This is a genomic window from Rheinheimera sp. KL1 (genome assembly GCF_001275035.1).
GTDB classification, from domain to species: Bacteria; Pseudomonadota; Gammaproteobacteria; order Enterobacterales; family Alteromonadaceae; genus Pararheinheimera; species Pararheinheimera tangshanensis.
In genome coordinates, this window is the sequence record NZ_LAMX01000012.1 from 57,672 (window position 1) to 173,014 (window position 115,343).

Genomic DNA, 115,343 nt, shown 5'->3' on the forward strand with positions numbered 1-115,343 from the left:
GGATCAACAGTTGCTCACAGAGCTAAGTAAAACGCACAGTCATTTTGTCACTATTGAAGACAATGCGTTGATGGGCGGAGCTGGTTCTGCTGTGAATGAGTATTGCATCGCTGAACAACTGTCTGTAAAGCTGCTGAATATTGGCTTGCCGGATATTTTTATCAAGCACGGTACTCAGGAACAGATCTATGCCGAATTAGGTTTAGACTCTGCCGGTATTCAGGCGAAAGTAGAGGTTTTTCTTCGCCGTTAAGTCTGTTCTGCCTGGGGGGCGGACCTTGTGTCCGCCGTCTAAAATTCCACTACAGTTCAAGCGAGCAGCGCTGGCGACAACGCAGCGGCCTCAAAAACTAAGGCTATGAACCTAAATAGTTTTTCACTTCAAACCAGGCTAAACCATCGGCCAGCAGTTTTTCAATCTGCACATCAATATGCCCTGAATCTTCAAACTCAAAAGCGTCTACCTGAGGATCAAAACCTAAAGTAGCACAGCCATTGCGGCCCGATTGTTTGACCTTACGTAACGCGATTTCAGACAGTTGCAACGAAATCTCCCAGGAAATCAGCTGCCCGCCTAATAATTCCAGTGGAAAACAACTATAACCAATAGAACAGGTTAAAGACACAGTCCGGCCGTCCGGGATCTGAAAATGAGCATTCGCAACCAGTTGGTTCAGTTGCAGTGCCACATCACGTACTGACGCAAATTCAACATCCCGCAGCACCAGCACAAACTGCTCACCAGCGTATCGCACCACATAATCAGCACCGCGGCTTTCGCGCAGCAATAAACCACTGATTTGCTGCAAGACGCTATCCCCTGCACTGTTACCGTATAAATCATTGATAGATTTAAAATTATCCATATCCAACTGCAGCAGGGCTATACATTTACCTTGTTGCAACATCGCATCTCTGTTGTGTTGGTATTGCTCTATATCTTTAGGCAGTTGTTCGAACAGGAAACGACGATTTCGAAGTCCTGTTAAAGTATCTTTGTGTGTCAATTGCGACAGCTGCTCGTTAAGTTCATACAAACGGGCATTGCTGCTTTCAAGCTCTGCGGTACGCAAACGTACCAGTTTACTCAACTCCAGCTGCTGCATCACCGCATTACGTCGCCATAACCAGGCTAAGCCGTATAAAGCTAATACCACCAACAATAACCATAATCCCTTATAGACCACAGTCTCGGTAAACAATCTGGGAACAACCAAATCCAGCATGAGTTGCTGCCGCTCTGTCCAGTTTTGACTGCTGTAACGAGCCTGAACAATAAATTGATAACTGCCTGGCGGCAGGTTGGTATAAATAGCCTCGCGACGTTGCCCTACTTTTTGCCACTCAGTATCAAAGCCTTTGAGCTGATAGCGAAACTCAATAGCATTGGCTTTGATAAATTCCAGCGCGCTATAGCTGATACTGATATTCCGATCAGACATGTCTAAGACTAACTGACGTTGATCGGGTAGCAAAGCATAAGATTTCTGGCCAGTCACTTCCTGCAGCAAAGGCTGCAATGCTCTGTCTGGCGCCATTTTTAACTGCAATGGTACAGCCACCAAACCTTTTAAACTGGGATACCACAATTGGTCCAGCCATTTAGCAACTTTGCTATGACCTGCGCCATTGCAGCAGCGACCAGGGGCCGTACCCAACTGTCGGTCATAAGGAGATAAGATCAATTCGAAACTTAATGGAGGTCTGCCATCACCTCCTGCGGCTGGCTTAAATCTGAAGACTCCTTTTAAGCTGCTGGCCCATACATAGTCAGAGTCCCTGTCGTACCATAAACTGATCACCGGATCCAAAGGCAACCCATTGCTGCTATCGTATTGTTGCCATTGCCCCTGAGCTGTTTTGATAAATAAACCATCATCTAAGGTAGCAATAAGCATTTGTTGATCGGGCAAGGTTAATACACTGGTGATATAAGCTCCAAACAGCGGAGTCCCAAGCCCGACTCTGTTTAATTTGTCCTGCTGATACCAATACAAACCGCTGGTCGTGCCAATAAGTAAGTCTTGTCCCTGAACTTCAATGACAGTAACAAAACCCGATTCCAGATCGGCGTTAAAAGGCGCAGCAAGCAGAGTTTTACCATCGTAGTGATATAGACCACTGGAACCCCCAAACCACAGACCCGTTTGCGCATGAGGTTGCACCACCCGAATGGCACTGGAGGCTAATTCCTTAAAAGGACGGCTAATACTTTGATCATCAAAATTGTACAGCAGCAACCCATTGTCTGTACCCAGCCACAGCTGGTTGTTTCTGTCATAAAAGTCAAAAACTGTGCTCTGACCAAGCGCCTGATGATTCACCAATTCAATAAAATGCTGATCCGCTTTTAATAAGCCAACATTGGTCTGAGTCGCGACTAAAAGGCTGTTTAAACGCGCAGAATAACGCACGCTGCGCACCACAACATCCTCCTGACCCTGCCCTACCACCCGGCGCATTTTTCCCGGAGAAGCCCGATACAATCCCTCGCTAAAACTGGCCATCCAAATATTATGGTCTCTGTCCTCGAAGATATCGCTGAACCAGGGCGAACTTCCGAGCTCTTCGGCACTGATTTGCTGCCATCCCTGTCCGACCTGACGGTGATGTAATTTGTTGTAGCCGGAGATCCAATCGTTGCCTGAGCTATCCCGAAACAATTTATATACCGCGGAATTGTCTGCACCAGGCAGAGTGCATCGCACAACCTGCTGTTGCTCGTCCAGATGGAAATAACCTGATTCGCTGGCAAAATGCAGGCTGTCATTAAACCAGCTTAAATCATACAGTGGATGTTGTTGCAGCTCATCAGGTAACAGAATTTGCTGCGTTTGTCCTTGTGCATCCAGCTTATACAAAGAGCGGGCTGTGCTTACCCATACCGCATTGCCTGCCTTTTCCATCTGTACTACAGCTTCTTTAATGCTATGAATACGGCTGACTTTACCTTGCTTGACCCTGAACAGATTTTCAGCAGCAACCCATAATTCATCGGGGGCGACCTGTACCATGGAGGTCACTTCAGCCAAAATAGGATAACGGTCAAATTTTAGAGTCTGAGGGTTAAAACCTGATAAACCTGCCTTAGTGCCGACCCACATATAACCTTGTTGATCTAACAGCAGTTTATTGATGGAGTTACTGGCAAGTTGACGACTGGTTTTGGTGCTGAACTGGGTAAAGTGATGGCCATCAAAACGATTTAAACCATATAAAGTGCCGATCCACAAATAGCCTTGTTGATCCTGACTGACAGCCCTGACCGAATTGGAAGACAACCCATCAGCACTGTTCCAGTGTTTGATATCAAAATCATAAATTGAACCAAACTGGCCCTGACCGAACGCAGTCATAGAGAGAAAAGCTAAAAAAACCAAGAGCGCAAAACGCACAAAAATCACCGGGTAGCAGGGAAAAATTTATATTAACTAAAAGCTTGCCACTGCACCAGTACGAACAGAATGAGCCAGCTAAAGAAACCGGCCAACATATCGTCAATCATAATACCAAAGCCGCCATGGACTTTTTTGTCCAACACGCGAATAGGCCAGGGTTTGACGATATCAAAAAAGCGGAAAAGTAAAAAACCAAGCAAAATATACTGCCACTGAAACGGGATACACCACATCGCCAGACTGTAACCCGCAACTTCATCCCAGACGATGGCGCCATGATCATGTTCACCTATGTCTTTGGCGGTTTGGCCACAGACATGACAGCCCAATACAAAAACAAAAAGTACCCAAATCAGGGCAAGCTGCGGGATCAGTAAGGATTGCAGATAAATCAGCGGTAACGCAGCTAAAGTCCCAAAAGTACCGGGAGCTTTAGGTGCCAGACCAGAACCAAAACCCAAAGCAAGGAAATGAGTCCATTTTTTCAGGTCAAACTGAGGCTTTTGTCGTTCAGTGAAAGTCATTAAAAGTGCTCAAAGCCCTGATGCTGGTAAGCAAAAGGAACATCGCCTTGCTTAAATTCCAGCTTACCTACAGCCCCTGTAATGCGGCCAATACAAGTGACAGGCACACCATAAGGAGACAATAAGACTTCTAAAGAGCCACGGCGATTCTCAGGCACGGTAAACAGCAGTTCGTAATCTTCGCCACCAGACAAAGCATACTTCAAGGCTTGCTCCGCATCGCAACTGTCTTTTAGCGCCTGAGACAAAGGTAACTTAGTCACATCCACAACTGCGCCAACTTTAGAGCGCCTTAGAATATGCAGCAAATCACCAGCCAAACCATCTGACACATCCATAGCTGAACTTGCGATGTTGCGCAGCGCCTGACCTAAAGCCACACGAGCTGTTGGATAATGAAAACGTTGCAAAATATGAGCACGGTGTTTTTTGCTGACTTCAACTTTATTCTGCACCAGTTGTAAACCTAAAGCAGCATCACCCAAGGTACCAGTAACATAGAGGTAATCGCCATTTTGCGCACCAGCACGGGTTATTGCTTTGTCTTTGGGCACTACCCCTTTGGCGATCATGGTTAAACTTAAAGGGCCACGGGTCGTATCACCGCCTATCAGCTGACAGTTGTAGTAATCTGCCGTTTCGCTTAACCCCTCAGCAAAAGCGGTTAACCAGTCTTCATCCACTTTAGGTAAAGTTAAGGCTAGCGACAACCAGCAGGGCTCAGCGCCCATAGCTGCTAAATCGCTGACATTCACTGCCACCAATTTATGCCCAAGCGAGCGCGGATCGACGTCCGGAAAAAAATGGATACCTTCGACCATACTGTCAGTGGTGATCACCAGATCACAGCCTTCACGCACCTGCACGACAGCACCGTCGTCACCAATACCAATGGTAACGTCCGTGCGTTTACGGCCCGCTTCAGCAAAACAACGTTGAATTAACTCAAATTCACCCATAAAAAAGCCGACTTACGCCGGCTCTCCATTTTTTATTCGGTTCGCAGGCGTTTGACGGCTTTATCAAGTATGCCGTTAACAAACTTGTGACTGTCATCGGCAGCAAAGGCTTTCGCCAGTTCGATGGCTTCGTTGATCACCACCTTGTAAGGCACATCCAGACGGTATTTCAGCTCATAGGCTGATACTCGTAATATGGCTTTTTCGACCAGATCAATTTCTTCAAATGGACGATCTAAAAACGGCTTTACTGCTTCATCCAATACAGGATGATTCACAGCCACACCACGCAAAATATCCTGGAAATAGCCCACGTCCAGATGTTTGGTGTTCTGTTCCAGCAATAACTGCTGTTCAATATCACCCACAGGGTTCTTGCTGACTTGCCAGCTATAAACTCCCTGAACGGCTAAAGAACGGGCTAAACGACGCGCATTAGGTTTCATCAACAAATCCTACAACTGAGAGAGAACGTTTACCATTTCTAAAGCAGACATAGCGGCTTCACCACCTTTATTGCCCATTTTAGTGCCGGCACGCTCTACGGCTTGTTCAATACTGTCCACCGTTAACACACCAAAAGCAACAGGAACACTGTGCTGCATCATGACCTGAGCCAGGCCCTTGGTGCACTCGCCAGCTACATATTCAAAATGCGGTGTACCACCACGGATCACGGCACCTAAAGCGATGATCGCGTCATACTTACCACTGGCTGCAACTTTTTGTACAGCTAATGGCATTTCAAAAGCGCCAGGGATACGAACCACAGTGATGTCTTGATCAGCGACGTCACCAACACGTTTTAAGGTATCTACAGCACCGTCTAATAAACTTTCGACAATAAAGCTGTTGAATCTGGCCACAACGATGGCAAATTTTTTACCTTTAGCGGTTAAGCCTGCTTCAATCACCTGCATTGGAGATCCTTATTGCAATTTAGCTGCAAAAAAATGGTTTTAAACACCAGAATTCAAAAAAACGGGCGCCATGATAACACAAGATAGCCCGTCCCCTGCTACTGTTTCTGCAGCAGTTGTTACAGAGTCTTATTCAGACACATAGTCCACGACTTCCAGACCAAAACCTGAGAGCGCGTGGTATTTTTTCGGCGCGCTTAATAAACGCATTTTTTTTACGCCTAAACTAGCAAGAATTTGTGAACCGACCCCCACGTTACGTGAGGTGCCTTTCCACAGATCGGTCTTCGCTTTTTCACCTTTATCTTCTGCTTCAAAGTTTTGCACCATCTGCATCAGCTCTTCGCTGCTTTCATTTTTACCTAACAGCACCAGCACACCACCTTCATCGGCAATACGCTTCATGGCACAGTGCAAAGAAAAACTACGATTGGCACCACGGTCGGATAACAACAAATCACTGAAGGTATTGTGTAAATGCACGCGGACTAACGTAGGTTGCTCTGCTTCAACTACACCTTTAACCAGAGCAAAATGAATTTGATTGTCGATGGTGTCACGGAAAGTGACCAGATTAAACTCACCAAATTCAGTGGGTAACTGGCAGCTGGCGACTTGTTCAATAGTGGTTTCATGTAAGTTACGATATTCAATTAAATCAGCGATGGTGCCAATTTTAATACCGTGTTTTTGCGCAAAAATTTCTAAGTCAGGACGACGCGCCATAGTGCCGTCTTCATTTAAAATCTCAACAATCATAGCCGCTGGTTCTAAACCCGCCATCCGCGCTAAATCACAACCCGCTTCGGTATGACCGGCACGCACTAAGACACCGCCGTCCTGAGCCATTAAAGGGAAAATATGGCCAGGGTAGACAATATCTGTTGGTTTGGCATCACGGGCCACTGCAGCTTTCACAGTGCGGGCACGGTCAGCTGCCGAAATACCTGTAGTGACACCTTCAGCCGCCTCAATAGATAAGGTGAAAGCGGTCGAAAATGGTGATAAGTTTTTGTCCACCATCAGAGGCAGCTTTAACTGCTCGCAGCGCCTTTTCGTCAGCGTTAAACAAATTAAACCACGGCCGTGAGTGGCCATAAAATTCACTGCATCAGGCGTGACGTATTCGGCCGCCATCACTAAATCGCCTTCGTTTTCGCGGTCTTCGTCATCCATCAGAATAACCATTTTGCCCTGACGAATATCTTCAATAATTTCTGCTGGTGTATTCAGTTGCATACTTCACCTCAGGCCCCGGGCCTTACTGCGTTATAAAAAACCACGTTGTTGCAATAAATCCATAGTCACGCCTTTACTGCCAGACCCTTCGCGGCCTTGCAGTAAACGTTCTAAATAACGCGCTATTAAATCTACTTCCAGATGCACTTGACTGCCGGCTTTCAGGGTCATCAAAGTAGTTTCCCGTGCCGTATGAGGCACTATGGTTAAACGAAAAGCACTGGAACTTAATTCGTTGACGGTCAGGCTGATGCCATCCACCGTAATAGAGCCTTTTTCAGCGATGTAATGTGCTAAGTCTTTTGGCATTTTTACCCAGACCTGCCAGGCTTCGCCAAACTTTTCAATTTTTTCAACACTGCTGATGCCATCGACATGGCCGCTGACCAGATGACCACCTAAGCGCCCAGTGGAGAGCAAGGCTTTTTCCAGGTTCAGTAACTGCCCAGCTTTGTACTGGCCAAACAAAGTCCGTTTGACGGTTTCGCCTGACACATCGGCAGTAAAACTTTTGCCATGTAGCGAGGTTACGGTCAAACACACGCCATTACTGGCAATACTGTCGCCCAATTTCACATCAGTAAAATCCAGACTGTCTGATTCAATAGTCAGCTTTAAATCAACACCTGACGCTTTAATAGCGCTGATTTTCCCCGTAGCTTCGATTATTCCGGTAAACATGGCTCTAACCTTGCTGTTAATTTTAAATCAGGCCCCAGTCTCTCAACTGAAGTCCATACAAAATGTTGAGCCTGACAAAGCTCACTGTAACTTGGTAACTGCAGCATGGCCTTGGCTTTATCCCCCAGAAGCACAGGCGCCTGGTAGATAATCAGTTCATCCACTAACCCCGCCTGCCACAAAGAACCAGCGAGCACAGCGCCGGCTTCTACCCACAAATCATTGATATTTTCTGATGCTAAAACAGGCATTAATTCGCTTAAATTCAGCCCCGACTCATCCGCATCCACAGCAATAAAACGCACCTGCGGGTGCTCAAATCTGGGTTTATAGTGCTTATCATGCACCAGCACTATGGGGCCATTTTGCGAAAATAAAAGCTCCCGACCTGTTAATTTCAGGCCGCGGTCTAAAATGACCCGAATGGGCTGACGCACAGAGCCATCCTCCAAAGAGGTTATAGCCAAGCCTTCAAAGCGGACTGTTAAACGGGCATTGTCCGCCAGCACAGTGGTAGCAGTCGACAAAATGGCATGAGCTTGTGCTCGCATCAGCTGCACATCAAAACGGGACTCTGGAGAGCTGATCCACTGACTCTTACCATTAGCAAGGGCAATACGTCCGTCCAGACTGGTAGCGAGTTTAAGTCGGATATAAGGTTTTTGCCGCTCCATCCTGCTTAAAAAGCCTGGATTTAATGCACGGGCTTGCTCTTCTAATAGACCAATCTGAACTTCAATGCCTGCATCTTGCAGAATTTGAATACCACGCCCAGCCACTAAAGGATTAGGGTCAAGCATCGCCACTACCACTTTTTTTACGCCAGCGTTGACCAAGGCCAAAGCACAAGGACCAGTGCGGCCATAATGACTACAAGGCTCTAAGGTGACATAACAGGTTGCACCTGAAGCGAGATGCTCTGCCTGACGCAAGGCGAATACTTCAGCATGGGGCCCACCAGCCTGACGATGGTAACCTTCACCGACTATCTCGCCATCCCGGACTATGACAGAGCCAACATTAGGATTAGGCGCAGTGGTAAAACGCCCCTGGGCAGCAAGCTCTATCGCGCGCGCCATATAGTGCTTATCAAGTTCGGAAAAGCTCACTTAGTCATCTCCAAGTCGGGCAATTTCTTCGCCAAACTCACGGATATCTTTAAAAGAACGGTAGACGGATGCAAAACGCACGTACGCCACTTTATCCAGTTTCACCAGCTCATCCATAATCAGCGTGCCCAGCAACTGGCTTGGTACTTCACGCTCGCCTGTAGCACGCAATAAGCTCTCTACTTTGCTGATCAAAGATTCAATCTGCTCTGTAGGGACTGGGCGTTTTTCCAGCGCACGCATTACGCCACTGCGAAGCTTCGCCTCGTTATAAGGCTCGCGGGAACCATCACGTTTTACGATACGAGGCATCACCAACTCTGCAGCTTCAAAGGTGGTAAAACGCTCATGGCAGGCGCCACATTCACGTCTTCTTTTTACTTGAGACCCCTCCGCCACTAAACGGGAGTCAATCACTTTGGTATCGTCGGCACGACAAAAAGGACAAAACACGGAATTCTCCGAAAAAAATGGCCGCATTAAGCAGCCATCATAACACTCTATCTTTGCTCAGTCATAGCGGGCAATCAGGCATAAACAGGTAAACGGCGACAAACCTCTGACACCTGCGCACGCACTTTGTCGATGACGCCAGCGTCACCGCGGCTGTCCAGCACGTCACAGATCAGGCTAGCCACTAAACGAGCTTCAGCTTCTTTAAAACCACGACGGGTAATAGCCGGAGTACCGATACGTAAACCACTGGTGACAAATGGAGAGCGCGGGTCGTTTGGCACTGAGTTTTTGTTCACTGTGATATGAGCCTGCCCCAACCAAGCGTCCGCTTCTTTCCCGGTGATGTCTTTGTCGATTAAATCCATCAGGAATAAGTGGTTTTGCGTGCCGCCAGACACAATTTTATAGCCACGTTTGATCATTTCATCGCACATAGCCACAGCGTTTTTCAGCACTTGTTGCTGATACACTTTAAACTCTGGTTGCAATGCTTCTTTGAACGCTACAGCTTTTGCCGCAATGACGTGCATCAAAGGACCGCCCTGACCACCAGGGAAAACGGCAGAGTTGAGTTTCTTTTCGATCTCTTCGTTTTTACGCGCCAGAATTAAACCACCACGCGGACCAGCTAAGGTTTTGTGTGTCGTGGTAGTGACTACATCAGCTACAGGCACTGGGTTTGGATACAAGCCAGCCGCCACTAAACCTGCCACATGAGCCATATCGACCATCAGGTAAGCGCCCACTTTATCCGCGATTTCACGGAATTTCTGCCAATCGATAATGCCTGAGTAAGCTGAGAAACCAGCGATGATGAGTTTTGGCTTGTGTTCGAGCGCTAAAGCTTCAGCCTGAGCATAATCAATCACACCAGTTTCTGGGTGCAGACCGTATTGCACAGCTTTGTACAACTTACCTGAAGAGCTGACAGATGCACCATGAGTTAAGTGACCACCGTGCGCCAGGCTCATCCCTAAAATGGTGTCGCCTGCGTTTAATAAAGCTAAAAATACCGCTGAGTTCGCCTGCGAACCTGAGTGCGGTTGCACGTTTGCGTAATCGGCACCAAACAATTCCTTCGCACGGGCGATAGCTAAATCTTCAGCCACGTCCACGTACTCACAACCACCGTAATAACGTTTATGCGGGTAACCTTCAGCATATTTGTTCGTTAACTGAGAACCCTGAGCCTGCAATACACGTGGGCTGGCATAGTTTTCAGAAGCGATCAGCTCAATGTGATCTTCCTGACGTTGGGTTTCGTTGGTAATGGATTGCCATAATTCCGGATCAAAATCGGCAATGTTCATTTCGCGCTTTAACATGCTTGCTCCCAGGTGGCCAAAAGGGCCAGGCTATTTACAAAAAAACTGCGCTGTATTCTACATGGAATCCGTCAAAGATGCAGCTATAAAGTAGCCATCTAAACTTCTAAAACCAAGTTTCAGATGGGTGGTCGGTGGAGTCATAGCAGCAACTGTAAATAAAACCAGTGTCTGGCTTTACAAAAAGCCAAAACTGGTCAATTATACAACTGTATAAACCAACAGTGCTTTGTAAATGAAAAAAATCATTCATATCGACATGGACTGTTTCTTCGCTGCAGTAGAGATGCGGGACAGACCTGACTGGCGCACTATTCCGTTAGCTATAGGTGGCAGTCGCACTGAACGGGGTGTAATCAGTACCTGTAACTACCCTGCCCGGGTCTATGGCGTGCGCTCCGCCATGCCGACAGGTCAGGCTTTAAAGCTCTGCCCTCACCTATTGTTATTACCTGGCAATATGGAAAAATACAAAGCAGCCAGCCTACAAATTCAGGCTATTTTTCATCGCTACACCGACAAAGTGGAGCCTTTATCCTTAGATGAAGCCTACTTAGATGTCAGCGACAGTAGTTTATTTTCAGGCAGCGCGACACTTATCGCTGAGGATATTCGTCGGGTTATTTTTGCCGAAACAGGCCTAACAGCGTCTGCTGGTGTAGCGCCGAATAAATTCCTCGCCAAAATCGCCAGTGATGAAAACAAACCTGATGGTTTATTTGTCTTACCGCCCGAAAAAGTCAGCGACTTCGTAAAATTCCTGCCTTTACATAAAATCCCTGGTGTTGGCAAAAAAACTGCTGAGCGACTGGCAACTTTAGGTTTTTACAAATGCGTTGATATTCAAAATGCGCCTTTGCATACACTGGTTAAACACTTTGGAAGTTTTGCTGAAACCTTGATAGAACGTAGTTTTGGCCGCGATAGCCGTGATGTGCAGAACGATTACCCGCGTAAATCTGTTGCTGTTGAACACACTTATACTGAAGATCTACCGGATCTGAATGCAGGTCAACAAAGTTTATCTGAACTGTTACCTAAACTTCGACGTCGTATTGAACGCTGTGAAGCTAGTGCTCATATTCAAAAAATTGGTATTAAACTAAAATTTGCCGATTTTCAGCAAACGACTATTGAGAAACAACAACCCGAATTAGATATGGCCAGTTTAAAACAATTATTAGAGCAAGCATGGCACAGAGGTCAGGGTAAAAAAGTACGGTTGGTGGGTATTCATGTTGGATTAAAGGCGCAGGAAGCTCAGGCTCAGTTGTCACTAGAGCTTTGATATTCAAGTAAAGAAAATCTCATAAATTTATAATTAACTAGTTAAAACAATTGGTTGCGGAAGATAATCACTGAATTTCGGACATAAAAAAAGCCAACTTAAAGTTGGCTCTTTTTCAGAAAACTATTAACCGGTAACAGTTACGTTCTCAGCCTGAGGACCTTTTTGGCCTTCAGTAACTTCGAAAGTTACGCGTTGACCTTCAACTAAAGTTCTGCGGCCTGTGCCATTGATAGCGCGGAAATGTACGAATACGTCTTTGCCGCCTTCACGCTCGATGAAACCAAAACCTTTATCTTCGTTGAACCACTTAACGGTACCGGAAATTAATTGTGACATAACATTCTCTTACTTTAACTAAATTTGCCAATTGTTTGGCGACTTAAATATTACCGGCCGTGTTCGAGCTAGTACATATTACGACCCCATTATCAGTGAACCCGACAAAGTGGTCAATAGCTATTACTGATCCGACAGAAAAATAGTTTTCTGGTTTTGGCCGTTCCAGTTACTCTAAATAATTCTTCAGCCAAAACAATTGCTTGCAATAAAAACTGTCGAACAAATCTACAAAGTAACGACCTGAGTGTAGCACTATTTTCCGAATAAAAAACATACTACTGTAAATTATTTGATCTTTTTCTTTACCGGTGCCATGCCATCATCACCCGCCTGATAAAAATTAGGTTTGGCTGCAGGCTTTGCTTTTTGCGTTGCATCAGTTGATTTTATTTTAGCTTTTTTCACCACGGGCTTAGTTTTCTTCACCGCTTTTGCGGGCGCATGCAGGTCTACACCTTTAAATTTGGCCGGTAAAGACTCCACTTTGAGCATAGGCAAAGGACGGCGTAAGAAACTTTCTATGGCACAAAAAGCGACCCAGTCTTTTGGCCCAACCAAAGAAATTGCTATCCCTTTAGCTCCGGCTCTGCCAGTACGACCTATGCGGTGTACATACTCTTCAGCATGTTTTGGTAAATCAAAGTTCACCACATGACTGACCTGCAATAAATCTAAACCGCGGGAAGCGACATCAGTCGTCACCAACACCTGATATTTGTTCGCAGCAAAATTCTGCATCACACTATTGCGCTGGCTTTGAGTGAGTTTGCCACTCAAACCTACAGCAGGGTACCCCATAGAATCACAAAGTTTTGCAAGACGATCGGTATCTTCCCTGGTGGCAGTAAAAATAATCAGCTGACTTACTTGTTCCTGCTTCAATAAATAAGCCAATAAAGCCTCTTTGTGAGACAGATGGTCGGCAAAATAACAACGCTGCTCAATATCTTCGTGTTGCTGATAAGAAGCGCCGACAGAAACCCGGTGTGGCGACTTTAACAAGGACATTGCCAGCTCATTCACTTCGGCATGATCTAAAGTGGCAGAGAACATCAGAGTTTGGCGTAAGCGGTGATCAGCAGCTTTATTGATTTCATTCAGTTGCGGCATAAAGCCCAGATCCAGCATCCGGTCTGCTTCATCTAAAATCAGCATTTCCAGGCCCTGAATAAAAAATGTTTTGTGCTGCAGGTGATCAATAAAACGACCCGGCGTTGCCACTATGATAGTCGGCTGACGTTTGAGGATTTTTTCTTGCTCATTGAAGTTTTCACCGCCCACTATTAAAGCGCTGGTTAATGGCGTATTGGCGACAAACAAACGGAGTTTGGCGTACACCTGATGCGCCAGTTCACGGGTTGGCACTAGAATTAAAGCCCTGGCATCTTGCTTAGATAACGGTCTGCTACGCAACAAGCGCTGCATCATCGGCAGCAAGTAAGCCAGAGTTTTTCCTGAACCGGTTTGCGAAGAAACCATTAAGTCTTTGCCTGTCATAGCGGCAGGCACAGCCTCCTGCTGAATTGGCGTTGGTTTCGCAAAGCCAAGGTGCTGGATAGAACGGACTAAACGAGGGTCTAACGCAAGATCGTGAAATAACAAGATAAGGTCCCGGACAAATTCAATATAAGTGCCTTATCATAACGCATTTTTCGCATCGGCAGTTAGTCTGCCCTTCAGCTCTTTGCAGCGCAGCTGTATCATGAAACAATAGCGCCATGAAAGAGACAGGATATTTTTATGAGTAAATCACTGCAGGAACAATTGCTCAAAGCAGGCCTTGGCAACGAGAAAAAGCTAAAAGCGATAAAAAAAGAAAAGCATAAAGAACGAGTGCAAGCAGGCAAAAATGGCACAGTGGTCAATGAAGCCTCAGTGCTTGCCGAGCAAACCAGACAACAGCAATTGCAACGCGATCAGGAGTTAAACCGTCAGCGCAAAGCTGAACAGGATAAAAAAGCACTGGCGGCGCAGGTGAAACAACTGGTTGAGCTCAATACCATTGCACACAAAGGGGAAACCGCTTTTAATTTTACCGATGGTAGTCTGGTCAAACGTTTGTATGTCAGCAGCCGTATCCATGCAGAATTGACCAAAGGTCAGGCAGCTATCGCCAAGCTGTCTGATCAGTATTATGTGATCCCGGTCAAAGTGGCAGAAAAAATCCAGCAACGTTTGGCAGAGACCATTGTAGTGCTGCATAACACAGGTCAAAGCGCTGAAGTTCAGGCCGAAGACGATCCTTATGCAGCCTATAAGATCCCGGATGATTTGATGTGGTAACTTTAGTTCAGGTCAAACCCGGTCTTGAGCTTGATCTGGATGAGCTGGAATTCAGCTTTATCCGCGCTCAGGGCAGTGGCGGCCAATATGTCAATAAAGTATCGACGGCAGTGCAACTGCGTTTTGATATAGGCCGCAGCAGTTTACCGGAAGAGTTTAAACAAAAACTGCTGCAGTATCCGGATGACCGAATCAGCAAAAGTGGGGTCATTGTCATTAAAGCTCAGGCTCACCGTAGCCAGGATATGAATAAAGAGGATGCAGTAGCAAAATTACTACAACTACTACAATCCGCCAGTTTCGAAGCGAAAAAAAGACGCGCCACTCAACCCACTTTTGGTGCGCGCATGGATAGACTCAAAGAGAAAACGCAGCATAAAGAGCGCAAAAAATTGCGCGGCAAAGTAGGCTCTTTTGACTAATCAGAGGTTTCAGTAGTGTTCCGTATTTTTAGCTTTTTTACTTTCGTATTACTCAGCAGTGCTGTATTCGCTGACGGGGTTTGGAAAATCAGCAAAGGCCCTGAGCATTTTTATCTGGCAGGCTCCATTCATTTGCTCAGTACTGACGATTACCCTTTGCCGCCTGAATACCTCAAAGCGCTACACAACAGCGATAGCCTGGTGTTGGAAACCGATTTGGCACAGCTGTCAAGCCCTGCGGGGATACAGCAGATGATTGATTTAAACTCCTACCCTTCAGGCGAAAATCTGCTGCAACAACTGTCAGAACCTCTGGCCAGGCAACTGGCCGACTATTGTAAAAAGAATAATATTCCGCTTGAGCAGATCACGCGTTTTAAACCCGCTTTTGCCGCAGTGATGCTGACGACCACTCAGCTTCAGGCTCAAGGGGCAACCGCCCCTGGAGTGGACGCCTACTTGCAGGATGAAGCGAAAAAAGCTGGAAAAAAAGTAACGGGGCTTGAAACTATGCAACAGCATCTGGCCGTGCTGACCGAACTGAATAACAGCGGTGCTGAAACCTTGATTAAAAGTACCATGGAAGATTTAACTGACAGCAGCGAAGACTTTGACGCAATGCGAAAAGCATGGCGCAGTGGTGATTTGCAACAACTTGAGCATTTGTATCTGGATGATTTAAAAAGTTATCCGGCCATCTACCAAAGCTTGATTGTAAAAAGAAACAATGCCTGGGTTAAACAATTAGTGCAGGCTCGTTATCAGACTCCGGTCTTTGTTGTGGTAGGCGCTTTGCATTTGGCGGGCAATGACGGCTTGATTAAGCAGCTTGCACAACAGGGATATCAGATCACAAAAGTACAAGGCAGCTTATGAAACATGCGCCTTATCAACTAAGCCCGGTAACGCCTGAGCAATCGGCTTATCTGCATAACTGGTTTGATTCACAACAGGAGCTGGATCAATGGGGCGGTGAAGGTTTTTCTTTTCCTATCCGCGCTTTACAATTTTTACAGCAATTGTATTTACCAGGAACTCAGAGTTATTGGCTTTATCAACACAGGCAGCGTGTCGCCTTTGGCCAACTCTGCGACCGTTTTGAATGCAACCATCTGGCCCGTTTATTAGTCCATCCGGACAACCGAGGTCAGGGCCATAGCAAAACCTTAATCAAAGGATTAATTGCACAAGGTTTACAGCAGCAACCACTACGGGACTTTTCGTTGTTTGTTTATCGTAAAAACCATATTGCAGTGCAGTGTTACCAGCAGTTAGGTTTTGTTGAAGCTGAACAACCGGGTGTGGCCGATCCCTTGTTGTTTTTTATGAAGTTAAGCCGTAAAGCAGCAAAACAACTGTTAAAGGATCATCAGGATGCCAATCTGGGTTGATGCAGACTCCTGCCCCAAAGTGTTAAAAGAGATGTTATTTAAGGCCGCTGAACGAAAACAGCAGCCTTTGTATCTGGTGGCTAACCACAGCTTGCAAATTCCTCGTAGCCCGTACATCAGAGCTGTGCAGGTAGAGCATGGTTTTGATGTGGCAGACCGCTATATTGAACAGCGTATCAGTTCCGGTGATTTGCTGATCAGCAATGATATTCCGCTGGCCGCAGCTGTTGTGGCCAAAGGCGCACTCTGCATTACCAGCAAAGGCCGCTTACTGACGCCAGATAATATTAGTGACCGGCTGACGATGCGCAATTTGCAGGAAGAGCTACGCAGCAGTGGTGTTCAGCTGTCCGGCCCAGCGCCTCTGGGTCCACAGGACAAGCAACAATTTGCCAATCAGCTGGATCAATGGCTCCAAAAGCAGACCAAAACCAGTTAATCGTGATAAAGCCCCTGCCGGGCACTGATGCCTTTGACGGAGGTTTGAAAAGCTGGAGTGCGTTGCCATTTAGGCCGGATTGGCGTCAAAGGTAATACTCTCTTGCGGGCAACCAGCAAATACGAAGCGCCAAAATAGCCCAGATAAGTCTCACACCACTGTTGCCAACGGCTATCTGGTTTATGTTTACCAAGCAAACTAGACCAAAAAAAACGTTGTTCATACATCACTTCAAAACCAAGTAAATGCAACCAATCTTTAACCCGGGATGGCGTGAAAAAACGCCCGGCCCAAGGCAACTGCTGCTTCACACCAGGCCAGAGTTTCATCAGTCCGGCACTGCTTAGTGGATTATAACCACTTAACAATAGATAACCATCCGGCATCAGGACACGATGAGCTTCACGCACTATATGGTGTGGGTCTGGGTAAAACTCCAGACAATGCGATAACAATACCCCATCTATTGACTGTTCTAAAAAAGGTAATGCATCGGGCTCTGCGACCACTGAGGCCTGTTCAGCTTGTTCTGTTAAGTTAATTTGATGTTTGATAGCGCAGGCTGAAGTATCTAAGGCACAGCTTAAACTGCCCACTTTCAAGAGATGGTAGCCGAATATTTTCGGCCACCACTGGCTCAATTGCCTTTCTATGGCTTTGGCCATCAGTTCCCCTTGCGGCAATTGCTGCCACTGTTTGGGAACTACTGTACTGTGGTAACTTAACGCAGGTTTCATCCGTTACACTATACCTTATCAGAACGTTAGCCATGGGTATTCATTATGCAAGACATCACCGCCATAGCGGCTTTTAAGGATAACTATATTTGGTGCCTGCGCCAAGCGAAGTTGGCGCTGGTGGTCGATCCCGGTGACGCTGCAGTGGTGCAACAGCATTTACAGCAGCATCAATTACAGCTCGCTGTGATCCTGATCACCCACCATCATCCGGATCATACTGGAGGCATCCTGGCACTGAAACAACTCTGGCCGGATGCTGTAGTCTATGCACCGGCTTTAGAACAAAACAAAATCCCTTATGCAGACCATTGGTTAGAGGACAATGAACAACTTGAGCTGACTGATTTCAATTTAACTTTTCAGGTCATGCAACTTCCGGGTCACACTTTGGGTCATATCGCCTACTATTCAGCGCCCATTCTGTTTTGTGGTGATACGTTGTTTAACGCAGGTTGTGGTCGTTTGTTTGAAGGCACTGCAGCTCAGATGTGGCAAAGTTTGTCGCGTATTCTGGCCTTGCCTGATCAAACATTAATCTACGCCACACACGAATATACCCTGGCCAATATGGAGTTCGCCCTTTGGGCAGATCCGGATAATCAAACATTGGCCAGCTATCAACATTGGTGTCAACAGCAACGAGCAAAGCTGCAACCTACGCTGCCTACTCCCCTTGCTGTGCAACGACAAATCAATCCCTTTTTAAGGGCTGAAGATGTCGGGTTGCAACACCGCTGGCAACAACATAATGCCGTGGATCTGTTCACTGCATTACGATCCGCCAAAGATCGATTTTGATCCCTAACCTTGCTTTTGAAGGCTGAGCAGGTAACATAAGGCGGATTTTTTATTTTGGGAAAAGCGAATGCTGAAAAAATTATCTGTCGCGGTAGCGGCTGCACTGCTGGCCAGTTGTGCCGTTCCAACCCAACAGGATAAAACAGCAGGCTCCGCTGACGGGCAGTATGAAAGCAAAGATGCTCCTATTCAGGATAAAGCAGCGTCGGCTCAGCAAGTCGCCAATGCCTTGCTGAAACATAACTCACCGTTGCAACCCGACGCTAAGTTAGCTCAGTACGATAATTTGTGGCAACGCATTGCTGATCAAATGTTATTAACAGTACCGGACAATGACGATATAGAAAGCCAAAAGCGTTTTTTTATCCGCAATCAAAAGCTGCTGAAAACAGCCTCTGATAACGCAGCTCCTTTTTTATATCACATAGTCACTGAGCTGGAGCGGCGCAATATGCCGCTTGAATTGGCACTGCTGCCTATAGTCGAAAGTACTTACAATCCTAAAGCAGGTTCCTTTTCTGGTGTACTGGGAATTTGGCAATTTAGTTCAGGCACAGGGCGTAACTTTGGCTTGAAGCAAAACGCCTGGTATGACGGACGCCGTGACGTGATTGAATCCAGCCGCGCAGCTATGGACTATTTGCAGTATCTGTACAGCAATGTAGAGCAGGACTGGCTCAGCGCTGTCGCCGCTTTTAACGCAGGCGAAGGCCGGGTTTTTAAAGCAATTGAACGTAATAAATACAGAGGAAAACCGACAGATTTCTGGTCTCTGCATTTGCCTAAACAAAATACCAGCTATATCCCCAAATTATTAGCCCTAGCGGAACTGCTGAAAAATGCAGAAAAGTACGCTATTCCTATGCCGATACTTGCCAACCAGCCACAAACTAAAGTGATTCCTATGAACAGGGGGCTGGATTTAAACAAAGCAGCAGATCTCTTAGGTATCAGTGTGGCCGAAATCAGACGACTGAATCCTGGCTTTAAAAGTACCACTGTACCCAGCGCCAATTACCAGCTGGTGGTACCTATCGATAGCCCTGACTCCATCGAGCAGCACCTTGCCGCTTTACCTCAAGTAAAAGTAGCTCCTGTGGCTGCATCAGGCCGTTATAAGGTCAAGTCAGGCGATAGTTTAAGTAAAATTGCTGCAGCTCATAAAACGTCAGTCAAAGCGATACAGCAAGCGAATCAGTTAAGTAATAGCCAGTTAAAAATAGGTCAGCAACTTATTATTCCGGGTCTGTCTCAGATGGCGGAGACTACGAAAGTAGCTCGCCCAGACAAAGCAGCTCATCCCACAAGCTCTGAAGCTCAAAGCTATACGGTCAAAAGTGGGGATAATTTATGGGAAATAGGCCAAAAGCTCAAAGTCAGCACTGAACAACTGACGAAATGGAATAAGCTCACTGCCAACACACAGCTCAAGCCTGGTCAGACCTTGACTTACTATACAAAACCCGTGGAAAAATCGGCGTCTGCAGCTAAAAGTATGACGTATAAAGTCAAATCAGGAGACTCGTTGGCCAGCATAGCTCAACGATTTAAAGTAAAAGTTGCTGATATTGTCAGATGGAATAATATTAAAGCAAATAAGTACTTACAACCTGGACAGCAATTGACTTTGTATCTGGCGAGTTGACAGACTAGGGTCGTAAATAGGGTTGAGGTGTTGCATGGTTAAATCTGGCCTGTCGTTACTCTTGTTGCTATGGGCTCCAGTATCCTGGGCCTATTTTACTCTGCCAGGGCATGGTCAGTTGGTGTTACTGGATGGCAGCAAACAAAGTCTGCACTTTGGCTTTGCTTTTACTCAGAAAAATGGCACCGAAGTATTTCAAGCCGGAGTTCAGGAAGTCGAAGTCGCTGAGTTACCGGATAAATATACCCTGGCTCTTGTTCTGCATCAGGAAGAACAAATTTGGGTGACGGATTGGCTCAATCAACCTTTGCAGGGCTTTGAATGGACCTTGGGTAAACACAGCTTTAAACTCGGCAAAAACACCGATCCTAAATATAAAGAAAAGGCTCGTGGTGGTTATGTGCTGATGTTTGACAATACGGCCTATTTTTTTCATAAAAATATGGCGCAAATTAAATTTTACTTTACGAAGGACGGCGTCAGCGAAGTGCGGATTGAAGGTATGTATACCCCTGGCCGCTAAGCCCGCGATAACTGAGGCTAATCCTCTTTTTGCAATTGCAAAGCTGGAACTATCCCCCACAACAGACACAGTGTGGGGGCCATCCAATGAAACCACCAGTGCCAATCCATAGTACGGCCTTGTGTGAGCAGATAGAAACTCAGTAGCACCTGAGTCAGCAACCCCAAAGTCCCTACATAAAATAGCACTGCATTGACAGGTTTTTTAGGCAGTTTCATCATACTACGCTCTCCCACTACATCGATAATCGCAGAGTAACAAATACGGTCAAGTGAGGCGACTTAAACTGCGTCCACTTGCTGCTCAGGAGCGGCTTTTTGAAAGGCTTCCAACTGATTACAACGCTGATAAATGGCAGTGATCAGAGGATAATCCGTCATCTGCAATTGAAAACGTAAGGCGTTATAGACTTGTGGTACTAAACACAGATCCGCGACTGTCACTGTATCACCAAAACAATAACGTCCTGCCGTTAACTGCAATCGTTTCTCCAGAGCAATAAAACCCACCGCCAGCCAGTGTTTTATCCACTGCATTTTTTGTGCTTCAGACAAAGCCAAAGGCCCTGTCAGGTACTGCAGTACCCGTAAATTGTTCAAAGGGTGAATATCGCAGGCGATATCTAATGCAAAAGCCATCACTGCCGCTTTCTGCGCTGGTTCTTCAGGGTACAAAGGCGCTTGCGGGTAACTGTCTTCCAGATACTGAATAATGGCCAAAGATTGATTCAGACTCAACTCACCTTCTTCAAGCGTAGGTACCAGTTCTGATGGATTAAGCAACTGATAACCAGCACTGTGTTGCTCTCCGCCATTATTAACCAGGTGGACAGGGCAATGTTCGACCTGCAGCCCTTTTAAATTCAGCGCAATACGCACTCTGTAGGCGGCGCTTGAGCGCCAGTAACCGTGTAATTTCATCATCTCAGTCCTTGTAACACAGATACAAAAAAGCCAGTCGTCCCATTCAGGTCAAACGACTGGTCTTATCAATCTACCCTCATTAAGCTCGGTATTTCACTACGTTTTGCTCTATAGCACCAAAGATGGATTGGCCGCTTTTATCCAGCATTTCAATCCGGATGCTGTCACCAAACTTCATAAAAGAAGTTTTAGGTGCGCCATCGCGGATAGTTTCAATCATACGGATTTCAGCGATACAGCTGTAACCTAAGCCACCTTCATCAATAGAAGTGCCGTAGTCAGTGCCTTGTTTATTCGACACTGTGCCAGAACCAATCACAGCACCCGCACCTAAATTACGGGTTTTCGCCGCATGAGCCACTAACTGACCAAAATCAAAGGTCATATCGACACCAGCATTGGGTTTGCCAAACAGCTTACCGTTTAAATGCGAGACTAAAGGTAAATGCAATTTCGCATCCTGCCAGTCTGCGCCTAATTCATCCGGTGTCACAGCCACAGGGCTAAACGCAGACGCAGGTTTTGATTGAAAGAAACCAAAGCCTTTGGCCAGTTCATTTGGAATTAACCCCCGTAACGATACGTCGTTCACCAGCATCACCAGACGGATTTTATGCCGTGCCTCTTCTGCGCTGACCGCCATAGGCACGTCATCAGTGATCACGGCGACTTCGCCTTCAAAATCAATGCCATAGTCTTCGCTGACGACTTCAATCTGATCGCGTGGGCCAATAAAATCGTCTGAGCCGCCCTGATACATCAACGGATCAGTCCAGAAACTCGGTGGCATTTCCGAGTTACGGGCACGGCGTACCAGCTCAACATGATTAACATAAGCACTGCCATCGGCCCACTGATAAGCGCGTGGCAATGGCGATTCACACTGCGCTTGCTCAAAAGCTTGTTCGCCTTGCACAGAACCACTGTTCAGCGCCTGATAGACTTCTGATAGCTGTGGCGCGGCCACAGACCAGTGATCCAGCGCCTGTTGCATAGTGGTTGCAATAGCAGGCACTGCCATACAACGGGATAAATCACGGCTGACGACCACGAGCTGGCCATCACGCTGGCCATTTTTCAAACTTGCTAACTTCATTTTTAATCCTTACACACTGGCCGGTTTGATTTTCCAGCTATTCACATAGTCCGGGTTTTCAGTGGCTAAAGCGGCGTCCCCGACAAAAAGTGCATCGCGGGTGTCCAGCATCACGGCCACTTCATCGGTAAATTTCTTTTTATACTCACGGCCCGCAGCAAAGGCTTTGGGATGAGGCCCGTGGGTAAAGCCTGCAGGGTGGAAAGTCACCATGCCACGCTCGATATTGTCACGGCTGAAGAAATCACCAGCATGGTAAAACAGCACTTCGTCGTAATCGTCATTGTTATGATAAAACGGCACTTTTAATGCGCCCGGATCGCTTTCAATAGGGCGAGGTACAAAAGTACAGACCACAAAACGCTGTGCAACAAAAGTAGTATGAGCTGACGGCGGTAAGTGATACCTGTGGCTCATTAAAGGCCGGATATCCCGCCAGTTAATCCGCATCACCGCCAAATCACCGTGCCAGCCAATGGCATCCAGTGGATTGTAGGGGTACGTAATTTGCGACACCTCTCCGTGACGTTTCACCTGTACCCGGCTTTGCTGCTCGCTGTACTGAGCTTTGAACGCCTCATCTATTTTTGGTGTGTCGATCATCGCTGCGTCAAAAATGGCGTGATTACCAACCAGACCTTTTTCCGGTAACTGGAAAGAGTCGTTGGTCGCTTCAATCATCAGCAAAAACAATGGCTCTGTCACTTCTAAACGCCACATAGTGGAACGTGGGATCACCACATAATCACCATCACGCAAGCTTAAATGACCATAGTCACAAAAAAGCTCCGCCGCACCTTCGTGGACAAACAGCAGCTCATCACCGTCGGCATTGCGCACCAGATAATCCATCGACTCTGTTAAACGCCAGGTACGCATTTTACAATGTGCATTGTGCAATAAAGTCGGCACTTGCCATGGCGATACGTTGTGATTTCCCGCTATGTCGTTAAAGTTATACAAACGTGGTTTTAACGGCCCTTCCCAGTCACTCCAGCCCGTTGGGGCGTGGGTATGATGGAAATGGGTGGCTGGGCCAAAAAAGCCACTACGACCCACTTCACGCTCATAGATGGCTCTGTCTGGAAAATCAGCATGAGCCTGACGGGAAACTTCACCTTCTTTTAGCGGAAAAGATGCCCATTTACGCATAATTAAATCACTCCACGGCGAATTTGATCTTCTTCAATGGATTCAAACAGAGCTTTAAAGTTGCCTTCGCCAAACCCTTCATTGCCTTTACGCTGGATGATTTCAAAGAATACTGGGCCAATCACAGTTTGGGTAAAGATCTGCAATAAAATACCGTCTTTCATCGGGGCACCGTCAATCAGAATACGCAGCTGTTTTAACTGCTCCAGATCTTCAGTATGCCCCTCTACACGGGCGTTCACACGCTCATAATAAGTATCCGGCGTTGGCATAAAATCCATACCACGTTGGCGCAGGGTTCGCACCGTCTCGTAAATATTATCTGTGGTCAGGGCGATATGCTGAATACCTTCGCCTTTGTATTCGCGGATAAATTCTTCAATTTGAGATTTATCATCCGAAGACTCGTTGATTGGAATACGAATTTTGCCACATGGCGCTGTCATCGCCTTAGACACTAAGCCCGTCAGCTTGCCTTCAATATCAAAATAACGGATTTCGCGGAAGTTACCTATACGCTCATAAAAACCCGCCCACACGGCCATATTGCCACGGCGGACGTTGTGCGTCAGGTGGTCAATGACTTCTAATCCAACCTGGTTTTTTGCCATTTCAGCTTGCCAGTTATCGTGGAATTTAAAATCCACGTCGTACACTGAGTTTTGGCCATAACGGTCAACAAAATACAGCAGGCTGCTACCTATACCGTACACAGCAGGGATATTCAGCTCCATAGGGCCGACCTGATTCTGATACGGCTTAGCACCGTTAGCAATGGCATGTTTTAGGGCTTCAGCAGCGTCTTTCACGCGAAACGCCATAGCACAAACGCTTGGGCCGTGTTCTGCGGCAAACTGCTCAGCCTGAGAATTTGGCTGACCGTTCACAATAAAATTCACATCACCTTGTTTGTATAACCAGGCTTCTTTTGAGCGGTGCTTAGCCACTTCAGTAAAGCCCAATGATGTAAACAGCTGCTTCAGATCTGCAATACCCTGCTCTGTCGCTGCGGTGTATTCAACAAATTCAAAACCATCGGTGCCCAAAGGGTTAATAGGATCAAACATAAAAGTCTCCAGACAAAAATAAGGCAAGTTTGTGCTTATCTTGCGCTTGCCGGATAAAAAAGGAAGAGAGGCCTGAAGGATGACTAAAAGGCTAAAAAAGGTCTGTTTTGTACAAAAAACCTGACAAAAACATCATTTTGCTGAAATATGAAGCAAAAAGGCCCTAAAACGAGCGTTAAGGCCTTTGATTTGTAGAGCAAATCACACAATACGTATCTAAATTTTTACGCTCTTGCGGTTAATACCGTATTCGCGCAGTTTATTGGCGACAGCGGTGTGACTTAACCCCAGTTTTTTCGCCAATTGACGTGAACTTGGATAAGCCGGATAGAGCTTCCTGAGCAAATCAGCCTCAAAATTTCGCACCGCTTCATCCAAAGTACCATCAAAGTCTTTTTCCAGATAACCAAAGTCACTGGTGTAACTGGGCAGCTGCATATGCTCTTTATCCAGCTCATAGCCTTCGAGCAAAGTGACGGCCCGGTACAAGGCATTTTCTAACTGGCGCACATTACCTGGCCAGGGGTAGTGCTGCAGGAAATTGGCACAGGAATCGGTTAATTTGGGAGCTTTGCGACCTAAACGAGCAGCAAAACGGGCAATAAAAAACTCTGCCAAAGGCACAACATCCTGCTTACGCTCCCGTAGTGGCGGTAAGTTTAGCGTCAGTACGTTAAGACGATAGAACAAGTCTTCACGAAATTTGCCTTCCTGCACCATAGTGGGTAAGTCTTTTTGCGTGGTACAAATCACCCGCACATCGACTTTGACTTCGTTTTCATCACCGACACGGCGGAAACTGCCATCCTGCAAAAAGCGAATAAGCTTAATTTGCAGCTCACGCGACATCTCTCCGACTTCATCAAGGAATACGGTGCCTTTATTGGCCTGCTCGAAAATACCTTTTTTGGCCTCACTGGCACCGGGAAAAGCATTGGGGCCATGACCAAAAAGCTCAGACTCAGCCACTAAATCCGGCATAGCCGCCACGTTGACTGCTAAAAAAGGTTTGCCTGTTCTGCTGCTGGCAGCATGACAAGCTCGGGCTAATACTTCTTTACCCGTGCCAGTTTCCCCCATAATCAAAATAGGGGCATCCAGCTGAGCCATTTTCTTGGCTTCACGCACTACTTTGCGCATTAAATTGCTGTGGGCATGTAAGTTATTAAAGCTTTCCTGATCGCCTTTTTTAAACACCACCATCTGCTCGCCTAACCGACTTTCAGATTTTAAGTTCAGTACAGCGCCTGCCAGAATATCTTTGCCAGAATCATCCGGTACCAGCACAGGCAATAAATCGGCGATAAAACGTTTGTTTTGGATCTCGACTCTGCGGGTTTGCGCCAGTACATCCTCACTTTCCAGCCAACGACTTAAGTTAAAACCTTTGACCATAGCAGTCAGGGATTGACCTTCAATAGCACTGCGCTCCATCGACAAAGCTTCAAGCGCCGCTTCGTTAATAATGGTGACATTAGCACGAGTATCTATTGCAATAATGCCATCAGGCAAAGTACGTAATAAGGTGCTGAGCTCATTGTGTTCGCGCTCGGAGGGCATAAAAGCTGTGGTTTTGACATCATCCACACCTGTAATGCGGCGGATTTTCGCCATCAGCTCCTGAAACTTCTCAAACTCGACCGTTGGGAAGGACACAAAAATCCGGCCAAGAGCTGGATCCACCTCGATACCGCGTAAATCCAACTGATAACTCACCAGGATATTTAACACTTCCTGGGTGATCCCCAGCCGGTCCTGGCAATGAATTTCTAACCTCATGATACAAAACCACCTTATGCTTTTGCTTTATTCCAATCATACGGTAAAGATGTTCGGGCAGACCAGTATTATTTGTAAAGAAATATGCACAACCTCTTGGGGTATGGGAGATATAGAAGTTATAGGGTGCAATAAGGAAAAAGGCCTGCAGAAGCAGGCCATAAAGGTCGGTGTTAAGAAACTAACAAGGCATCCGTTTTAGCGGCGCAGATAAAATCGTTTTTATGCAGGCCTTTGATTGAGTGTGACCACCAGGTGACGGTTAACTTGCCCCACTCCAACAGTAAAGCCGGGTGATGACCTTCATCTTCCGCTAACTGCGCTACCTTCTGATGGAACGCCCATGCCAGTTTAAAGTTCTTAAACTTAAACTCACGCTCCAATTGCAAAATGCCGTCACGTACTACTGGAGTCCAGTCCGGGATTTGGTGCATTAACACAGCTAATTCTTCATCCGACACCTTGGGTGCATCGGCACGGCAGGCTTCACATTTGGCTTGTTTTAATTCAGACATTTTCTCATTCTCTATAGTTGGCCGCTTTTAGCTGACCTTTTTTTCTTTAGGCGGAAATTTCGGGGCATGCAAACCCAAAGCCCGGGCTTGTTGTACCATCGCCATCAAATCCAACTGGGATACGTCAAATAAATCGTTAATCGAATTAATCATAAAATACACAGGCTGCATAATGTCGATACGGTAGGGAGTACGCAACACATCGACCACATCAAAGGTCTTACGCTCTGGCACGTCAGAGCCAATAGCATACTGAGTTTCACCAGGTGAGGATAAAATACCGCCGCCATAAATCCGTAAGCCGTCTTTGCTATTTAATAAGCCAAATTCGATAGTAAACCAGTACAAACGAGCCAGATAGACACGGTCTTCTTTGCTGGCGGCTAAGCCCAGTTTGCCATAGGTATGGGTAAATTCAGCAAAAGCCGGATGAGTCAGCATGGCGCAGTGACCAAATATTTCGTGGAACACATCAGGTTCCTGCAAGTAATCAAATTCTTCCCTGCTTCGAATAAAAGTGGCTACCGGGAATTCTTTATTGGCTAGCAGTTGGAAAAACCGATCAAAGCTGATCAAAGCCGGCACTTCTGTGACTTTCCAGCCTGTTGCTGGCTCTAACACTGCGTTAATTTCAGCAAGCTGCGGAATACGATCCAATGGCAGATTGAGTTTTTTCAGTCCATCCAGATATTCATCACAAGCCTTCCCTTCAATGCAGGACAACTGACGCTGCATTAATTCAGACCAGATTTGATTTTCTTCAGCAGACCAGTGAATAAAGCCCTCTTGATCCGACTGGTGCGATACGTATTTACTAGATTTGCTCATAGAACCCTGTTGTTTTTCTTTATTCTACCCAAAGTAATTAGTGATGCAGTGTGGCAACAGGTGTGTGAGCCCCCAGGAGCATAGCCATGCTATGTGACTGGGGCGAGAACACGCACTTAACAATGCTGCAGCTTCAAGTACGAAGGGTAAACGGGCTTTGCCCTTTAGTTGCGGCCGATACTAGAGGATTGGACAACAGCTGTTAACCCATGCTCGAGTTGACGTTAACGTCAACTCTGTTGTTTTTGTAAAGCAATGGTTACATTAAACTATTGCGATCTGCTGGCGTTGCTGCATCAGCGCCAGTGCCTGCTTTAGGTCGGCAATAATATCTTCAACATACTCAAGCCCTACCGAAATGCGAATTAAGACATCGCTGATCCCTGCCATCTGCCGCTCCTCTGCAGTATAGGGACTATGAGTCATAGACGCTGGGTGCTGAATAAGTGACTCCGCATCGCCAAGGCTGACTGCAAGACTAAGTAATTTGCATTGGTTAATAAAATAACGACCATCATCCAGACTGCCATTCAGTTCAAAGGCCAACACGCCACCGGCAGCTTTCATTTGTTTGCCGATAAATTTATACCCAGGGTGAGACTTTAACCCTGGGTAATAGACCTGTCCTACAGCAGAGTGCGCTTCAAGGAATTCCGCTACTTTTGCGCATTCTGACAATGCCGCTCCATCCGCACCGACAAGGTTTTTAAACCACGGATAATCAGCCAGGCATCATGCGGGCTGATGGTGGCCCCCATATCTTTTAAGGTGGTCAGTTTTATCTGGGTAATGCGTTCAGTGCTACCGACAATGATGCCTGCCACCACATCGCCGTGGCCGTTCAGGTACTTGGTCGCGCTATGTAAAATAAGGTCTATGCCATAGTCGGCTGGTTTTTGCAGTAAAGGCGTCAGGAAGGTGTTGTCGATCACCGAAATCAGTTGCTGCTGTTTGGCAAACTGACCGATGAAATCTAAATCCAGCACAGTCAGAGTAGGGTTTATCGGCGTTTCGGCAAAAATCATTTTGGTGTTGGGTTTTAGTGCTTGTTTGATGGCGTTATGGTCAGTCATATCAACAAAACTGACCTCTATACCGTAGCGGGCAAACTGATGGTTAAACAACGCAAAACTACAGCCATAAATGGCTTTGCTGGCAATCAGGTGATCACCTTGCTGTAAAAAAGCCATAGTAGCCGCTGCCACAGCGCCCATACCTGTGGCTGTCGCAGCGGCATCTTCCATGCCTTCCAACGCCGCAACTTTTAGCTCCAACTCCCTTGTCGTCGGGTTGCCTAAACGGGTGTAGATATAACCAGGCTCTTCGCCAGCAAAACGGGCTGCGCCTTGTTCGGCGCTATCAAAGACAAAAGTGGAGGTCTGGTACAAAGGCGTGGCTAAAGCACCATGGGGGTTTAAACCAGTTTTTCCGGCATGGATACATACCGTATCGGGATGACTGTACTGCTGCTTACTCATAAAAACACCTGTTGTGACTACTGTTTTATTTTTTATGAGTTTTTTATACCGAGCAGGTCAGGTAGCGACAAGGCATATAGACATCTGACGGTCTGAAGCAGCACCGTCAGTTTGGCTAGAAACGACAAGAGATGTAGCGTTAAGTTGACAAAGATTCCGTCTTTCCCAATAAACGCCGTACTAAGGCTTTGCTTAAATCCAACAAACTTAGTTTCTTGTTTTGCGCCAATGGTAAAGGGCGTAGCAGTTGCTGTGCAGCTAAACCTAAACGGGCCACCAGCATACCGGCTATTAAGCCTTGCCCTGCACGCATTGATAATTTGCTGGTCAGCTCAGCCCCCAGCATATCGGAACCCAGATCCAGCGCAAGCTCTGAACTTCCCGCCCATAACAAAGCAGCAAATAGCCGTTTTATTAAAAGCAGACTGCGGAGTTGCCCTAAAGAGGCACCATAAGTTTCAGCCATTTGGCGTAATAATTTGCTGGTGCGCCACATCACCAACAGCATATCGGCCAGAGCAAAAGGGCTGACCGCCACAGCAATAGCGGCATCAGCCGAAGCCTGATGAATTTGTTGACGCACTTTTGCATCGGCTTTACTCAGTACAGTAATTTCAAACAGCTCCAACAGTTCCTGATCGCTGTGTTCTGCTTGTTTTTGAGCTTTCCAGCCCTCCACATCCTGTTTTGTAGATTCAGGTAATACGGCAGCAATATCCAGACAGAGCTGTTGTGCTTCACCGTATTGGATACTGGCATGAATACGCTGATGAGCTTGCTGCCAGCTGCGGGTTTTGGCTAAACGTCGCCATAAGCGCCATTCCCGTGTCAGCAATAAGCTGCCTAACGTTAATAAAGCGGCGCAAAATAAGGCTTCCAGTACAGTGCTTATACCTGGCGCTACAAAAGCCTGTTGAATAGTTGTCACAGCACTGTACAAAGCCACAACAACTAACAGCACCACACTACTGATCCCAGCCCACATCAGCCCCGACACTCTCTTGCGTTTTGGTGGTTCTGGTTCAACCTGTGGTCCAACCACAAAATCTGCCTGCTCAAACTGCACAGCCTTTGCCATAGGCAGTTCTGAAACTGCATCCGAGCCAATAAAATCGGCCTCTTTAAAGCGTTTTGCTTGTTTTAAATCTGTCATGTCAGTTTATCTCCTAACAGGTACTCCAGCAGATGATCCAGACGGATATGTTGCAGTACTTGCTGTTTAGGCCATGGCAAAGGCGCCAGGGACTGAAATTCAAAATGATGTTCGGTAAATAGCTGATGATCCGGCCAGTAGCGCGGCACATCTCCCGGATAATAGGTCAGTGCTTCTCCTGTTGTTGCGCTAAAACCTCGTAAACACGCTTGCTGCAAACCGTTTTGTTTCACAAAACCTGCTTCGCTGGCTTTAATAGCCGCTATTGCCATCACTTCGTAAGGGCAAAGCTGGAACTTCACGCTCTGCAGATGCTGCAGCAGTAATTGCTGCAACAACAAAGTCAGCGCCTGATGCTGATCCGGTGTGACATGATCGGCTTTACTAACAGCAAATAACACTTTACTGATGCGTGGTTTGAAAATACGCCGCAGCCAGTGTTCTGGGCCATAATCAAAACTTTGTAAAATCAACAACAAACTTTGTTTCAGCTCTAAAAGCGCCGACTCACCTGCATTCAATGCGCCCAAAATATCAACCAGCACCACCTGACGGTCTAAACCTGAAAAGTACTGGCGGTAAAAAGGCTCAATCACCTGAGTTTGATAACTGGCAAAATGCTTTTGCATTAAGTCCACCAAAGCACCACCTTGTGCCAGTTGTTCTGGCAACAAAGGCAGTAGTTGCAGTAAAGGCGTACCTTCAAATTCACCAGGCACCAGTAATCGGCCTGGCTGATTTAAATAAGCCCCTGCGACTTCACGGAATTGCTGCAACAAGGTGCTGTATTCACTGCATAGCTCCTGCACAGAAAGTACCGAAGCATCATTCAAATCAATAGTTCGCAGTTTCTGCTTAAAGCTCTCTGCAGTGGCCGCTCTGTGGGTTTGCGCAAACAGCAACCAGCTTTGCTCGCACCACTGCTGATAGCTTTGTTGTAGCATCGGCAGATCCAAAAGCCACTCCCCCGGATAGTCCACCAGCACCAGTTCGGTTTCCTGATAATCCTGAAAACGGGCGCGCAAGCTTGATTCGCTCTGATAACGCAAAGCTAAGGTCAGTTGACTCCAGCCGACAGTAGAGGGCGGCCAGCAGGCAGGTTGTTGCTGCAGATAGCTTAAGTTTTTTTCGAAAGCAAAACGTGGCAGCTGTGGCAGCTGGTTATCATCAATCCGGGCGCCTAACCAGCGTTTTTGCATCACAGAAAAAAAGGGTAAAAAAGAAGAATGACTTTGGGTCAGTTGATGCACTATCGCAGTCAAGAGTGCAGTTTTTCCTGCGCCGCTTAACCCTGTCACGCCCAGTCTGAGCTGACGATGAAAGGTGCGCTTCGTCAGTTGTTCTGAATGCCAGCGCGCCTTTTTTAACCAATCCATGCAGTGATCCTATATGGCGTCTATTCGACGGGTCGACAAACTTATTCCTTACTTTAACTACAACTTACTGATTTCTCTGTTCAGTTGAAACTTAGCCGAGGTAACATGAGTTTCCATGTCGCGTAAGCGTAATTCCAGACTGTTAAACTGATTCATCAGGTGGTGTAAAGCCGATTTAGGTGCTTCACCCCGTTGCCATACCCTGGTTTTTACTTCCACAGGGCGCTCATCGTAAGAAGGTTCGGTCAGGCCTTTTTTCGCTTCATGCACTGATTTCTTTTCCAGAATAAACCAGGCAGCGACGTATAAAACAGGTAACAAACCACCTAAACCTAACAACACCGAAGTGACTACAATCAAGCGCACTAACCACACTTCCCAGCCGAAGTAGTCTGCAATACCTGCACAGACCCCGGCCAGTTTGCCGTTGCGGTCATCCCGCAACAGCTCCTTGCGTATTTTAGTCATGTTTCTCTCTCCACTTCGGTGATTCCGCATCTAAAATCGCTTCCAGCGTTTTGATGCGGTCCGCCATTTTCTCGGCGCGATGAGACAACTCATTCAGTTGAGCCAGTTCACTGTCCCCCAAACCTTCACCAATTTTGTTTTTGCTTCTGTAGTGCATAAACACCCACAGTGGCGCTACAAAAATCATGAACAGGATGAACGGTATACCAATGACCTCACTAATTTCCATTTTTAGCTCCTACAACGCCTGATAATCAGGCGTTATCTTTTTTAGACATTTTAGCTTTTAATTCAGCCAGTTCGTTATCGATTTTGTCAGATGATGCCAGTTCTGCAAACTCATCTTTTAAGGTCTTTTTGCCTAAATCGTAGGATTCAACCTGAGCTTCCAGCGAATCGATTTTTTGTTCATAACGTTCAAACTTGTACATGGCATCGTTTAAACGAGTGCTGTCTAAGGTACGTTTAACATCCAAACGGGAGGATACAGTTTTCTGACGCATCAGCATGGCTTTCTGACGGGCTTTGGCATCAGCCAACTTATCCTGCAGCTGACCCACTTCATCCTGTAATTTGCTGACATGTTCATCTAAATGAGTGATGTCAGCCGCTACAGCTGCAGCCTGGTCGGCTGCTTTCTGACGTTCAATCAGTGCAGCACGAGCTAAGTCTTCACGTTCTTTGCTTAGAGCCAGTTCAGCTTTCGCCTGCCAGTCGGCTACTTCAGCTTCTAATTTAGCCACGACACGTTGCAGTTCTTTTTTCTCTGCGATGGTTTTGGCTGAGGTAGAACGCACTTCAACCAGTGTGTCTTCCATTTCCTGAATAATCAGGCGGACCATTTTTTCCGGATCTTCTGCTTTATCTAATAAAGCATTGATGTTGGAGTTCACGATATCTGAAAAGCGAGAGAAGATACCCATAATGTTTTACCTCTAAATGACTTGTTGGATTCGCTATTATCTATTCAGTTTTCTTGCCAACTTGCCAAAACAACTTAACCTATTGTTTTATATTAATTTTATTTATATCACAAAAAGACTATGCCAAGCTCATGTTATGAAATACACTACTTATTAGTTAATTTCACCACTTCGTGAACCCAGATGAGCAGAAGTTTTCAGCAAGACAATTTAATAGGCCAGTCCAACAGCTTTTTAAACGTATTGGATCAGGTTTCGCAAATCGCACCTTTGCATAAACCTGTGTTGATCATCGGAGAAAGAGGCACAGGTAAAGAGCTGATCGCAGCCCGTCTACATTACCTGTCCCAGCGCTGGGATCAAAACTATTTAACGCTCAACTGTGCGGCTCTGAACGAAAACCTGCTGGAAAGTGAACTGTTTGGCCATGAAGCTGGTGCTTTTACTGGTGCAGCCAAACGCCATGAAGGCCGCTTTGAACGGGCTAACGGCGGCACCTTATTTCTGGATGAATTGGCGAACACTCCTGCTATGGTGCAGGAGAAGTTATTGCGTGTTATTGAATATGGCGAGTTTGAACGAGTCGGTGGCAGTCGCTCAGTGAAAGTGGATGTGCGTTTAATTTGCGCAACCAATGAAGACTTACCTTCGATGGCTGAACAGGGTGAATTTCGTGCCGACTTACTGGACCGGCTAGCCTTTGATGTGATCACCTTGCCCCCGATGCGGGAAAGACAAGAAGATATTCTGGTATTGGCCGAGCATTTTGCCGTTAATATGGCGCGGGAACTGGGGTTTGAGCTTTTTAGTGGTTTCAGCGAAAAAGCCAAACGTGCCCTGCTGGAGTACGATTGGCCAGGTAATGTGCGTGAGCTGAAAAACGTGGTAGAGCGCAGTGTCTATCGCACCAATAACCCTTATGTACCGGTGCATCATATTCAGCTTGACCCTTTTGAATCACCATTTCGGCCCAGAACCCGGGTTCGTACTTTAGATCGCAGACCACAACCAGACAAAGCAGTGGTAGCATCCAAAGAGCAAAGCAGCGATAATCCGTCCGCTTTAGCAAAGACGACATCAGCTTTTGATTTTAATCAGGTGCAGGATTTTAAAATCCTATCTGAACACTTTGAAATGGACTTAATCAAACAAGCCCTTGCTGCGAATCAGTTTAACCAGAAGAAAACCGCTGAAGCATTGAATCTGACCTATCATCAGTTACGTGGTTATATGAAAAAGTACAAACTGCTGGACAGCCAACAATGATCAAAGCCTTACTGAGCCTGATGGTTCCCTGCGGCTCACTCTTAATACTCAGCGCCTGCCAGCCTGATATCCCGGAAACTATTCAGCAAGGCATGGTGTACTGCGCCGAAGGCTCTCCTGAAAGCTTCAACCCACAGCGGGTTACCTCTGGTACTACTATTGATGCGATTAGTCAGCAATTATATGACCGACTGCTGGATATTGACCCTGCGACAGGCGAATTGTTGCCCGCACTTGCCACAGCATGGCGCTTAAGTGAGGATGGTAAAACCTACTGGTTTACCCTACGCCCTGATGTGCAATTCCATCACACTGCGTTTTTTTCTCCTGGCAGAACCTTAAATGCCGACGATGTAACTTTTACTTTTAACCGTATTTTGCAAAACGAACATCCGTACCATCAGGTCGGCGGAGCAAATTATCCATATTTTCAGAGTGTTGGCTGGGATTCTTTGGTCAAAGCCGTAGTGGCAGAAAACAGCACAACAGTGCGCTTTGAACTGGCTCGTCCTGACAGCTCATTTTTATCCAATCTGGCGACTGATTTTGCTGCTGTTTTATCTGCCGAATACGCCGAACAATTACTGCAACAAGGCACACCTGAACTGCTGGACCAAAGGCCCATAGGCACAGGACCTTTTTTCTTTAAAGAGTATAAAAAGGATCAGTTTATTCGCTATTACCGCCACCCAGAATACTGGCGCGGTAAAACAGAGCTCACTCAGCTGGTCTTTGATTTGGTACCTGACAATGCCAAACGTATGGCCAAACTATTAACTCATGAATGTGATGTGGTGGCTTATCCACGTAATGCTGAACTGAAACTCATCACCGAACGGCCTGATGTCGAAGTACAAAGCCAAACCAGTATGAACGTGGGCTTTTGGGCTTTTAATACCAAAAAAGCGCCTTTTGATAATGTGCTGGTACGAAAAGCTCTGGCTTATGCCATTAATAAAGATGCGATTTTAGAAGCCGTTTATTTTGGTTATGCGGATAAAGCGAAAACTATACTGCCCCCGACCTCCTGGGCTTTTTACCATGACTTGCCTGAACAGCAGTATGACCCGGTCAAAGCCAAAGAGTTGTTGGCTCAGGCTGGCTTTGCCAATGGTTTTCGTATGGATATCTGGCTATGCCAGTGCAACGTTTATACAATCCGAATGCGTTAAAAATGGCAGAACTGATGCAGGCAGATTTAGCAAAAATTGGGGTCCGGGCCAGCATAGTGTCGTTTGAGTGGAATAGCTTCAGACGTAAACTCTCTGAATTTGAACATGATTCAGTATTGATTGGCTGGTCAGCTGATAATGCAGATCCTGATAATTTCTTCCGTCCTTTATTAAGTTGCAGTGCAGCAGAGTCTGGTAGCAACAGAGCCAACTGGTGCGATCCTAATTTTGACAAGCTGATTAATCAGGCGCTGTTAACCGCTGATGTAAAACAAAGGCGCAGTTTTTATTTAACAGCTCAGCTTTATCTGGATGAACAAATGCCTTTAGTCAGCATTGCTCACTCCAAACGATTTCAGGCCAAAAGCATCAAAGTAACTGGAGTGACCATTAACCCGTACGGTGGTATTTCGATGGCTGCAGCGAGAAAATCCTTATGATGCTGCATTATTTTTTACGCCGCGCTTTTTTAATTGGCTTTGTATTTGTCGCCCTGACAGTATTAGCCTTTAGTTTAAGTTACCTGTTCCCCGGTGATGTGCTCACCAACGTTTCAGGACTCAGCAGTATTCAACCTGAACAGCAGCAATACTTAATTCAGTATTACGCCTTAGATCAGTCACTGCTTCAACAGTACATCGCTTATCTGAACCGTATATTAGATGGAGAATGGGGCTTGTCATTCTCTAGCCAACAACCTGTTTTATCTGAAATTATCGCGGTATTTCCGGCCACATTAGAACTGGCCAGTTATGCACTGCTCCTCTCTTTTGTCTTAGGTATTCCCTTAGGTTTATTTGCTGCCGTTAAAGCCGATAGCTTTTTGGGTAAGCTGATTTCCGCTATCACACTGGTCGCGTATTCCATCCCTATTTTTTGGTGGGCGCTGCTGCTGATTATGTTGTTTTCGCTGACACTTGGTGTGTTGCCAACGGCCGGGCGTATCAATGTGTTGTTCGATATCCCAACTACCACAGGTTTTATGTTGCCGGATATCTGGTTATCCGATATCGCTTATAAACCTGAAGCCACTCAGGACGCTTTACGACATTTACTGCTACCTGCCGTAGTGCTGGCTACTTATCCAACCACAGTGATGATCCGTTTTACCCGCGACTCTATGCTGGCCGTGCTGGAGCAAAGCTACATTAAAACAGCGCGAGCTAAAGGCTTAAGCCGCTTTGAGGTGCTGTATCACCATGGGTTACGTAACGCGCTTTTGCCGGTGATCCGACAAATTGGTCTGCAGTTCAGCACCCTGATCACCCTTGCAATGATCACTGAAGTGATTTTCTCCTGGCCTGGTATAGGTCAATGGCTACTGGACAGTATCTATCAGCGCAATTATCCGGCTATTCAAGGCGGCTTACTGGTCGTATCCTGCTTAGTGATCGTCGTGAACATGCTGACTGAAATTCTGCATACCTTGTTTAACCCACTAGCCAGGAAAGCATAATGAAAAAATTCCGGCTGTATTTTGAGGAACAGAACCGCGGGCCTTTGACCCAGCTGTGGCAGCAGTTTCAACGCCAGCATGCTGCAGTTTTGGGTTTGGTGATGTTTTCGTTTTTTTTGTTGTTGACTATCTTTGCCCCCTTGCTCACCCCTCACAATCCGTACTTACAAAACCCGGATCTGCTGTTACTGGCGCCGTCCTGGAGCGATCAGGGGTTAGTGCAATACCCTTTTGGTACCGATGATTTAGGCCGGGATATCATGTCTCGTCTGATGAAAGGCGCGACTTACACCTTTGGTATAGCACTGGTTACAGTGATTGGCTCTTTGCTGATGGGTCTGGCACTGGGTGCTATGGCGGGCATGAGCAAAGGCGTTAAATCCAGTATTTTTAACCATGTGCTGGATTTGGCGTTAACTATCCCCTCCCTGCTGCTGGCTATTATTATAGTGGCTGTATTGGGCCCGGGGCTGTGGAATACCACCTGGGCTATTATGCTGGCGCTGTTACCGCAATTTGTGCACGGTATTCGTAATGCGATACAAGATACGTTAAAACAGGATTATGTCGCTGCTTACCGGCTGGACGGCGCGTCAAACTGGCAAGTGTTACGTTACGCAGTGTTGCCTAATATCTGGGAGCATTTAACTGTAATGGCGACCATGGCACTTTCGACCGCTATTTTGGATATCGCAGCTTTGGGCTTTTTAGGCTTAGGTGCTCAGGCTCCAACCTCTGAGTGGGGTGTGATGATAGCTGACGCGCTGGACTTAATTTATCTGGCCCCCTGGGCCATAGCACTGCCGGGTATTCTGGTGTTTGCGTCTGTTTTATCGGTGAATCTGGTGGGTGATGGCTTGCGCACAGCAATGAAAAAGCGGCGGGAGAACTGATGATTCTGCTCGATATTAAAAACATGACGATAGAGCTGGAGACGCCAGAAGGCCTTATTCGCGCAGTGGATAGGATCAATCTGACTATACGAGAGGGCGAGATCCGGGGCTTAGTCGGTGAATCCGGTTCAGGCAAGAGTTTAATCGCCAAAGCTATAGTGGGTGTACTGAATAAGAGATGGCATATCACAGCCGATCGTTTTAGTTGGGCTGGCCAGGATTTATTGCGTTTGTCCTATGAGGAGCAGCGCAAAATTATCGGCCGCGATATTGCAATGATTTATCAGGAACCCAGCCGCAGCATGGACCCAACAGCACCAATTCTGGAGCAACTGATAGAGTCTATCCCGGATTCAGAGCTGGAAAGCAGCTGGTGGGGCCGGCCTTTTGAACGGCGGAAAAAAGCCATAGCTTTGCTGCATAAAGTGGGGATCCGCGACCATCAGGCGATTTTCAACTCATACCCTTATCAGTTGCCTGAAGGGGTGTGTCAAAAGATCATGATCGCCATGGCCATAGCGAAAAACCCAAACTCTTGATCGCAGACGAGCCAACGACAGCCTTAGAGAGTACTACTCAGGCGCAATTATTCCGCTTACTGGCCAGCTTTAATCAGCTCAAAGGCATGTCTATTCTATTAATCAGCCATGAACTGGAAACTGTAGCACGCAATACTCAAACCTTGAGTGTGCTTTATTGTGGCCAGTTGGTGGAAGCTGGCGAAACGGCCACTATTCTTAAATCGCCGTTACATCCTTATACCGATGCATTAATCAAAAGTGTGCCCGAATTTCAGCCGGAGCTTATCAGTAAACAATCTTTGTATGCCTTACATGGCAGTATTCCTACGTTGCAGCACTTGCCTATAGGCTGTCGTTTAGGCCCACGTTGCCCTAATGCCCGCAAAGAATGTGTCAAAACGCCTGTGCTGGAGCGTTTGCAAAATCATTATTTCAGTTGCCATTTTCCGCTGCAGGGTAAAAAGTTATGACCACCCCTTTACTGGAAATCCGCCAGCTATATAAAAGTTATCAGAAAGCCCAGGGCATTTTTGGCCGTAAAACCATTCAGGCTCTGTCAGATATCAGTTTCAGTCTTTACCCTGGGCAAACCCTGGCTATTGTCGGTGAAACCGGCTCAGGCAAAAGTACACTGGCAAAATTACTGGTGGGGATAGAAAAACCAGACAGTGGTGAGATCCTGCTCGAGGGGCAGGCTGTCACCATCAGTGACTATAAAAAATACAATCACGTCATTCGTTACATCTTTCAGGACCCTGCCCGTTCGTTGAACCCTCATCAGAAAGTCGGACAAATGCTGGACGATGTATTGCGATACAGCACGCAACTGGATGAAGAACAACGTCAGGATAAGATCCATCAAACCTTGCAACAATTGGGCTTAATGGAAGAACACGCAGACTATTACCCCCATATGTTCTCTGGCGGTCAATTACAGCGCGTAGCGCTCGCCAGAGCCCTTATTATGGATCCGAAGCTATTGATACTGGATGAAGCTTTAACAGCGTTAGACCCATCACTACGAGCTCAGATCGTAAACTTATTGCTGGAGCTACAAAAGAGCACGGGATTATCCTATTTATTGATCACTAACCACCTGCGTCTGGTACGGCATATCAGTGACCACATGCTCGTGTTACATCAGGGCAAAGCGCTGGATTATGGCCAAACTAACGAAGTATTTAGCAATCCGCAGCATGACTACAGCAGGAAGTTGATTAAAAGCGCGCAAAGCTAAGAGCTGCAGCGCGCCTAAAAGCGAACATAAAAAACCAACCTTGCGGTTGGTTTTTTTATGTTCGGGCTAACTACGACTGAGACTATTCGTCAACTGTCGCAGCTGGCAGTGAGCGGGTAATTTCGGCATTAGCTTTTAATGCGGCCAATAAAACACCAAAACTACTTTGCGCTTTCTGATCAGCAAACTGTTGTAACTGCTCAACCGGAGGCTTGGTTGTGACTTCAGTATCAGTCACTTTTGTCACTGCAACCAAAGCAGCATCACCACTGGCCAGATTTAACATAGCGACAGTCGTAGGCTGGCCTTCTGTAGGTTTGGCCAGTTCAAAGGCTTTAGTACGGATATCCGAATCAATATCACCACCAAAACGAGTGACAGCAGCTTTGCTTTCCAACGTCAGCTTCGCAGCGGCAACCACGTCAGCCAAAGGCTTACCTGCAAGTACTTCCGCTAACATAGCTTCAGCTTTAGCCTTAGCCAGCTCAGAACTTTCGCTTGCAATCACAGCAGATTTCACTTGCTCTTTGACTTCTTCAAACTTCTTCGTGGTTTCAGGCTGATGTGCATTTACCCGCACCACTACAACATGCTGTGGAGCTACTTCAATCACGTCACTGTTTACACCAGCATTGATAAAGTCTTCAGAGAATAGAGTTTCCAGCACTTTAGGTGCTGTTAGTTCAGCGGGTGCATTTGCGCGACTGAAGGCTGGCACAGAGACCACTTTCGCACCTACAGCATCTGCCGCTTCTTGCAGGCTGTCTGCGATTTCAAAACTCTTTTCACCTAACAACTGCTGCAGTTCAGTAAATTTCTCAGCCGCTTTTTCTTCTTTCACTGTTGCCAGAATTTGCTCTTTGACATCAGCAAAAGCTTTAGTGGAACCCGGCTGAACTTCGGTCAGTTTGATGATGTGGTAACCAAACTCGGTTTTCACGACAGGACTGATGTCGCCAGCTTTAGCCAGAGCATAAGCTGCTTTTTCAAACTCAGCATCCATCACGCCTTTTTCGATAAAGTCTAAATCACCGCCTTTTTCTGCAGAAAAAGTATCAGCAGATTCTTTTTTCGCCAGTTCAGCAAAATCAGCGCCTTGCTGTAATTGTGTCGCTATAGCTTCTGCCTTAGCTTTGATTTCTGCATTCTCGTCAGCAGACTCTAACAGAATATGTGACACACGACGACGTTCTTCAGTCTGGTAACGCGCCTGATTGGCATCGTAATAAGCTTGCAGATCAGCATCAGCCACAACCACTGATTTCGCAATGTCAGCAGCAGTTAACTCAACATAGTCGGCTGACACAGTTTCTGGCGATACGAACTGATTGATGTTGCTTTGGTAATAGTCCTGCAACAGCTGATCATTCATTTGAACAGCAGAAGCAAAATCAGCGGCTTTTAACACAGCGTACTGAATATCGCGGCTTTGTTGTTGCAACTTAGACAACAACTGCATTTCAGACACTGTTGCAAATTCTGAACCTGCTAAACCCACCACCAGCTGGTTGGCTGACATTTGCGCTCGCAAATAATCACGGAACTGGTTTGGCTCATAGCCGTTTTGACGCAGCAGCGCTATGTAACGGTCGTTGTTAAACACACCGTCTACCTGAAACTCAGGCATAGCACGGATAGTGTCACGCAATACATCATCGCTGACCATTAAATCTAACTGTGTAACAAGCTGACGCTGCAGTTGTTCGTCAATCAGTTTTTCCAGCACAGAACTGCGGAAATTATTCATATAGTTGCTGTCAGCTGACAACATACCAAACATCTCACCAAACTGCTGCTGCATTCTGGCTCTTTCATTTTGGTAAGCGGTGTCGAACTGAACTTTGGTTATTTCATCGCCGTTGACTGTGGCAACAGGTACTTCGCTGGTGTTGCCAAGATAACTGCCAACCCCGGCTAAAGCGAACGTCAGGATCACAAAACCAAGAATGACCTTGGCGATCATGCCCTGCGAACCATCTCTGATCTTTTCTAACATTGTATCTACGTCTCTTTTGGCAACTTTTGGTTGTCTTAAAAAAAAAGCGCATCTTAGCAGATACGCCTTTTTCATAAAAGCTGTGGCAGCGTCAGGCTTAATGCGTTTTGCTTTTCTCTGCCCGTATCACTTGGACTCGGCAGAACCATCAGCTTCATAGGCCTGGCTGGTCAGCCAGGCGTTCAGCTTAGTTTACGCTGTCTTTCAGCGCTTTACCTGGCTTGAACGAAGGAATTTTCGCAGAAGCGATTTGGATAGTTTCGCCAGTTTGTGGATTACGGCCTGAACGTGCAGCGCGCTCGCGAACTGCAAATGTACCAAAACCAACTAAGGCTACTGAATCGCCTTCCTTAAGAGCCTCAGTAACAGCGTCGATGAACGCGTCCAGAGAACGACCAGCTGCCGCTTTAGAAATGTCTGCACCAGCAGCGATTTTGTCGATAAGTTGAGACTTGTTCACAATATCATCCCCTTCAATTGTTATTATTTTCAACAACTACAGTAATATACTTTGTCGTAGTAGCGTGTTTGTTATATCAAGCCTGATGTAGGCTTGCAAGCACAAAACGACGCTCTACAAAAATTTCTGTTAGGCCACAACCCTTGCAGGACAAGGGCTGCGTCGAAACTGCCCATAACTTAACACAGCCAGAGCAATTGAAAAGCCCCTAAGCCGGATTTTTTACGCTTTTTTTGCTTTTTGTTGGATTTTTTTCCACTTCAAGCACTGACATGCCGGTTGGCGGCTCTTGCAGAGCCAATTCCAGCACTTCGTCAATCCATTTTACCGCACGAATTTCGATATCGCCTTTGACGTTGTCCGGAATATCTTTTAAGTCCCGAACGTTGTCATGCGGTATTAAAACCCGTTTGATGCCACCGCGGTGTGCAGCAAGCAGCTTCTCTTTCAGGCCACCTATCGGCAGAACTTCGCCACGTAAGGTAATTTCACCTGTCATGGCGACATCGGCCCGCACCGGGTTGCCTGTTAAGCTCGATACCAAAGCAGTCACCATAGCAATACCTGCGCTTGGACCATCTTTTGGAGTCGCCCCTTCTGGCACGTGCACGTGAATATCACGTTTCTCATAGAAGTCTTCGTTAATACGCAGCTTCTCAGCACGGCTTCGAACTACGGTCATGGCGGCCTGGATCGACTCTTTCATCACATCACCTAAAGAGCCTGTGTACGTCAGTTTGCCTTTACCTACCACGGCAGCAGCTTCAATCGTCAGTAAATCACCGCCCACAGAAGTCCAGGCTAAGCCAGTCACCTGACCGATACGGTTACTGTCTTCGGCTTTACCATAGTCATGACGCTGCACACCTAAGAAATCTTCCAGATTGTCCTGGTTGATCACCACTTTCTTCAGGTTTTTATCCAGCAGAATGTTTTTCACTGCTTTGCGGCATAACTTGGAAATTTCACGCTCTAAGCTACGCACACCAGCTTCACGGGTGTAATAGCGGATAATGCCGATAATTGCGCTGTCTTCAATCTCAATTTCGTGAGGTTTTAAACCGTTGCGTTCAATCTGTTTGTTGATCAAATGCTGCTTGGAAATATTCAGCTTCTCATCTTCGGTGTAACCCGCTAAACGAATCACTTCCATCCGGTCCAGTAAGGCTGCCGGAATATTTAAGCTGTTCGATGTGGCAAAAAACATCACGTCGGATAAGTCGTAATCCACTTCCAGATAGTGGTCCGAGAAGGCGGTATTTTGCTCTGGATCTAACACCTCAAGCAAAGCTGCAGCCGGATCACCACGGAAATCAGAGGCCATTTTGTCAATTTCATCCAGCAGGAACAGCGGGTTGCGTACGCCAACCTTAGCCATTTTCTGAATGATTTTGCCCGGCATAGAGCCAATGTAGGTGCGTCTGTGACCACGGATTTCCGCTTCATCACGCACGCCACCTAAAGCCATACGCACATATTTACGGCCTGTTGCTTTAGCAACAGACTGACCCAGTGAGGTTTTACCTACGCCTGGTGGTCCGACTAAACATAAAATCGGGCCTTTTAATTTGTTGACACGCTGCTGCACGGCCAGATATTCCAGAATGCGTTCTTTGACTTTATCCAGACCATAGTGGTCCGAGTCCAGAATACGTTCTGCGCCTGCCAGGTCTTTTTTCACCTTGCTGCGCTTTTTCCACGGCACATTAGTCAGCCAGTCGATATAACTGCGCACTACTGTGGCTTCAGCCGACATGGGCGACATCATTTTTAACTTTTGCAGTTCAGCCGTCGCTTTAGTACGGGCTTCTTCCGGCATTTGCGCCTGTTCGATTTTCTTCGACAGAGTTTCGAACTCATCCGGTGTATCTTCCAGCTCGCCCAGTTCACGCTGAATGGCTTTCATTTGCTCATTCAGGTAATACTCGCGCTGGCTTTTTTCCATCTGCTTTTTAACACGGCTACGAATACGGCGCTCGACTTGCAGAATATCGATTTCGCTTTCCATCATCGCCATCAGGAACTCTAAACGTTCCGTCACATCGATGATTTCTAATACCTTCTGCTTGTCATCAACTTTTAATGGCATATGGGCAGCCATGGTATCAGCCAAACGTGCAGCGTCATCTATGCCAGAAAGCGCAGTCAGCACCTCAGGTGGGATCTTTTTATTCAGTTTGATATAACCCTCAAACTGATTGACGGCAGAGCGTAAAATCACTTCCTGCTCGCGGCTGTCCATTTCCGGTGTCGGAATCAAATCCACATAAGCGGCGAAAGTGTCTTCTGTATCAGTAAATTCAACTAATTGAGCGCGTTTACCGCCTTCCACCAGCACTTTGACCGTGCCATCAGGAAGCTTAAGTAATTGCAAAATAGTGGCGACAGTACCCACCTGATACAAGTCAGTATCTTTAGGGTCATCCAGCGTGGCGTCTTTTTGCGCAACTAAAAAGATTTGTTTCTCTTTTTCCATCGCGGCATCCAGGCATTTGATGGATTTAGCCCGGCCAACGAACAGCGGGATCACCATATGCGGATAAACGACCACGTCTCTTAATGCCAGTACAGGCATATGCAAACGTTCAGTCTTTGCTACTGTCATGAAATCTCTCTCGAATTATTTACTGCAGGTGACATGATTCAACAGTATATGGGGGCTGTTTATGTCACTTCAATGAGTTAGCGCGGTAAAAATGGGGTCAGAGTAAAATTAAATCGGCGATTTAATTTCACTCTGACCCCATTTTACTTACACAGAAGCTGCTGCTTCTACTGTTTCGTATATTAATATCGGCTGAGACTCGCCGCGGATCACTGTCTCATCAATAACAACTTTGCTGACATGCTCCATAGAAGGTAAGTCGTACATAGTATCCAGCAAGACGTTTTCGACTATTGAGCGCAGACCACGGGCACCTGTTTTACGCTCCATGGCTTTTTGCGCTATGGCTTTGAGCGCATCTTCACGGAACTCCAGCTCGACATTTTCCATTTGGAACAAAGCGCCAAACTGTTTCACCAGCGCGTTTTTCGGCTCGCTTAAAATTTGCATCAATGCGGCTAAATCCAGTTCAGTTAAAGTCGCCACCACAGGCAGACGACCAATAAACTCTGGGATTAAACCGTATTTGACTAAATCTTCCGGTTCCACATCTTTAAAGCTTTCGGTCAGGGTACGGCTTTGTGAGGTTGCACGCACTTCAGCACCAAAACCTATGCCTGAGCCTTTAGCGCAGCGCTGTTCAATGACTTTATCCAAACCAGCAAAAGCGCCACCACAGATAAACAGAATTTTTGAGGTATCAACCTGTAAAAACTCTTGCTGTGGATGTTTACGGCCACCCTGAGGCGGAACTGAAGCCACAGTACCCTCAATCAGTTTCAGCAGTGCCTGCTGCACACCTTCACCCGATACGTCACGGGTAATAGATGGATTGTCAGACTTGCGTGAAATTTTGTCGATTTCATCGATATAAACAATGCCACGTTGCGCTTTTTCTACATCGTAATCACATTTTTGCAGTAACTTCTGGATGATGTTTTCGACATCTTCACCAACATAACCTGCTTCAGTTAAGGTGGTAGCATCGGCCATAGTAAATGGCACATCCAGTAAACGGGCTAAGGTTTCGGCTAACAAAGTCTTACCGCTACCTGTAGGGCCAATCAGCAGAATGTTACTTTTGCTCAGCTCAACGTCCTGTTTATGCTGCATGCTGCGTAAACGTTTGTAGTGGTTGTAGACCGCTACCGCCAGAACTTTTTTCGCATGCTCCTGACCTATGACATAGTCATCCAGGTGAGCACGGATCTCTTTTGGCACCGGCAATTTATTGCTGTCGCGTTTTGGCGAAATATCTTTGATTTCTTCGCGAATAATATCGTTGCACAAGTCGACACATTCATCACAGATATAAACCTGTGGGCCAGCAATCAGTTTGCGCACTTCATGTTGTGATTTGCCGCAAAAAGAGCAATACAACAACTTGCTGCTTTTCTCGCCATCAGAGCGATGATCAGACATGTAACTTCCTCTTCCACTACAGAGGGATGGCCGGCTTCGCGCCCCTATCCACCCCTGAATTAAACTTACTTCGCATCCCTTTGAGTTAATATGGCATCGATTAGGCCATATTCCAAGGCTTGTTGTGCACTTAAGAAGTTATCACGCTCTGTGTCTTTACAAACCTGTTCATACGTCTTGCCACAATGCTCTGCCATCAAACGATTTAATTTCTCTTTGATGGTCAGGATTTCACGGGCGTGAATTTCAAAATCTGTGGCCTGGCCCTGGAAACCACCTAAAGGTTGGTGGATCATCACACGAGCGTTTGGCAACGCATAACGCTTGCCCTTAGTACCACCAGATAATAAAAAAGCACCCATACTGCAAGCCTGACCGACACAGACGGTAGCTATATTTGGCTTGATGTACTGCATGGTGTCGTAAATCGACATGCCGGCAGTGACAGAGCCGCCTGGTGAATTGATATAAATATAAATATCTTTTTCCGGGTTCTCAGATTCTAAAAATAACAACTGAGCGACAATCAGGTTTGCCATATGGTCTTCAACCTGACCCGTTAAAAAAATCACCCGCTCTTTTAATAAACGCGAGTAAATATCAAAAGAACGCTCACCCTTAGCGGTTTGTTCAATAACGATAGGAACTAAGGCATTCACTAATTCATTCATTCTCGGCTCAAATGCCATAATGCGGTTTCCTTAAAAAGAGGGGCTGTATCCAGAGCCTAAATAATTGATGTTGCACAGCCGCGACGAATGCTCAGAGCCCGATGAACATAGCAGTCCTATGTGATTGGGGTGAGAACGTGCAGTCAACAATGCAGCGGCTTCAAGTACGACGGCTCTAAAATAAAAATGGCCCGAACTATGATGCTCGAGCCATTAAAACTGCCTGACAAACAGATGTCAAATCTTAGTTTGCAGCTTGTGGATTCATGATCTCATCAAACTTGGCTTTTTGTTCTGTCACTTTAGCTTTTGCCAGAACCAGGTCAATGGCTTGTTCTTCTAAAGCAACATTACGCATACCTTGCAGCAGCTCTTTGTTGCTGTTGTAGTACTGGATCACTTCTTGTGGATCTTCGTACGCAGAAGCTACAGTTTCAATCAGAGCCTGAACGCGTGCATCTTCAACCTGCAGTTTGTTGGTTTTGATCACTTCGCCCAATAATAAACCTACTTTGACGCGGTCTTTGGCTTGTTCAGTGAACAGAGCAGCTGGCAGTTCTGGTAATTGTTTTGGATCCAGATTGTTGCCAAAACGCTGTAACGCCTGACGACGTAATACATCGATTTCGCTGTCAATCAGAGCTTGTGGCACTTCCACTTCATGAGTGGCTAACAAGCCTTTAATCACCTGATCTTTCACACGAGCTTTGATGCTGTTGTTCAGCTCACGCTCCATGTTCTTTTTCACTTCAACTTTTAATGCATCAACAGTAGATTCAGCTAAACCGAACAGCTTAGCGAACTCGTCGTTGACTTCTGGTAATTGCTGAGCTTCAACTGCTTTTACAGTCACAGCAAACTTAGCCGCTTTACCTTTCAAGTTTTCAGCATGGTATTCAGCAGGGAAAGTCACATCAACAGTCACTTCTTCACCCGCTTTTTTGCCGATGATACCGTCTTCGAAACCTGGGATCATACGACCCTGGCCTAACTCTAACGTGAAGTCAGCAGCTTTACCGCCTTCAAACTCTTCACCATCGATAGAACCCACAAAGTCGATGATCACGCGATCGCCCGACGCTGCTGCAGCGTCAGTTTTTGCCCATGTTGCATGCTGTTTACGAAGCGTGCCTAACATAGTTTCTAAATCATCAGCCGTGATTTCAACCACTGGCTTGGTCACTTCGATTTTGTCCAGAGCGTTCAGCTCAACTTCTGGATACACTTCGAAAGTCGCTGCGAATTCTAAATCTTTACCTTCAGCCAGTTGGCCTGGAGCAAAAGTAGGAGCACCAGCTGGTGTCAGTTTATTCGCAATAATGGCTTGGTAAAAATGGTTTTGCATCTGACGTGAAGCCACGTCTTGTAATACCGACAGACCAAACATTTTTTTGATCATAGCTACAGGTGCTTTACCTGGACGGAAACCGTCAATACGGCGATTTTTCGCGATATTTCTTAATTCTTTTTCTACTTCAGTGCTGATGGCAGCAGCTGGAACAGTAATAGTCAAACGGCGTTCTAAACCCTGTGTGGTCTCAACAGAAACTTGCATCTTGTTACCTCAAAATCAAATCGGGCGTCTCGCTACGCCATCTTTTCGCTTGTCCGGGCTCTGTCTTTACGCACACAATCCAGACCTGTTATATAGGACGCGGCATTATAGCGAGGGTTTTTCGCTGAGTCGAGCTTTTGATACAACATCAGATTTGACGCGGCTTAGAGGCCTAATTTCACGTCATTTTCCTATCCAAAGAATCGGGATTTCAAATAAAAAACAGCAAAAGGCAAGCATCGCTTTTCCAATGATTTTTAGCGTTTTCTTCTCGCTTTACCCCACTCTTTTGTGTAGCAATAGTCAGAGATAACAAAAATAACAGGACCCTTATGACCGATTTCAGCCTTTGGCCTTTGCTTGGCATCGCCGTAGTGATGCTCGGATTTTTATTGAAATTTAACCCTGTGCTGGTGGTCACAGTCGCAGCTTTTGCTACGGGTATGGCGGTGAAGATGCCGATACTGACCTGGCTGGAATCTCTGGGCACTGCCTTTTTGAAAACCCGGAATTTGCCATTGATCTTGTTATTGCCTTTGGCTGTTATAGGTCTGTTAGAGCGTCATGGTCTGCGCGAAAAAGCTCAAAACTGGATCCAACAGATTAAAGCCGCTACAACAGGACGTTTACTGCTGGTGTATCTGGCACTTCGCGAAAGCACGGCTGCTGCAGGTCTCACCAGTTTAGGCGGGCATCCACAAATGGTCAGGCCTTTACTCTCTCCTATGGCAGAAGCGGCTTTTGAGCAAAAACACCACAGCCTGCCGGATAAAATAAAGTATAAAATTCGTGCTATGTCGGCTGCGACCGACAATATAGGCTTGTTTTTTGGTGAAGATATTTTTGTCGCTTTTGGCGCTATTATCTTAATGCACACGTTTTTACGTGAGTCCGGTATCGAAACCGAGCCTTTGCATATCGCACTCTGGGGTATTCCTACCGCTCTGGCTGCATTTTTAATTCATGGGACCCGTTTGTTACGTTTTGATGCTTATCTGGCCCGTCAGCTTCAACAGCAATTAAAGCAGGAGCAACGCCATGATTAGCATGACTTTGCTGTATTACGTTGCAGCTTTATTGTTTTTTGCAGTAGCGTTTTTTAGCTTTAAGGACAAAAGATACAGCAGCGCTTTATTCTGGTTTAGTTACGGTCTGATTTTTCTGCTGGGTGACTTTATGCCGCCAGCGCTGGTTGGTGCCATAGTGGTGTTAATGGCTATAGTGGCAGGCTTTGGTGGTGTCAAAGGTGGCAACTACCAGACGCTTGAACTGCAACAACGGCTAAGCTCCGTCAAACGTCTTGGTAATGCATTGTTTATTCCTGCCCTGATGATCCCCTTACTGACAGTATTTTCAGCTTTGGTGTTGGTGCATATCAAGGCCGATGGCTGGTCTTTATTGGATCCAAAAAATGCCACTTTATCGGCGCTGGGCTTAGCTGCTTTTTTTGCTGTCCTAGCCGCTTTGTATTTCACTAAAGAGAAACCTCAACAGGCTTTCAAAGAATCTTCACGTTTAATTGAAGCCATAGGCTGGGCCTTTTTATTGCCGCAGTTACTGGCTACCTTGGGGTTGTTGTTTAATCAGGCCGGTGTCGGTGAAACCGTTTCGCAGCTAACGAGTTTGTATTTAAATTTAAACCATCCTCTGCTGGCAGTGGCTTGTTATGCTATCGGCATGGCCTTATTTACTGTGATTATGGGCAACGCCTTCGCCGCTTTCCCGGTGATCACCGCAGGCATAGGCATTCCGTTGTTGGTGCTGCAGCATGGTGGCGACCCGGCCATTATGGCGGCCATCGGCATGTTTTGTGGTTACTGCGGTACCTTACTAACCCCTATGGCAGCAAACTTTAATATAGTGCCGGCTGCACTTTTAGAACTGCCGGATAAAAACGCTGTCATTAAAGCTCAGGCGCCAACAGCCCTAGTGCTGCTTGGTGTGAATATCATTCTGATGTATCTGTTAATGTTTTAAACCGGAGCCTTCATGCACACTATTTTACTGACTGGCTTTGAGCCTTTTGGCGGCGAACAAAGCAACCCCTCCTGGCTGGCTGTACAACAGCTTGACGGTTATCAACTGGACGATGAAGTGCAGATTGTCAGCCGGCAACTGTCTTGTGTATTTGAGAAAAGCCAGCAGGAACTTAAAACAGCCATTGCTGAATTAAAACCTGTGCTGGTATTGGCTTTGGGTCAGGCTGGTGGCCGCACTGAACTTTGTTTTGAAAAAGTCGCTATTAATTTTATCGATGCCCGTATTGCCGATAATGCCGGACAGCAGCCTGTCGGTGCGCCAGTGGTCGGTGAAGGCCCAGCCGCCTACTTTACCACCTTGCCCATCAAAGCTATGGTCAACCGTTTGAAACAACAAGGCATCCCCGCAGCAGTGTCTTACACCGCTGGGACTTATGTCTGCAACACAGTGTTTTACGCTTTGATGCACCAGCTGAAAGATCAGTCAAAAGTGCGGGCTGGTTTTTTACATATTCCTTATGCTCCAGAACAAGCGATAGACAAAGCAGTCGCTTCTATGCCTGTGGATATGGTAGTGCGAGCATTAAAACTCTGTTTGCCTGTGGCATTGCAAAGCAGCGAAGATTTGCAAATAGTAGCGGGGACGCTCGACTAGATTTTGGCTTCCAGCTTGCCCTAAAGCGCTGGCATGGTTAAAATTGTGGCGCTTTTTTCTACTATGGCCTGTTGGGACGACCCAATAGCGCATCTATTTAGCGGGGACGACCCCAACTTCAAACACTGGAATACCTTATGAACTGGTTATTACTTGTTGTGGCTGGCTTATTGGAAGTCGGTTGGGCTGTGGGTTTAAAATACACTGAAGGTTTTACCAAATTCTGGCCATCGGTCTGGACTCTGGGAGCTATGCTTTTGAGCATTACCATGCTTGGGCTTGCAATGCGTGACCTGCCCGTCGGCACGGCTTATGCGGTCTGGACTGGTATAGGTGCTGTCGGCACTGTCATAGTCGGAATTTACCTGTTAGGCGACCCGGCGACTGCAGGACGCTTAATCAGTATTGGCTTGATCTTACTCGGTATTATTGGCTTAAAACTTAGCTCTTAGAGAACCATTTTTAAATGTCAGGGGCACAACAGTGCCCCACTAAAAACTAAATCGTAATATGCTGCCGTACTCGTTCACCTAAACCCACACCAGCTTCTGACATGGTCAGATAGGTATGATCAGCTCCTGCATCCAAAATCGCAGCGGCTTCATCTTTGTGCATACTGTGTGAGACGATTAAACCAGCAAAACCTGCTTGTCGCAGTTTTTTGGTCGCTATCACTTTGGCTTCTACATCATTTAAGCACAGCACTACGGCTTTGATGCCCCCTAAGGTTAAACCTTGCCAAAACACCTGATCCTCAGCATCAGCAAACAGCACGTTATTGCCTTTTTCCTGATGCTCTGCCACTTTGGCCGGATCGGAGTCCAGCGCTACTAAATGGCATTTATGCTCCAGATACTGATAAGCCGCCGAGCCTGTGCGCCCCATGCCCATAATCAGTACTTCAGCATCGCCTAAAGATACAGGCTGCTCATCCGGGTGATGAATATCGCGCTCAAAAGGAATAAGCCGATGTGCCAGACGTTCATACAAAGGGTGGGCAAAGCGATTCAGCGGCGCAGACACCACAAAAGACAAAGCTACGGTTAACGCCAGTGGAATAAGAAATTGCGGCATCACGCTGGCAGCGACAATAAGCGCAAATTCGCTGTAATTACTCAAGGCCAAACCGGATAAGAATGCGCTGCGGGCTCGTAATTTGAATACCACCAGCAGCGCAAAAAACAATACAGCTTTAAAGGGCAATAATACCGTCATCAAAGCAGCAAAGAGCCAGGCCTGTTGATCCGGCAGACCACCTAAGCCTATTTGCAGGAAAAAACCGACCAGGAAAAACTCTTTTAAACCCCATAAGGTTTTAGACAGTTCACCTGCTCTGTTGTGACCAGCCAACAAGGCTCCAAATACCAAAGCTCCTAACTCTGAGCTTAGGCCTATGGTATGAAATCCTGAACCACCTAATACCACAGCAAGCAGCACACCAAATAAAATCTGCAAGTCATCGTGGCCGGTTAAATCCATCAGCTTGTACAGTAATGGGCGTAATAAAGGCACCAACAGCACCAGCAAAGCAAAAGGCGATGGCGTAATGCCCTGTGTAAAACTCAACAGCGCCATGGCTATTAAATCCTGCATAACCAGAATGCCAATAGCGACACGGCCATGAAAAGCCCTGATTTCTCGCTTGCCTTCCAGTACCTTGGCCGCCAGCACTGTACTGGAAAATGCCAAAGCAGCCGAGAGCATCACAGCGTAATACCAATCGGGTTCAAAGGTCAGATAGATGATAGGGGTATAAAGCAAGGCTGAGCTGGCAAAATGCGCCAAACTGCCACCCAGCACTTCAGGTTTGCCTAAACTGCGGATATTTAATTTTAACCCAACAGTGAATAGCAGCAGCAACACCCCTAAGTGAGCGACATGAGCAATAATGGCATTGCCTTCTTTAGGCAAATCCAACTCTGTCGCCGAGGCTGTGATCATAAAACCAGCGGCCAGATAGCCAATCAGAGGCGGCAAACCAATTAAGCGCACCAACAAACCCAAACTAAAAGCAAAACCTATCCATACGGCTTCTAATAACATAACAATCCTGTCTCTATCTTTTATTGTTTACCTTGGCCAGGTTCTGTTTCCGACACTTCATTACCATCTGTAGCTTTTCGGGTAATCCAGTCTTTTGTAGTTCTGTGCACACCCCGACGTAAAGCCGCGCTGGCATTTTCCAGCATATCAACCCCAGTCAATACACCCACCACCACCACAGACAACCAAATCGCCACCTGATAATGACCCAAACCTGTGGCAACCCCTATTGCGGCCAGCACCCAAATAGTTGCAGCAGAGGTCACCCCCACCACTATGCCTTCACGGGTTAGCATGACACCTGCACCAAGAAAACCAATACCTGTGACCACCTGACCAATAATACGGCTAGGATCTGTCACTACGTTACCAACAACACGATTGGCATCAAGCACCGCATGGCCCAAAGGCAAGGATAAAGCAACGAATAAATAGGTACCTAAAGTAATCAGAATTGAAGTCCGGATCCCTGCAGGTTTACCGCGTAACTGCCGCTCTAATCCAACAATACTGCCAGTGAGTAAGGTAATACCTATGGCGTGCCAGGATAAAGGGCTGATATCAAACCAGGCTGGATCCAGCATCATACTGCCCCTCCGGCCATTAACTTTTTTGCGTTACGAGCTCTGGCCGCTCTCCACTCCGCTTCGGTCATAGGCACTGTTTCACCCAGACTGCGAGCGAGCGTTTTACGCTGCTGAATATTTAATGCAATTTGTTGGTACTGTTCTGGCGTTTTTTTCCGCCAGTCGACAATTTCATCCATATGGCGATAACAACCGACACACACTTTATCTTCATTTAGCCTGCAACAGGCAACACAAGGAGAGTCCACTTCAGCTCCGGCTATTTATTCTAATTCACTCCAGTGTAACCAGTTTTTGATGCAGGCCAAAGTTTTACTCTACTGAACCTGTAATCAGTCTGAAATGTTGGGCTTTTAACCGCAGTTTTGCCTGCAAGGCTTTACCCTGTGTTGGCTTTATGGCAGCGTACGGTCAACCAACAAGAGGTCCACCGATGAAAAACTATAACTACAGTCTGTTAGCCCTGGCTTTATGCTCCACTCTGGCCATTGCCGCCGATGATAAGAAACCCAGCTGGAATGTCGATAAACCCGCAGGCAAATTCACTGACATCAACATCGATGTGCAACAAGGCACCTGGATGAATGTCAGTGTCAGCCCGGACGGCAAAACCATTGCTTTTGATTTGCTGGGTGATATTTACACCATGCCCATCAGCGGTGGTAAAGCCAAAGCCTTAACCTCTGATATCGGCTGGCAAATGCAGCCCGTATTCAGCCCAGACGGCAAATACATCGCTTTTACCAGCGATCAAGGTGGTGGCGATAATATCTGGGTAATGAAAGCCGATGGCTCAGAGCAAAAAGCAGTCACAGAAGAGACCTTCCGTTTACTCAACAGCCCGGCCTGGAGTCCGGATGGCGAGTTTATTGTGGCCCGTAAACACTTTACTGCGGGTCGTTCTTTAGGCGCTGGCGAAGTATGGCAATACCATAAATCTGGCGGCGCTGGTGTGATGCTCACCGCCAAAGCCAATGACGAAAAAGACTTAGGCGAGCCCGCTTTCTCGCCAGACGGGAAATATATTTATTTTTCACAGGACGATACGCCAGGTAAAACCTTTCATTACAGCAAGGACTCAGAACAAGGCATTTATGTTATTAAACGTTTTGAGCGCGAAACCGGCAAAATTGATGTGCTGCTGCAAGGCGCTGGTGGCGCTATCCGCCCTACGCCTTCGTCTGATGGCAAATATTTAGCTTATATTCGCCGTGTCGATTTCCAGAGCACTTTGTTTTTATACGATTTAGAAAGTGGCGAGCATATCCAATTGGATAACCAGCTTGACCGTGATATGCAGGAAACCTGGGCTATTCATGGTGTGTACCCCACCTTGAGCTGGACACCCGATAACAAAAAGCTGGTGTACTGGGCCGGTGGTAAAATCAACAGTCTGGATATCGCCAGCAAAAGCAAAACACAAATCCCTTTCTCAGTTGAGCGCAGCAAAAAAATTCAGCAGGCAGTTACATTTAAACAGGATTTAGACAAAGACCAGTTAGATGTGAAGGTCCTGGGTAATCTGCATATGTCGCCTGACGGTAAAAAGGCGGTGTATTCGGCTTTAGGTCATTTGTATATCAAAGACTTAAAGTCAGGTTCAGCCAAACGCCTGACCAGCCAGAACGAACATTTTGAGTTTTACCCGCAGTTTTCCCGTGATGGCAGCAAGCTGGTTTATGTCAGCTGGCATGACACAGCTCAAGGTCGGGTGAAAGTGCTGGATTTAGCCTCAAACCAAAGCCGTGATTTAACGCCAGAGCCAGGTAAGTATGTAGAACCTACCTTCAGCCCGGATGGCCGTACTGTGGTGTATCGTAAATCTGGTGCTGGTTCGTTACTGGATAAAAAGTGGTCACTCAATACTGGTCTTTATGCAGTCAGCGTCAGTGGTGCTGATAAACCAAAACTGATTAGCCGTAATGGCTATGCCCCTATGTTTGGCAAAGACAGCAAAAGAGTGTTTGCGCAGGATTATGGTGCATCGCCGACACTGCTCAGCATAGATTTGACCACAGAGCAGCAACGCACTTTATACACGGCCAAATACGGCACCGAGTTTAAGTTATCACCAGATGGCAAGTATTTAGCTTTTGTTGATCGTTTTAAGGTTTATGTCACGCCTTTCGCTGAGCGTGGTGCGGTGATTGACATTAGCGGCTCGGACACCCAATTCCCGGTCAAACAGCTCTCCGTCAAAGCAGGTACTGATATCAGCTGGACCTCTGACAGCAGCAGCTTGTATTGGCACTTAGGGCCTGAACTGTATCACCACAGCATTGCCGGTTTGTTTGATGTAAACAGCAAAGTCAAAGTCGATGCCAAAAATGGCAGTAGCATTGGCTTTACTGTACCTATGGATAAACCACAGGGCCAAATCGCTTTTGTTGGTGGTCAGGTCATTACCATGGAAGGCGATACCGTCTTGCAGGATGCGGTAGTACTGGTTGAAGGCAATAAAATCAAAGCTGTTGGTACTAAAGCTGATGTCAAAGTTCCGGCCGGTGCAGAAGTTATCGACATCACAGGCAAAACTTTATTACCGGGTTTGTTTGACGCACACGCCCACGGCGCTCAGGGCGTCAATCAGCTGATCCCACAACAAAACTATGCGAACTACGCCAGTTTGGCTTTGGGCGTGACCTCTATTCACGATCCATCGAATGACACTCAGGAAATTTTCACCGCCAGCGAAATGCAAAAAGCAGGTATCACAGTAGGTCCCCGTATCTTCTCTACCGGCACAATTTTGTACGGCGCTTATGGTGCAGGCTATACCTCCCATATCGATAGTCTGGACGATGCAAAATTTCACTTAGAGCGCTTGAAAAAAGTGGGTGCCTTTTCGGTGAAAAGCTATAACCAGCCGCGTCGTAATCAGCGCCAACAGGTGATTGAGGCAGCACGTGAACTGGAGATGCTGGTAGTGCCTGAGGGTGGCTCATTATTACAGCATAACCTGAGCATGGTGGTGGATGGTCACACCACACTGGAGCACTCTTTACCTGCGGCAGTGCTGTATGACGATGTCAAACAACTGTGGCAACAAAGCAACACGGCTTATACACCGACCCTGATCGTGGCCTACGGTGGTATTTTTGGTGAAAACTACTGGTACGATAAAACTGATGTCTGGAAACATCCACGTTTGAGCAAATATGTACCAGCTGATGAGCTACGTCCGCGCAGCATGCGTCGCCCTAAAGCACCAGATCATCACTACAACCATATCTCTATTGCCAAAATGGCCAAAGAGTTATCCGATTTAGGCGTCGTCACTAACATTGGTGCTCATGGTCAGCGTGAAAGTTTAGGTGCACATTGGGAGATCTGGATGTTTGCGCAAGGCGGCATGAGCCCGCTGGAAGCCCTGAGAACAGCCACGATTAACCCGGCCAAAACTTTTGGTATGGATCATCAACTGGGATCTATCAAAGCAGGCAAGCTGGCTGACCTGATTATCCTGGATGCCGATCCACTGAAAAACATCATGGACAGCGACAAAGTGAAATACAGCATGGTCAACGGCCGTTTGTATGACGCAGAGTCAATGAACCAGATTTACCCTGAGAAAAAACAACGGGCCCCCTGGTTTTTTTAACTCAATTGACCAAAGGCACAGGGTCAAGCTATGACTCAGCAAAAGCCACAGCAGTAACTCAGACAAAACCGGCTTAGTCCGGTTTTGTTTTTTAAATCTAAAGGTTCTCAGTTCGATAAAGCATCGAATAAATCGAACAAAAGAGGCACAATTTAACCATATTCAATCGAAGTTATAGCTTCTATACTGCTCTTTTACTTTCGGGGAGCCAGAATATGTCGATTCAACCTGCTTTATTCATTGGTCACGGCAGTCCTATGAATGCGCTGGAGCAAAATGCCCAGGTACAGCAATGGCAATCGGTAGTAAAAGGCCTGTCCCCAAAAGTCATCCTGATGGTATCAGCACACTGGTACACTAAAGGCACTGCGGTCACAGCCATGGCTGCCCCCAAAACTATTCATGACTTTTATGGTTTTCCACAAGAGTTACATCAGGTGCAGTACCCTGCTCCGGGTAGCCCACAACTGGCGGCTGAAATAAAAACTCTGTTAAGCCCACATCAGGTGGAACTGGATTTAACCTGGGGCCTGGACCATGGCGCCTGGTCTGTGTTGATCCATATGTTTCCTAAGGCGGATATTCCAGTGGTGCAACTGAGCCTGGATCAGCATTTAAGCCCAGCTGAGCATCTGCAACTGGCAAAAAAGCTGGCCCCACTGCGTCAACAAGGTGTGATGATTCTGGGTTCAGGAAACGTGGTGCATAACCTGCGGATGCTGGACTGGCAAAGCACTCAGCCACCTTTATGGGCCGAACAGTTTAACCATCAAATAAAAGAATTATTGCTGAGTAAAAAGGTGGAGGAGATAGCTCGGTATCAGAACCTCGGGGAAGCAGCCAGACTAGCGGTGCCTCACCCGGATCATTTTTTACCTTTACTTTATGTACTCGGCAGCATGCTGGATGGGGACGACATCAGCCTGTTTAACAACGACATTTTATATGGCGCTTTAAGTATGTTGTCCGTGAAGTTAAGCCAGAACAGCGTTTAATCGAGGTAACGTTTCTTTTGCTGTTGCACATCGCTAATCGCCTGAGACAACTCAGCGCCAGTCAGACGATGCTGCTGCATGAGTTGTTGCATAGCCTCAGACAATTCTGCACTGCTGTACTCTGTCACAGGAATTTTTGCCTGGCGATAATAGGTGGTGCCAAAATCAATCAAAGCACACAACAGATACACCAGCAGAAATACTGCCGGATACTTTATTTTGTGTACCATGTTTTTAACTCCTGTTCCCATTGCTTGCGCTCTTGCGGCCACAACTGTGCCGAAGTCGCTTCATCAAACTTATATCTTTTATTGGCTTTGAGTTTTAATAACACAGCGCCGGGTAGACTTTCCAAATCGTCATATTCTAACTCGCCGGCTTTTAGTACTTTGGCGTAGTCGAGGATCTTCACAGTAAATTCTTTAGTTAGTGGTGTCGGTGCCATCAACTTGACCTGACACAAGGTATTGCGACATTCGCTATCGAGGATCCGCAATTCATTATTCGTGGTAGTAACAGCTAAATGGGCTAATAAGTACTCTGTGGCCTCGGCCCAGCCTTCATCACGGTCCTGGTCGTCCCAAGCCGCATGTTGCTCCAGCAATAACTTTTCTTCGGCCATCAAAGCGCGGATCCCCAAATAGGCATGGAGCACTTGAGTCGCCTCTGGATTTTCAGATTCAAAATCATTCACTTGCTTTAACTGAGATTGAGTCATGGGTTCGGGCAATAGCATAAATGCCAGCCAGGGTTTGGCCTGATACGCAAAAACAGCAGCAAGAGCCAGCAGCAAACAGAGCATCCACTGTGCAGCAACAGATTGTAAATTGAGCGAAAACTTCGACGCCATACGAACTCCAATCAAAAGGCGGCAAAGTTTAACAGAGCCTGAATAAGTACTAAAGCGGCTTGTTTAAATGGCGCGGGAAATAATAAGCCAAAGCTCAGGCTCTGGCCTTTAGAATATAAAAACTTAAATGGTTCTGGAAAACAGCAATAAATCCTGATTTTCAAGCAAAGACAATTCTGTTTTACCTTCGAGGCCAAAGCCTAATTTAGTGGCCACAAGCTTAGAGCCTTCATTCTGCGGATGGATCACAGCCACTAATCTTTTCAAACCTAAGCCTTGTGCAAACTGAATGACGGCCTGCCCGGCTTCAGTGGCCAGCCCCTTGCGCCAAAACTCTGGCAAGAAGCGGTAACCAAGCTCAGTTTCCTGAATTTCTTCCAGAAACTTAATACCACTGAAACCTATCACCTGGCCCGTTTCTTTCCAGACACAGGCAAAACGGCCATACCCATAGACTTGATAATCCCGCAGAGGATGCTGCATCAAATAATCCAGCGTATCCTGCTTTGACTGCGCTGGTTGGTTGCCAACATAACGTATCACTTCAGGCACTGTCATCAGCTGATACATTGCATCCACATCATCCAGTGTAAAAGCGCGCAGAATCAACCTTGGTGTTTCAAGCACAGCTTCCATCGCCATCATCTTACCCTTTGGCTCTCTTGCTAAAGGACGGTTTACCGGATGAGCGTTTAATTTTCTCTACCGCTTTAGCCGCCGGATTAACCCCTGTGTGACGGGTTAATGCCACCTGACCCGGTTTTTTGCCCGGTACTTTGGTGCCACGCAGGAACAAGTCTTCTTTGCCTTCTTCCGGTACCAAACAACCTTTGCCACGGCCAATCAGCTGTTTGAGGCCCATTTTGACCAAAGCTTCGCGGATCATTGGCCAGCCTTTCGGGTCGTGATAACGCAATAAGGCTTTGTGCAAGCGACGCTGACGCTCCCCTTTAGGCACAGGCACCACTTCGGTATTGCCTTTGATATTCTTCAGCGAGTTCATCTCTGTGTGATAGATGGTCGTCGCGTTCGCCATAGGGCTTGGGTAGAAGTTCTGCACCTGATCCAGTTTAAAATCGCGTTCTTTCAGCCACAAAGCCAAATTCACCATGTCTCTGTCAGTGGTGCCAGGATGCGCAGAGATAAAATACGGGATCAGGTACTGCTCTTTGCCCGCTTCACGGCTAAAGCGGTCGAACATTTCTTTAAACTTGTCATAGGCGCCCATGCCAGGTTTCATCATTTTCGACAAAGGGCCAGTTTCAGTATGCTCAGGAGCAATTTTTAGATAACCGCCGACATGATGCTGCACTAACTCTTTGACGTAGTTAGGGTCTTCAACCGCTAAGTCGTAGCGAACACCGGACGCCACCAGAATCTTTTTAATGCCATCTACTTTACGGGCGGCACGGTATAAATCCACGGTCGGGCTTTGGTCTGTGTCCATATGCTCACAAATGGTCGGGTAGACACAGGAAGGCCGGCGGCAGGTTTGCTCCGCTTTTGGATTTTTACAACGCAAGCGATACATATTGGCGGTTGGGCCGCCTAAATCCGAGATCACACCGGTAAAACCCGGCACTTTGTCACGAATTTCTTTAATTTCTTTTAAAATCGATTCCTGAGAACGGCTCTGAATGACGCGGCCTTCGTGCTCGGTAATAGAGCAAAAGGAACAGCCACCAAAACAACCACGCATGATATTGACCGAGGTTTTGATCATCTCATAAGCAGGAATTTTTGCCTTGCCATACACAGGATGAGGCACACGCTGATAAGGCAGGCCAAACACGCCGTCCATCTCTTCCGTCGTTAATGGAAAAGCTGGCGGATTCACCCATAAATAACGATCACCATGGCGCTGGAAAATAGCACGGGCACAACCTGGGTTGGTCTCCTGATGCAGGATACGTGAAGCATGGGCATACAGCGGCTTGTTCACACTGACCTGTTCAAAAGCTGGCAACTTCACATAAGTTTTTTCCCAGGGTTTTTGCCGTGGCGGCTGCACCAGAATTGGCTTGGCTTCCACTTCAGGCGCTTTGCTTAAGTCTATGCCTTGCTGGGCAAATTCAGAAAAAGTGCCACAGCCGACATCGTCTGCACCATAAGGATTAGGCACGGGATCAATTTTACCGACTTTATCAATAGCGGTAGAGTCAACACCACGCCAGCCCGGTAAAGGCTCTTTACGAATAACCGCAGTACCACGAATATCGTGCAGCGTATTGATATCTTCACCATTAGCAATACGATGCGCCACTTCCACCAGCGGACGTTCGGCATTGCCGTAAATCAGTAATTCTGCTTTGGCATCAAAAATAATGGAGCGACGAACTTTTTCCTGCCAGTAATCATAATGGGCGATACGGCGCAAACTGGCCTCTATACCACCAATGATCACAGGCACATCTTTATAGGCTTCTTTACAGCGCTGCGAATAGACAATGACAGCCCGGTCAGGTCGTTTGCCACCTTCATTGCCTGGCGTATAGGCATCGTCGTGACGTAATTTTTTGTCCGCTGTGTAGCGATTAATCATCGAATCCATATTGCCGGCAGAGACGCCAAAAAACAGGTTAGGTTTGCCAAGCGCCATAAAAGCATCTTTGGACGACCAATCCGGCTGGGCAATAATACCCACCCGAAAGCCCTGACTTTCCAGCATGCGGCCAACTACAGCCATACCAAAACTGGGGTGATCAACATAAGCATCACCGACTACCAGAATAATATCGCAGCTGTCCCAACCAAGCTGTTTCATCTCGGCACGGCTCATTGGCAAAAAAGGTGCAGTACCAAAGGACTCAGCCCAGTATTTAGGATAAGAAAATAGTCCCCGCTCGGCCGCCATGCGGTCCACTGCTGCGGATTTTCTTAAAGGGGCCTGATTCGTTTGCATCTGTTATTCACTCGGTTTTGCCTGCCAAAAATGGCCGCGCATTATACTTGACTCAGCAGGATAATACTAACATTAAGGCAGAGTTGAGTTGTTCACAAATTAAACAACTCAATATTCTCAGTCCGTTTTCGACTCTGGGTTAATACATCAGAATAGTCACCACACCCAGTAGCATAAAAATGGCACAGGCAACACGACGTGCCCAGTCTAACGAAATACGTTCCAGCAACCAGCTACCGGCGTAAACGACAGGCACATTAGCGGCCAGCATGCCGATGGTAGTGCCTAAAATCACTTGCCAGGTTTCAGGGTAAGTGGCTGCCAGCAGTACTGTCGCTACTTGTGTTTTATCGCCAATTTCTGCCAGGAAAAATAAGAGACAGCTGGCGAAAAAGGCACCGTATTTTAAAACGCTGACTTCTTCGCTGTCGTCTTTATCCGGAATAAGCAACCACAAGGCCACGGCAATAAAAGAACCACCTAACAACCAAGAGTGCCAACCTTGTGGAATAAACTGCGCCACCCAGGCACCAAACCAGGCCGATGCGGCATGATTTAATAAAGTTGCCACCAGAATACCGGCGATAATAGCGCCACGGGAGCGAAAGCGAGCCGCGAGGAATAAAGATAAAAGTTGGGTTTTATCGCCGATCTCCGCCACAGTAACGGAAGCGAAAGAGGCCACAAAGGCATCAAAATACATAAACTGCACCTGGCGGGAAAATTAAACATAAGACAATACACCAACTCCCGCCTGGGGCTAGTACATTGTCTTAGGTCTCATTAATACCTGATCAAGCCTGATCTACGGGACGTTATTGCCATGTACAGTGAGGTACAAGTATGTTGACAACAACACAAAACCTGGCGGTTTTGTAAATTACTCCCCTAAGCGCGGCGCCATTTTAGCCGTGCTTGAGGAGTTTGGGCAAGTAAAAAATCCGTGACGATGGAGCTCAACCTAAGCCTTCAGGTGCTTTGCATGAAAATGCAGGTGCTCTTCAATAAAGCTGCTGATAAAAAAGTAGCTGTGATCGTACCCCGGTTGCAGGCGAATTTGCGCTGCGCTCTGGCTACGCTGATTGGCTTCGATCAGAGATTGCGTGCGAAGCTGCGACGGGTAAAACTGATCGCCCTCACCTTGATCAACAAGCATCGGCAAACTGCTTTGTTGTTGTGCCAGTAAAAAACTCGCGTCGTACTGTAACCACTGGCTTTGATCGCTGCCAAGATAGGCAGTAAAGGCCTTTTTGCCCCAATCACATTCTGATGGCTGGCAAATAGGTGAAAAAGCCGACACTGAGCGATAAGCTCCGGCTTCACGTAAGGCAATCACCAAAGCACCATGGCCGCCCATCGAATGACCACTGATGGCTTTGGCTGATGTGACAGGTAAATGTGCTTCTACTAAAGATGGCAGTTCGCGACTGATATAGTCGTACATCTGATAGTGGGCTGCCCATGGCTCTTGTGTCGCATTGACATAAAAACCTGCGCCCTGACCTAAATCATAAGCGGCATCGTCTGCTACCTGATCGCCTCGTGGGCTGGTGTCTGGGATCACCAAGGCTATACCCAACTCAGCTGCTACGCGCTGCGCACCGGCTTTTACCGAAAAGTTTTCATCAGTGCAGGTTAAACCGGACAACCAATACAGCACTGGTACTTTTTGTTTTTCAGCCGCTGGCGGTAAATACACCGAGAATTGCATCAGGCCTTTGACTGTTTCTGAGTGATGCTGATATTTAATCTGGCGACCAGCGAAGAGTTTATGTTCGGATAACTGAATGAGCGTCATGGCTTTATCCTTGTGTAAATAAAGCCCGGCGAACCGGGCTTTTTATAAAAATTAACACCTAAAATTAGAAATGAATGACGGTGCGGATGGATTTCCCTTCATGCATCAAATCAAAAGCTTCGTTGATTTGCTCAAGCCCCATGGTATGGGTGATAAAGGTATCGAGTTCAAACTCACCTTTTAAATAACGCTCCACATAATCCGGCAATTCAGTGCGGCCTTTGACACCACCAAAAGCAGTGCCACGCCATACCCGACCTGTGACTAATTGAAATGGACGGGTAGAGATTTCAGCACCAGCAGGCGCCACACCAATAATCACCGACTCGCCCCAGCCTTTATGGCAGCACTCTAAGGCCGAACGCATTACGTTGACATTACCAATACATTCAAAGGAGAAATCCACGCCGCCGTCTGTCATTTCAACAATCACATCCTGAATTGGCTTGTCGAAATTTTTCGGGTTAATCACATCAGTAGCACCCAGTTGACGGGCAATATCAAACTTAGATTCGTTGATATCGATGGCAATAATACGGCTGGCTTTGGCCATCACAGCGCCAATAATGGCAGACAAACCTATGCCACCTAAACCAAAGACGGCCACAGTATCGCCCTCTTTCACTTTGGCGGTATTCATCACAGCGCCCATACCTGTGGTAACGCCACACCCTAATAAACAGACTTTTTCCAAAGGTGCCGCTTTATTAATTTTGGCTAACGAAATTTCTGGCAGCACTGTGTATTCAGAAAAAGTAGAAGTACCCATGTAGTGGTAAATAGGCTGGCCGTCTTTGGAAAAACGAGTGGTGCCATCTGGCATTAAGCCCTGGCCTTGGGTAGCACGAATGGCCTGACACAGGTTGGTTTTACCTGATAAACAGAATTTACATTGACCGCATTCTGGTGTGTATAAAGGGATCACATGATCGCCCACCGCTACGCTGGTCACACCCTCGCCTACAGCTTCAACTACACCACCACCTTCATGGCCCAGAATACAAGGGAATTTGCCTTCAGAATCCTGACCCGACAAAGTATATGCGTCGGTATGGCAAACACCGGTCGCCACTATACGCACCAGCACTTCGCCTTTTTGCGGTGGCATTAAATCCACTTCTTCAATTTTTAACGGTTGACCCGGGCCCCAGGCCACGGCTGCACGTGTTTTGATCATTTGCATCTGAATTCTCCAGTTTGAGTTGTCACTGAGTATAACTCATTGTAATTTTTTCTTAATCGATGATAATCCCCACAAATAACAAATGAGTTTTGCATAAATGAAAGAATGGCAAGGCATCAGCGAATTTGTGGCTGTGGCAGAACTCGGCAGTTTTTCTAAAGCTGCCAAGGTGTTAGGTATTTCAGTCGCTCAGGTCAGTCGCACTGTGCTGCAATTAGAGCAGCGACTGAACTGCAAACTGGTACTTCGCACCACCCGTCAGGTGCGTTTAACAGAACAAGGCACTCTGTATTACCAGCAGTGCCGCGCTTTGGTCAACGGCCTGCAACAAGCCAATCAGCTATTGACCAGCCTGCAACATGAGCCTTCAGGCGCAATAAAAATCACGGCTCCTGTTTATTATGGCGAGCAATTTATTGCGCCTTTGCTGCATGAATTTTTATTACGTTACCCCAAAGTGCAGCTGGATTTGCAACTGACCAATGATCAACTGGATTTAGTACAAGGCGGTTTTGATTGCGCTATTCGGTTAGGTCAACTGACTGATTCAAGTTTACAGGCCAAAGCTTTAGGTAAACGCACTTTGTATTTATGCGCCAGCCCGGACTATTTGCAAAAATTCGGCACCCCAGCAACAGTAGCGGAATTACATCAACACCGCTGTTTAGTAGGCTCTGTTGATTTCTGGCGTTTTGAACAACAAGGCCAGAAGCTGCAATTTAAACCCCAGCCTTATTTGCGCTGTAATAGCGGTGTGGCTTTAACAGATGCGGTACTCAAAGGTCTAGGGGTAACTCAACTACCGGATTATTACTTGCAGCCCTATTTAGAAGATGGTCGTTTAGTCGCTTTATTAGCAGAGCAACAACCGCAAGACGAAGGTATCTGGGCACTGTATCCACTCAACCGGCATTTACCGGTTAAAGTACGCTTACTGCTGGATTGGTTGCAGCAGGGTTTGGAAAACAGTCCAAAGGCTATTGCCCAAAACGTATGCTAAAACAACTACCGCCAGGCTCAGCGGGTTTGTATTCCAATTGAGCGTCCTGTGCCTGTAACAAAGCGCGCGATAAAGGCAAGCCTATACCCGAACCTGTGGCCTTGGTGGTGAAAAACGGAATAAAGATTTGTTCTGCCACTTCGGGTGCAATACCTGGTCCAGTGTCGCTTATATCCAGTTGCCATTGCTGTTGTGTTGTGCGCTCAAGCCTCACGCTAAGCTGTTTCTGAGCACTTTGCTGCATCGCATCCAATGCATTTTGCAGCAGGTTAATCAGCACCTGCTCCATGAGGGCTTCATCCAGCCATAACAGGGCTTGGCTGGGTAAATCTGTATCCAAATGAATATCCAGCCTTGTGATGACATCACGCTGCAAGGCCAGACAATTTTTGACAATTGCCACCAGATTGGTCTGTTGTAAATTCGCTTGGACCGGCTGGCTTAGCTGTTTAAAGGACAAGATAAAATCACTCAAGTGCTGGCCACGTCTGTAGATAGTCGTCAGCGCTTTGCTAAGATCAACATGGTCATCCTGACTTAGCACAGTACCTGCTACTGGCAAAATCTGCTGGCAGCTTTGCGCCAAAGACGCCATAGGGGTTACGGAATTGGCAATTTCGTGCGTCAACACCCTGGTGAGTTGCTGATAAGCCTGCACTTCTTGCTGCAGCAGTGCCTGATCAATACTTTGCAGCGTCACCAGTTTACGTAACTGCCCCTGAATTCGGCTACAGACAATGCTCAGCGCCAGCCGGTCTGTGTAGCCTTGCTGCTGCCATTGCAACTGGCCCTGATAATGCGTAGTGGTGCTATGCAGTATAGTGGCCAGTTGCGCTAAGTTCGCTTCGTCAAACTGACCTTGTTGCAGTTGTTGCTGCTGAGCAGACGTGAGCATACGCAGCGCTGCCGGGTTCGCTTGCAGTAACTGGCCATCAGCGGAAAACTCCAGCACAGCAACATCTAACTGGCTCAGCAGGGTGTGCAGATATTGAGCTTTGGCTTCCGCTTGCTGGCGGCTATTGCCTAATTGCTGCTGCACCACACCCAGTAGCTGCTGCAGTTCTGGCTGGTCGCGCAGATTTAACGACGTATCCTGATTCGCCAAAGCTTTTAGCACCAAAGCAGTCTGACGCTGTCGGGTGCTGCAGTGTTGCCAAATCAACCAGGCCGTTACTATCGCGGCCAAAGTTAAGGCGACGGCAAAAGCCGAAGCTCCCCCCTGCCACTGTTGGTAGCTAAAAATCAATAGCACAGTAAAACTGCCAAGCAAGAGCAGCAGACGAGTGTTAAAGGCCATATTTTTCCAACCGCCGGTATAAAGCCCCTCGGGTTAAACCCAGCGCTTTCGCCGCCTGACTGACATTCCCCTGATAATACTGCAGCGCCTGACGAATGGTTTTTTCTTCGACAAATTCGAGGAAAAATTCCGTCTCAGTCTCTTGCTCAGATAAAGTAGTGGCACGCGCGTTCTGCACTGAGCTTTGTAAATGACTAAAATCCAGAGTATTGCCCTCGGCCAAAACCACAGCACGCTCTACAGCATGTGCTAATTGACGCACATTACCAGGCCAGTCGTAACTCTGCAGAGTGCGCTTATCGGCAGTGCTGATGTGTAAGCCATCGCGCTGATAACGCTCTGAATAATGTTGCAAATACCACTCCAGCAGCAAAGGAATATCTTCTTTACGCTCACGAAGCGCAGGCAAGACTATCTCCACCGTGTTGATACGGTAGAGTAAATCCTGACGGAAGCTGCCCTCTGTCACCGCTTGATAGAGATTCTCGTTGGTGGCGCAAATTAGACGAATATCTACAGCCACAGCCTGACCGGAACCTACAGGCACCACAGTGCGATTTTGCATTGCTGTTAATAGCTTTGCTTGTTGTGGCAAAGCTAAATTAGCTAATTCGTCCAATAATAATGTGCCGCCACTGGCTTCGACAAAACGGCCGGCATAGTCATTTTTTGCGTCAGTAAAAGCGCCCTTTTTATGACCAAACAACTCACTTTCCAGCAGACTGCTGCTTAAACTGCCCATATCCACACTGACAAAAGGCGCAGCAGAGCGTTGTGAGGCCTGATGAATCGCCTGAGCAACCAAAGCTTTTCCTGTGCCGCTCTCCCCCAGCAGCAGTACATTAGCCTCTGTCCCCGCCACTTTTTCAATAGTGCGTAATACCTGTTGCATAGCCGGGCTTTGCCCCAAAAGTGGAATGGCATCACTGGTGGTAGCCGTTTTTGCAGCAGCGCCTTGTCTGGAGTCGTGGTGCAGTGGCTGCTGCAGAGCTTGTTGCAGCGTCTGCAGTAACTGCTCATTCTGCCAGGGTTTTGCAATGAAATTCGCGGCCCCGTTTTGCATCGCCTTAACCGCCAAAGGTAAAGCGGCATAAGCGGTCATCATCACTACTTTCAGACTGGGCTGCGCCTTTAAAGCTTGCTTTAAATAAAACAGGCCTTCTTCGCCACTTTGGGTATCGCGACTGAAATTCATATCCAGCAACAGCAAATCAAAAGGCTGTCCGTCAGTCGGCTGCTGCAGCGTACTGAGCAATAAAGCGGGCTCATGTAAGGTCACTATCTGGGCAAAGTGCTGCTTCAAAAAAATACGACTGGCGATCAAAATATCCTGGTTGTCATCCAGTACCAGTACCTTATAGGGCTGTTTCATGACTACATCCTTGCGGTTGATTGCAGAACCCTACCGAAAACGCCACGCCTTCGCAACAATCTTTTAAATCCAATAGCTTAAGGCGTTTTCAGACTGTCCATTAGTGGACGGTCTGTTGTATCACCAGCGGACAGTTCCAAACAATAAGAAACAACAAATCATTGATAAACAATAACTTACACTCTGGCACAGCCATTGCCTTATAAAGCGCACAGAACATGATTTTTTGGAGCATAGCAATGGATAAAAAAATCACTCCAACCCGCCGTCGCCTGGCAGCACCAGCTCTGATCGTCAGCTTGCTGATTGGGGTCGCCTGGTTTGGCAGTACCTGGCAAGCCAGCGCACAAATGTCATTGGCTTTGCCACTGAGCTCAGTCAGCACTGCCATAGTGCAACAGCAAAGCATGCAGGAAAGTATTGCGCTGCGGGCCAATGTGATGCCACAGCAGACCGTATTTCTCGATGTGATTGAAGGTGGCCGGGTGGAAGAAAAGCTGGTGGAACAGGGTCAGTTTGTCACCCAGGGCCAGCCATTGGTCAGGTTAAGCAACACAGCGCTGCAGCTGGATCTGATCAGTCGTGAAGCTCAGGTTACAGAGCAGATGAATTTCCTGCGTAATACTCAAATGACCATCGAAACCAACAGATTAAACCTCAAACGTGATGTGTTGGATATCGAGCATCAGTTGGTCACACTCAAACGCAATTTGGCTCAGACAGAACCCTTGGTCAAAACCGGCGTGTTGGCCAAAGAAACACTGCTGAATTTGCAACAGGATTTACGCTACCAGCAAGAACGCCTGAAGCTGACACAACAGCAACAGAAGCAGGATGAGGCCATTCGGAAACAGCAATTAAGCCAATTGAGTGAAAGTGTGGCTATGCTAACCAAAAACCTCGAATTTGCCCGCCAGAACGTACAAAACCTGTTGGTGCGTGCTCCGGTCAGCGGTTATTTAAGCGAGTTTAATGTCGAAGCCGGCGAGTCACGCGCTCCGGGCAGTCGTATGGGCCAAATTGATATACCGGATAAGTACAAGTTAGTCGCCAGCGTCGATGAATTTTACTTAAGCCGCGTCACGACAGGCATGCATGCCAATGCCAGCGTCAATCAGCAAGAGGTGCAACTGACCGTCAGCCGTGTCGATAGCCGGGTAGTTAATAATCAGTTCCAACTCGAATTTACTCTGCCTGGCGAGCACAAGGTCAAACGCGGCCAGTCGGTGAACTTAACTTTGCAACTCGAAGCTGAGCAACGTGCTGCTCTGGTGCTGCCTCGCGGTGCCTACCTGACTGACAGTGCTGGACAGTATGTTTATGTACTCAATAGCCAAACCGCGGTGGCACGCAAACAAGCCGTTACTTTAGGAAAACAAAGCGCCAACCAGATTGAAATTGTCAGCGGCCTTGAGGCCGGTGATCAGGTGATCATTTCCAGCTATCGCGATTTCGCGCAAGCCGATACTATTCAACTAGAGCAATAAGGACTATTCCATGATCCAATTACAGCAATTAAACCGCGTATTTCGTACTGCGGAGCTTGAAACCACTGCACTGAACCAGATTGATTTAGTGATTGAACAAGGGGATTTCGTCGCCATTATGGGCCCTTCTGGCTGCGGTAAATCTACTCTACTCAGCATTCTGGGTATGCTGGACAGCCCAAGCTCTGGTGCCTACTTATTTCAGGGCACCGATATTGCAAATTTCAGTGAAAAACAATTGGCACAGCTGCGTAAAACCCAGCTTGGCTTTGTGTTTCAAAGCTTTAACCTGATTGATGAGCTGAGTGTGTTTCAAAATGTGGAGCTGCCGCTGCAGTATCAGGGCATTGCCGCAGCAGAGCGTAAACAACGGGTAGAAGCCATCTTAAAACGCATGCAAATTGACCACAGGGCCGATCATTTACCGTTGCAGCTCTCTGGTGGTCAACAACAACGGGTTGCGGTAGCACGAGCCTTAGTGATAAACCCGGCGCTGATTTTAGCCGACGAACCTACAGGCAACCTGGACTCGAAAAACAGTGAAGAAATAATGCAGATGCTGCGCCAGCTGAACCGCGAAGGTACGACTGTGGTGATGGTGACTCACTCAGAACATGAAGCTCGGTATGCCAGCCGTATAGTACGAATGCTGGATGGTCAGATTGTCACTGAACGTGTAATGGAGGCGAAATATGCTTAATTCTTTCAGCATGACAGGCAATTATTTCATCACTGGCATCAGAGCTGTACTGCGGCATAAAACCCATTTGGCACTGAACCTGCTGGGCTTAACCACGGGTTTGGCTTCGGCTTTATTGATACTGCTCTACGCCAGCTATGAACTGGGTTATGACCAAATGCACCCTAATGCAGAAAACAGCTACCGGCTGGAGCAATTTTTTCTGCCTGTGAATCAACGTTTTCCGGTGTCCAGCCCGGCGATGAAAGCCTTGCTGGAAAACTATGATCAAGGGATCAAAGTGACCCGCATTAACAGTGGCGCCGATACACTGCGTTTAGCCGGTTCCAGTCAGCAATTGAGTTTACAGAAAGCTCAGGCTGTGGATGCCAATATCACAGACTTTTTCCAGATTGAGGTACTCCAGGGTGATTTAACTGCGGCTTTAACACAACCCAACCAGATCGCTTTATCAGAACAGGAAGCTTTGCGATTATTTGGACAAACCTCTGTGCTTGGCCAGCAACTTCAACTGGGTGAACAGCGTTATACCATCAGCGCTCTCTATCGTATGCCTGAACAAAGCCATTTTCAGGCGGGTTCTTTGCGCCGGATCAGCGATGAAGTGGCCAATGGCCGTCTGGCGGTCAATAACGTCTATAGCTATATCCATGTACCCTACGGTCTTGATCAAAGGGCTCTGCTGCAAGAATTAACCACTCAGTTGAATCAGCAAGCTTATCAAGGCGGCAAAGTGACAGAACTGCAACTTCGCGCTCTGACCGATATTCATCTGCACTCCAATCTGGCCTATGAGTTTAATGTCAACGGCTCAGCTGGTACTGTACAGATTAGTCTGGTTCTGGCCGCTTTACTGCTGTTGATTGCAGCTATCAACTTTATCAATATGAGCACAGCGCGCGCCGCGATGAGAGCAAAAGAAGTGGGCGTACGCAAGGCTTTGGGCGCAAGCCGTAGTCAGCTGTTTGTGCAGTTTATGCTGGAATCCTTACTGATCGCCTGCTGTGCCGGTTTACTGGCAGCAGTTGCAGTAGAGTTGGTGCTGCCAGAATTTAACCTATTGGTAAATCGCCCGCTTCAGCTGAATTATATTGGCAATTTTGGTCTGATTTTACTGGCCAGTGTGTTTAGTGTCGGCGTGCTAGCAGGTGTATATCCGGCAGTATTTATCTCAGCCTTTGATGCCAAAAAAGTACTGAGTGGCGATTTTCAGCGAGGCAATACTGCCATCTGGTTACGTAAAGGCTTACTGGTACTGCAAGGCGCTATTACTATAGGTTTATTAGTGGCAAGCGTGGTACTTCAGCAGCAATTGCAGCTGCTGCAAAATCAGAGTACGGGTTATCAGCGTGAGGCCAGATTAATGGTAAACGCCGTAGAGAACAGCCTGCTGTTTCATGCCGAAAACAAAAATATGTTACAAAGTCTGCAAAAGGTGGAAGGTGTCAATGCAGTGTCCATGCTGGATATGCAAATCACAGATACTATTTCTCAGGCTATGGATATTCAGCTACCAGGGCAAACTGCGGGCACAGCGCTGCCACCTATTTCTCAGATGGGCACAGGCTTTGATATTGCTAAAACCGCAGGCCTGACCTTGCTGGCGGGTCGTGATTTTAGCGAAACCTATCAAAGCGACTGGTATCAGACTCATGGCGATCATGCCACAGCGGCGGTGATCATTACCGAATCTCTGGCGCGCAAAGCGGGCTACACCAATCTGCAGGATGTGATTGGTCAGCAATGGCTGTTGCCTGGCGATGTGCCGGTACTGCGGATGCAGGTTGTCGGGGTCGTTGCCGATATTCAAGTTGGATCAGCCTTAAAACAACAAGAACCTTTGCTGCTGATCTGTGGCCGCTCACCTATGACTTACGCCAATATCATGCTTAGCATGGCGCCGGACATGGCCGTGAGCGCCCGTGATAAAGTACAGCAACTGCTGAGCGAGCGCCTGCAGCGTCAGGATTTAAAACTCAGCTGGTTGAGTGATGATTACAATGCGATTTATCAGAACCAGCAACGTCAGGGCAAAGTAATAGCCATCTTTGCAGCACTGGCCATAGCTTTAACTTGTGTCGGTTTGTTTGGTCTGGCAGCTTTTAGTGCCGAACAACGTTCACGTGAAGTAGCAATGCGTAAGGTGCTGGGCGCTGGCCGCTTTAATCTGGTGAACCTGTTGGCCAGCGAGTACCTCAAACTGATGGCCATCAGCGCTGTACTGGCTATCCCCGCCACCTTCTGGGCACTGAATAGCTGGCTGAGTGAATTCAGCGTCCGGATCAGCCAAAACCCTTTGTGGTACCTGCTGGCGGCAGCCGTTACTTTCGCTATTTGCTGGTGCACAGTAGCCGCTTTAGCCTGGCAGGTTGCAGGGCGCAAACCTGCTATGGTATTAAGACAACAATAACGAGTAAATAATTGATTAATAAGGACTATCAATGAGACCAAAGCTGACTCCAAAAGCTATATTGCTCATCGGTGTGCTGCTGCTTTGCGCCTGCAGCACACCGAATAAGGTTCAGCGTCAGGTAAGCAAAGATGCAGTACTGCCACAGATCACTCAAGGTGAACATCAGGGTGCCTATCGTAATCTGTATCGCACGCCTTTGGGGCAGCGGCAGTATCCGGCGTACTGTGAGGCAAACTGCTATCCGGCGGATCAGGCGCTGCAGTGCAAAACTCCGGGTCAGGATTGCCGTTATAGTGCAGCTCAGCAAGCACCTGAGTTAACTACTGGTTTTGATGTGCAATGGCTGGGTCATGCCAGCTTTGTGATCAATACACCGGATGGCCAGCAACTGCTGTTGGACCCTGTATTTGGCCAGTTTGACTGGCCGGTCCGTTGGGTGCAATGGTTTGCCGGCATTATCAAAAGACCTTACAGCCCGACTATCAGCAGTACAACTTTGGCAGAAACAGATGCCGTGTTGTACTCCCATTTGCATTACGATCATTTCAGCCACGAAAGTATTCAACAGATAGGCAATAAACCAACTTATTACCTGCCTCTGGGGATGGCGGATTATATGCCAAAGGGTGGATACCACATTATTGAACAGACCTGGTACAGCCAAAGCCAGCAAGGTGAGCTCAGCATACATCTGGTGCCAGCCCATCATTTTAATAACCGCAGATTGTTTAATGATGACAATAAGGCCCTCTGGGGAGGCTGGTTGTTAGAGTACGGTGAAAACACGTTGTTTTTTGCGGGAGATACCGGCTATTCAGAACATTTTAAGGATATTCAGCAAAAATATGGGGATATTGATATCTGCCTGCTGCCGATAGCCTCCTATCATCATGAAGAGCAGGCTGACTGGTATCGTTATGTGCATACCACACCTGAAGATGCGTTAGTGGCGGCGGCAGAACTGGGTTGCAAAGTGATGATCCCCTGGGGCTATGGTAATGGGAGTTGGCAGATGGGGGACATCAGTTCACATTCGCCACTCTTGCGCTTATTGCATATGCAGCGACAACTGAATAGTCAGGTGCCGCTGCTAATTTTAAATGAAGGTGATAGCGTACAGTTATAACAGCCTTGTATCAGGCGACTGGCTTTAAGCGCGCCTTTTCAGCCAGTTTATCGCTCAGTTTGCCTGTCACAGCCCAGACGATTAAAGCCACCCAGGCTATCCAGGAAAAACCAGCCGGCACATTCAGTAAGGCAATTTTGCCGGCATGCTGGCGATTAAAGGCTAATGCCAGCAGGCTGGGTAAAAACCAAATCAGCAGAAAAAGCGTGCCAAACCCTACTAAAAACACCAGATCAGCTTGTTGCCATGCCTGGACAAAGGTATCGAAAAATTGTTGTAAAGTTTCCATGGGTTATTCCTCGTTTTTGTTCATATCAAATTTGTTTTGCAGTACAGCGGCAAGCAGCCAGAACACCATAAACAGCACCAGAAATTCGGCATCGCTAAATTCGACCTGATTGCTCAGCTCAGACACGCAGTAATTTAAAGTTTCCATCTATCTATCCTCGTTAAATTTGTGAAATAAATCAGTGTGTAAGGGTTCAAATTAAAGTTTCAGATTTGACAGAGAGCTCAACTGAGCTTTCAGCTCGTCCACAGACCAGGCTTTGCCTTGCTGCACTACGGTATGCAAAGTGTTCAGCGCGTTCAAATCCTGCAGTGGGTTGGCACCCAGCACGATAAAATCAGCGACATACCCTGTTTTCAGCTGGCCATGATCAGTCAGCCCCAGATGCTCAGCGCCACCGCTGGTGGCCAGCTTCAACACCTGCCAGTGCGTCAGACCTGCCTGCTGAGTCAGTAACAATTCGCGCAGATAAAAAGGACCGCTGGCGCTTAAATCTGTGCCTATCGCCAGCGGCACACCGGCGTCGTACAGACGCTTAAGCAATTGCTTTACCTTCGGCATTTGACGCTGAGCGGCGGCAAAGTCTTCTTTCGACCAGTCATAACTGAGCGCAGCAAAAAAGGCGCGCCAACGGCTACGATTTTCCGGGTGAAAGACCCACATATTTTCTTCCGGATATAAGCTGTTCAGATCTCGGCCAAAGTAGAACAATTCATTGGCAACTAAGGTCAGGTCGACTCTGGTTTGTTGACGCGCCAGAGTGCTAAACAGCTTTTGCATCGGCTCACTGTCGTAGTCCACATAGTCGAACCACCGGTACAGATAACGGCTGTCATATGGATTTTTTCGTTCAACCAGATAGGCCTGTTTTGCATCGCCTGTCAGTAATTCAGCACTGGTTGGCAACGCATGGGTTAACATGTCTATGCCCAGATCCGCTGCATACTGCCAACTGACGCTATCCAGATGAGCCAGAGTTTTCAGGCCCGCCTCTTTGGCTAACCTTACTCCGAGCGCAACCTCGTCTTTGCTCAGCCCGGCGTATAACTTAATGTAGTGAACGCCCAGCTGTTTTTGACGGGCAATCTCAGCGCGCCAGCTTGCTTCGTCTTTTGGATAGACAGAGCCGCCTAACACTGGGGTAGGTTCGAAGACAAAACCAGCGTACTTTAACTTGGGGCCGGGCCAGTTACCTGCTTGTTGCTGCGCGACATACTCCGCGTTGGCTTCTGGTTCGCCTGCCGGGCTAAAGGTTGTAGTCACTCCGGTGGCTAAGGTGCTGATGGCGTGATAGCGCGTCAGCTCGCTATGACCTTTCACACTGATGACAGGTTTACCATCCTGCATCTCAGCCCGATGTGGACCTGCAGTCAGGTGCAAATGCACATCAATCAGCCCCGGCATCAGATACTGATCGTTGATATCCACCGTTTTGCTGGCTTCAGGTAAATTTGTATTCGCTTGTTGCTGGCCCATTTGAACAATGCGGCCCTCTTTGACCAGCAGCCAGCCATCCTGAACCAGTTGCTCTGTCGCAGGATTGAGTAAAGTGGCATTGTGATACAACACGCTTTGTGCCTGTTCGACAGATGCCTGGGCCACCGCCTGTAATGCAGGCCACAGGGCCATCAGACAAAGCGCGACAGATTTTTTTACATGCAGTGTTTTCATATGAATACTCCTTAAAACCGAAATAAAGTTGCTGTGTTTGCTTAAGAAGTCGGGAGTATTTCGTCAGCCGTTACAAAATTTTTTTTATTTATTTTTGTAACACTTTGCCAGTTGGGGCAGACTTACTTCTGACAGAGTGATAACTTCAATAAAAACTCTAAAACATTGAACAGGGAGGTTTTTTTGGCTAGTTCCGACCACAAAACTGTAACAGCTGAGCAGTTTTTGTTAGAGCTGTGGCAACAAAATCAGGGCGCGATCAGCCGGACTCTGATGGCCTCAGAGGCCGATCCCGCTGCACGACAGGACTTAAAACAGGATATTTATCTGGCATTGCACCAGTCCGCCGAACGTATTCAGGCAGCAGAGCTGCCGCGGGCTTATTTGTTTCGGATTGTACATAACGTGACGGTGGATCATATAGCCCGTGCCAAACGCCAGCAGTGGCAGGAATTAGATGAGGACACCCAGCATCTGCTTTTACAGGATTGCCCGTCGCAAGAGGTCGGAGAACAACAGCAAAGCCAGCAGCTATTGCAGGCAGTAAGGCAGCTCTCCCCTGCCAACCGTCAGGTTATTTTGCTGGCGATGGAAGATTTAGACGCACCTGAGATCGCAGATATTCTGCAATTGAGTCAGGGAGCAGTAAGAGTGCGATTAAATCGCGCTAAAACAGAACTGATGGAGATCATGCACCATGGCAGATGATTTTGACTTTGCCGCTCTGGCCAAAAGCTGGCAACAACAACCTACGGCGACAGAACTTCCACCCAATAGCGCTGATTTAACCCAAGCTAAACAGCGCCAGGCTGAACAAAAGTGGTTGATGTACGGCGAGTGGTTCGGTGCTGCTGTGATGTTCATTGCCGCCTTCTGGCTCGCCTTTCACATTCCTGATTGGCTGGGCTATCTGTCTGCGTTGTTTCTGATAAGCGGAGCCCTCAGTTCGGCTTATGTTGCCTGGACAGTACATAAACCTATACTGGAATATGACAACTGGAGCAGCAGCGGGCTGGTACAATTTCGGGCCAGAGCCTGTACATTAACCCTACGCTATTACCTGTATACCCAGCTATCCTGTGCTGCACTCGTGGTATTTGCCGGCCTGTTGTGGTTGATACAGTGGTGGAATATTGCTCAGGTCAGCGCTACCCTGCTGGTTTTTTACAGCCTCATAGTCGCTCCGCTTTGCCTGGCTGCTATCTATCGTTTGCAACAAAAGAAAAAACAAAAAGCGGCTGAACTGCAACAACTCAGCAGTCTGGCTGAGGATTTTCAGCAGGATACTGAGTTGTAAAACAGCATCTTGCTTACAATTTCAAACATCTGGTTGCTTGGCAAGTTAAGCCAGATAGATTAACTTAACTTTTTTGCAACTTTTGAGGTCATGATGAAGCAGTGGTTGCTAGTAGCACTATTGTCCACCAGTGCACAGGCCTATGAACCAGACAAAGATCAGATCCTGAGGTTTGAACCTTCGCCTTTTCAGAATACAGAGCTCAATTGTCAGCGTGATAAAGATGTAGTGCCCAGACGCAGCGATCTGGTGCTGGATCACTACGCGTTGCTGGCGGCGGATAACGGGGAGAGGGTCGCTACTATTACGGTGACAAATGGAGCTAGTGGCCAGCGTATGTTTAATCAGGAACATCTAGTGGCTATCATGGCGGACTGCAGCCGCATTTATCCCCAGTCATTCGAGCTGACGCTGGCAGCTGGTCAGCAAGAAACCTTCCAAATCTACTTTGGCCGTCGGGCACAACCTGTATTGCAGCTCATCAGTAATAACTGATGCAGAACTCTACCGTTCAGCTAAGCCCGAACTTATAAAAATTAACCTAGCCTGCCCCCCGATTTTGCAGCCAACACGTTCTAATCATGGATAAACCAGAGAACGGGGAAATCTCTTTCACTTTTTTGGGGAATACCATCAGTGATAAGCAAACAGGAGGTAAACTTTTTGATAAAAACACTCAAGTAAAAAACGTTTTTGCCGACAATAATCTGATGACGGACAACAAGGAGAGTGATATGAAAGTGGAGCAACAAGGGATAAGTCAGGCATTTCACATACCGCCAATCAAGCCAGCACTGCACATCAAAAAAGACACAGATAGTTCAGAGCAATTAACTCGTGAGCTAACGCAACTCGCCGAAGATACTTATCACAAAAATCAGCATCAGGAACCTGCCCCAACCTACCACAAGTCAATGACTATAGTGTCCAATCATGTATTGACCACTGCGGAAATTGAAGAAAAAGCGCTACTCAGGAATTCGACGGCCATGTTTAATCTTTACATGCCTGGCGGTGAAGTGTCTCAATCCGTTGAAAGAATGTTTTCTCAGTATGACAACATAATTTCTGAGATAAAAAGCAAGCAGCCTGAATTAGTCAATAAAGACTGGGCTATAGCACTGAATCAATCAGGTGAACCAGAAATTACAGGCAAACTAAGTCATGACGAAAAAGCCTTGATACTAGAAACATTGAATGCCAACGAAGATTTTATGAGCGCAGCCAGGGATTTTAAGTCTGGTTTCTTAGCGCATTTGAAATTTGGCAGCTCGGGCTGGTCAGATTATGACGTCAATGAAAACAATTTTTCAAAAGTCTTTGATTTAAAAGAAATGCTTGATCATTCACAAGGCGGAGAAGAATTTAAAAAGTTCTGGAATAAAGACTTTAGCTGGCTTGAGTTAAACAATAATATTTCAGCTCAACTAAAAAGAAATGCTGAAAAAATAAAGCCATTATGGTGACTCTGGCTTTAACACGAACAAAAACCTAGTCGGAAGTATTCGTCATCTGACGCGGTGTCTTGGCAGTGTCCGATCGACTCTCTGCCTGAGCCAAATGATCCACTATTCCTGTCGATTCCCCCCGCTCTCAACCGACCAATGTCGAATTCGTTTACATTTACCAACACTCTGCTCAGTGAAAAGCGTTAAACTAGCCGCGCCTTTTTTCAGGCCGTTTTAAACAAGGAATGCTGTACATGTCTGATTACTCTACTCATGCACCCAAATCGCGTATTTCTACCGGCGAATTTACTTTGCTGGTGGCCCTTTTAATGTCCATCGTTGCCATCTCTATTGATGCCTTATTGCCAGCGCTGGACGCTATTCGTGCTGATATTGCGATGAGTCACCCCAATCAGGCGCAACTGGTGGTCAGTGCCTTGTTTTTTGGTATGGCGATAGGCCAGCTGATTTGTGGCCCTTTGTCGGATGCCACAGGCCGTAAGAAAGTTTTAAACGGTGGCATAGTGCTGTTTTTAGTCGGTACTGTGATCTGTTATGTCGCCACCGATATCAACACCTTATTATTCGGCCGTTTTGTGCAGGGTTTAGGGGTTTCAGGCCCTTATGTTTCGGCTATTTCTATAGTGCGGGATAAATACTCCGGCAATGATATGGCACGCATTATGTCGCTAGTGATGATGATATTCGTGATGGTGCCGGCTTTAGCTCCAAGCCTGGGTCAGGTGGTGTTATGGATAGGTTCATGGCGCGATATTTTTATCCTTTATGTATTTTATGCGCTGCTTATTGTCGTGTGGATTTTCTGCCGTTTAGAAGAAACCTTGCCCAAAGAGCACCGTATCGCCATGAGTTCTAAAGGATTTGCTGAAGGTTTCAAAGAAGTGATCAGCAATGTGCCTACGGTCTGCTACATGGTGTGTATGGGTTTATTTTTTGGCAGCTTTATTGGTTATCTGAATTCATCACAACAAATTTTCCAGGACTTGTTTAAAACAGGTGAGCTGTTCACTTTGTATTTTGGCTTACTGGCGATAGTTTTTGGCGCTGCCTCTTTAGTCAATTCCCGCCTGGTGCAAAAATGGGGCATGCAACATTTATCTAACCGTGCGGTCTGGGGCATTATTTTAAGCTCAGCAGTATTTTTAGCGCTGCATTGGGTGATTGACATTCAGCTGTGGATTTTTGTGTTGTATGCGTCCGTGCTGTTTTTCTGCTTTGGTCTGGTGTTTGGTAATATCAACGCCATGGCAATGGAACCTATGGGCCATGTAGCTGGTATAGCGGCTGCCATTATTGGCTCTACTTCATCCATTATGTCGATGAGCATAGGCACAGTGATAGGCCAAATGTACAACGGTACCGTAATTCCTGTGACCGCAGGCTTTTTGATTTTTAGCAGCATCAGCATGGCAATTTTAACTTTTGCGCAAAATACAAAAAACAGCATCAGGATGGACAAGCTGAGCAGGCTTCTGAACCAGCCTGACAATCTCTTGGTTCTATAATAAGAAGCCCATGAATTACATGGCTTCTTTATACAAGTCACTGAAATTTAGTTCCGCTCCAGAGTTTTGCTACGGAAAATAATTGCCACTCTGCCACCAGAAATCCACCCCTACAAGCCCGCCTTAAGCTGCCAACCTGTCGGCAAAACCGTGGCCACAACATAAATTCACTTTTTTATAACCTCATTAAAAACTCAGGCACAGAAGCTGCAACCCTAACAACATCCACAGGGAACATGAGCTATCAAAGGGATAATGATGATCAGTTTATTCAGTAAAATAGAGAGCTTTGGTAAAAATTCAATTGCTGCTCTGGATCGTTCCAACAACGTATTACAAACAGGTCCAGCTATGCCTGTTAGCCATGCAGAAGACACTTCGGACACCGCCTACAGAGCCCCCAGCGCTATCGTAACTCTCTCTGAAAAAGCTCTGGAGCTGCAAAAAAGCTATAACGGCACACCAGCCTTTTTGATTAAAGACGCCTACGTGTCTGCGCCTCACAGACTAGCCCCAGATCCAGCTACACCTCTGGAAGATATGGTATATCGCAGAGATGGTTTACGCATCAATACTGAAACTAATCCGCCCCGCTGGATGGATTCCACCGATATCGTCAATTATGACGAGTGGCTCAAAAGCGAGCAGATGATTGACCAGCATGTAGATAAGCGGATCGCTATTTTTAAAGAGGGCAAAGCAGAAGGACTCACTGACGCTCAAATTATTCAGCAGATAGAAGACTACAACTCAACCCTGCCAGACCGCTTCCATCACGATACCAAAGTAGAAATGGATCTCGGTATGATTTATCGAACCAAACAATGGGTTGGAGTGACAGATGAAACTCTGCAGTCCAGCCTCGGTACCAGACGCAGAGAATCTTATGAACAGCTCTACACCAAGGCCACTGCCAAGTTTAAAACCGGCTAACGTGTTATTGCAGACTCTGCAATTGCAACCATTCCCTGGGGCTATGACCAGTTTTCCGTCTGAAGGTCCGGGCTAAAGCCGATGGGCTTTCATAACCCACTTCATCGGCGATCAAGGCGATGGGACGACCTTCACGCAGTAATTTTTGCGTAAGGCTTACCCGCCAGCTCACCAGATAATCGGCTGGGGTAATACCGACCACTTTATGAAACTTGGCGGCAAAACTTGCTCTGGACATGCTGGCTGCGCTCGCAAGCTCAGCCACAGACCAGGCTTTCGCGGGCTGGTCGTGCATTAAAGTCACAGCGTTTGATAGTCTTAAATCAGCAAGCCCGGCCATCATACCGGTCGATACACTACGATTAGCCATCATGTAACGTAATAACTGGATCACCACCAACTCGAACAAACGGTTCAGTACCGCATTTTTGCCACAATGCTGCGCAAAGGCTTCATCAAATAACCAGTCCAGATTACCACTAAGCATTGCGAGATCAGCCAAAGGCATGACGACATAAGCAGGTAAAGCTGTGGTTAGCGGATTATCCAGCCCGCCGTCAAAACTCAGTGCAGCTGACACCAGTTCTACCTGCAGCTCTGAGCTGGCAGACAAGCTATGACCAGAAGGCCGTGGAATAAATAACAAACTGGGTTCAGTGATCACAACGGGCTTTTGCTGATCCAGCTGAAATGCCGTATCACCAGAGCGCAACAAATGCAGCTTGGCTGTCCTGTCCGTTGCATCAAAAGCCATGTCAGCGCTAAGCACACCACCAAAGATAGTAGTGGCATGCATGCCAAATTGAGCAAGTAAGGTTGATAGCCGGTCCACACTTTTCTCCAGATTCGAAAATCAATAATTTAGACGATCTGTTGCATAACTTAGACCATTTAAACCCAAAAGAAAAGAAAGGCAGCCTACTATACTCACAGCCGCTACCAAGAGGAAACAACGAACCCCTCTTGCCTGAAGCGAGCGAAAGACCCATGAGGCAGGCGCACGAAGAAGAGCGCAGCCAACGAACTAAGCTTGCAACTCCAAAAGGAAACGAACATGACTCATTTCAAATCACGTTTATTCACTACAGCTATCGCAACATTCGGCCTGACCTTTGGCGCCGCCGCCTTTGCCGCTGAAAAACCTACAGTGGTATTGGTACACGGCGCTTTTGCTGAATCGTCCAGTTGGAACGCTGTAGTGTCTGAACTGCACGAACAAGGTTACCCGGTCATAGCCCTGGCGAACCCGCTACGCAGCGTAAAAAGTGATGCCGCTTATTTGCAGGATGTAGTAACCAATACCAAAGGGCCTGTAGTTTTAGTCGGTCACTCCTATGGCGGTTCAGTGATCAGCCAAATCGCACCAGACCAAACCAAAGTGAAAGCTTTAGTTTATGTCGCTGCTTTTGCTCCTGAACAAGGTGAAAATATTGCAGAATTATCAGGACGTTACCCTGGTGGCACTTTAGGCCCAACCCTTGCAGCTCCGGTGGTATTAAAAGATGGCAATAAAGATTTGTATATTCAACAGGACAAATTCCACACTCAGTTTGCAGCAGATGTATCTGCAACTGAAGCCGCGTTAATGGCTGCCACTCAGCGCCCGGTGACTGAAGCAGCATTGCATGAAGCTTCAGCAGCACCTGCCTGGAAAAAAATTCCGTCATGGGCGATTTACGGCACAGCGGACAAAAATATCCCGGTCGCTGCAATGAAATTTATGGCAGAGCGTGCTGGTGCTAAAAAAATTGTTGAAATCAAAGATGCCTCTCATGTGGTAATGACATCCAAACCAGAGCAGGTTGCCAAACTTATCGTTGAAGCAGCAGAAGCGACTGCGCAATAACTCTCTTAATAAAGCCGCAATACAAAAGCCCTGACGTATCACTCAGGGCTTTTGTTATTACTGACCACTTTGCTGTTCGGCCTGTATTCAATTCGCGGCAAAACTGTAATTGCCGACTATCCTCTAAGCTATAACTAAAAGGCATTAGTCAATTGGTCTGACCTTGCCCTATAGTCGTTACGCCGATTTTTTCTACAAAAAACAGTAATTTCGGCACGACAAAGACTGGCGCAGCAGCACGACCTGACCGAGCCTGTGCTGACATCATCTTCTTATGTCAGCACAGTGGTAGTCCCTTCAGGAAGAAGCAAACCTAGCCGCGGTAACCAGCTCAACTGCTATGCCTCTATCCTGGTTGATAGGGGCTACAGATCCATCTGCTTAGCAGGATCCAATAAGAAAACAGGACAAGAGGTCAGGATGTTTATTGCAATACCCAAAGAAAAACTGCACGACGAAACCCGGGTGGCGGCCACCCCAGCGACAACGGAACAGCTACGCAAATTAGGTTTTACTGTGCTGGTCGAAAGTGGCGCTGGCAGTAGCGCAGGTTTTAGCGATGAGGCTTATGCAGAGGCTGGTGCCAGCATAGCTGATAGCACCAGGCTCTGGGCCAGTGAGCTGATTTATAAGGTCAATGCGCCGACGGAGCAGGAAATCCATTTACTGCAAAAAGGCAGTACCTTAGTCAGTTTTATCTGGCCAGCACAAAACCCGGATTTAGTGGCGCGCCTTGCGGCTCAAGGTGTGAATGTATTGGCGATGGATATGGTGCCCCGTATTTCCCGCGCTCAGTCACTGGATGCCTTGTCGTCTATGTCAAATATTGCCGGTTACCGTGCGGTGATTGAAGCGGCCCATAGTTTTGGCCGTTTTTTAAGTGGTCAAATTACCGCAGCAGGTAAAGTGCAGCCCGCTAAAGTGCTGGTGATTGGCGCTGGTGTGGCCGGTCTTGCTGCTATTGGTGCGGCCCGTTCTTTGGGTTCTATAGTGCGGGCTTTTGATACCCGCCTTGAAGTGGCAGAACAAATTGAGTCTTTGGGTGGTGAGTTTTTAAAACTGGAGTTTGCCGAAGATGGCTCTTCGTCCAGTGGTTACGCCAAAGTGATGTCGGATGAATTTATTGCCGCTGAAATGGCGCTTTTTGCCGCGCAGGCCAAAGAAGTCGACATTATCATCACCACGGCCCTTATTCCGGGCCGGCCTGCACCAAAGCTCATCACCAAACAAATGGTCGATTCGATGAAACCCGGCTCTGTGATTGTTGATTTAGCGGCAGCTACTGGCGGTAACTGTGAATACACGGAGCCAGGTCAAATCACCGAAACGGCATCAGGTGTCAAAGTGATAGGTTACACCGACTTGCCAGGTCGTTTAGCGGCCCAGTCCTCACAGCTTTATGGCACCAATCTGGTGAATCTGGCCAAGCTCTTGTGCAAAACCAAAGATGGTCAGATGGTACTGGATATGCAGGATGTGATTATCCGCAATATGTCTGTAGTGCATCAGGGGGAAGTCACCTTCCCGCCGCCAGCTATCAGTGTGACAGCTGCGGCCAAACCTGTTGTGGCCAGTACTGCACCAGCTGCAAAAACAGAGAAAAAATCCATCAGTTCCAACTGGTTTATTGGCATAGCGGCAGTGTTATTGCTCTGGATAGGTTACTCAGCGCCCAGCGACTTTTTAGCACACTTTACGGTATTTTTACTCTCCTGCGTGGTCGGTTTCTATCTGGTCTGGAACGTGACTCACGCCTTGCATACGCCTTTGATGTCGGTCACCAATGCGATATCCGGCATTATAGTTTTAGGGGCTTTACTGCAAATCAGCAGCGATTCCTTGCTGGTACAAGCGCTGGCCTTTTTCGCCGTACTGATTGCCAGTATCAATATTGTCGGTGGCTTTACCGTCACACAGCGCATGCTGAAGATGTTCACCAAAGGCGGGGAGTAATAGCCATGACACAAGGATTAATCACTTCAGCCTATCTGGTAGCGGCTGCTTTTTTTATTGCCAGCTTAGCCGGTTTATCTAAGCAGGAAACGGCCCGCCGCGGGAACTGGCTGGGTATTTTGGGTATGACCATAGCCCTGCTCGCCACCATTGCCGGCGTTAGTATGGATGCCATGTTGCCGTTAGTGATAGCTCTGGCGATAGGCGGTGCTATAGGCCTTCGACTGGCGCTGAAAGTAGAAATGACGCAAATGCCAGAATTAGTGGCCATTTTGCATAGTTTTGTTGGTTTAGCCGCAGTGCTGGTGGGTTACAACAGCTTTTTTGAAACACACTCGGCTGCAGGCGCAGCACTCACAGTGCATTTGACCGAAGTATTTTTGGGGGTGTTTATCGGCGCTGTCACCTTTTCAGGTTCCATCGTGGCTTTTGCCAAATTACGTGGCATAGCCAGCTCCAAACCACTAAGTATTCCACATAAACATAAGCTGAATTTGCTGGCCTTAGTCGCATCAGCTCTGCTGCTGGTTTATTTTGTCAGCTTCGAAGGGGGTGAAACTGCCTTGCTGCTGATGACGTTAATCGCCTTAGTCTTTGGCTTGCATCTGGTCGCTTCTATTGGCGGTGCCGATATGCCGGTGGTGGTGTCTATGCTGAACTCCTACTCAGGCTGGGCCGCTGCTGCTGCAGGTTTTATGCTGGCGAACGACTTACTCATTGTCACTGGCGCTCTGGTCGGCTCGTCCGGCGCTATCCTGTCGTACATTATGTGTAAGGCGATGAACCGATCTTTTATTTCTGTCATCGCCGGAGGTTTTGGTCAGGTCGATGCCAAACAAAGTTCAGGCGACGAAGAACAAGGTGAATACCGTGAAATCAATGCCGAGGACGTGGCCGATTTACTACGAAACTCCAGCTCAGTGGTGATCACGCCGGGTTATGGCATGGCGGTGGCTCAGGCGCAGTATCCGGTCGCCGAGATTTGCCAGAAACTGAAAGAGCGTGGCATCAAAGTGCGTTTTGGTATTCACCCTGTGGCAGGTCGTATGCCCGGTCATATGAATGTATTGTTGGCAGAAGCCAAAGTGCCTTATGACATCGTACTGGAAATGGACGAAATAAATGAAGACCTCGCAGACACCGACACTGTGCTGGTGATAGGCGCCAACGATACCGTCAACCCAGCTGCGGCTGAAGATCCAACCAGCCCTATCGCTGGTATGCCTGTGCTGGAAGTCTGGAAAGCACAAAACGTAGTGGTGTTTAAGCGTTCGATGAACACTGGCTACTCGGGTGTAAACAACCCATTGTTTTATAAAGATAATACCCAAATGTGTTTTGGCGATGCCAAAGCCACTGTGGACGCGATTTTAAAAGCTCTGTAACAAGGCATTGAGTCTACCCAGCTAAAAAAGTCCGCCAGATTTAATGATCGGGCGGACCTTTGTTTTACACCACTGCCGCTATTTAGCAGCACTAAGCCTTTGCGTTATAAAGTCTATAAAAGCTCTAAGCCTGCGTTGATGGCGTAAATCCTGATGATAGCCCAACCAGATAGGCCGTGATGGCGGCGCACTGGCAACAGGCAGTTGCTGCAATCCCTGCATTTGCTCAGCCAGCCGCACAGGCAACACGGCAAGCCCAAGCCCCGCGACACACAATCTGGCCTGCGCTTCTCTGCTATTACTGCTAAACGCCAGCTTTGCGCCTGGAAACTGGCTGTTAAGCCAGACCACGTCGGGTAAATCACTAAAATAATTATCCATGCTGATCAATTTGAGCTGCTCTGGCGTGTTGAGCAAACTCAGGTCAAAATCAGCGGCAGCATACAAGCCATAATCCAGCAATAGCAGCTGACGCTGCGCTATATCCGCCTCATCAAAAGCCTGCAGCCTGAATACCAGATCCGCCTCACGCCGCGCCAGATTAAACAGTCTGCTGTCATTAAGAAGCTCTATGCTGACGCCTGAGTGCAACTGTAAAAATTCAGCACAGCAGTCCGTCAAAACAGAATGACTAAACCAGTCAAAAGACGAAATACGTAAGGTCCCTGTCAGTTTTACTTCCTGACCGGCCAACTGCCGCATCGCCGCATCCGCTTCTTCGGCCATACGTTTAGCTGCAGGCAATAAAGCCAGCCCGGCCTCGGTCAACAGAAAGCCTTCTGTTGTGCGCTGAAACAGCTTCAACCCCAAACTCTGCTCCAGGCTTTGAATTCGTCGGCCTAAAGTGGGCTGAGTAAAACCTACAGCACGTGCAGCTGCCGTTAAAGTGCCCTGCTCCGCCACCGCTAGAAATAAACGGATATCGCTCCAGTCCAAATGTTCCATAGCTGCCTCTTCAACTTACTCATGCATTTTCGCATAGCACCAATGCATATTAGTTCATTTCAGTTCTTTTAGGCATGGGCAATACTGCATTCAGCCCAATAACAGGGCGCCGAACACAGCAGAGGACATTCAGATGAGCACTCAATACAGCATGCAAGCCCTACAAATCAGTGAAGCCAACGGCAGTTTCAAGTTAATCCAACAATCTATTCCTCAACCCGGACCAGGCCAGGTGTTGGTAAAAGTAGCAGCCAGTGGCATCAACCCACTGGATTTGAAAATCAGAGCAGGACTGGCAGCCCATGCTAAACAGCCTTTTCCTGCGGTATTGGGCATAGATATGGCAGGTGAAGTGGTAGCAACAGGCTCTGATATCCATCACTTTGTAAAAGGCGACAAAGTGTACGGCATGACGGGAGGTGTAGCAGGTCAGCAGGGTTCCTTAGCTCAGTATCAGTTAGTGGATGCGGACTTGCTGGCCAAAGCTCCATCTAATATCAGCCTGCGTCAGGCCGCTGCAATGCCTTTGGTGGTGATCACAGCCTGGGAAGGTTTGATAGACAGAGCCAAAGTCGCAGCAGGACATAAAGTGCTGGTGCAAGGCGGTGCTGGTGGTGTCGGTCATGTCGCAGTTCAACTCGCTAAAGCTTTTGGTGCAGAAGTTTATGCCACAGCTTCAGCCAAAGATGCTGACTATATCCGTTCTCTCGGTGCTGTATTTATCGACTATCGGCACACCACTGTAGCGCAGTATCTGGCCGAACATACCAACAACACAGGCTTTGATATTGTCTACAACACTATGGGCGGCACTAGTCTGGATCTGGCTTTTCAGTCGGTAAAAACTTATACGGGCCATGTAGTTAGCAGTCTCGGCTGGGGTACACATAGCATAGCGCCTTTATCATTCAAAGCCGCCAGCTACTCAGGTGTGTTCACTTTACTGCCGTTATTAACAGGTCAACACAGAGCACAACATGGCGCTATTCTGCGCCGTGCCAGCCAACTGACAGAACAAGGACTGCTCACTGTGCGACTTGATCCGGAAGAGTTTGACTTTGGCCACATAGAGCAGGCTTATGAAAAAGTAGCAACGGCAAGCAATAATGGCAAAGTGGTTGTCACTGTAGCAGCTGAATAAACAACTCAGGGAGTTCACCACCAACTGCTATCTATTGGAGCTGTGCCTGAGGGCACAGCAAACTTGATTCGATGTTATGGTTGAGATTGCGCAGACATCTGCGGCCTGTTCCGCATCAACTGCATCAACTTCTGTGCGACATCTTTGCATGAATACAACTTGCCCCTCCACAGACTCTAATGCTCTGCCCTTTGCATCGCTTTGGAAGACACAGCTCCTGTTCAGACAAACTAAACTGACATCAAAAGTTACACAAGGTATTTGCTCAAGCTTCATTTTAGTAGTAGCTTAAAATACTACTAAAAAACAAGTACGAAAGAATGTCTAAAATCCCATTAAATCAACTGGGTTTTACCGAGCTTGAAACTGATCTCTACCTTGCACTTTTAACTCAAGGCGAAATGACAGGCTATGCAGTGGCCAAACAGATCAATAAAGCCGTTGCCAATGTGTACAAAGGCCTGGAGTCATTGACGCAAAAAGGCGCAGTGATCCAGACCCATCAGGATAAAAAAATTTACTGCGCCGTGCCCTGGCGCCAGTTGCTGGACAGTGAACAACGCAAGTTTAGTCAGACCATAGAGGCTTTGGCCGAACAACTGGATGCCTTGCCTGAGCCGGATGAAAACGAACAAGTGTATCAGTTAAGTAATCTGGACCAGGTGCGGTCTGAAACCTTAGCTTTTATCCACAGAGCACAGCATTTAATTCTGGCGGACATAGAACCTGACGCGCTGATGTATTTTGCCGAAGCACTGCAACAGGCCGCCGCACGAGGCGTTGAAGTGCGGCTGAAAGTCTATGAACAAGTGAGTTTACCCAGAGTGCTCCTGACCTTAAGGCAAAATGGCACTGAAGTGTATGCCAGAACCGACACCATCCGTTTTAAGCTCAGTGCTGATGGCCGGCATTTTGTGACGGCGTTACTGCACTCCAACAAAAAAGACTTGATCCAAGCCTTTAAGAGCAGCAGTGCCCTGATGAATATGAATATATTTTCCGGTCTGGCTTATGAGTTGATCCTGACCGAACTAAAACAAGCGCTAAGCCAATCCAATCTGGAATTGGCACAACAGATTTTGCAAAACACCGCACATCTGCACCCTTTTACCACGCAAAATCAGGTATTTCAGCACTACCGTCAACAGTACCAGCAGCGTTACAACACCAAGCCACTTACAGACGATCAGGAGCCATCATGAACAACCTCATTCTCTGCCTGCTGGCAAGTTCGGCCTTTGTTATGAATTCAGCTGCTGCACTAAACAACAAAGACTTTGCACCATTGGAACAGTGGCTTGAAAACACTAAAACTCAAACCAAGCTTCAGTCAGGAACAGCAATAGCCCTAGTGCAAGATGGCAAGGTGCTGTATCAGGGCTACTTTGGTTATGCTGACATCAAAGCCCGGCAAAAAGTCCAGCCAGACACTGTGTTTTATATTGCCTCGGCCACTAAACCTTTTACCGCTTTTGCCACCTTGTTGCTGGAACAGCAAAATAAACTGAGTACCAACACCTCCTTACAGCAGATGTTTGCCGATACTGAATTCAAGGGTGTTGATGCCAGCCATATTTCAATCAAACAACTGCTGACGCACCAGTCTGGTGTCGACAATCAGCCTTTAGTCTGGGCCACAGCTTATAGCGGCATTCACACTCCAGCCTCTTTACAAGCTCTGGTGGCGGGTTCTTATCCGGATGCAGAAAGTAAAACAGGCCAGTTTAATTACACTAATGTGGGCTACAACATCCTCAGTACCTGGCTGGATCAGCAGTCTGATCTCAGCTGGCAACAACAGCTGCAACAACTGATCTTTACGCCACTTCAAATGCAGCACAGCTCGGCTTTGGTCAGTGAAGCGAAGCGCAAAAACTGGATGCTGGCGAAACCTTATTCAGCGATGAGTCCCAATCCAGCACAAGAGTTGTACCTGCAAAAAACCGATCAGACTATGCATGCGGCGGGTGGCATGCTGGCCACAGCGCCGGACCTGGCCAAGTTTTTAATAGCGCAAATGCAAGATGGCGGCGCAGTTTTTCCTGAAACTGTAATTAAAAAAGCACAACAGACCGAAGTGGTCACAGACAGCAACTACAACGATTTTAACCGCTCAGGTTACGCCTGGGGCTGGTACAGCGGTGACTACAAAGGTGAGCGCATGCTGCATCATTTTGGCAGTTTTGCTGGTTTTCACGCCCATTTGTCTTTTATTCCAGAAAAAAATATCGGCTTAGTGGTGCTGAACAATGAAGACTTTTTAAGTGGCCATGTCACCAATCTGATTGCCGATTACAGTTATGGTTTGTTACTAAACGAAGCCAATATAAAAACCAAAGTTGCCGCCCGCTTTGACGAATTGTTGGTAAAAGCAGCTGGCCTGCCAAAGGCCGTGCTAAAAGAGCAGCAAAAAATTCAGGGGCGTACTTTTCAGCTGTCTTTGCCTGCAGCAGCTTATGTCGGCACCTACCGCCACCCGCAACTGGGTGATATTCAACTGACACTGACCGACAAACAGCAACCGCAACTGCAATGGGGAGAACTACAGACTGTGGCGACTGGTTATGACCAACCCGATGCAATACGGCTAGGCTGGGTCCCCAACTCAGGAGAAATCGCCAACTTTAAGCTTGATGGTAAAAAAGTCACCAGCCTGTCTTTTAATGAAATGACATTCCAGAAAATCAACTGAAGCAAATTCAAACTCACTCAGCACAGGGTTTTGTTCTTCGCCCGTTGAACAAAACCTTGAGTGCTGACGTATACAGATTTATTCAAGCCACGGCGTTAACCCAACGCCTCAACCAAAGAGCCCAGCCCATGTTTAGTTTTTTTAAACGAGATCCAATCAAAGCCTTGCGCCAAAAATACGATGCCAAAGCCGAGCAAGCTATGCTCGCCCAGCGAAAAGGCGATATGCGCTTATTTGCTGATTTAACAGCTGAAGCGGAAGAGTTATGGGCACAGCTGGAAAAGTTGCAGGCTGAAACCAAGCAAAGCTAAAACTCTTGGTTGTTACAAAGCTTGAGCAAAAGGCCACTGTTTTATACTGGCTTTTTTAGCTTTTAATACTGATGGATAGTGGTTGTTAGCTATGAGCGAATTGCTGAACTTCATTCCGCATCATAGTGCAAATGTGAATGTCCGCATTACCGCCAAAACCGGACATGTTGCCCGGTTTATTTAGTCTGAATTGAGTAGCTTTGTCTCTTATACGCTTTCGCAACTCCTCGAAGATCTTCGGAAAACCGACGAGGTAAATTGCGAATAAGTCCCTAGCCCTGAGACAATCGAAAAAAGCGGGAAGAAGCGGACTTGATCGTACTTTCCTTACCATGTTGATGATGAAAACGGTGATGAAGAATATGGCAGCACAACATAGCGTTGCTCGGCGGTCCCTCCCGACAGGCCCCGTGACAGCGGCGTATGAACGCAAGGTGGATGCGGAGGAGGTGCGACGAGATGACGCGCAAGTCGCTCTGGCGGCAAAACTCGATGCCCTGCACGAGTCTCTTACCTCGCTCCCACCAGTACCCGTGCGCACCGACAGACCGACAGAGAGCAGCTCTACAAGCAGCAATCCGCTGTTACTGTTACTGACGCGATCCTTGGCATCCGCTCAGTCCTTTCTTCGAAAGAAATTCCATTTGTGGTCTTTTGGTCCACCACCGCGAGGCATTTACATTCATGGACCGGTCGGGGTCGGCAAGAGCTTTCTAATGGATCTCTTTTACGCGTCGGTTAATGTTCCTAATGATTCTTGCTGTAATAATGACAGCCACAGCTTCAAACAGGTCAAAATTACCAAACGCCGCGTCCACTTTCATGAATTCATGCTAGACGTCCATCATCGAATCTTTGTCTACAAACAGAAGCACCCACGAGATGATGCGATACCCATCATTGCGCAGCAATTGGCACAGGAAGCCCAACTCCTCTGTTTCGATGAATTTCAAGTAACAGACGTTGCCGATGCCATGATTTTGAAACGACTTTTTTTATTATTATTGGATTGGAATGTCGTGGTGGTGGCCACCTCGAATCGCTCCCCCGATGCCTTGTATGAGGGAGGAATTAACCGATCCCTCTTTTTGCCATTCATAGACATGTTAAAACACACGTTCGAGATTATCTCCATGGAGGATTCCGCCAAGGATTATCGACTCGAAACTCGAGCTGATGGTCAATCCTATTTTTGGTCAAACAAGGATGTTCACGGCGATAACAATAGTGATAACAACATGCAGGCGCAGTTGAAAGAAATATTTGGTGGCACTGCATCCAGAACTGAGGCCGAGGCCATTCACGTTCCCTTCGGTCGCACCGTCCAGGTCGCCCGATTGAATGACCGGTGCGCCTGGTTTGACTTTTCCGAGTTATGCTACCAACCACTCGGCGCGGCTGATTATATTTCCCTCTGCGACCGATTTCAGGTCCTCATCATGGACCGGGTGCCGCAATTAGAAGTCAATCACCTCGACGAAGCGCGACGATTCGTGACCCTCATTGACGTGTGTTATGAATCTCGCACCCGCTTGGTGCTAGCGGCAAAAGTCCCGCTCGATGAATTATTTGTCGAGTTTGAAGCGCAAGTTGAAAGCAGTGATGGAAATGAAGAGTTGTTTGTCAGTGAGAAGGGGGGAAACTCGAGTTCCTTTGCGACGACCATGATTCGCACCAAAGAGGGTGAACAATTTGAGTGGTCGGCGACGGGTCGAAGTGGCGTGTCACTGGCACAATTATCGGCCGCCAATGATCTCGCTTTTTCCTTTCGACGAGCCGCGTCTCGGTTGGTAGAAATGGGTGGAAAGGAATGGGGACGGCAGTGACGAAAGCTCTTTACCTTGCAAACCATTGAACCTATGGCAGATTTTTACCTAGGGAACATGCGAATAAGTCCCTAATATGAATTAATCTGCCACAAATGATAACTCAGAAAGAACGCATCATGAGCCATCAACTTACTTTTGCAGATAGTGAGTTTTCCAACAAGCGTCGTAAAACGCGTAAAGAGATCTTTTTATCACGGATGGACGCTCTGTTGCCTTGGTCTCAAATCCTTGAAGTTGTTAAACCATTCTATCCTAAGGCAGGCAATGGACGACATCCTTATCCATTAGAAACGATGCTTCGTATACACTTCATGCAAAAGTTGTAGTGGCACACTGAATTTGGCAATCTGATTAGAGGTGTTATGATCCACCTCGTAAGCAATTAGGTGACATGATGAACAAGAAAACAAGACCTACTTTTAGCCCGGAATTTCGCCTGGATGACGGCCTGCAGAAAGAGGCTCAAATTCTTTCAGCGCTGGTTTAAATAAAGCCGAAGAAGTCTATTCTCCGGTCTCGCTAAAGCGAGTCGGTTATTTCCAACGTTAAATGCCGAAACTAGAGCGTGCGTGCTAATGAATGAGAGAGAACGAGTCTTGTGTGAGCGTCTAAGAGCCATGGAGTCGGCCGAGACTGCGGAGTGGCTGATTTCTGAATACCCCATGGGATCTAAGAATTGGGGTGAGGCGCTAGTTCGGATACCACATCGGTCTTGGGGAAAGCCCGAACAATGGAGCTTGGCACGGCACTACTTTGGCAAGGTTCCCTACGCCAGCGCTAAGCCATATGAAGTATTCGCTCAGATCATGCCGCCCTCTCGCATGGCGCAAGTGCTGGACGAATTCATACCGCCATCGGAGCCAGATAAGCAGCTTCTGCTATACCACCTGTATAAGGTTCTTGCCCACAGCAACGTGGCATCTCAGTCAGTGTCAGTAGAAGTTATCGCGCTGCTGGCTAAGCTTGGCGTGTCGGCATCTAACAATTCGCTGCAGGCCTGGCGGCCCTGAGCTCAAACGTTCTGCTAATACCTAAAAGCAGTCTTTAGTGTCTGTAAAGTGAAATGTCCGCAATTGGCACTAAGCGGTTATCCGATTTACTTGTACTCAGACAACTTATGCTATTCAAACTGAATCGACTGAAGATTGGAATTGCGGTCTAAAGAGAACTAAGCAGCCAAAGCGAGGAAAGTCATGGTGCTTAGCAGACCCTGTCCAGCATGGATGCTGGACAGGAGCCTATAGGGACATATTTACGGCGAGTCTGCGTGCACTATGGCTTTTCCGCCGCCACCTTCGCCAACTACTGAAGATCAGCAGATTTAAACTAGCAACGGAGCAACTTAAGGCGCCGTAATCACCTTATTCGCCAGCACTCTGGCTTTGCCTAAAAAGCCGGACCAGCGGATGTTAAAGCGGATTAAGCCCCAGTAGGTTAACGGCACCAGCAATAAACTGGTTAAGGTGGAGAACACCAAACCACCTATGATGGCAATGGCCATAGGCGCATAACTTGGGCCGTCACCGCCTATAGTGGCGTCGCCAAAAGCCAGTGGTAATAAACCCAATACTGTAGTGGATACCGTCATCAGAATAGGTCGTAACCGCGCTTCACAGGCTTCGATGATCAGTGGCACCAGCTCGGCATCAGGGCTTTCACTGCGCAACTGATTAATGCGGTCCACCAGCACTATGCCGTTGTTGACTACGATACCCATTAGCACCAGCATGCCTATCATGCCCATAATGCCCATCGAGGTGCCGGTGAATAAAAAGGCCCAGAACACGCCGACAAAAGAGAACAACAAGGAACCAATCACAGCGGTTGGCATAATCAAGGACTCAAACAGCGCCGCCATCACCAGATAAATCATAGCCACAGCCAGCAACATATTGATTTGCATAATGCCCTGCGCTTCATCCTGATACTGGAAGCTGCCTTCAAAAGACCAGGCGTAACCTGCTGGCAACTGCAGCTGATTTAACCGGGTGGTTAACTCTTCACGGGCTTTATCCATCGTCAGGTCTTTATTCATATTCATGCCAATGGCAAGCGTAGTCTGACGATTAAAGCGGCGGATTTCCGACAGCAGTGGTTCTACTTTCAGTTCAGCCACCTGCGCTAAGGTAATGACTACATTGTCTTTTACCAGCACAGGAATAGCCGCCAGCTCTGCAGGCGAATGGCTGACCTTTTCGTCATACAACACCCGAAGCTGCAATTCGCCCTGCTCGTCGGAGCGGTAGGTGCGTAAATTGGTGCCACGCAGCGCCAAAGTAACGGCTTGCGCCACTTCGCTGGCATCCAGGCCCTGACGTTGTAGCTCTTCATTGTTCAGCTGAATTTGCATTTCAAACTGGCCATCGGAAATTTCAGAGCGCACGTCTTCCAGCCCTTTAATTTGCGAAATCACCGGCACTATATCGGCGGCTAATTTGGTCAGCATTTCAGTCGAAGGGCCAGATAAATGCACCTGCATACCACCGCCGTTATCACTCCAGCCAAAACTGGGTTGTGAGCGCACTAGCTGTGGCCAACCTTTGCGAATAGCTTCCTTAATTTCAGAGACAGGTTTTACCAGCGGATCGTTAAACATAATGATCGACATCGCATGATTGGCAGTGTAATAGCTGTACACAGACTCAATTTCATACTCGTCTTTGTGCTGATATAAGTAGGCTTCCATCCGGTTTACTTCCTGCTCTACCTCGGCCAGATTGTAATTGCCCTGCACGTTGTAGTTCAAAAAAGCTCTGTTACTGTCGCCATCATCATCGTCACCACCAGACACTTGGCTTAACGGAATAGCGATACTGAACAGCAATAAAAAAGCGATGCCGGTTGCAGCTTTAGGTGATGCCATCACCCAACGTAAACAGCGGCCATAAAACTTATCGACTTTGCTCGGTGCCGCATTGTCTGAGCTATGGATTTGCTTAATCTTTGTGGTCAGTAACGGAATTAAGGTTAAAGCCATCAGTAAAGACACACCAAGCGCTATGGTGATGGCAATAGCAACATGCTCCAGAAACACAGTGACATCTACTTTCTGGCCGATAATATTGGGTAAAAATACGATGGCTGTAGTGGCAGTACCGGCCAGCACGGCCAGACTCACTCTGTTCACTCCCAATTCTGTGGCTCTTTTCATATCAGCATCGGCAGCACGTTCGCGGAATATACTTTCAGTCACTACCACTGAGTTATCCACCAGCATTCCGACCGCCAGCATTAAGCCCATCATACTCAGCACATTCAGGCTGTAACCGAGGAAGTACATAGCGCCCAAAGTAATAGCGATAGACACAGGCACAGACAATACCACCACTAAAGTAGTGGGAATATGGCGTAAGAATAAATACAGCACACCAAAAGACAACACAGCGCCCATAGCGCCAGAGCCCAGCAGGTTCGACAAGGAGTCTGTGACGCCTTTGGCGGTGTCGTCCATCAGGAATAAATTGATACCGTTAAAGGCCGGATCTTTACCCGCTGCATCCACCACGCTATCGCAGCGCGGGATACATCCACCAGATTTGCATTCGACTCTTTAAAGACGTTCATACCGACCGCATAGGTCTGGTGTAAATGCCGGCCTTCAATACGTTTGGGCAGCTCCAGCATCACATCAGCCACGGCGCCCAGAGTTAGACCAGCGCGAATAGGCAAAGCGCGGATTTCATCCAGACTGGTAAATTCGCCAACAGGTTTCACCAGAATACTTTCATTGGGATTACGCAGCTCGCCCGCTGTCATTGCAAAATTGCTTTCCTGCAATAATTGCACTAACTGCACCGGGTCGACCTGCAAATTACGCATACGTTGTGGGTCAAGGCGAATAGTCACCTGGCGTTTATCCACACCATACAGCTCCACTTTCGATACACCAGGCACCCGCTCCAGCGGACGCTTAATCACACGCTCCAGTAAGTCGTAGGCCATGGCTAAATCGCGTTCACTGGAAATACGTAGCTGGAAAATAGGCATATCGCTGGTGTTAAACTGATACACCATCACCCGCTCTACATCCCGTGGTAACAGGTGACGCATATTGTCTAAACGCTCACGCACTTCAATACTTTTGGTATTGATGTCCTCTTCCCAGTTAAATTCCAGCGAAATGTCAGCACCGTCTTCTTTGGAAAAACTGCGCATCTTTTTAATGCCAGTCACTGTGGCCAGCGCTTCTTCCACTGGCCTGGTGATCAAACGCTCGGTTTCACTGGGCGTAGCATTAGGATAAGGCACATGCACATAAATTTCCGGGATATCGATACCAGGGAATTTCTCCAAAGGCAACATGCGGCTTGCGATTAAACCAAACACCAGCAAGGACAAAAACAACATACATAAAGTCACAGGCCGGGTTAAGGCAAAACGGGTGATGGCTAAGGGTTTATGATCCATGTTGTTACTCCTTAGCCGCTGATACGTCACGCGCAGTCAGGCGGTACAGCACAGGGATAAACACCAGCGTCAGCAAGGTCGACAGGCTTAAGCCCCAAATCACTGTAATGGCCATTGGAGCGCGGATTTCAGCACCGTCACTGCTGCCCAGTACCATAGGTAATAAACCCAGCACTGTGGTTAAAGTCGTCATCAGTACAGGACGTAAACGGGTTGCACCGGCTTCGACTATGGCATCAGACACCGCCATGCCTTCATCCCGCAGTTGGTTAATACGGTCTATCAGCACTATGGCATTGTTCACCACTATACCGGCCAGCATAATCAGGCCGATAAAGACAATCACCGAAACCCGGGTGCCGGTCAGCCACAAGCCAAGTACAGCGCCAGCACCAGCCAAAGGCACGGTAAATAAAATCAGCAAAGGTTGCAGCAGGTTTTCAAACTGCGACGCCATCACCAGATAGACCAGAAACACCGCTAACAGCAACGCCATCATCAGGGAATTAAAGGAACGTTCCATCTCTTCACTTTGACCGACAATAGTAGCGCCAACACCATAAGGCAGCGTCAGCTGTGCCAATACAGCTTTGGCTGCTGCTGTGGCCTGTTCCAGGTCGCCGTAAGCTAAATTAGCGCTAACCAAAGCCACACGTTGCTGACCAATACGGGTAATTTCGCTTGGGCCTACTTCACGTTTAATGTCAGCGACTGCAGACAACGGCAGCGGCTTTTCACTATTTGGGTTGATGATAATTTGCGACAGTTGCTGCTCTGAGTTGCGGAAGTTTTCTGCCAGACGCACGCGGATATCGACTTTGCGATCGTTAATCGAATACTGGCCTGCAACTTCACCACCAATATAATTCGCCACCCGTTTCGATACATCTGCCGCGGTTAACCCTAGCTGAGATAAACGGTCGTGATGAAAATGTAAGGTAATTTCCGGCTGGCCAGAGCGCAACGAGCTTTTGATATCGGTAAATCTGTCATTGGCTGCCAATGCTTTAGCCAGTTGATCAGAAGTAGCTTTTAAGCTGGTTAAATCATGGCCTGATAATTCTATTTCCAGCGGCGTGCTGAAACTAAACAGCTCTGGTCTGTCGATCTTGGCGCTCAGATCCGGCATGGTGCTGACCGCATCGCGAAACAGTTGAATTAAACGTTCTTCATCCGCCTTAGTCGCGCTGTCTTTTAAAATAATATTTAACCGGCCCCAATGACTGCCGCCTACATTGGGATCCACAGTCATTTGCTGGCCTGTACCAGCCTGGGCATAACTGCGGTCAATTTCAGGCTGTAATGAGGCCACATCGGCCAGTTGTTTTAATACCTTGTCGGTGCGCTCTATCGCGCTGCCTACAGGCAGCTGCACTTCGACATAAAACTCACCCTGACTCATGCTTGGGATCACGTCAAAACCTAAACCCGGGATAAGCGAATAAATCAGTGCGGTCAGGCCTATAGTGGCTGCCAGTACCAAAGCTTTGGCACGCAAGGCGGCAGTTAATACAGCACGGTAACCCGATTCCAGAGCCCGTAAAAAAGCCTGCACTATGTTCAGCAGCGGATTAAAGACAAAACTTAAGCCTTTAGCTACTGCGCGGAACAGGATAGTGAATACCGTAAATAAACCTAAAAATACAAAACGCACTGCCAGATACAACAAATGAAACGGCACCAGCGGCCATAAATACCAGCGCGATGGCTTAATGGATAGTTTTGTTGATTCGGTGTTCGAAGTGATAGCTGCAGCTGAATTGGTGCGCTCACGGGCCGCCATGGCGGGAATAAGAGTTAAAGCCACCAGCAATGACGCCAATAAGGCGTAAGTGACAGTTAACGCCTGATCTTTAAATAACTGGCCTGCGACCCCTTCAACAAACACCAGCGGGAAAAATACCGCCACTGTGGTTAAGGTTGAAGCCGTAATCGCCATCGCCACTTCACTGGCGCCTTTTTTCGCCGCTTCCATCGGAGCCATGCCCTGCTCTTTATAGCGGGCGATATTCTCCAGCACCACAATGGCGTTATCCACCAGCATACCTATGGCCAGGGCTATACCGCCTAAGCTCATAATATTTAAGCTGATATCCTGCGCATACATCAGGTTGAAGGTGGCAATGACCGAGAGTGGAATAGAGATAGAAATCACCAGCGTGGTCCAGACATTACGCAGGAACAAATACAGCACTATCATCGCCAGAATACCGCCTTCAAAAGCGGCTGATTTCACTTCATCTATGGCTTGTTTAATAAAAGTGGATTGGTCGTACACTAAGGTTAACTGATAACCAGCAGGCAGATTCTTTTGCAAATCCTCCAGCTTGGCTGTGACAGTTTTTGCCACTTGTACTGTGTTGGCATCACCTTCTTTGTAGATAGCAATTTCTATCGCTTCTTTGCCATGCACATAGGTAATACTTTGACGGTCGACAAAAGAGTCACGAATTTCGGCAATATCAGACAAGCGAATTTGGCTTTCACCTACTTTGGCAATATACAAATTCCGGATCTGGTCCAGATTAGCAAACTGATTAATGGTGCGGACTAAATAATCATGACTGCCGGTTTCTAAACGGCCACCGGCCTGGTTAATGTTTTGCTCTTTTAACCGCTGATTAATGGTACTGATATCCAGCTTTAACTGGCTGAGTTTTTCATTGTCGATCAGTATTTGAATTTCCTGAGTTAACCCGCCATCAGGCCGAACTGCAGCCACACCGGCTAAGGATTCTAAACGGCGGCGTAAATCTTCTTCAGCAAAAGTACGTAAGCTCACCAGTTGAGCTGGCGTTAAATCCTGTTTCTCATCCCGGCTTAACGCCAAACGGACCACAGGGTCTAAATTCGGGTTAAAGCGCAGTAATAATGGTTTTTTCACATCCAGCGGCAGGTACAGCACGTCGATTTTCTCGCGCACTTCAAGGCCTGCCAGATCCATATCTGAGCCCCATTCAAATTCCATAATCACATCAGAGCGACCAGCGCGGGACACCGAATGTACTTTACGAATGCCTTTGACAATACCTACAGCTTCTTCAATTGGCTTGCTGACTAACTGCTCCACTTCGGCTGGCGCTGCACCTGCGTATTCAGTGCGGATGGTTAAAGTGGGGTAAGACAAATCTGGCAGTAAATTGACGGCCAGTCGCCCCATAGCGACCAGACCAAATAACATAATACCTAAAGTGAACATCCACATAGTGACCGGACGTGCAACGGCTGTATCCACGAGTTTCATAGAGGATCCCTTACTTTTTATCTTTATTATTGATGGTGGGGCTTAGGCCCCACCAATGAGGGAGATTGAATTAGCTTTTCGCAATAACCTGAACAGGACTTTGCTCTTTTAAGCTGGCATGACCTGCAGTGACCACTTGCTCACCTTCAGTTAACCCTTCCACTACTTCAAACATAGTGTCGGATTCATAGCCTGTGGTGATGGTTTTACGTTCGACTTTGCCGTCTTTATTCACCACAAAGACTGAGCTGCTGTTATCCATCGCCATCACAGCACGTTTAGGCACTAATAACGCCGCGGCTTTAGCGTCGTATTGCACTTCGACCTGAGCAAACATGCCAGCTTTTAATGTCAGGTCACTGTTATCCACCGCCACTGTGACGCGGGCAGTACCAGTTGTTGCATCTACCACAGGAGAGATACGGATAATTTTCGCTTCTTTTGCTGGCAGAGCCGCAAAATGCAAGTGCGCAACCTGGTCTACTTTAGCACGTGGTAACTGATGCTCTGGTAAATTGATCACCGCCTCTAAACGCTCTTGTGACACAATTTCAAACAAAGCTTTGGATGAATATTCAGTGATCAACTGGCCTACTTTGACATGACGACGGGCAATCACACCGCTGATAGGCGCAATGATTTGAGTTTCTTTTAATGCCAGCTCAGACAAAGCCACAGAAGCGGATAAAGATTCCACCTGCCATTTTAACTTGTCATAGACATCAAAACTGACCAGTTTTTTCTGGTACATGGTTTCTAAGCGCGCCAGCTCGCTTTTTAATTGGCCCAATTCAGCTTTGCCTTTGGCTAAGTTCAGTTGCTGACGTTCGGTATCTAAGATAGCCATCACCTGACCAGCTTTGACATAATCCCCTTCTTCAACAAACAACTGCTGCACTATGCCAGTTGATTTGCTGTTCACTTCAGCATCTTCCTTGGCTTCCAATGTGCTGGTGGTGCGATACAAACTGCTGATTTCACCACGACTGACCAAAGCCGCTTCGACTGGGATGCTGATCACAGCGTCCACTTTAGCAGCATCCGGACTTCCTTCGGCGCTGCCGCAACCAGTTAATACCAAAGAACCAGCCAATAAGGCAGTAGTTACAGCAGTAGCGAGTAATGAGCGGGTTTTCATAATTTATCCTTAAACAAGCAAAGTCGAATCAGTTGCGATGGAATTGCATCCCTTGTGCCACTTCAAAAAGCACATACAAATCATTTTAAAAACAATAACTTAAATAAAAATATTTGAAATTCAGCCTGGATTCACCTCAATGTTTTAGTAAATTTCACCACTTTTTAGTCAATGCAAGATCCGACCAGTAGCAAAATTTGCCAGACTTAGAGCATGTACTCTAGGGCTTAGTCTCTCTATAATGCCGCGAAATTTATTACAGGGTACAAAAACAATGTTACGAAAAGCTTCATTACCTTTAGCCATCAGCCTTGCTTTGGTCAGTCAGTCTGCTTTTGCTGAAGGTTATAAATTATTTGAACAATCAGTCAGTGCAGCAGGTAACGCTTATGCAGGCCGCGGCGCACAAATTACAGACGCCTCTTTGGTCTACTCCAACCCTGCTGCTTTAACCAAACTCAAAGGCGCACAATTTTCTGGTGGTGCCAACCTGATTTACGCTACAACCCGTTACAGCGACGCATCAGCCCAAAGCGCCAACGGTATGCCTGTCACAGGCCGTGACTCAGGCAAACTGACTTTATCTGAAGTAGTTCCTTTTGCTTTTTACAGCGACCACTTCACTGACAATTTAAGCTGGGGTATAGGGGTTTACGCTCCATTTGGTTTGTCATCTGATTACAACGACGATTGGGTTGGCCGCTATTTTGGCGATGAAACCTCAATAAAAGTAGTTTCTATGCAACCTACCGTGGCTTACAAATTAAGCCAGGATTGGTCTTTCGGTTTAGGTGTAAATGTTAACTATGCAGAAGGCACCTTATCTAAGTTCAAAGATCATTCAGGTTTATGTGAACTGGGCACTAATATCAATGGTTTATATGGCGCCAATGTTTACAACGCTGCCTATTGCAACAGTCATTATGAAGTGAATGGCGATGATGTAGCTGCAGGTTATAACCTTGGTTTTCATGGCGATTTAGGTTCAACCAAACTGGCGTTGGTCTATCATTCTGAAGTGAAATACACCTTAAAAGGTGACTCTGAAATTACCAATACGCCTATCACTGGTGCCAACGTTGCTGGCAATCCGAACTTTATCGTTGTAGGTGCAAACTTGCCAGCCATCAGTTTAGCAACTGGCAAACTGGCATCGAACAGCTACCTGTCAGAGCAAAGCAAACTGGATTTAACCACTCCTGCCAATCTGGCGTTTAGCATTGATCAGAAGCTGACAGATGTTTTATCTGTGCAGGCCAGTGTTAACTGGACAGGCTGGAGCAGCTTTGAGTCTATTGATATTGTCAGTGATGACGCCACGCCTAGCATTTCTCTGAGTACTCAACAGCCACAAAACCTGAATAAAGCCGGTTACATTGGCTATATCCCGGAACATTGGCAGGACACCTGGTCGTTTTCTGTTGGTACCACAGTGCAGTACAACGACGAGCTGACGTTAAAAACTGGTCTGGCTTATGATGAAAACCCGATCAGCAGCAGCCATAAAACAGCGCGTGTTCCTACAGCTGACCGGATCTGGTGGACCTGGGGTGCAAACTGGGCTCTGACACCAGAGCAAAGTGTAGATTTTGCTTATGGTTATATGTGGATGAATAAAGTCAGCATCGATGAACACGAATACAGCGCCAATGGCGATCGTATTTACAACTCTGGTGTTCAGGCAACTTACCGCAACAAAGCTCAGGTACTGGCGGTACAGTGGAATTATAAGTTCTAAGTCTGTTCTGACTCTGAGACAACCTTTTGTCAAAACCACCGTTTTACGGTGGTTTTTTTTCACCTCCAGCCTGCTCACTATATTCCGTTCTTTAGCTGCTTTGATAAAAACTGTAAATAAATGTATTCAATATAGTGACAAGCACTTTCGCCTGAGACATGATGATGTTCACATCAAAGGGACTGACTAGATTCGAAGTTTGCCCTGATCGGATGTACTCACCTCCGTTAACTTAAGGAAGGCGCAGCCTGGGGCTGCTGCCAGATCCCGAGCTGTTGAGTTATACGGCTACATAGTTTCAGCCAAAGGCTGGCCAGTGAAGGGAAAACGAATGACTCACGTAAATCAACTGGATATCGCCATCATAGGTGGAGGAGTATCAGGCTGTTACAGCGCCTGGCGTTTGCAGCAGGACAGAGGCCACAACAGCAACATCGTATTATTTGAATACAGCAACAGAATTGGTGGCCGCTTGTATAGCCGCAAATTGCCTGGTTTACCCAACGTAGTGGCTGAGCTTGGCGGCATGAGGTATATACCAGACTCCCACCTGATGGTGAAAAATCTGGTGACAGAATTAAAACTGGCCACCAAAAAGTTTCCGATGGGCTCCAGTCTACCGATAGAACCGGGTGGCAAAGAGGCTGGCTCTGACAATAACCTGTTTTATCTGCGTGGCCAGTATTTCCGTTACCGCGATTTTGCTGAGCATCCGGATCGGATCCCGTACAACCTGAATTGGTCGGAACGAGGTTATGGTCCGGAAAATATGCAGGTTAAGGTGATGAATTTAATTTGCCCGGGTTTTGCCGATATGAGCCTGCAACAGCAAATGCAGGTCAAAGTGTTTGGTAAAGAGATCTGGCGCTACGGTTTCTGGGATTTACTCTACAAAGTGCTGAGTAACGAAGGTTATCAATTTATGAAAGACGCAGGCGGGTACGAAGCCAATGTCGCGAACGCCAATGCCGTCACTCAGTTGCCTGCCACAGAATACAAAGATGACACCGAGTTTTTAACCTTAAAGGAGGGATTTCAGGCACTGCCACTAACGCTGGCACAGCAATTTGCCGGTATGCCGGGCCAGCTTGCCCAATCCGCTCGTATTCAAATGAATCAGCGGTTAACGCATATCCGTTACAACACTGCAGGCGATTATCCTTACACCCTGGTGTTTCAGGCTACCGAAACCAATGATGCAGGTAAAACCACAGATAAAGTCGATAGTCCGCCAGTTGAAGTACAGGCGAAACAGGTCATTCTTGGGATGCCCCGCCGTGCTTTGGAATTAATTTCTTCACCCTTTTTTGATGATCCATGGCTGAAGCAAAATCTGAGTTCTGTACTTATTCAATCGGCTTTTAAGATGTTTCTGGCCTATGAAAGCCCCTGGTGGCGCAGCCTTGGTTTGGTCTCTGGCCGCTCTGTCACTGACTTGCCCATACGCCAGACGTATTATATGGGCACTGAATGTGAGCAACCCGGCGGTGAACCCACCACACATTCCCTGTTGATGGCCTCTTACAACGACATAGGCACAGTACCATTCTGGAAAGGTCTGGAAGCAGGCAAACCTTTTACCGGCTATGTGCCAGAATCCCTGTCCTGTGCCCCTGAGCAAGTGGTGTTAAAGCACCAATTTCAAATTACCGAAGATATGGTGGCCACAGCGCATCAGCAGGTCACCACCTTGCATAATCAACAGCAACTGCCGCCGCCCTACTCTGCTGTGTATCAGGAATGGGGCGATGACCCCTACGGCGGAGGCTGGCATGAATGGAAAGCCAATTACCGGCTGGATCAAATCATGTGCCGGATGCGGCATCCAATCGCCGATCAGCAGATCTACATTGTCGGTGAAGCCTATTCTTACGAACAAGGTTGGGTTGAAGGTGCATTGAATACAGCTGAATCTATGCTCGAACAGTTTTTTGGCTTAAGCAAACCTGCGTGGCTGTTAAGCGATCCGGCTTTTGCCAAGATTCTAAAAGACAATCCGGACTACAACTTCTTGCCAGTCGCCTGCCCTGCGCTGGACTCAGGTCAGCCCGGCAGCAGCTGTGGCTGTGGCGACTGCTCAAAAGTGCTGAATGAAGTGACAGAATTTGCCTATGAGGGGATTAACAATGTCGAACGCTAAGCACTTCACTGTTGCCGATTATTTACTGACCCGCTTGCATCAGCTGGGACTACGTAAAGTGTTTCAGGTACCGGGTGATTATGTTGCCTACTTTATGGATGCCCTTGAGGACTTTGACGGTATTGATGCGGTAGGTGATTTAACCGAACTCGGTGCTGGTTATGCCGCTGATGGTTACGCCCGTTTAACAGGTATTGGTGCTGTATCGGTGCAGTTTGGTGTCGGCACTTTTAGTGTGCTCAATGCTATTGCTGGTTCTTATGTGGAACGTAACCCCGTGGTGGTCATTACCGCCAGTCCGACCGCAGAGAACAGAGTCACCATCAAAGACACTGGAGTGCTGTTTCATCACAGCACCGGGGATTTACTGGCCGACAGTAAAGTCTTTGCCAATGTCACAGTGGCGGCAGAGGTACTGACTGATATACGTACTGCCTGTCAGCAAATCGACCAAGCCTTAACCTTAGCCATTAGCCTGCGCCGGCCTGTGTATCTTGAAGCCTGGCAAAATGTCTGGGGCCTGGCTTGTGCCAAACCTGAAGGCGAGCTGTGTGCTGTGCCGTTGATCAGCAACAAGCACTCTCTGACAGCACTGCTGGATAACAGCCTGAATCTGCTGAATAAAGCCAGACAACCTCTGGTTTTATTGGGTGTTGAAATCAACAGGTTTGGCTTACAGGATGCAGTGAAAGAGCTGTTAAAAGCCAGTGGCCTGCCTTACAGCACCACCAGCCTGGCCAAAACAGTGATCAGTGAAAACGAAGGGGTCTTTATCGGCACTTATGCCGACGGAGCCTCTTTTCCTGCTACAGTGGACTATGTCGAACAAGCCGATTGTATTCTGGCGCTGGGGGTTATTTTTACCGATGACTACCTGACCATGCTGACACAGCAGTTTGATCAGATGATCGTCGTGAATAACGATGAAACCTCGCGGCTTGGCCAGGCTTATTATCACCAGGTCTATCTGACTGATTTTATTGCCCAACTGACAGAACACATCAAAGCCAGCTCCTTGTATCCACGGCAGAACATGATGTTGCCCCTGCTACCACCTCAACCGCAAATCACACCCGCTTTGTTGCAACAGCCGCTTAGCTATCAGAACTTTTTTGATTTATTTTATGCGTATTTGCTGGAGCAGCAACTGCGGGATAAAACCCGGCTGATTTTAGGCGAAAGCTCGTCTTTGTATATGTCGGCCCGTTTGTATGGCTTACCGCAGGATAGCTTTATCGCTGACGCGGCCTGGGGCTCATTAGGCCATGAAACAGGTTGTGTGGCGGGTGTGGCTTATGCCAGCAAGCAACGTGTGATGGCCATAGCAGGAGACGGTGGTTTTATGATGATGTGCCAGTCGTTATCCACTATCAGCCGGCATCGGCTCAATTCAGTAGTTTTTGTGATGAGCAATAAGGTGTACGCCATAGAGCAGTCCTTTGTCGATATCTGCGCTTTTGCCGAAGGCGGCGAGTTTGCCCCTTTTGATGTGCTGCCAACCTGGGATTATCTCAGTTTAGCTAAAGCCTTTTCTGTCGCAGGTTATAAGGTTCAGACCGGCGCAGAGTTAATACAGGCTTTAGACCAGATCTGTTCGCAAAAAGACAGACCTGCGTTAGTGGAAGTAGTGATCCCTTCACAAGACCTTGCACCGGCCATGGCCGGACTGGTGAAATCTATTACCGGAAACACTATAGAGCAATGCCCTAACTGCAAAGGTTAGAGGCAAGTTCATTAAAAAACGGCCACTTGCTTTGGCCGTTTTTGTTTTACAATTTCACTAGCAGTGAACTATTTAACCAGTGTGATTTTGAAACCACTTGGAGCCGCAGCTGACGGTTCTGCCGCCAGAATATAGTTTTTACCTGCCTCCAATTGCAGCATCTCTGTTTTATCTAACAGACTGATGGTGCCATTGTCCGCCACATGCACCAAAGAGACAGAGTAGAAATCTTTTGGCAGCACTAAGCTTGCGTACTTTTTAAAGTCTAATGCTTTGACGTGGAACTTTGCGCTTTCGATAGTTTCGTTTTGACGCACAAAATAGAAATGCAGGTTTTTAAAATCAGGCACCAGGTTCGCTACGTTGATTTCATGCTCGTGCACTTGAGGCAGGTTTTTCTCTGTAAAACTAACCAGACCTACTTTTTGTTCAGCATCACGGAACAACAGCACCGACTTACTTTGTCCGGCGTTGATGGTCAGTAACACGTTGTTTAATAGCAACTGATTGTTTTCATTTAACACAGCGATGCTGTAATCATTTTTATCTAACTGAATGTAATCTGTCAGCGTATCCTGCACTAAATCTGCGACAGGTAAGTTATTGATCGCAATCTGACCTTGCTGATTATCCAGACTGTTATAGATCCGAACCTGACCTTTGGCCAGACGGTGTTCGAGCGCTTCCACAGCCGTAGAGTTGCCAACGATGTCTAAAGACACTTGCTGTTGCATAGGGCCCAGTTTGTCACGCACCACTAACACATAGCTGGTGGTGTATTGGAAGTTATAGGCAACAGCCTCAAAAATGGAGTTTTGCTACCAGCCGTGGTGATAAACAGCTTATATTTCCCACGTTTGAGCATTTTACCTGTGCTTGTCACTTCTTTTGCAGAAACAGACTCGACTAAAGTGGCTTTACTGAAGTCATCTGTTTCAGCCGCAGTATACAAATCAACTTTGTCGTAGCTATTGGATAAGTTAGCAACGAAGACACGGAACTCATCGTCAAACTTTTCTTCACGTTTGTGAGTTAATGTCAGAATGCTTGGGTTTGCAGCGTCACCCGCCATCAGCAACAAGGTTTTATCGCCTTTATTCAGGGTGATATCGGCTTCTTTAATCAAAGCACTACTGGTGGCATTTTTCAGCTGATATTTGTATGAACCCGGGTCAATCGCCAGCATGTTGGACGCATCACCAAAAGTGGCACTGCCAGCAGCAATCTCATTCACAGTCAAAGAGCTGTTGGCACTGTTGGCTGCACCATTGTAAAACTGCACGTATCCCTGATTAAAACCCTCTTCTGCTTTATCCCCTGAGCTGCCACCGCAGGCGGCCAAAGCGATCAGCGAAAATAATGGCAAAGCCAGACGACTGGCACGCAGTATCATGTTCATGAAGCTATCCTGTAACTTGGTTGTTAGTTGGCCAAGAGATTATGTATAGCCCTATGAAAATCCTAGCGTTTTTACCAACTCAGACAGTTAATAACAGCCCTTTACAAATCATTTATAACTGAACACCAAATGGCTATTGCAAAGTTAAGTAAAGATAATCACTGCAATCAAAGCAGCAGGCCTGGGGCCTGCTGCTTTGGCTTTAATGTGTTTCCAGTTTCATTGAACCACTGACGGTATTCATTTCAACACTGCCTTCCCCTTTGCCCGTGCTGAATTCGAGGCTGCTACGAGGACCATACTTTGCTTTCTCCGCTTTTTGGCTGGTCAATTCATTTTTGATAGAACCACCAGCGTTGGCCACCAGATTAAATTTTGCGCTGATGGCTTTTTCCAGCTTTAATTTGGCGTTACCGCTAACCGTGCTCGCTTCTATACGTGGAGTCAGGCTACCTTTGACTTCAGCATCCAAGGATCCATTGACAGAACTCATATTCAGTTGCTGCACATTAGTCAGCTCTAAATCAGCCTCGCCATTGACCACTGATACTGAAACTTCTGAGGCCGAAGATTTCGTCTCAATACTGCCGTTCACCGCATCAATACTCAACCTCCCTTCTGAGCCCGTGTCTTCAATTTCACCATTGACCGTATTCAGAGTAATGCGGCCATTGTTATTTACACTGGTAATTTCGCCATTGACTGTCTCCAGTTGGATAAACTTCTGCAGCTTTTCTGCATAAACAGACCCATTCACCGTAGTCACTTTGGTGCTGCCCTGCACCCCTGATACTTTGACACTGGCATTCACCCCTTGAAACTCCAGTTCAGTGCCAAAAGGGACTTCAATTTTTAACCGTGAACCTTCTTTTTCCTGATCGTCCCAGTTGCCATAGTTACGCAGACTCGGCATTTTCACTTTAAAACTGGTAAAGCCATTTTTTGAATCCAGCTCGTAACCTTCGGCTTTTTCGTCCAAGGTACCTGAGACTTTAAAACGGTTTTCTGAGTTGGCGACGATTTCGACTTCACCACGCATATTTTCGATATAAATTTTCTCATTACCGGCCACTTGCAGGTTTTCATTCACCGACTCTGCGGCTACTACAAGCTGACTGAACAGGGACAAAGCCAAGCCTAAAATCAGTTGTTGTTTCATCATGTTACTCCAGATTAAACCAGGCCCGACTGGACCACTTTTTGTAAATAATTATGTTGCTGGCTATACAATTGCCTTAATTGTTTCAGCAACATTGCTTCATTCGGGTTGTATTTCAGTGCCAGTTGCACCTGGCCTATAGCTTGTTGCCACTGTGCAAGTTGTTGCTGCCAGTCGGCATACACCGGATCAACGGCTTTCATACTGGCCAACTGCTCAGCTTTAGCTTGCTCATAGCTGTAAACGATAGCGGTTTGTGCATCCACCTGCTGTGGGTTAAACAAGCCAGCTTGCACTGGTGCTGATGGTTGCAAAGCCGCTGGTTGCCAAAACAAAGTGACAGCGAATAACACAGAGGCTGCACTTGCGACATAAGCACCGGCAAAAGGTACAGACAACCATTTGTTAGGTCTGTGCGGCACCGGATCCGCATTTTTTATCTCTGCGGGTATTAAACGCGGCTCCAGCTCTGGCCATAAATCGCGGGACGGTTTTAATTCACTGGAAAGTCCGGCGATCAGGGCATCTAATTCATGTTCAGTTTTCATCTAACCACTCCCGTAATAACTGCCGTGCTCTGTGGTACTGCGATTTCGAACTACCCTCGCTATGCCGAGCAGCTGCGCAATCTCCTGGTGCTGATACCCCTCTAAGGCAAACAACACAAACACAGCTCTTGCCTGATGAGGCAAACGTAAAATCAACTGTTCTAATTCCCTGCTCTGTCCCAGTTCGGCTCCTGCTAATTCAGGCATTTCTTCTGTGGCTAGTCTGAGCAACTTATCCTGACGCCACAGATCGATAGCTGTGCGGGTCGCAATGCTGTGCAGCCAGGTACTGAAAAGACTGTCGCCGCGGAACAGACTCAGCTGTTGCCATACTTTGACAAAAACCTCCTGACAGGCATCTTCTGCTTTACTACGATCCGCCAGTAAGCGTAAACAGACCGCGTACACCCGGCCGCAATGCTGCTGATACAGTTGTCTGAACGCGCTACGATCGCCTTGCTGCGACAGGCAAACCAGTTCATCCATGTCATGCGTTCTTTGCTCTGGATAGTCAGACCTTAACATCCCGCCCCTGCTATTTTAAAAATGCTGCTTTTTGTTGTTATAGGGTTAGTCGGAGCCACAGCAACAAAAGGTTTAAATGCCGGAATAAAAAACTTCAAATTAGTATCAGTGCTGTCCATACTATAGCTGAGTGACTGATTTTTAATACAAATTTTGCTTAGTTTGCTACAAAGTCACCGCATAATCTGAAGGTGTTTTCAACAAAACAGGAGAGACAGGTGCACACTAAGCTAAAAAAAGCCGGTTTGTTGATGCTCTGTCTGTTTTTGCTTGCAGGTTGCACCAGCCCCCATTTTTTAAAACTCCTGCCATCGACCAAAAGAGCGCTGGAAGCTAATCAATTATTTAGTTACCAGTATGCCCGCATGCAACAAATGGATAGTCAGGAGCTGGCCTCCTATTGTCCTGAGCTATTGAGCTTGCCAGACACAAGCGCCAACAAAAGCTTACTACAACTGAGTTGCGCACAATTTTGGTTAGCATCTGCTGAGTTAAAGGGCACAGCGCTGCAACACGCGTCCCAGCTTTACAATCAAAGTCTGACACAGTTTCTACGCACTATGCTGCCTAAACAAAAGTACCGTCACCCCGCGCTTCGTATCGTGCTGGAGCCCGTGAAGGATGAAACCGGACTGGCCTTCGAAGATTTTGTGCTGGCCAGCGAGTTTCAGGCCATTAAAAGCCATCACCAAGGAATTGCCCATTCAGGCCTTGGGGTTAGTTTGGTGGCGATACGGCCCAATACCGGTAAAGGCCAGGATAAATATTATCCACCTGAGGGTATCTTCCGCTCAGTGACTGTTAGCCTGAAACAGCTTAAATTTACCAAAGACCTGCAAATTCAGCTGACCTTGCAAGGACATCTGATGCAGGAAGCGGCTGAATTAAAGTTTGCCTCAGGCTCTTATCCACTGCTCTATGACGCCGCCAGCAGTTACTTGTGGTTGATGCAGCAAGCCAAGTTGGCTGATTTAGAATTACCCGGCTTATTTAACGCAGAGCTGGCCGACAATAAACTGGGTATTTACAGCGTGACGCCGCTGCAAAACAACAAACAACCCCTGTTGATGATCCATGGTTTGAATTCCAGCCCTTTGATTTGGTATGAACTGACGATGGCTGTGCTACAGGATGAAGAGTTAAAACAGCGATATCAGATCTGGCATGCGTTTTACCCTTCAGGCCCACCACCTTTTTACAACTCTATGCGTTTACGTAAAAAACTGGATGAGCTGCAGAGCATGCTCAAAGCCAGAGGTGGCAGCAATCAACTGGATGAGATTGTCGTCATAGGCCACAGCATGGGCGGTGTGATCAGTAAAACTATGGTGCAAACTACTGACTATCTGCTTTGGGATTTAAGCTTTACCGAGCGCCCTGAGCAGCTGGGTTATGCCAAGCAAGAACTAGACAACATTAAAGATATTTTTATCTTTCATGCCAGACCTTATATCGACAAAGTAGTGTTTATCGATACCCCACATGGCGGCTCTGAAACCTCCGAATCTGTGGTGGCAAAAGTGGCCAGCTGGTTTATTAATTTGCCAAAAAATTTCACGCTGTTGATGAGTAACTTTATTTTGAAACTGGGACCAGACAAAATCACTTTGCCTATGCGTGAATACTTAAGCGGCGGTGGTCCCCATTCGGTTCAGGTCTTATCACCCCGTCATCCGCTGCTGCAGGGTTTAAATAAGCTGGAGTACCAACGACCTGTCTATTCTATTGTCGGCAGCCATGGACCTTTATCATGCAAGGATGAAAAAAGCTGCAGTCAAATCAGTGATGGTGTGGTGCCTTTTTTCAGCGCCCATCAAAACAAAGCCGTACAGGAAATCATTGTGCCTTCACGTCATAACTCCTACCAATCGCCCCAAGCCGTGCAGTTTTTAGTGCAAGTACTGCGGCAACCCGCTGGTGAAGCCAAAATCCTGATGCCGCCAACTGACAAGCCTGAGGATTAAGGCTATACTCGCCGGCCTTTTTTCTGACAGGTGGTGTTATGTCTGCTCCTTATCTTGCCGTTGATTTTGGTACCTCCAACTGTGCCGCAGGTTTTATGCTGGAGCAACAGCCGCATTTACTGGCGTTGGAGCAAGACGGCAGCCGCTATTTGAGTTCTGCCTTGTATATTGAACGTCAGCGGGATCCAGACGACGAAGACGCCTACCTGTCCGCCAGTTTGACCCGCTTACTGGCGCAAAACAGCACAGTGCTGGTCGGGAAAGCCGCACATGAACGCTACAGCATGGACCCTTTGGGCGGGGTCTTTATTCGCTCGCCTAAGTCGATGCTTGGCAGTCGCTTAACACCAGCTCAAACTGAAATTTATACCCAAGTGGCGACTTTATTGCTCAGCCGGATCAAACAAGGTGCAGAGCAAAAGTTAGCTCATCCGGTTGAACGAGTGCTGATTGGCCGTCCCATCCATTTTCAGGGCATAGATTTAGCTTTAGGTGATGAACGGGCTTTGGCGATTTTAAACCAGGCGGCAAGCAGGGTTGGTTTTAAAGAAGTCGATTTTGCCTACGAGCCGGTCGCAGCAGCGATTGAATACGAACGTCATCTGGATAAAGAGCGACTGGTATTGGTGGTGGACATTGGTGGCGGTACCAGTGATATCAGCCTGATCCGGTTAGGACCACAACATAGCCAGACCTTTGACCGTAGCAGCGATCTATTAGGCCACAGCGGTAAACGTATTGGTGGTGTGGATATGGACATCAAACTGACCATCTATGGCCTGATGAAGCTATTTGGCCGCCAGAGTCTGGCGCAGGATGGCAAACCTTTGCCCGGCGCGCTGTTCAGTGATGCAGTCAATATCATCGATATTCACGCCCAAGAACGCTTTTATGCGGAAAAAACCTATGACGAACTGTTGGATTTACAGCAACTGGCGGCTGAACCGGCCCTGATCCAACGCTTTATCCAGGTCTATCAGCAGAACCTGAGTTATTACCTGAACCAAAAAGCTGAGCAAGCCAAAATAGGTCTGACCGAACATCCTGCTGTAGATGTGGTGCTGGAGCGTATTGAACAACATCTGGTGCAAAACCTGTCACAGCAACAGTTAATAGATGCCTTGTATCAGGAATTATCCGGTATCAGTAAGCTGATTCAGCAGTGTATACAAAGCGCTGGTGTTAAACCCGACAGTATCTTTGTTACAGGGGGCGCCTCTGCTGTGCCCGGTGTGCAACAGATGCTGCAGCAGTTATTGCCTGATGTGCCGGTGATCCGGGGGGATCAGTTTGGCTCTGTCGCTATGGGCTTAAGCAAGCTCGCCTCGCTTCGTTTTGCCTGACCCGATTTTGGCTTTAATTCCACTCAATTTGCCAGACTGCACAAAAAACCAACAATAGCGCTGGTCGCGCCAGCGCTTTCCCGTTACAATGCGCGGCTTTTTGCGTGGGCCAATTGGGGTTCGCGCTTTTATTTGAGAAATTTAATGTCATTTTCTGCTTTGGGTTTAAACCCAGCTTTAGTTGAGGCCGTGCATCAGGCCGGTTATACCCAACCAACCCCTATTCAACAACAGGCCATTCCTGCTGTGTTACAGCGCCGTGATCTG

At 47.3% G+C, this 115,343-nt stretch carries 107 protein-coding genes and 2 pseudogenes (2 of these 109 cut by a window edge); 50 read left to right on the top strand and 59 right to left on the bottom strand.

The genetic code is table 11. The annotated features are described in order from the left end of the window. On the top strand, window positions 1–253 hold the final stretch of the coding sequence (gene dxs / locus WH43_RS05305; protein WP_053423611.1) for a 1-deoxy-D-xylulose-5-phosphate synthase. The gene continues 1,613 nt to the left of window position 1, outside the view; only the last 253 of its 1,866 coding nucleotides appear in the window; its start codon lies off the left edge, out of view; it ends in the stop codon at window positions 251–253. 103 nt (window positions 254–356) lie between these two features. Here dxs and WH43_RS05310 read toward each other — a convergent pair whose 3' ends face one another. The 10 genes from WH43_RS05310 to glyA form a co-directional block, all read right to left on the bottom strand. After that, window positions 357–3,395, bottom strand: coding sequence for a ligand-binding sensor domain-containing protein (locus tag WH43_RS05310; RefSeq protein ID WP_286049488.1), 3,039 nt, complete (start codon window positions 3,393–3,395; stop codon window positions 357–359). Window positions 3,396–3,427: 32 nt separating this feature from the next. Beyond that, window positions 3,428–3,922 carry a phosphatidylglycerophosphatase A family protein gene (locus WH43_RS05315; RefSeq protein WP_053423613.1) on the bottom strand — a complete coding sequence of 165 codons (495 nt, stop codon included), beginning with the start codon at window positions 3,920–3,922 and terminating at the stop codon, window positions 3,428–3,430. Next, complete coding sequence (thiL, locus tag WH43_RS05320) at window positions 3,922–4,881, bottom strand: thiamine-phosphate kinase (RefSeq protein ID WP_053423614.1); 960 nt, start codon at window positions 4,879–4,881, stop codon at window positions 3,922–3,924. Before thiL ends, WH43_RS05315 begins: the two co-directional genes overlap by 1 nt. Window positions 4,882–4,913: 32 nt before the next feature. Further along, window positions 4,914–5,327 carry a transcription antitermination factor NusB gene (nusB, locus tag WH43_RS05325; RefSeq protein ID WP_046520722.1) on the bottom strand — a complete coding sequence of 138 codons (414 nt, stop codon included), beginning with the start codon at window positions 5,325–5,327 and terminating at the stop codon, window positions 4,914–4,916. Window positions 5,328–5,336: 9 nt separating this feature from the next. Beyond that, a complete protein-coding gene (gene ribH / locus WH43_RS05330; RefSeq protein WP_053423615.1) occupies window positions 5,337–5,801 on the bottom strand; it encodes a 6,7-dimethyl-8-ribityllumazine synthase in 465 nt (154 codons plus the stop codon). A 129-nt stretch (window positions 5,802–5,930) separates the two neighbouring features. Continuing rightward, window positions 5,931–7,040 (bottom strand): bifunctional 3,4-dihydroxy-2-butanone-4-phosphate synthase/GTP cyclohydrolase II, encoded by a 1,110-nt coding sequence (ribBA, locus tag WH43_RS05335; RefSeq protein ID WP_053423616.1) that lies wholly within the window; start codon window positions 7,038–7,040, stop codon window positions 5,931–5,933. A 30-nt stretch (window positions 7,041–7,070) separates the two neighbouring features. Next, window positions 7,071–7,721, bottom strand: coding sequence for a riboflavin synthase (locus tag WH43_RS05340; protein WP_053423617.1), 651 nt, complete (start codon window positions 7,719–7,721; stop codon window positions 7,071–7,073). Further along, the gene (gene ribD / locus WH43_RS05345) at window positions 7,706–8,830 is read right to left on the bottom strand and encodes a bifunctional diaminohydroxyphosphoribosylaminopyrimidine deaminase/5-amino-6-(5-phosphoribosylamino)uracil reductase RibD (protein WP_082335692.1); all 1,125 of its coding nucleotides are present in this window, start codon (window positions 8,828–8,830) and stop codon (window positions 7,706–7,708) included. The genes WH43_RS05340 and ribD overlap by 16 nt, the downstream gene beginning before the upstream one ends. Beyond that, a complete protein-coding gene (gene nrdR / locus WH43_RS05350) occupies window positions 8,831–9,283 on the bottom strand; it encodes a transcriptional regulator NrdR (RefSeq protein WP_053423618.1) in 453 nt (150 codons plus the stop codon). 74 nt (window positions 9,284–9,357) lie between these two features. Then, complete coding sequence (glyA, locus tag WH43_RS05355) at window positions 9,358–10,611, bottom strand: serine hydroxymethyltransferase (protein ID WP_053423619.1); 1,254 nt, start codon at window positions 10,609–10,611, stop codon at window positions 9,358–9,360. A 235-nt stretch (window positions 10,612–10,846) separates the two neighbouring features. Here glyA and dinB point away from each other — a divergent pair, with 235 nt between their 5' ends. Next, the gene (gene dinB / locus WH43_RS05360; protein WP_053423620.1) at window positions 10,847–11,899 is read left to right on the top strand and encodes a DNA polymerase IV; all 1,053 of its coding nucleotides are present in this window, start codon (window positions 10,847–10,849) and stop codon (window positions 11,897–11,899) included. A gap of 126 nt (window positions 11,900–12,025) precedes the next feature. Here dinB and WH43_RS05365 read toward each other — a convergent pair whose 3' ends face one another. Together WH43_RS05365 and WH43_RS05370 are read right to left on the bottom strand one after the other, a co-directional pair. Then, on the bottom strand, window positions 12,026–12,238 hold the full coding sequence (locus WH43_RS05365) for a cold-shock protein (RefSeq protein WP_008898286.1): 213 nt from the start codon (window positions 12,236–12,238) through the stop codon (window positions 12,026–12,028). Between the two features lie 288 nt (window positions 12,239–12,526). After that, window positions 12,527–13,843, bottom strand: a complete 1,317-nt coding sequence (locus WH43_RS05370; protein ID WP_053423621.1) for a DEAD/DEAH box helicase — start codon at window positions 13,841–13,843, stop codon at window positions 12,527–12,529. 138 nt (window positions 13,844–13,981) lie between these two features. Here WH43_RS05370 and WH43_RS05375 point away from each other — a divergent pair, with 138 nt between their 5' ends. The 5 genes from WH43_RS05375 to WH43_RS05395 are packed head-to-tail and all read left to right on the top strand — an operon-like array spanning window position 13,982 to window position 16,776. Continuing rightward, the gene (locus WH43_RS05375) at window positions 13,982–14,524 is read left to right on the top strand and encodes a DUF2058 domain-containing protein (RefSeq protein WP_053423622.1); all 543 of its coding nucleotides are present in this window, start codon (window positions 13,982–13,984) and stop codon (window positions 14,522–14,524) included. Then, entirely contained in the window at window positions 14,518–14,946 is a 429-nt protein-coding gene (arfB, locus tag WH43_RS05380; protein ID WP_053423623.1) for an alternative ribosome rescue aminoacyl-tRNA hydrolase ArfB, read from the top strand. The genes WH43_RS05375 and arfB overlap by 7 nt, the downstream gene beginning before the upstream one ends. Before the next feature lie 15 nt (window positions 14,947–14,961). After that, window positions 14,962–15,822, top strand: a complete 861-nt coding sequence (locus WH43_RS05385) for a TraB/GumN family protein (protein WP_053423624.1) — start codon at window positions 14,962–14,964, stop codon at window positions 15,820–15,822. Next, the gene (locus WH43_RS05390; protein WP_053423625.1) at window positions 15,819–16,337 is read left to right on the top strand and encodes a GNAT family N-acetyltransferase; all 519 of its coding nucleotides are present in this window, start codon (window positions 15,819–15,821) and stop codon (window positions 16,335–16,337) included. The genes WH43_RS05385 and WH43_RS05390 overlap by 4 nt, the downstream gene beginning before the upstream one ends. Further along, window positions 16,321–16,776, top strand: a complete 456-nt coding sequence (locus tag WH43_RS05395; RefSeq protein WP_053423626.1) for a YaiI/YqxD family protein — start codon at window positions 16,321–16,323, stop codon at window positions 16,774–16,776. The genes WH43_RS05390 and WH43_RS05395 overlap by 17 nt, the downstream gene beginning before the upstream one ends. Here WH43_RS05395 and WH43_RS05400 read toward each other — a convergent pair. Next, window positions 16,773–17,513 carry a class I SAM-dependent methyltransferase gene (locus WH43_RS05400; protein WP_053423627.1) on the bottom strand — a complete coding sequence of 247 codons (741 nt, stop codon included), beginning with the start codon at window positions 17,511–17,513 and terminating at the stop codon, window positions 16,773–16,775. The genes WH43_RS05395 and WH43_RS05400 overlap by 4 nt on opposite strands. Before the next feature lie 45 nt (window positions 17,514–17,558). On the opposite strand from WH43_RS05400, the gene gloB reads away from it, so the two are divergent. The 3 genes from gloB to WH43_RS05415 all read left to right on the top strand — a co-directional run bounded on the left by gloB (window position 17,559) and on the right by WH43_RS05415 (window position 20,482). Continuing rightward, on the top strand, window positions 17,559–18,314 hold the full coding sequence (gene gloB / locus WH43_RS05405; protein ID WP_053423628.1) for a hydroxyacylglutathione hydrolase: 756 nt from the start codon (window positions 17,559–17,561) through the stop codon (window positions 18,312–18,314). A gap of 67 nt (window positions 18,315–18,381) precedes the next feature. After that, the gene (locus WH43_RS05410; protein ID WP_053423629.1) at window positions 18,382–19,959 is read left to right on the top strand and encodes a LysM peptidoglycan-binding domain-containing protein; all 1,578 of its coding nucleotides are present in this window, start codon (window positions 18,382–18,384) and stop codon (window positions 19,957–19,959) included. 34 nt (window positions 19,960–19,993) lie between these two features. Next, complete coding sequence (locus WH43_RS05415; protein ID WP_053423630.1) at window positions 19,994–20,482, top strand: hypothetical protein; 489 nt, start codon at window positions 19,994–19,996, stop codon at window positions 20,480–20,482. 17 nt (window positions 20,483–20,499) lie between these two features. Here the strand turns inward: WH43_RS05415 and WH43_RS05420 are convergent, their stop codons facing one another. The 14 genes and pseudogenes from WH43_RS05420 to pspA form a co-directional block, all read right to left on the bottom strand. After that, a complete protein-coding gene (locus WH43_RS05420) occupies window positions 20,500–20,703 on the bottom strand; it encodes a hypothetical protein (protein ID WP_152342791.1) in 204 nt (67 codons plus the stop codon). A 60-nt stretch (window positions 20,704–20,763) separates the two neighbouring features. Continuing rightward, the gene (maiA, locus tag WH43_RS05425) at window positions 20,764–21,405 is read right to left on the bottom strand and encodes a maleylacetoacetate isomerase (RefSeq protein WP_353504783.1); all 642 of its coding nucleotides are present in this window, start codon (window positions 21,403–21,405) and stop codon (window positions 20,764–20,766) included. 79 nt (window positions 21,406–21,484) lie between these two features. Beyond that, window positions 21,485–22,501, bottom strand: a complete 1,017-nt coding sequence (locus WH43_RS05430; RefSeq protein ID WP_053423633.1) for a fumarylacetoacetate hydrolase family protein — start codon at window positions 22,499–22,501, stop codon at window positions 21,485–21,487. 9 nt (window positions 22,502–22,510) lie between these two features. Then, the gene (locus WH43_RS05435; RefSeq protein ID WP_053423634.1) at window positions 22,511–23,653 is read right to left on the bottom strand and encodes a homogentisate 1,2-dioxygenase; all 1,143 of its coding nucleotides are present in this window, start codon (window positions 23,651–23,653) and stop codon (window positions 22,511–22,513) included. Between the two features lie 2 nt (window positions 23,654–23,655). Further along, a complete protein-coding gene (gene hppD, locus WH43_RS05440; protein WP_053423635.1) occupies window positions 23,656–24,720 on the bottom strand; it encodes a 4-hydroxyphenylpyruvate dioxygenase in 1,065 nt (354 codons plus the stop codon). Between the two features lie 216 nt (window positions 24,721–24,936). Next, window positions 24,937–26,499: a transcriptional regulator TyrR gene (gene tyrR / locus WH43_RS05445; protein WP_053423636.1), complete on the bottom strand. Its 1,563-nt coding sequence runs from the start codon at window positions 26,497–26,499 to the stop codon at window positions 24,937–24,939. Between the two features lie 173 nt (window positions 26,500–26,672). After that, on the bottom strand, window positions 26,673–27,014 hold the full coding sequence (locus WH43_RS05455) for a 4a-hydroxytetrahydrobiopterin dehydratase (protein WP_053423638.1): 342 nt from the start codon (window positions 27,012–27,014) through the stop codon (window positions 26,673–26,675). Between the two features lie 27 nt (window positions 27,015–27,041). After that, entirely contained in the window at window positions 27,042–27,842 is an 801-nt protein-coding gene (gene phhA / locus WH43_RS05460; protein WP_053423639.1) for a phenylalanine 4-monooxygenase, read from the bottom strand. A gap of 264 nt (window positions 27,843–28,106) precedes the next feature. Further along, window positions 28,107–29,320 (bottom strand): annotated as a pseudogene (megL, locus tag WH43_RS05465) (methionine gamma-lyase). Window positions 29,321–29,459: 139 nt separating this feature from the next. Continuing rightward, window positions 29,460–30,473, bottom strand: a complete 1,014-nt coding sequence (locus WH43_RS05470) for a TIGR01620 family protein (protein ID WP_053423640.1) — start codon at window positions 30,471–30,473, stop codon at window positions 29,460–29,462. Next, entirely contained in the window at window positions 30,470–31,849 is a 1,380-nt protein-coding gene (locus WH43_RS05475) for a YcjX family protein (RefSeq protein ID WP_053423641.1), read from the bottom strand. The genes WH43_RS05470 and WH43_RS05475 overlap by 4 nt, the downstream gene beginning before the upstream one ends. Window positions 31,850–31,906: 57 nt before the next feature. Next, window positions 31,907–32,317: an envelope stress response membrane protein PspC gene (pspC, locus tag WH43_RS05480; RefSeq protein WP_053423642.1), complete on the bottom strand. Its 411-nt coding sequence runs from the start codon at window positions 32,315–32,317 to the stop codon at window positions 31,907–31,909. Next, window positions 32,310–32,546, bottom strand: coding sequence for an envelope stress response membrane protein PspB (gene pspB, locus WH43_RS05485; RefSeq protein ID WP_008898263.1), 237 nt, complete (start codon window positions 32,544–32,546; stop codon window positions 32,310–32,312). Before pspB ends, pspC begins: the two co-directional genes overlap by 8 nt. Before the next feature lie 25 nt (window positions 32,547–32,571). Continuing rightward, on the bottom strand, window positions 32,572–33,240 hold the full coding sequence (pspA, locus tag WH43_RS05490) for a phage shock protein PspA (RefSeq protein WP_053423643.1): 669 nt from the start codon (window positions 33,238–33,240) through the stop codon (window positions 32,572–32,574). 183 nt (window positions 33,241–33,423) lie between these two features. Between pspA and pspF the strand changes: the two genes are divergently transcribed. Genes pspF through WH43_RS05520 form a run of 8 tightly spaced genes read left to right on the top strand, consistent with a single transcriptional unit; the run spans window position 33,424 to window position 39,785 of the window. After that, window positions 33,424–34,506 (top strand): phage shock protein operon transcriptional activator, encoded by a 1,083-nt coding sequence (pspF, locus tag WH43_RS05495; protein ID WP_053423644.1) that lies wholly within the window; start codon window positions 33,424–33,426, stop codon window positions 34,504–34,506. Then, window positions 34,503–35,678, top strand: a complete 1,176-nt coding sequence (locus WH43_RS05500) for an ABC transporter substrate-binding protein (protein ID WP_286049491.1) — start codon at window positions 34,503–34,505, stop codon at window positions 35,676–35,678. The genes pspF and WH43_RS05500 overlap by 4 nt, the downstream gene beginning before the upstream one ends. After that, window positions 35,642–36,118 (top strand): ABC transporter substrate-binding protein, encoded by a 477-nt coding sequence (locus WH43_RS20360; protein ID WP_286049492.1) that lies wholly within the window; start codon window positions 35,642–35,644, stop codon window positions 36,116–36,118. Before WH43_RS05500 ends, WH43_RS20360 begins: the two co-directional genes overlap by 37 nt. Beyond that, window positions 36,115–37,134, top strand: coding sequence for an ABC transporter permease (locus tag WH43_RS05505; RefSeq protein WP_286049493.1), 1,020 nt, complete (start codon window positions 36,115–36,117; stop codon window positions 37,132–37,134). Before WH43_RS20360 ends, WH43_RS05505 begins: the two co-directional genes overlap by 4 nt. Continuing rightward, window positions 37,134–38,027: an ABC transporter permease subunit gene (locus tag WH43_RS05510; RefSeq protein ID WP_053423645.1), complete on the top strand. Its 894-nt coding sequence runs from the start codon at window positions 37,134–37,136 to the stop codon at window positions 38,025–38,027. The genes WH43_RS05505 and WH43_RS05510 overlap by 1 nt, the downstream gene beginning before the upstream one ends. Next, complete coding sequence (locus WH43_RS20365; protein ID WP_286049494.1) at window positions 38,027–38,566, top strand: ATP-binding cassette domain-containing protein; 540 nt, start codon at window positions 38,027–38,029, stop codon at window positions 38,564–38,566. The genes WH43_RS05510 and WH43_RS20365 overlap by 1 nt, the downstream gene beginning before the upstream one ends. Beyond that, window positions 38,515–39,018 carry an oligopeptide/dipeptide ABC transporter ATP-binding protein gene (locus tag WH43_RS20370; RefSeq protein ID WP_286049496.1) on the top strand — a complete coding sequence of 168 codons (504 nt, stop codon included), beginning with the start codon at window positions 38,515–38,517 and terminating at the stop codon, window positions 39,016–39,018. The genes WH43_RS20365 and WH43_RS20370 overlap by 52 nt, the downstream gene beginning before the upstream one ends. Further along, a complete protein-coding gene (locus WH43_RS05520) occupies window positions 39,015–39,785 on the top strand; it encodes an ATP-binding cassette domain-containing protein (protein WP_053423646.1) in 771 nt (256 codons plus the stop codon). The genes WH43_RS20370 and WH43_RS05520 overlap by 4 nt, the downstream gene beginning before the upstream one ends. A gap of 82 nt (window positions 39,786–39,867) precedes the next feature. Here WH43_RS05520 and WH43_RS05525 read toward each other — a convergent pair whose 3' ends face one another. From WH43_RS05525 to tig, 6 genes are all read right to left on the bottom strand, one after another. After that, a complete protein-coding gene (locus WH43_RS05525) occupies window positions 39,868–41,781 on the bottom strand; it encodes a SurA N-terminal domain-containing protein (RefSeq protein WP_053423647.1) in 1,914 nt (637 codons plus the stop codon). A gap of 187 nt (window positions 41,782–41,968) precedes the next feature. Next, window positions 41,969–42,241 carry a nucleoid-associated protein HU-beta gene (gene hupB / locus WH43_RS05530; protein WP_008898812.1) on the bottom strand — a complete coding sequence of 91 codons (273 nt, stop codon included), beginning with the start codon at window positions 42,239–42,241 and terminating at the stop codon, window positions 41,969–41,971. A 208-nt stretch (window positions 42,242–42,449) separates the two neighbouring features. Then, window positions 42,450–44,846, bottom strand: coding sequence for an endopeptidase La (gene lon / locus WH43_RS05535; protein WP_053423648.1), 2,397 nt, complete (start codon window positions 44,844–44,846; stop codon window positions 42,450–42,452). Between the two features lie 147 nt (window positions 44,847–44,993). Continuing rightward, on the bottom strand, window positions 44,994–46,268 hold the full coding sequence (clpX, locus tag WH43_RS05540) for an ATP-dependent protease ATP-binding subunit ClpX (RefSeq protein WP_053423649.1): 1,275 nt from the start codon (window positions 46,266–46,268) through the stop codon (window positions 44,994–44,996). A 65-nt stretch (window positions 46,269–46,333) separates the two neighbouring features. Continuing rightward, entirely contained in the window at window positions 46,334–46,939 is a 606-nt protein-coding gene (gene clpP / locus WH43_RS05545) for an ATP-dependent Clp endopeptidase proteolytic subunit ClpP (protein ID WP_053423650.1), read from the bottom strand. A gap of 244 nt (window positions 46,940–47,183) precedes the next feature. Next, a complete protein-coding gene (tig, locus tag WH43_RS05550; RefSeq protein WP_053423651.1) occupies window positions 47,184–48,494 on the bottom strand; it encodes a trigger factor in 1,311 nt (436 codons plus the stop codon). Between the two features lie 332 nt (window positions 48,495–48,826). Between tig and WH43_RS05555 the strand changes: the two genes are divergently transcribed. The 4 genes from WH43_RS05555 to sugE all read left to right on the top strand — a co-directional run bounded on the left by WH43_RS05555 (window position 48,827) and on the right by sugE (window position 51,580). Further along, on the top strand, window positions 48,827–49,540 hold the full coding sequence (locus tag WH43_RS05555; protein WP_053423652.1) for a DUF969 domain-containing protein: 714 nt from the start codon (window positions 48,827–48,829) through the stop codon (window positions 49,538–49,540). Next, window positions 49,533–50,471 carry a DUF979 domain-containing protein gene (locus WH43_RS05560; protein WP_053423653.1) on the top strand — a complete coding sequence of 313 codons (939 nt, stop codon included), beginning with the start codon at window positions 49,533–49,535 and terminating at the stop codon, window positions 50,469–50,471. The genes WH43_RS05555 and WH43_RS05560 overlap by 8 nt, the downstream gene beginning before the upstream one ends. 12 nt (window positions 50,472–50,483) lie before the next feature. Beyond that, a complete protein-coding gene (gene pcp / locus WH43_RS05565; RefSeq protein ID WP_053423654.1) occupies window positions 50,484–51,128 on the top strand; it encodes a pyroglutamyl-peptidase I in 645 nt (214 codons plus the stop codon). Between the two features lie 137 nt (window positions 51,129–51,265). Beyond that, window positions 51,266–51,580: a quaternary ammonium compound efflux SMR transporter SugE gene (sugE, locus tag WH43_RS05570; RefSeq protein WP_053423655.1), complete on the top strand. Its 315-nt coding sequence runs from the start codon at window positions 51,266–51,268 to the stop codon at window positions 51,578–51,580. Between the two features lie 46 nt (window positions 51,581–51,626). Here the strand turns inward: sugE and WH43_RS05575 are convergent, their stop codons facing one another. Genes WH43_RS05575 through WH43_RS05585 form a run of 3 tightly spaced genes read right to left on the bottom strand, consistent with a single transcriptional unit; the run spans window position 51,627 to window position 54,006 of the window. Next, complete coding sequence (locus WH43_RS05575) at window positions 51,627–53,171, bottom strand: cation:proton antiporter domain-containing protein (RefSeq protein WP_053423656.1); 1,545 nt, start codon at window positions 53,169–53,171, stop codon at window positions 51,627–51,629. Between the two features lie 20 nt (window positions 53,172–53,191). Continuing rightward, complete coding sequence (locus WH43_RS05580) at window positions 53,192–53,758, bottom strand: MgtC/SapB family protein (protein WP_286049498.1); 567 nt, start codon at window positions 53,756–53,758, stop codon at window positions 53,192–53,194. Then, window positions 53,755–54,006 (bottom strand): DUF1289 domain-containing protein, encoded by a 252-nt coding sequence (locus tag WH43_RS05585; RefSeq protein WP_053423657.1) that lies wholly within the window; start codon window positions 54,004–54,006, stop codon window positions 53,755–53,757. The genes WH43_RS05580 and WH43_RS05585 overlap by 4 nt, the downstream gene beginning before the upstream one ends. A gap of 185 nt (window positions 54,007–54,191) precedes the next feature. Between WH43_RS05585 and WH43_RS05590 the strand changes: the two genes are divergently transcribed. Then, window positions 54,192–57,359: an amidohydrolase family protein gene (locus WH43_RS05590; protein ID WP_053423658.1), complete on the top strand. Its 3,168-nt coding sequence runs from the start codon at window positions 54,192–54,194 to the stop codon at window positions 57,357–57,359. A 215-nt stretch (window positions 57,360–57,574) separates the two neighbouring features. Beyond that, complete coding sequence (gene ygiD / locus WH43_RS05595; protein WP_053423659.1) at window positions 57,575–58,354, top strand: 4,5-DOPA-extradiol-dioxygenase; 780 nt, start codon at window positions 57,575–57,577, stop codon at window positions 58,352–58,354. Here ygiD and WH43_RS05600 read toward each other — a convergent pair. The 7 genes from WH43_RS05600 to WH43_RS05630 all read right to left on the bottom strand — a co-directional run bounded on the left by WH43_RS05600 (window position 58,351) and on the right by WH43_RS05630 (window position 65,078). After that, window positions 58,351–58,584 carry a hypothetical protein gene (locus WH43_RS05600; RefSeq protein ID WP_053423660.1) on the bottom strand — a complete coding sequence of 78 codons (234 nt, stop codon included), beginning with the start codon at window positions 58,582–58,584 and terminating at the stop codon, window positions 58,351–58,353. The genes ygiD and WH43_RS05600 overlap by 4 nt on opposite strands. Next, entirely contained in the window at window positions 58,569–59,204 is a 636-nt protein-coding gene (locus tag WH43_RS05605) for a hypothetical protein (protein ID WP_053423661.1), read from the bottom strand. The genes WH43_RS05600 and WH43_RS05605 overlap by 16 nt, the downstream gene beginning before the upstream one ends. A gap of 123 nt (window positions 59,205–59,327) precedes the next feature. Continuing rightward, complete coding sequence (locus WH43_RS05610; RefSeq protein WP_286049500.1) at window positions 59,328–59,846, bottom strand: GNAT family N-acetyltransferase; 519 nt, start codon at window positions 59,844–59,846, stop codon at window positions 59,328–59,330. Between the two features lie 4 nt (window positions 59,847–59,850). After that, a complete protein-coding gene (locus WH43_RS05615) occupies window positions 59,851–62,058 on the bottom strand; it encodes a YgiQ family radical SAM protein (RefSeq protein ID WP_053423786.1) in 2,208 nt (735 codons plus the stop codon). 187 nt (window positions 62,059–62,245) lie between these two features. Next, window positions 62,246–62,809 (bottom strand): TMEM165/GDT1 family protein, encoded by a 564-nt coding sequence (locus tag WH43_RS05620; RefSeq protein ID WP_053423663.1) that lies wholly within the window; start codon window positions 62,807–62,809, stop codon window positions 62,246–62,248. Between the two features lie 258 nt (window positions 62,810–63,067). Continuing rightward, window positions 63,068–63,904 (bottom strand): S-formylglutathione hydrolase, encoded by an 837-nt coding sequence (fghA, locus tag WH43_RS05625; protein WP_053423664.1) that lies wholly within the window; start codon window positions 63,902–63,904, stop codon window positions 63,068–63,070. A gap of 64 nt (window positions 63,905–63,968) precedes the next feature. Next, window positions 63,969–65,078 carry an S-(hydroxymethyl)glutathione dehydrogenase/class III alcohol dehydrogenase gene (locus tag WH43_RS05630; protein ID WP_502694032.1) on the bottom strand — a complete coding sequence of 370 codons (1,110 nt, stop codon included), beginning with the start codon at window positions 65,076–65,078 and terminating at the stop codon, window positions 63,969–63,971. Between the two features lie 106 nt (window positions 65,079–65,184). Between WH43_RS05630 and WH43_RS05635 the strand changes: the two genes are divergently transcribed. After that, window positions 65,185–66,087, top strand: coding sequence for a LysR substrate-binding domain-containing protein (locus WH43_RS05635; RefSeq protein WP_053423666.1), 903 nt, complete (start codon window positions 65,185–65,187; stop codon window positions 66,085–66,087). On the opposite strand, the gene WH43_RS05640 is transcribed toward WH43_RS05635, so the two are convergent. Next, window positions 66,065–67,384: a sensor histidine kinase gene (locus WH43_RS05640; protein WP_053423667.1), complete on the bottom strand. Its 1,320-nt coding sequence runs from the start codon at window positions 67,382–67,384 to the stop codon at window positions 66,065–66,067. The genes WH43_RS05635 and WH43_RS05640 overlap by 23 nt on opposite strands. Next, window positions 67,374–68,756 (bottom strand): sigma-54-dependent transcriptional regulator, encoded by a 1,383-nt coding sequence (locus tag WH43_RS05645; RefSeq protein ID WP_053423668.1) that lies wholly within the window; start codon window positions 68,754–68,756, stop codon window positions 67,374–67,376. Before WH43_RS05645 ends, WH43_RS05640 begins: the two co-directional genes overlap by 11 nt. 239 nt (window positions 68,757–68,995) lie before the next feature. Between WH43_RS05645 and WH43_RS05650 the strand changes: the two genes are divergently transcribed. From WH43_RS05650 to WH43_RS05665, 4 genes are read left to right on the top strand one after another with little or no spacing between them, the layout of a single operon-like run. Continuing rightward, window positions 68,996–70,243: an efflux RND transporter periplasmic adaptor subunit gene (locus WH43_RS05650; protein ID WP_053423669.1), complete on the top strand. Its 1,248-nt coding sequence runs from the start codon at window positions 68,996–68,998 to the stop codon at window positions 70,241–70,243. 10 nt (window positions 70,244–70,253) lie between these two features. Continuing rightward, a complete protein-coding gene (locus WH43_RS05655) occupies window positions 70,254–70,943 on the top strand; it encodes an ABC transporter ATP-binding protein (protein WP_053423670.1) in 690 nt (229 codons plus the stop codon). Further along, window positions 70,936–73,353 (top strand): ABC transporter permease, encoded by a 2,418-nt coding sequence (locus tag WH43_RS05660; RefSeq protein ID WP_053423671.1) that lies wholly within the window; start codon window positions 70,936–70,938, stop codon window positions 73,351–73,353. Before WH43_RS05655 ends, WH43_RS05660 begins: the two co-directional genes overlap by 8 nt. Before the next feature lie 31 nt (window positions 73,354–73,384). Then, window positions 73,385–74,482, top strand: coding sequence for an MBL fold metallo-hydrolase (locus WH43_RS05665; protein ID WP_053423672.1), 1,098 nt, complete (start codon window positions 73,385–73,387; stop codon window positions 74,480–74,482). Between the two features lie 10 nt (window positions 74,483–74,492). On the opposite strand, the gene WH43_RS05670 is transcribed toward WH43_RS05665, so the two are convergent. The 3 genes from WH43_RS05670 to WH43_RS05675 are packed head-to-tail and all read right to left on the bottom strand — an operon-like array spanning window position 74,493 to window position 76,442. Then, complete coding sequence (locus tag WH43_RS05670) at window positions 74,493–74,771, bottom strand: superinfection immunity protein (protein WP_053423673.1); 279 nt, start codon at window positions 74,769–74,771, stop codon at window positions 74,493–74,495. A 3-nt stretch (window positions 74,772–74,774) separates the two neighbouring features. Next, entirely contained in the window at window positions 74,775–74,918 is a 144-nt protein-coding gene (locus WH43_RS20375) for a hypothetical protein (RefSeq protein WP_286049502.1), read from the bottom strand. Window positions 74,919–74,969: 51 nt separating this feature from the next. Then, window positions 74,970–76,442 (bottom strand): amidohydrolase family protein, encoded by a 1,473-nt coding sequence (locus WH43_RS05675; RefSeq protein ID WP_053423674.1) that lies wholly within the window; start codon window positions 76,440–76,442, stop codon window positions 74,970–74,972. A 183-nt stretch (window positions 76,443–76,625) separates the two neighbouring features. Between WH43_RS05675 and WH43_RS05680 the strand changes: the two genes are divergently transcribed. The 6 genes from WH43_RS05680 (at window position 76,626) to WH43_RS05705 (ending at window position 81,646) form a co-directional block, all read left to right on the top strand. Next, complete coding sequence (locus tag WH43_RS05680) at window positions 76,626–77,150, top strand: RNA polymerase sigma factor (RefSeq protein ID WP_053423675.1); 525 nt, start codon at window positions 76,626–76,628, stop codon at window positions 77,148–77,150. Then, a complete protein-coding gene (locus WH43_RS05685; RefSeq protein ID WP_053423676.1) occupies window positions 77,140–77,739 on the top strand; it encodes a hypothetical protein in 600 nt (199 codons plus the stop codon). Before WH43_RS05680 ends, WH43_RS05685 begins: the two co-directional genes overlap by 11 nt. Before the next feature lie 93 nt (window positions 77,740–77,832). Further along, window positions 77,833–78,234: a hypothetical protein gene (locus tag WH43_RS05690; RefSeq protein WP_053423677.1), complete on the top strand. Its 402-nt coding sequence runs from the start codon at window positions 77,833–77,835 to the stop codon at window positions 78,232–78,234. Window positions 78,235–78,320: 86 nt separating this feature from the next. After that, on the top strand, window positions 78,321–79,205 hold the full coding sequence (locus WH43_RS05695) for a hypothetical protein (protein WP_053423678.1): 885 nt from the start codon (window positions 78,321–78,323) through the stop codon (window positions 79,203–79,205). Between the two features lie 236 nt (window positions 79,206–79,441). After that, entirely contained in the window at window positions 79,442–80,713 is a 1,272-nt protein-coding gene (locus WH43_RS05700) for a multidrug effflux MFS transporter (protein WP_053423679.1), read from the top strand. A 258-nt stretch (window positions 80,714–80,971) separates the two neighbouring features. Next, window positions 80,972–81,646 carry a hypothetical protein gene (locus WH43_RS05705; protein WP_053423680.1) on the top strand — a complete coding sequence of 225 codons (675 nt, stop codon included), beginning with the start codon at window positions 80,972–80,974 and terminating at the stop codon, window positions 81,644–81,646. Window positions 81,647–81,650: 4 nt separating this feature from the next. Here the strand turns inward: WH43_RS05705 and WH43_RS05710 are convergent, their stop codons facing one another. Continuing rightward, a complete protein-coding gene (locus WH43_RS05710; RefSeq protein WP_053423681.1) occupies window positions 81,651–82,478 on the bottom strand; it encodes an AraC family transcriptional regulator in 828 nt (275 codons plus the stop codon). A 222-nt stretch (window positions 82,479–82,700) separates the two neighbouring features. Between WH43_RS05710 and WH43_RS05715 the strand changes: the two genes are divergently transcribed. From WH43_RS05715 to pntB, 3 genes are all read left to right on the top strand, one after another. After that, complete coding sequence (locus WH43_RS05715) at window positions 82,701–83,492, top strand: alpha/beta fold hydrolase (protein WP_053423682.1); 792 nt, start codon at window positions 82,701–82,703, stop codon at window positions 83,490–83,492. A 420-nt stretch (window positions 83,493–83,912) separates the two neighbouring features. Beyond that, window positions 83,913–85,445, top strand: a complete 1,533-nt coding sequence (locus WH43_RS05720) for a Re/Si-specific NAD(P)(+) transhydrogenase subunit alpha (protein WP_053423683.1) — start codon at window positions 83,913–83,915, stop codon at window positions 85,443–85,445. Window positions 85,446–85,450: 5 nt separating this feature from the next. Continuing rightward, complete coding sequence (gene pntB / locus WH43_RS05725) at window positions 85,451–86,830, top strand: Re/Si-specific NAD(P)(+) transhydrogenase subunit beta (protein ID WP_053423684.1); 1,380 nt, start codon at window positions 85,451–85,453, stop codon at window positions 86,828–86,830. 78 nt (window positions 86,831–86,908) lie between these two features. On the opposite strand, the gene WH43_RS05730 is transcribed toward pntB, so the two are convergent. Continuing rightward, window positions 86,909–87,775: a LysR family transcriptional regulator gene (locus WH43_RS05730; protein ID WP_082335693.1), complete on the bottom strand. Its 867-nt coding sequence runs from the start codon at window positions 87,773–87,775 to the stop codon at window positions 86,909–86,911. Window positions 87,776–87,908: 133 nt separating this feature from the next. On the opposite strand from WH43_RS05730, the gene WH43_RS05735 reads away from it, so the two are divergent. From WH43_RS05735 to WH43_RS05765, 6 genes and pseudogenes are all read left to right on the top strand, one after another. Next, window positions 87,909–88,916 (top strand): zinc-dependent alcohol dehydrogenase family protein, encoded by a 1,008-nt coding sequence (locus tag WH43_RS05735; protein WP_053423685.1) that lies wholly within the window; start codon window positions 87,909–87,911, stop codon window positions 88,914–88,916. Window positions 88,917–89,236: 320 nt separating this feature from the next. Beyond that, the gene (locus WH43_RS05740; RefSeq protein WP_053423686.1) at window positions 89,237–90,118 is read left to right on the top strand and encodes a TrmB family transcriptional regulator; all 882 of its coding nucleotides are present in this window, start codon (window positions 89,237–89,239) and stop codon (window positions 90,116–90,118) included. Further along, on the top strand, window positions 90,115–91,608 hold the full coding sequence (locus tag WH43_RS05745) for a serine hydrolase (RefSeq protein WP_053423687.1): 1,494 nt from the start codon (window positions 90,115–90,117) through the stop codon (window positions 91,606–91,608). Before WH43_RS05740 ends, WH43_RS05745 begins: the two co-directional genes overlap by 4 nt. A 128-nt stretch (window positions 91,609–91,736) precedes the next feature. After that, on the top strand, window positions 91,737–91,919 hold the full coding sequence (locus WH43_RS05750; protein ID WP_053423688.1) for a DUF6435 family protein: 183 nt from the start codon (window positions 91,737–91,739) through the stop codon (window positions 91,917–91,919). 362 nt (window positions 91,920–92,281) lie between these two features. Beyond that, complete coding sequence (gene zapE / locus WH43_RS05760) at window positions 92,282–93,745, top strand: cell division protein ZapE (RefSeq protein WP_286049503.1); 1,464 nt, start codon at window positions 92,282–92,284, stop codon at window positions 93,743–93,745. A gap of 119 nt (window positions 93,746–93,864) precedes the next feature. After that, window positions 93,865–94,068 (top strand): annotated as a pseudogene (locus WH43_RS05765) (transposase); the annotation flags it as partial. Window positions 94,069–95,090: 1,022 nt separating this feature from the next. On the opposite strand, the gene WH43_RS05775 reads toward WH43_RS05765, so the two are convergent. The 4 genes from WH43_RS05775 to WH43_RS05785 form a co-directional block, all read right to left on the bottom strand. Beyond that, entirely contained in the window at window positions 95,091–97,253 is a 2,163-nt protein-coding gene (locus tag WH43_RS05775; protein ID WP_286049504.1) for an efflux RND transporter permease subunit, read from the bottom strand. Further along, complete coding sequence (locus WH43_RS20380; RefSeq protein ID WP_286049505.1) at window positions 97,199–98,155, bottom strand: efflux RND transporter permease subunit; 957 nt, start codon at window positions 98,153–98,155, stop codon at window positions 97,199–97,201. Before WH43_RS20380 ends, WH43_RS05775 begins: the two co-directional genes overlap by 55 nt. A gap of 4 nt (window positions 98,156–98,159) precedes the next feature. Further along, the gene (locus WH43_RS05780; RefSeq protein WP_053423693.1) at window positions 98,160–101,399 is read right to left on the bottom strand and encodes an efflux RND transporter permease subunit; all 3,240 of its coding nucleotides are present in this window, start codon (window positions 101,397–101,399) and stop codon (window positions 98,160–98,162) included. 70 nt (window positions 101,400–101,469) lie between these two features. After that, a complete protein-coding gene (locus tag WH43_RS05785) occupies window positions 101,470–102,537 on the bottom strand; it encodes an efflux RND transporter periplasmic adaptor subunit (protein WP_053423694.1) in 1,068 nt (355 codons plus the stop codon). Window positions 102,538–102,811: 274 nt separating this feature from the next. On the opposite strand from WH43_RS05785, the gene WH43_RS05790 reads away from it, so the two are divergent. The 3 genes from WH43_RS05790 (at window position 102,812) to WH43_RS05800 (ending at window position 108,138) form a co-directional block, all read left to right on the top strand. Next, window positions 102,812–104,275 carry an OmpP1/FadL family transporter gene (locus WH43_RS05790; protein WP_053423695.1) on the top strand — a complete coding sequence of 488 codons (1,464 nt, stop codon included), beginning with the start codon at window positions 102,812–102,814 and terminating at the stop codon, window positions 104,273–104,275. A 331-nt stretch (window positions 104,276–104,606) separates the two neighbouring features. After that, window positions 104,607–106,415 carry a flavin monoamine oxidase family protein gene (locus WH43_RS05795; protein WP_053423696.1) on the top strand — a complete coding sequence of 603 codons (1,809 nt, stop codon included), beginning with the start codon at window positions 104,607–104,609 and terminating at the stop codon, window positions 106,413–106,415. Then, on the top strand, window positions 106,402–108,138 hold the full coding sequence (locus WH43_RS05800; protein ID WP_053423697.1) for an alpha-keto acid decarboxylase family protein: 1,737 nt from the start codon (window positions 106,402–106,404) through the stop codon (window positions 108,136–108,138). The genes WH43_RS05795 and WH43_RS05800 overlap by 14 nt, the downstream gene beginning before the upstream one ends. Window positions 108,139–108,206: 68 nt before the next feature. Here WH43_RS05800 and WH43_RS05805 read toward each other — a convergent pair whose 3' ends face one another. The 5 genes from WH43_RS05805 to WH43_RS05825 all read right to left on the bottom strand — a co-directional run bounded on the left by WH43_RS05805 (window position 108,207) and on the right by WH43_RS05825 (window position 111,730). Continuing rightward, the gene (locus tag WH43_RS05805; RefSeq protein WP_152342793.1) at window positions 108,207–108,893 is read right to left on the bottom strand and encodes a hypothetical protein; all 687 of its coding nucleotides are present in this window, start codon (window positions 108,891–108,893) and stop codon (window positions 108,207–108,209) included. A 2-nt stretch (window positions 108,894–108,895) separates the two neighbouring features. Beyond that, window positions 108,896–109,537, bottom strand: coding sequence for a DUF4397 domain-containing protein (locus WH43_RS05810; protein ID WP_053423699.1), 642 nt, complete (start codon window positions 109,535–109,537; stop codon window positions 108,896–108,898). A 202-nt stretch (window positions 109,538–109,739) separates the two neighbouring features. Then, complete coding sequence (locus tag WH43_RS05815; protein WP_229670369.1) at window positions 109,740–110,699, bottom strand: DUF4097 family beta strand repeat-containing protein; 960 nt, start codon at window positions 110,697–110,699, stop codon at window positions 109,740–109,742. Between the two features lie 11 nt (window positions 110,700–110,710). After that, complete coding sequence (locus tag WH43_RS05820) at window positions 110,711–111,244, bottom strand: hypothetical protein (RefSeq protein WP_053423701.1); 534 nt, start codon at window positions 111,242–111,244, stop codon at window positions 110,711–110,713. Next, window positions 111,245–111,730, bottom strand: a complete 486-nt coding sequence (locus tag WH43_RS05825) for an RNA polymerase sigma factor (protein WP_286049506.1) — start codon at window positions 111,728–111,730, stop codon at window positions 111,245–111,247. A 257-nt stretch (window positions 111,731–111,987) separates the two neighbouring features. Here WH43_RS05825 and WH43_RS05830 point away from each other — a divergent pair, with 257 nt between their 5' ends. The 3 genes from WH43_RS05830 to WH43_RS05840 form a co-directional block, all read left to right on the top strand. Beyond that, on the top strand, window positions 111,988–113,733 hold the full coding sequence (locus WH43_RS05830; RefSeq protein ID WP_053423702.1) for an esterase/lipase family protein: 1,746 nt from the start codon (window positions 111,988–111,990) through the stop codon (window positions 113,731–113,733). Window positions 113,734–113,771: 38 nt separating this feature from the next. After that, window positions 113,772–115,076 carry a molecular chaperone gene (yegD, locus tag WH43_RS05835; RefSeq protein WP_053423703.1) on the top strand — a complete coding sequence of 435 codons (1,305 nt, stop codon included), beginning with the start codon at window positions 113,772–113,774 and terminating at the stop codon, window positions 115,074–115,076. A 144-nt stretch (window positions 115,077–115,220) separates the two neighbouring features. Beyond that, a protein-coding gene (locus tag WH43_RS05840; RefSeq protein WP_053423704.1) for a DEAD/DEAH box helicase crosses the window boundary here: on the top strand, window positions 115,221–115,343 show its 5' portion. The gene runs 1,293 nt beyond the window's last position; only the first 123 of its 1,416 coding nucleotides appear in the window; it begins with the start codon at window positions 115,221–115,223; its stop codon lies beyond the right edge, outside the window.

Excerpts from the sequence above, each read along its gene's own strand:
- pspC (WP_053423642.1), bottom strand. The coding sequence starts at position 32,317 with ATGACTAAAATACGCAAGGAGCTGTTGCGGGATGACCGCAACGGCAAA.
- WH43_RS05400 (WP_053423627.1), bottom strand. The coding sequence starts at position 17,513 with ATGAAACCTGCGTTAAGTTACCACAGTACAGTAGTTCCCAAACAGTGG.
- WH43_RS05655 (WP_053423670.1), top strand. The coding sequence starts at position 70,254 with ATGATCCAATTACAGCAATTAAACCGCGTATTTCGTACTGCGGAGCTT.
- WH43_RS05650 (WP_053423669.1), top strand. The coding sequence starts at position 68,996 with ATGGATAAAAAAATCACTCCAACCCGCCGTCGCCTGGCAGCACCAGCT.
- tig (WP_053423651.1), bottom strand. The coding sequence starts at position 48,494 with ATGCAAGTTTCTGTTGAGACCACACAGGGTTTAGAACGCCGTTTGACT.
- WH43_RS05610 (WP_286049500.1), bottom strand. The coding sequence starts at position 59,846 with ATGGCGATGGAAGCTGTGCTTGAAACACCAAGGTTGATTCTGCGCGCT.
- WH43_RS05780 (WP_053423693.1), bottom strand. The coding sequence starts at position 101,399 with ATGAAACTCGTGGATACAGCCGTTGCACGTCCGGTCACTATGTGGATG.
- thiL (WP_053423614.1), bottom strand. The coding sequence starts at position 4,881 with ATGGGTGAATTTGAGTTAATTCAACGTTGTTTTGCTGAAGCGGGCCGT.
- WH43_RS05435 (WP_053423634.1), bottom strand. The coding sequence starts at position 23,653 with ATGCGTAAATGGGCATCTTTTCCGCTAAAAGAAGGTGAAGTTTCCCGT.
- WH43_RS05620 (WP_053423663.1), bottom strand. The coding sequence starts at position 62,809 with ATGTATTTTGATGCCTTTGTGGCCTCTTTCGCTTCCGTTACTGTGGCG.
- WH43_RS05525 (WP_053423647.1), bottom strand. The coding sequence starts at position 41,781 with ATGTTAGAAAAGATCAGAGATGGTTCGCAGGGCATGATCGCCAAGGTC.
- WH43_RS05520 (WP_053423646.1), top strand. The coding sequence starts at position 39,015 with ATGACCACCCCTTTACTGGAAATCCGCCAGCTATATAAAAGTTATCAG.
- WH43_RS05365 (WP_008898286.1), bottom strand. The coding sequence starts at position 12,238 with ATGTCACAATTAATTTCCGGTACCGTTAAGTGGTTCAACGAAGATAAA.
- WH43_RS05605 (WP_053423661.1), bottom strand. The coding sequence starts at position 59,204 with ATGGCGTCGAAGTTTTCGCTCAATTTACAATCTGTTGCTGCACAGTGG.
- WH43_RS05825 (WP_286049506.1), bottom strand. The coding sequence starts at position 111,730 with ATGGATGAACTGGTTTGCCTGTCGCAGCAAGGCGATCGTAGCGCGTTC.
- WH43_RS05745 (WP_053423687.1), top strand. The coding sequence starts at position 90,115 with ATGAACAACCTCATTCTCTGCCTGCTGGCAAGTTCGGCCTTTGTTATG.
- WH43_RS05600 (WP_053423660.1), bottom strand. The coding sequence starts at position 58,584 with ATGGTACACAAAATAAAGTATCCGGCAGTATTTCTGCTGGTGTATCTG.
- WH43_RS05645 (WP_053423668.1), bottom strand. The coding sequence starts at position 68,756 with ATGAAACAGCCCTATAAGGTACTGGTACTGGATGACAACCAGGATATT.
- clpX (WP_053423649.1), bottom strand. The coding sequence starts at position 46,268 with ATGTCTGATCATCGCTCTGATGGCGAGAAAAGCAGCAAGTTGTTGTAT.
- WH43_RS05455 (WP_053423638.1), bottom strand. The coding sequence starts at position 27,014 with ATGTCTGAATTAAAACAAGCCAAATGTGAAGCCTGCCGTGCCGATGCA.
- WH43_RS05410 (WP_053423629.1), top strand. The coding sequence starts at position 18,382 with ATGCTGAAAAAATTATCTGTCGCGGTAGCGGCTGCACTGCTGGCCAGT.
- WH43_RS05580 (WP_286049498.1), bottom strand. The coding sequence starts at position 53,758 with ATGATGCTGGATCCAGCCTGGTTTGATATCAGCCCTTTATCCTGGCAC.
- WH43_RS05420 (WP_152342791.1), bottom strand. The coding sequence starts at position 20,703 with ATGATGAAACTGCCTAAAAAACCTGTCAATGCAGTGCTATTTTATGTA.
- pntB (WP_053423684.1), top strand. The coding sequence starts at position 85,451 with ATGACACAAGGATTAATCACTTCAGCCTATCTGGTAGCGGCTGCTTTT.
- WH43_RS05695 (WP_053423678.1), top strand. The coding sequence starts at position 78,321 with ATGGATAAACCAGAGAACGGGGAAATCTCTTTCACTTTTTTGGGGAAT.
- WH43_RS05615 (WP_053423786.1), bottom strand. The coding sequence starts at position 62,058 with ATGGCGGCCGAGCGGGGACTATTTTCTTATCCTAAATACTGGGCTGAG.
- WH43_RS05685 (WP_053423676.1), top strand. The coding sequence starts at position 77,140 with ATGGCAGATGATTTTGACTTTGCCGCTCTGGCCAAAAGCTGGCAACAA.
- phhA (WP_053423639.1), bottom strand. The coding sequence starts at position 27,842 with ATGAGCAAATCTAGTAAATACGTATCGCACCAGTCGGATCAAGAGGGC.
- fghA (WP_053423664.1), bottom strand. The coding sequence starts at position 63,904 with ATGACGCTCATTCAGTTATCCGAACATAAACTCTTCGCTGGTCGCCAG.
- WH43_RS05660 (WP_053423671.1), top strand. The coding sequence starts at position 70,936 with ATGCTTAATTCTTTCAGCATGACAGGCAATTATTTCATCACTGGCATC.
- WH43_RS05690 (WP_053423677.1), top strand. The coding sequence starts at position 77,833 with ATGAAGCAGTGGTTGCTAGTAGCACTATTGTCCACCAGTGCACAGGCC.
- WH43_RS05740 (WP_053423686.1), top strand. The coding sequence starts at position 89,237 with ATGTCTAAAATCCCATTAAATCAACTGGGTTTTACCGAGCTTGAAACT.
- glyA (WP_053423619.1), bottom strand. The coding sequence starts at position 10,611 with ATGTTAAAGCGCGAAATGAACATTGCCGATTTTGATCCGGAATTATGG.
- WH43_RS05750 (WP_053423688.1), top strand. The coding sequence starts at position 91,737 with ATGTTTAGTTTTTTTAAACGAGATCCAATCAAAGCCTTGCGCCAAAAA.
- WH43_RS20365 (WP_286049494.1), top strand. The coding sequence starts at position 38,027 with ATGATTCTGCTCGATATTAAAAACATGACGATAGAGCTGGAGACGCCA.
- tyrR (WP_053423636.1), bottom strand. The coding sequence starts at position 26,499 with ATGAGGTTAGAAATTCATTGCCAGGACCGGCTGGGGATCACCCAGGAA.
- WH43_RS20360 (WP_286049492.1), top strand. The coding sequence starts at position 35,642 with ATGCCAGTGCAACGTTTATACAATCCGAATGCGTTAAAAATGGCAGAA.
- dinB (WP_053423620.1), top strand. The coding sequence starts at position 10,847 with ATGAAAAAAATCATTCATATCGACATGGACTGTTTCTTCGCTGCAGTA.
- WH43_RS05475 (WP_053423641.1), bottom strand. The coding sequence starts at position 31,849 with ATGGATTGGTTAAAAAAGGCGCGCTGGCATTCAGAACAACTGACGAAG.
- lon (WP_053423648.1), bottom strand. The coding sequence starts at position 44,846 with ATGACAGTAGCAAAGACTGAACGTTTGCATATGCCTGTACTGGCATTA.
- WH43_RS05675 (WP_053423674.1), bottom strand. The coding sequence starts at position 76,442 with ATGAAAACACTGCATGTAAAAAAATCTGTCGCGCTTTGTCTGATGGCC.
- WH43_RS20380 (WP_286049505.1), bottom strand. The coding sequence starts at position 98,155 with ATGGATCATAAACCCTTAGCCATCACCCGTTTTGCCTTAACCCGGCCT.
- WH43_RS05795 (WP_053423696.1), top strand. The coding sequence starts at position 104,607 with ATGACTCACGTAAATCAACTGGATATCGCCATCATAGGTGGAGGAGTA.
- WH43_RS05705 (WP_053423680.1), top strand. The coding sequence starts at position 80,972 with ATGATCAGTTTATTCAGTAAAATAGAGAGCTTTGGTAAAAATTCAATT.
- ribBA (WP_053423616.1), bottom strand. The coding sequence starts at position 7,040 with ATGCAACTGAATACACCAGCAGAAATTATTGAAGATATTCGTCAGGGC.
- WH43_RS05720 (WP_053423683.1), top strand. The coding sequence starts at position 83,913 with ATGTTTATTGCAATACCCAAAGAAAAACTGCACGACGAAACCCGGGTG.
- WH43_RS05510 (WP_053423645.1), top strand. The coding sequence starts at position 37,134 with ATGAAAAAATTCCGGCTGTATTTTGAGGAACAGAACCGCGGGCCTTTG.
- yegD (WP_053423703.1), top strand. The coding sequence starts at position 113,772 with ATGTCTGCTCCTTATCTTGCCGTTGATTTTGGTACCTCCAACTGTGCC.
- WH43_RS05505 (WP_286049493.1), top strand. The coding sequence starts at position 36,115 with ATGATGCTGCATTATTTTTTACGCCGCGCTTTTTTAATTGGCTTTGTA.
- pspB (WP_008898263.1), bottom strand. The coding sequence starts at position 32,546 with ATGGAAATTAGTGAGGTCATTGGTATACCGTTCATCCTGTTCATGATT.
- WH43_RS20375 (WP_286049502.1), bottom strand. The coding sequence starts at position 74,918 with ATGGAAACTTTAAATTACTGCGTGTCTGAGCTGAGCAATCAGGTCGAA.
- pcp (WP_053423654.1), top strand. The coding sequence starts at position 50,484 with ATGCACACTATTTTACTGACTGGCTTTGAGCCTTTTGGCGGCGAACAA.
- WH43_RS05785 (WP_053423694.1), bottom strand. The coding sequence starts at position 102,537 with ATGAAAACCCGCTCATTACTCGCTACTGCTGTAACTACTGCCTTATTG.
- WH43_RS05395 (WP_053423626.1), top strand. The coding sequence starts at position 16,321 with ATGCCAATCTGGGTTGATGCAGACTCCTGCCCCAAAGTGTTAAAAGAG.
- WH43_RS05390 (WP_053423625.1), top strand. The coding sequence starts at position 15,819 with ATGAAACATGCGCCTTATCAACTAAGCCCGGTAACGCCTGAGCAATCG.
- WH43_RS05670 (WP_053423673.1), bottom strand. The coding sequence starts at position 74,771 with ATGGAAACTTTACAACAATTTTTCGATACCTTTGTCCAGGCATGGCAA.
- WH43_RS05640 (WP_053423667.1), bottom strand. The coding sequence starts at position 67,384 with ATGGCCTTTAACACTCGTCTGCTGCTCTTGCTTGGCAGTTTTACTGTG.
- WH43_RS05375 (WP_053423622.1), top strand. The coding sequence starts at position 13,982 with ATGAGTAAATCACTGCAGGAACAATTGCTCAAAGCAGGCCTTGGCAAC.
- WH43_RS05555 (WP_053423652.1), top strand. The coding sequence starts at position 48,827 with ATGACCGATTTCAGCCTTTGGCCTTTGCTTGGCATCGCCGTAGTGATG.
- clpP (WP_053423650.1), bottom strand. The coding sequence starts at position 46,939 with ATGAATGAATTAGTGAATGCCTTAGTTCCTATCGTTATTGAACAAACC.
- hppD (WP_053423635.1), bottom strand. The coding sequence starts at position 24,720 with ATGTTTGATCCTATTAACCCTTTGGGCACCGATGGTTTTGAATTTGTT.
- WH43_RS05730 (WP_082335693.1), bottom strand. The coding sequence starts at position 87,775 with ATGGAACATTTGGACTGGAGCGATATCCGTTTATTTCTAGCGGTGGCG.
- WH43_RS05700 (WP_053423679.1), top strand. The coding sequence starts at position 79,442 with ATGTCTGATTACTCTACTCATGCACCCAAATCGCGTATTTCTACCGGC.
- WH43_RS05800 (WP_053423697.1), top strand. The coding sequence starts at position 106,402 with ATGTCGAACGCTAAGCACTTCACTGTTGCCGATTATTTACTGACCCGC.
- pspF (WP_053423644.1), top strand. The coding sequence starts at position 33,424 with ATGAGCAGAAGTTTTCAGCAAGACAATTTAATAGGCCAGTCCAACAGC.
- WH43_RS05815 (WP_229670369.1), bottom strand. The coding sequence starts at position 110,699 with ATGATGAAACAACAACTGATTTTAGGCTTGGCTTTGTCCCTGTTCAGT.
- WH43_RS05575 (WP_053423656.1), bottom strand. The coding sequence starts at position 53,171 with ATGTTATTAGAAGCCGTATGGATAGGTTTTGCTTTTAGTTTGGGTTTG.
- WH43_RS05430 (WP_053423633.1), bottom strand. The coding sequence starts at position 22,501 with ATGAAGTTAGCAAGTTTGAAAAATGGCCAGCGTGATGGCCAGCTCGTG.
- maiA (WP_353504783.1), bottom strand. The coding sequence starts at position 21,405 with ATGATGAAATTACACGGTTACTGGCGCTCAAGCGCCGCCTACAGAGTG.
- WH43_RS05315 (WP_053423613.1), bottom strand. The coding sequence starts at position 3,922 with ATGACTTTCACTGAACGACAAAAGCCTCAGTTTGACCTGAAAAAATGG.
- WH43_RS05590 (WP_053423658.1), top strand. The coding sequence starts at position 54,192 with ATGAAAAACTATAACTACAGTCTGTTAGCCCTGGCTTTATGCTCCACT.
- WH43_RS05470 (WP_053423640.1), bottom strand. The coding sequence starts at position 30,473 with ATGACAGATTTAAAACAAGCAAAACGCTTTAAAGAGGCCGATTTTATT.
- gloB (WP_053423628.1), top strand. The coding sequence starts at position 17,559 with ATGCAAGACATCACCGCCATAGCGGCTTTTAAGGATAACTATATTTGG.
- ribH (WP_053423615.1), bottom strand. The coding sequence starts at position 5,801 with ATGCAGGTGATTGAAGCAGGCTTAACCGCTAAAGGTAAAAAATTTGCC.
- nusB (WP_046520722.1), bottom strand. The coding sequence starts at position 5,327 with ATGAAACCTAATGCGCGTCGTTTAGCCCGTTCTTTAGCCGTTCAGGGA.
- pspA (WP_053423643.1), bottom strand. The coding sequence starts at position 33,240 with ATGGGTATCTTCTCTCGCTTTTCAGATATCGTGAACTCCAACATCAAT.
- WH43_RS05735 (WP_053423685.1), top strand. The coding sequence starts at position 87,909 with ATGAGCACTCAATACAGCATGCAAGCCCTACAAATCAGTGAAGCCAAC.
- WH43_RS05715 (WP_053423682.1), top strand. The coding sequence starts at position 82,701 with ATGACTCATTTCAAATCACGTTTATTCACTACAGCTATCGCAACATTC.
- WH43_RS05560 (WP_053423653.1), top strand. The coding sequence starts at position 49,533 with ATGATTAGCATGACTTTGCTGTATTACGTTGCAGCTTTATTGTTTTTT.
- WH43_RS05790 (WP_053423695.1), top strand. The coding sequence starts at position 102,812 with ATGTTACGAAAAGCTTCATTACCTTTAGCCATCAGCCTTGCTTTGGTC.
- WH43_RS05500 (WP_286049491.1), top strand. The coding sequence starts at position 34,503 with ATGATCAAAGCCTTACTGAGCCTGATGGTTCCCTGCGGCTCACTCTTA.
- sugE (WP_053423655.1), top strand. The coding sequence starts at position 51,266 with ATGAACTGGTTATTACTTGTTGTGGCTGGCTTATTGGAAGTCGGTTGG.
- WH43_RS05665 (WP_053423672.1), top strand. The coding sequence starts at position 73,385 with ATGAGACCAAAGCTGACTCCAAAAGCTATATTGCTCATCGGTGTGCTG.
- WH43_RS05635 (WP_053423666.1), top strand. The coding sequence starts at position 65,185 with ATGAAAGAATGGCAAGGCATCAGCGAATTTGTGGCTGTGGCAGAACTC.
- WH43_RS05820 (WP_053423701.1), bottom strand. The coding sequence starts at position 111,244 with ATGAAAACTGAACATGAATTAGATGCCCTGATCGCCGGACTTTCCAGT.
- zapE (WP_286049503.1), top strand. The coding sequence starts at position 92,282 with ATGGCAGCACAACATAGCGTTGCTCGGCGGTCCCTCCCGACAGGCCCC.
- WH43_RS05415 (WP_053423630.1), top strand. The coding sequence starts at position 19,994 with ATGGTTAAATCTGGCCTGTCGTTACTCTTGTTGCTATGGGCTCCAGTA.
- WH43_RS05340 (WP_053423617.1), bottom strand. The coding sequence starts at position 7,721 with ATGTTTACCGGAATAATCGAAGCTACGGGGAAAATCAGCGCTATTAAA.
- WH43_RS05810 (WP_053423699.1), bottom strand. The coding sequence starts at position 109,537 with ATGAACATGATACTGCGTGCCAGTCGTCTGGCTTTGCCATTATTTTCG.
- ygiD (WP_053423659.1), top strand. The coding sequence starts at position 57,575 with ATGTCGATTCAACCTGCTTTATTCATTGGTCACGGCAGTCCTATGAAT.